Raw genomic sequence first — 112,359 nt, 5'->3', positions numbered from 1 at the left:
TAACGATAATCTGGATGAGGTTTTAAAAACGGATATCAAAAACGTTTGCGGTGTAAAAGTTTTCATGGGTTCATCAACCGGGAACATGCTGGTTGATAACCGCACTACACTGGAGAACTTGTTTGCCAACTCGCCCATGTTGATAGCTACCCACTGCGAGGACGAGGCGACCATCAGAAGAAATCTTGCGCATTACAAGGAATTAATGGGCGATGATATTCCGGTGCGCTACCATCCTATCATCCGCAGCGAAGAAGCCTGCTACCTGTCATCATCAATGGCGGTAGAGCTGGCTAAAAAACACAATACACGCTTGCATATCCTGCATATCTCAACAGGTAAAGAAACGCACCTATTCAGTAACGATATCCCGCTGGCCGAGAAACGCATTACCGCCGAGGCTTGTATCCACCACATGTGGTTTAGCGATGCAGATTATGAGACCAAGGGCAATTTTATTAAATGGAATCCCGCAGTTAAAACCGCCGCCGATCGCGATGAAATATTAAAAGCCGTATTGGATGGCCGCATAGACGTAATTGCCACCGACCACGCCCCACATACCCTTGCCGAAAAAGAACAAAACTATTTGCAGGCACCATCCGGCGGGCCACTGGTACAACACGCGCTGGTTGCAATGCTTGAGCTTTATCATCACGGTAAAATAACGCTTGCGCAAATAGCTGAGAAAATGGCGCATAACGTTGCCACCATTTTCCAGGTAGAAAAACGCGGCTTTATCCGCGAAGGTTATTGGGCCGATCTTGTACTGGTAGATCTGAATAAACCATGGCAGGTAAACAAAGGCAACATACTTTACAAATGCGGCTGGTCGCCGTTTGAGGAAGCTACTTTCCGCTCGCAGGTTGTAAGCACTATTGTATCGGGCAACCTGGCTTACGAGAACGGCAGTTTCACTAATGAGAAAAGCGGACAAAGGCTAACGTTCAACAGATAATGGATACAAAAGATATATACGAACGCTGTAACCAGTTGATCGAAGAACTGAGCAGGTTTGATGCTTCTATGACAGAGATCGGCCCTGCTATTAAAGATCATCGGCTTCGCGAATTTGAAAAACAGATAGGATTTGAACTCCCTTTGGATCTTAAATATTTCCTCACTGTAAACAATGGTGTAAGCCTGATGGGAGTAGAGATTTTAGGGTTAGATGAGGTTAACCAGGGTCAATCGTTAAATGAGGTCTATCAATTTGAGCACTTTGAAGTGGATAATAAAATGCCGATGCATTACCTGCCCATCTCGCCGGATGGAATGGGCAACCACTATTGCCTTGATCTGCCGAAATTAGAAAACGGACTATGCCCGGTAGTATTCTGGCAGCACGATTATGAATACGCATCTCTTGATGAGGTAGAAACCTGCAACCCAAACTTTATGGAATGGGTACAGGAAGTAGTAATTGACTGGACTTTGATGGACTATAATTACGACGGCTCTGAGAAATAAAGTTAAGCCCCCTCTAAATTGCGTAGCATTCATGAACGCCAACAAAAAAACATCGTGAATAATCTCCCCCGACAGGGGAGACTTAAAACACAGTCTTTAAGCCCCTCTCCTTCGGAGAGGGGTTGGGGAGAGGCTTACCCCTCTTAATTCACCGCTATATAAACTTTCGTATCCACATCCTTTTCGCTTTTAAAGGTATGCACTTCAAAATCTGAAGTGTAAGCCCTGTTCTCGGCCGTATCCCAGATGCGTTGCCATACCTCGCCGAGGTTGGCGGGAAAATTACTGTCGGCGGGTTCAAATACCTCGTAACGTGCGTTAGGGATAGCTTTACCGGTTATACCTTCGGGCAGGTATTCTATCGAGGTTACTTTGTAGCCTAAAATACAGGTATAGTAATCATTGTGGTCGCTACGATAATCGGTGTAAACGCAGTAGATCTCATTACCTTCGCGGTCTTCCAGTTTATCGGCTATGCCCTCGCTCATTAAACGGTGCCAAAGCGCGCCTATATCGTTCATGGCCTGGCCATCTTTATTAATGGTGCGTACTTCTAAGCCCGCCACAAAAAACGCAGGGACATTCTCAAATTGGTTTGCCATAATTATGCTTCTAATATTTTCTTTAATCCGCCCAATACCATCTGCCAGTTCTCTTCAGAATGCTTTCTGGATGCTTCATCTTTTATATTATCCTGCGTTAAGGTAAGCGTGGTAACGCCGCCATTTTCATCAAGCGAATAACTTACATCGGCGTAATTCTCCGGCTTGTCTTCAGTGCCACTCATACTGCTCCAGTAGCTGTACTTTACGTATTTGCCCGGATCAATTTCTTTTATTGTGCCCTTATCCTGATACTTCTTACCTTCCCACTCGCCGCTAAAGGTGATGGGGCTGCCGGCTTTCCAGTCGGAGCTTACGGTAGTACCAAAAAAATACTGTTTTACAATTTCAGGGTCGGTTAGGCCTTTCCAAACCTCGGCCTGCGGCGCATTAATGCTGATGCCGGTTGTTAATGTTAGCTTTTCCATTTTCTGTAGACGCTTAGTTTTTTAATAACATACCAGCAAAGAAAAGGTGTGTTTTGACAACAGTATGTCAGGATGTGTGAAGTTGAAAGTAAAATCTCCTTCAGTTCTTCGTTAGGAATGGTTTCAGTGGAATGAGTCGTTAGTGGATGTACTTTTTCTTTTTCCGCAAAAGAAAAAGTACCAAAAAGAAAACTCGCGACTTGGTAACGCGCTACAACGTTAGTGCTACTTCAATGCCTGTGCTATCCGCACGTTACACTATGTCGCATTTCTCCTATAACGTTGAGTCAGTGCTTTCCTTTTGTTCCCTTGTCAGCAAAAAAGCTTCGGATGAAAGTGGGCAGAACAATGGTGGCCTTGGGCTGCTGCAAGGGCATTGCGGAATCTATTATAGAAGCGGGGGCCTGAGCGCAAAAGGGTAATAGATTTCCAGCCCGTGGTTCTGACCGGTTTGCAGGGTAAAGGCACTGTGCGAAAAGAAGCCTCTTTGCTGACTTGATCTTTTGCTTCTTTTGTATCAAGACAAAAGAAGTAGCCTCTGCGGCAATGAGCAGACTAACGTTGACTAAGCACAGACTTATCCTAAATAGATTGCTTCGTACCTCGCAATGACGTGTGGGGTCAGGTTTCAATATCTACCCCCCCAGCCCTCTTATTCACAGCATCCAATAATTCAACAACCCTGTCCCTTAAAAACGCGGGACTAATAATATCAGCTGTATCACCGAACATGATGTACCAGCGGGCAAGGCCTTCGGGGTACATGGTAAGGAAGGTCATTTCTATTTGGTCGCCCACTTCTTTTTCGGATACAAAGCCGTGGTAATATTTCTGGTAATTCACAAATGGGATGGTCTTTTTATCCACCCGCATCACTATGGTTTCCAGTTTATGTTCTGATGCTGTTTGGGCAATGTATTCTTTAAGTGTGGGGTGATTTCCCTCAAACTTACTGGTGGTTTCGGTGAGCGACTGAATCCTATCGAGCCTGAAATCGCGATAATCATTCCGCATGCGGCAGTAGGCTATCAGGTGCCAAAAGCTATCCAGGTAAAATATCCCGATAGGCTCAATTTCGCGTTTGGTTTGCACCTGGGTATAGCCTGCAGTATATTCGATACAAAGCACGGTTTTGCTGATGATGCCGTTAAGGATGGTTTGGATATGATCCTGGTTATCCACCCTTTGCTGGATGTTGCTTTTAAACACCTCGATATTGCCTTCCATGCTATCCAGCAGGTCCTTCTCTGATGTTTTGAGGATAGCCCTTATCTTGTACATGGCAGAGCGGTGCTGCGCAGCGGTAGAAGCATCCGTCATTTGCTCAACAAACTTTTCGGCAGTCAAAAAGGCGGTAGCCTCTTCGCGGGTAAACATAATGGGTGGCAAACGATAGCCATCAACCAGTGAATATCCTACCCCGGCCTCTCCTATTACGGGCACGCCGGCCTCTTCTAACGAACGCACATCGCGGTAAACAGTGCGCAGGCTAATGCCGAACCGCTCTGCTATATCGCTGGCTTTTACCACCCTGCGCGATTGCAGTTGTATCAAAATGGCAGATATACGATCGATGCGGTTCATGCCTCAAATTAAATAAAAAACACCTTACCTTAGTAAAAATGTTAATTAAATTATGGCAACTGAGAGCAACGATAACATCATAACATTTGAACGCTACTACGACCCCATGCTGGCGCACATTGTACGCACGCGACTGGAAGATAACGGCATCCCCTGCTTTATTGCAGATGAGAACGTTATAGCCGCCAACCCAATGTTCAACAACGCTGTAGGCGGTATCAAACTAAAAATATTTGAGCGCGATCTTGAGCGTTGCAAACAAATACTTGCCCTTGAAGGCGACCTGCATGAACGCGACCACATAGAAATTGACGAAGACGACCAGGCCGTTGCCTGCCCCTACTGTGCATCAACCAACGTAAAACACCGTTTGGCTGATGACACCACATCGGGCATATCGGGTTTGCTATCGACCCTATCCGGACTGTTGTCTTTTAAAGGAAAAAGCGAATGGTATTGTTATAATTGCCAAAGAGAGTTTGATTAATCATCTAATTAAATGTTCCCAAAGTAACAGAGCCGACTCACCCGGTCTACACTACGTTGGACCACCCTCTCTTCGCTGCGCGAAAAGAAGGTAAAATCAAATAATTCTTCTTGCCCTCTTTACGCTCGCGTAGAGAGGGTCGACAAGCGTAGCGATGTCGGGGTGAGTCCCCAAGCGCATGTAAGAGCGCATTAAGTGTATTTTTTGTATAAAACCTGATACATTATCTCAAGCTTCCTGCAGTTTACTATATTTAACCTTATGTACAACCGCCGTAAATTTTTAAAACTTTCTGCAGCAACTGCTTCTGTGGCAGCTATTTCAAGATCAGCCATAGCAAAAAACATCTCAGCGCCCGACGAAAATAAGTTCCCGATAGTAATATCTACCTGGGATTTTGGCGTGCCGGCTAACAAAGCAGCCTGGAAAGTATTGGAAAAAGGTGGCCGCGCAGTTGATGCCGTTGAGGCGGGTGTACGCATCCCGGAGGCAGATATGCATAACCATACCGTTGGCCGCGCAGGTTACCCTGATAGGGATGGTTTTGTTACCCTTGATGCTTGTATTATGGACGAGAACGGTAACTGTGGTGCAGTTGGTGCCATGCAAGATATTGCCCACCCTATCTCCGTTGCCCGTTTGGTGATGGATAAAACCCCGCACGTAATGCTGGTGGGCGATGGTGCACGCCAGTTTGCTATTGAGCAAGGCATTAAACCCGAAAAATTACTCACCGAAGAATCAAAAGCGGCTTGGAAAAAATGGCTCAAAAAAGCCGAGTATTCGCCGGTAATGAATATCGAAAACAAACAGGCACGCCAGGGCAGCAAATATAACCACGACACCATTGGTATGCTGGCACTTGATGCAAAAGGCAACATTGGCGGTGCGTGTACCACCAGCGGCATGGCATTTAAAATGCACGGCCGTGTGGGCGACAGCCCGATAATTGGTGCGGGGTTGTACATAGATAATGAAGTTGGCGGCGCTACCTCAACCGGTGTTGGCGAAGAGGTGATCCGTAACGTAGGCAGCTTTTTGGTGGTTGAACTGATGCGCCAGGGCCTATCTCCCGAGGATGCATGTAAAGAGGCCGTAGCCCGTATCATCAAAAAGAAACCGGAGATAGCCAAACAGATCCAGGTGGGTTTCCTTGCCATCAACAAAAAAGGCGAATACGGTGCCTATGCGCTGCAAGACGGCTTCTCGTTTGCGGTATGCGATCAGAACAAGCAAGACTTGATCATCCCCGGCAAATATTTTTATAAGGACGGTAAATAAAACTGTGTTTTGTACATTTGATGCATTACGGCAGATATTGGTCTGCCCTTACATCTACGCCCTATGACATCTGAACCATCTAAAGTAAACCTCGAAGTTTGTGCTAACTCGGCAGCCTCTGCTATTGCGGCACAGGAAGGTGGCGCCATACGTGTTGAACTTTGCGAAAACCTTGCCGAAGGCGGTACTACTCCATCAGCCGGGCAAATTTTGTTAGCCCGCAAACACTTACATATAAAACTTTACGTGCTGATACGCCCCCGTCGTGGCGATTTCCTGTACAGTGATCTGGAGTACGAGATCATGCAGGCCGATATCCGCAATTGCGTTGAGGCCGGTTGCGATGGCGTGGTGATAGGCATGCTGAAAGCCGATGGCAGCATCGATAAAGAGCGCTGTGCCGAACTGGTGCGCTTTGCCAAACAATGGGGACTGGGCGTAACCTTTCACCGTGCGTTTGATATGTGTAACGATCATTTTAAGGCGCTTGAAGATATTATTGAAATAGGCTGCGATCGCATCCTTACATCAGGCGGTAAAACCACCGCCATGGAAGGAGCCAGCACTATTGCCCATCTGGTTGAACAGGCTGCAGGCCGCATCAGCATTATGGCCGGCAGTGGCGTAAGCGAAAGCAACGTAGCCGACCTGGTACATTTCACCAATGTTACCGAAGTACACTCCTCAGCCCGTGCCCGCGTGCAAGGCGGTATGCAATATAAAAACGACCATATTCTAATGAGCGAAGGCCTCAGCGACGAGTTCAGCCTCGATTTAACGAGTGTTGAAAGGGTTAAAAAGATCTTGGAAGAGGCGAATAAGTAGGTTGACCTCCAACATGTCATTGCGAGCGATAGTGTGGCAATCTCTTTAAGATCAGTTCTTCGTTAGGAATGCAAGTAAAAAAAAGAATCGTCAGTGGATGTTAATTTCTTTTTTTCCGCTAAAAAGAAGTAACCAAAGAAAAAACTCGCGGCTACGGTAACGCGCTACAACGGTTATGCTTTATCAATTTCCTGCTATCCGCACGTTACACTATGCCGCAGTGTTCGGTGTCGTTGGGTTCATCACTATATTTTCATATACTAATTGTCATTCTGAGCGTAGCGAAGAATCTATTATCTGTACAGAGAACACGGTTTGATTCTTTGCTACGCTGACGCTAATCAAATCACAGACTTGTCCTAAAAAGATTGCTTCGTACCTCGCAATGACGCAGGCAAAAAATCACTCCAATCCCTCAATCAAAATAATCAGCGGTCTAAAAAATAGTAACCGGTAACACCACCTCTACCCTATCCCTTCCACTACCGCCAAACAGGTCAACATCCAGTAAACGACTATAACGTATCCCGAATGAAACGGCGCCCTGGTTAAAGATCTTCGTATCAAAAAACAAAGCCCCGCCTACCGAACGGAAGTTACCGGTGAACGATGCGCCGTTGGCAAATATGTTGGCGGCACTGGCATGGGTATAATCAAAGAAAACGTTGCCGCGCAGGCGCATCAGGTATATCAGGTTACCGAAACCGGCATCGGGGTAAGCAATGGGGAAATGATAGGTGGCTGCAAGGCGATGCATATCATCCAGACTTTCGGCATTGTAGCCGTAAGAGAATGGAAAATTATTAGAAAAACCGATAGCATTGTTTTGCCCTTTATGCTGATAAGCGCCATTAAAAACCAAACTATGATTAGCTGATAATCCCGGAAAATACAAAGCACCCACCGCCAAAAACTGGGTGGCATCCCTGCCGAAAACCGCTGTTTTATAATTAAGCGTGAGAGTTTGCGCAAAGTGCGGATTGATCTGCTGCCGGGCCTGTTGCGTTTGGTTGCTTAAACTAATGGTGTTGCTTAAGTAGGTGTAATGCGTATCGTTAAACATGCTTCGGAAAGCTTCCTGGAAGGTATTTCGGCTGTAATTAACGCTGCTCCCTACCGATAAGCGGGTAAAACGTTTCCCCTCGCTAAAGTTAAAAGGCACGCTGATACCGCCATTGATCGAGGTCTCGTTATAATAAATGCTGTTTCCTTTATAAAAACCGCGCCTATCAATGGTGTAACTACCACCTGCTGATAGATATGGAAACAAGCCGCTGTAAGTAGCCTGATAGCCAAATTGCTTATAGCCCTCATCGCGATTATAGTTAAATAACACACTTGACTGGAAAGTATTCAGGATGTTTTGCCCGGCCAGTTCAAGCGAGTAATTCGGGTCGTCAAGAGTTGGGAAAATACTGTGAAAATTGAACAGGTTACGCGCTTTGTTGTACCCGGTTTCGGCAAATTGCTGTGGTTTTGCTTTATCGAGGAAGTGACTGGCGCTGTCCTGCTCAAGGGCGTTAATGCCCATATCAGAGAGTTTAGAATTGCCTTGCACCGGCACCAGTTTTACACTACCTAAACCAACCTGCATTAATTGATAACCATTGGCCGTAAAGCTGCTAAAGGCAAGTTTACCGTCAGATACATTGGGTTGGTAGTAGCCGATTAAACCAGCCGGCACGCCAGTAACGCTAAACAATTGCCTGCTTTTAATATCCACAGCAAAAAGTTCATCGTTAGTACCATCGGTTTTGCTGAAATAAACGGTATCTCCCTTAACCTGCGGGAAGGCAATCGGCTCAAAGCTAAATGGCAGCAAGTAGGTGTTACTTCCCGTTTCAATATTAACCAGCGCGAGGCTCATCTCTCCTTTGCTATTCCGTACCGCGGAGATCAGATGAGCAGGGCCATAGAATTTTGGATAGGTATAGAAAAGACCATCCTCGTTAGGGAGTGCTTTTATCAGTTTACCGCTTTCAGCATCTATCAAATGCAGTTCGCTTTTGCCGGTTGCGGGAACGTTTACTGCTACGATGGCTTTATCATCGGCACCAAATGCAGGCGAGAAATATTTGGTTTTGCGGGTAAGCAGTCGTTCTTTACCGGTTGCAATATCCAGTACGCGTAATTCACCGTAATTTCGGTACCCCCAACGCAGATCGGGGCGGTATGAGCTGTAAACCGCTTTGCCGTTATGGTAGCTGAAGTAATTATCGTTGGTTACGCTCTGTACGGCTATCGATATTTCTTTACCGCCTGTGCGAAGGATAAACTGCGGGATGTGTTTATACGATGTACGCAGATAAAGCAAAGTACTATCGTTCACATAAGCCGGGTATTCCTCATCAGCCGCAAAGTGTTTCTTACTTAATTTGATCGGTGCATCAGTCTTAAACTGCTCTTTAAAGTGATCTAATGCAGCATTTCTAAACGTGGTATAATCCTGCCCCGAGTACTTCTTAACCGCTCCCTGGAAAGGATAAAACACACCTTTAAAAGCGGCAGCATCATAAGTTAATTGTTTCCAAAAGGTATCGCCATATTTCTCCCTGCCGTAGGCTATCATCATATATCCCAGCGGATAATGATTGGGCATATAATCAAGGTACGAGCCGTTGCGCAACTTCATCCAGCTATAATCTTTCCCGGCGGCCCAAAGTGAGCGGTAACCGTTAAAGAACATAGGCAAGCGTCCCCTGCCCTGGCTGCTCACCAATGTTTCGTTAAAAACGGCATCGCCTTCAAAAAACCAGTCGGGCACGGTCATGGCATTGCCGAGGGCTTGCCCGCCTTCGCCGAAAACAAAGCGTAGTGCGCGCGAGAATCCTACATTAAAGTTATTGTACTGCTGCACGTGCCTGTACTCGTGGATGGCCAACTGCTGCCACCATGGCAAGCTACCGACATCAAAGCTATTTTGCGATGGCGTTAAATAAAACTCACTGCGGAAAGGCGCCAGCCCCACGTAGGCATTTGATATAGTGGTTTGGTTTTGCAGCACAATGTTCACCTGTTTTTGCTTAAAACCGATAGTAGGCTTTATCAGACTGTTCATCTGAGCGATGGTAGCCGCCACATGCTGCGCCACGCTGTCCATCCCTTGCGAGAAAATTACACGTGTAGCCGGCGTATTCACCTGCTTCCATTTTATCGACGGCGGGTTACCGCCAAACTGCTGCGCTTTTGCGCCAATGGCGGTTAAAATCAGCAGTGGGAATAGCAGGCGTTTCATCGGTTTGAAAGTAGTAAAATTGTCTGAACTGTCTGAACTCGAATTGGTGGAATGAAAAGAATTAATAGAAATCTAATGGTCTGATATGTTCTCTATACAACAATTGTCATTTCGAGCGAGCAGAAGGGTTGGGTGTTGCATAATGGCGACGAGAAATCTTCTACACCGTAAGCATCGCGCGTAGAAGATTTCTCCTCGCTCCCGCTCGTTCGAAATGACATTTTATTTTTACTCCATTTCCATAAATTCCCTAAAATTCTTCCAATTCCGGTTCATACATCTTCAGACATTTAAATCCAAATGACACAGCATCCCTTAAAACTAAGTACATTTGCCGCTGTAATATTTTACCATGGCTAAAGTTTCTATTAACCTGGCAACGGGTTCGCTGCAAAAAGAAGATATCATAGTAGGCATTGACCTGGGTACTACCAACTCGCTGGTTGCCTTTATTGATCCTGATAAAAATCCGCGTGTAATTAATGATGCCGGCAAAGGTGTGCTGGTACCGTCTGTTGTGCATTTTGGCCAAACCGGCGATATCACTGTGGGTAACGAGGCGAAAGATTTCCTGGTGACCGATCCGCAGAATACCATTTTTTCTGTGAAGCGTTTGTTAGGTCGTTCTTATGCTGATGTGAAGGATTACCAGAGCTTCTTTAGCTACAAAGTAATTGATGACGATACCGAGAGCCTGGTAAAAATTAAGGTAGGCGATAAATTCTACACTCCTATCGAACTATCGGGTTTGATCCTGAAAGAACTAAAAGAACGTGCCGAGCATGCCCTTAAAACCGCCGTTACCCGTGCGGTGATCACCGTGCCTGCTTATTTTAACGATTCGCAACGCCAGGCTACGCGCGATGCCGGTAAACTGGCCGGGCTGGACGTTCTCCGCATCGTGAACGAACCTACCGCAGCAAGCCTGGCTTATGGCCTCGGCTTAAACCCCGAAGAAACTAAAACCATTGCCGTGTATGATCTGGGGGGCGGTACTTTTGATGTTTCTATCCTGCAAATTCAGAACGGCATCTTTGAGGTATTGTCAACCAATGGTGATACCTTTTTGGGTGGTGATGATTTTGACCGAGCTATTGCCGATTACTGGATAGAGAAAAATAATATAAATAAAACCGAATTGGCCAATAACCGAGAGCTTACACAAGCGCTTCGCCTTAAAGCCGAGGAAGCTAAAAAAGCCTTCGCCCACCAAAGTTTGTTTAACGAGAAGCTTGGCGATATATGGTGCACGCTTGACCGCGAAACTTTTGAGCAGTTAATTTTGCCTAAAGTACAACAAACCATCACCAGCTGCCAAAATGCGCTTAAGGACGCTAAACTAACTGTTACCGATATTGACGAAGTTGTAATGGTTGGCGGCAGTACCCGCACTGCGCTGGTTAAGAAAATGGTGTCAGATTTTTTTGGCAGAGATGTACATGATGACCTGAACCCTGATGAAGTGGTTGCCCTTGGTGCAGCTATTCAGGCCGATGTATTGGCGGGCAACCGGAGTGATATTCTGCTGCTGGATGTTACCCCACTATCATTAGGTATCGAAACCATGGGCGGTTTGATGGATACCATTATCCCGCGTAACTCCAAGATCCCTACCAAAGCAGGCCGACAATACACCACCTCAAAAGATGGCCAGGTAAACATGAAAATTGCCGTTTACCAAGGCGAGCGCGACCTGATAAAAGAGAACCGTAAACTGGCCGAGTTTGAATTGAAAGGTATCCCGGCTATGCCGGCGGGTTTCCCTAAGGTTGATATTAACTTTATCCTTAATGCTGACGGCATACTTAAAGTACAAGCCATTGAACTGCGCAGCGGCGTTAAGCAAGAAGTGGAAGTAAAACCAGCCTACGGCATTACCGACGACCTGGTTGAGCAAATGTTGATGGATAGCATCACCAATGCCAAAGAGGATGTAAGTGCCCGCATGCTTATCGAGGCCAAGACAGAAGCAGAGCAAATGATCTACACTGTTGAGCGTTTCCTTGAAAAGAACGGTCAGCTGTTGTCTGAGCAGGAAACTAAGGAAACTAATCAATATACCGAAGCACTAAAAGCCGCTTTAGAATCAGGCGATAAAGACATCATCCACACCAAAATTGATGAGTTGAATAACCTTACCCGCCCGTTTGCGGAACGTGTAATGGATGTGGCTATTGCTACCGCGATGAAGGGTAAGAGTATTGATGGTGAGGAAGAGTAAGCCTTGCTAAGCATTCGGGAAAGCAATCTTTTCGGGATTGGTTCTCTGTTAGGAATGGCAGTGTTTTATTTAAGTCAGTGGATGTTACTTTCTTTTTTTCCGCTAAAATGAAAGTAACCAAAGAAAAAACTCGCGACTTGGTAACGCGCTACAACGGTTGTGCTGCTGCAATGCCTGTGCTGCCCGCACGTTACACTATGTCGCATTTTTCGGTGGCGTTTGGTTCATCCCATCATTAATCATTTGTCATGCTGAGCGTAGCGAAGCATCTATAAACTTACAGAAACGCGGTTAGATTCTTCGCTACGCTCAGAATGATAAATTTCATTTATTATTCTCTCCTGTCAGCAAAAAAGCTTCGGGCGAAAGCGGGCAGAACAATGGTGGGTGGTGCGGTTGCAAGGGCATTGCGGAATCTATTACTGAAGCGGTAGCCTGCGAGGTCGGCGTAAGAGATTTCCAGCCCGTGGTTCGGACAGCTTTGCAGGGTAAAGGCTTTGTGCGTAAAGAAGCCTCTTTGCTGTATGATTTTTTGCTACTTTTTGATCAAGCAAAAAGTAGTGGCCCCCGCGGCAATGAGCGGACTAACGTTAATAATAGCACATACCAACTCTACCAGTGGGATGCCGAAATAAATTCGCCATGACGATTATTGACTTAATCTCTTTTCAAATTCCCCCAAACTCCTCAACATAAAATGCGTTATTTGTAGCAATCTATAAATACACGCTTTTGAAAAACATTCTACGCCTTAGCGCAACACTGGCCTTTGCTGCAGTAACATTTTCAGCATCGGCACAAACTACTCAGCCCGATAGTACTTTAAAACCGGCCACGCTGGATACTGCCCGTTACGATTCGTTATATAAACGATTGGCTAATGGCGATAAGACAGGGAAATGGCCGGTTAAAAATGCACCGCTTCCAAAGGCCGGTGCTATACTCCCGTTCTACCGCGTTGTAGCTTACTACGGTAACATGTACTCAAAAAACATGGGCGTACTGGGCCAGTATGATCCGGCAACGATGCGCGAAAAACTGAAAGCCGAAGTAAAAAACTGGGAAGCTGCTGATCCCGGCACGCCTGTTAAACCTGCCTTGCACTATATATGTGTTACCGCCCAGGCCGATGCCGGATCTAACGGCTTGCATAACCTGCGTATGCCGTTTAGCCAGATCGATAAAGCTATCGAGATGGCTAAACCGTTGAATGCATTGGTGTTTTTAGATATACAGGTTGGTTACAGCACTGTACAAAAAGAGCTGCCATTATTAGAGAAGTACCTAAAAATGCCTAACGTGCATTTCGGTATCGACCCTGAATTTTCGATGAAAGAAGGAAGCGTGCCCGGCAAGCGCATTGGTACTTTTGATGCTGATGATATTAACTACGTAACCAAATACCTTAGCAAGCTTTGCGATAAATATAACCTGCCGCCCAAAATATTTGTGGTGCACCGTTTCACCAAACGCATGGTGACTAATTACAAAGACATTAAACTGGATAGCAACGTACAGTTTGTGATGGATATGGATGGCTGGGGCGGCCCTGAGCTAAAGAAGGGCACTTACAAAGCCTATGTAGCCGGCGAACCGGTGCAATTCACAGGATTCAAGCTGTTCTACAAAAACGACATCAAGAAGGTGCCCAACCACATGATGACACCTAAAGAAGTGCTGATGCTTAAACCGGCACCTATTTACATCCAGTATCAATAAAAAGTTCCCTTAAATAAAAAAGCCCCTTTAATCGGGGCTTTTTTATTTATAAAGCTAAACTTACAGTTTGCTTATCTCTTCCTGTTCTTTTAGTGCAGCAATATTGTTTTTACTGCTGTACTCATCAGTTTGGCTTGCAAAATCTTCAAGGATGCTTGCAATGGTGTCCAGGTTATCTGATACACGCTGGTGCATATCAGGCAGGTCTTTCTCAAGGCGTTTGTTGCCAAGGTCGATGTTATCCACCTCTATTTTGGTGATCTTTTGGATCAATGCCTGATTACTGTTTTTCAAATCTTCTAATTCATGGACTATTTTCTCCATCAATTCAAATTTTTTGATCTTATCCATAGGTATCTTAATTTTTATACTCAGTATATAGCCAATACAGTGCCAGTTTGAAGATAATTTGCATTTATCATTTATAACTAATAATTTAGTTATATGAAATACATCATCTTCCTATCCCTTTTACTATCTATTAAAATAAGCGCTTCAGCACAGCAAACGCCCAAAATTGACGATGCTTTACTGTTAGATTATTACCAGAACCAACGCTTTGCCGAAGCTGCCGACTACCTTAAACAGAACTACCCCGAGCCCGTACAAAGTGTAAAGGCTTTAGGTCAGTTAGCGTATACATCAAACATGGCAGGCCGCCTTACAGATGCAGAAAAGTATTATCAGCGCATTTATGAGATGGATTCATCAGGCCTTGCCATACTGTTTAACCTGGGAAATATCAACCTAAGACGTGGCAACAACGCCAAGGCCGAGATATATTACAAAAGGATAGCCGCGCGCGACACTACCAATTTTATGGTGTACAAACAACTGGCAAAACTAAGCGGAGATAAAAATGACATCCCTAATAAGATCGTATATCTGCAAAAAGCTAACATCCTAAACCCTACCGAACCCGATGTAGCCTCTGACCTGAGCGATCTGTACGTCAACATCAAACTTACTCAGCAAGCAGAAAAAGTATTGGGTAAAGCCATTGACGCTGATCCGGAGAATATTGTTTTGTTAAACAGCCTGCTAAAATTACAATATGCCCAAAAGAAGTGGATGGAAACCCTGAGCACCGGCGATAAACTTATAGTTGCCGGCGACCAAAGCGGCCCCGTATTAACCAAAATAGGCGTGGCGTACTATAATACCAAGAATTATGAATGTGCTTTGGCTGCTTTGTTATTGATAGATAAACTATCGCAAAACGAGTCTTCGTTTTATTTCACGGCGCTTACTTACAAAGCGTTGAAAGATCAGAAAATGGCTATCGCCTATCTTGAGCAAGCTATCAGCGACGGCATTACACCAAATGCGGGTGCCTATTACGGCGAGATAGCCGATAGCAATGAGAAGCTTAAACGATACAAAAAAGCAGTACTATCCTATCAAAAAAGCTTGCAGTTTGCTGAAGACCCAATGATGTATTATTCGCTGGCCAATGTGTATGATAGTAACCTGAAGGATAAAAAGAATGCCGTTAAATACTATCGTAAATACCTTGCAGGTAAACCACCGGTAGCCAAACAACAGGCGTATATTGATTATAGTAAAAGCAGGATTGCGAGTTTGGGGCAGTAGATAAACTCAACTTGTCATTTCGAACAAGGAACGAGGAGAAATTTTGTTATTGATGTTAAGTTCGTCACCTTTCTTATCTAACAAGATTTCTCCTCGCTGTCGCTCGTTCGAAATGACATAGTATTATAAAATTGAAGAATACGTTTTTACCGCTGCATCAACCTCGCCACATACTTGCCAATAATATCAAACTCAAGGTTCACTACCGAGCCTTCTCGCACATTATGCAGGTTGGTATGCTCGTAAGTGTAAGGGATAATGGCCACAGAAAACTCGCGCGGGCCCGAGTTTACCACAGTAAGGCTGATGCCGTTTACGCAGATAGAACCTTTCTCTACCGTAACATTGCCAATGCCCGGGTCATAGCTAAAGGTATATTCCCAACTGCCGTCAAGTTCGGTATATTTAGTGCATACGGCAGTTTGGTCAACGTGGCCTTGTACAATGTGGCCGTCAAGGCGCGCGTTCATCTGCATGCAGCGTTCAAGGTTCACAGGTTCGTCAACCTTAAGGTGCGAGAGGTTTGTTTTGTTAAGGGTTTCTTCAATAGCCGTAACGGTATGGCTGTTATCGCTTAAAGCTACTACCGTTAAACAAACGCCGTTATGGGCTACCGATTGGTCTATCTTCAGTTCGTTCGCAATTGCCGATTCTACTGTTATATGCAAGTTACCGCCTTCGGTACGCAGATCGGTCACCTTTCCTAAAGTTTCTATAATACCTGTAAACATGTCTCAAAATTACTCATTTTACGCTGCGGTATTGTTAACCATACATCATAAAAAAAGCGGGCTATGCAGCCCGCTTTTTTTATGATGTATAACAAATATTTTCTTAGTAGATCTCGATATCTCTTGATTTACCATTGAAAGTTACTGTTGCTCTGTGGTTACCTAAGTAAGTGATAGTACCGGTAAAGTTAAATGCCCTGCCCGCGTTGCTACCTTTTGATACGTAGTCGGCAGTACCGCCGGTAATATCTTTAGGCCTGCTGCTGCCATTAATAGTTAAACCTTTAAGGTTGTAAGTATTGTTTTGTACCATTCTTTCACCATCTTTCCTGGTAGTGTAATCATAGGTTGAAATCTGGGTGCCATTCACGGTCATGATATTAAGGCCCGGATTAGTAATTTTAAGCGCGTAATGCTCTTTGACGGTGTTTTTGTATGATGATAACCATGGGCTAAAACCGGTGTTTGTGTATTCACCGGTGTAAGTGTAACCGTTAGGCAGGTTGTTATCGCAGCTAACAACAAACTTGTTTGAACCTTTCATTACATCTTTGATGGTATCGCCTTGGGTATAGGTGTTATCAAAGGGCTGATCAATAAGCTGACCACAAGTAAGTTCGTTAACTTTTTTACCATTAACAACGCTGTTACCTGCTGGCACGCCAGAAAAATTATTGTCGCTGGCGATAGTTGCAGTAAAAGATTTGTAAAGATTAGTGGCTATCTGAGTAGCAATTTCTTCATCGGTACTGGTTTTAGTAGTAACGGTTGAATCCTTTGTACAAGATGAGTACAAGAAAATAGTCACGGCTGAAAAAGCTATGGCTGCAAGTGTTTTAAATTTCATATACATTTAAATGATTAGGTTTCGTGTGCCCAAAAATACTTCATTTATAAACATTTACATCATATTTTTTCACTTTACTGAGACTAAAATGCCACCCTCAGCATAAGGAAAATTTTAACTCTTATTTTTAGTATTACACTATAAATTATACTATTACTTAAAACAACTAACCAGATCTATCCTCTTGTTACGAAGGTCTTTACCGCCTTCTGTCACCGATTTCAGGTTAGCGAGATAAAACGTCCATCCTATCTGGCATTGTACAAGCAGGTTCTTCTCTGGGTCATCTTGTTGCGGGATGTTGGTTTGCTCTATCTCTATAATAACCAAACCGTTAAGCGTTTTAAAACTTACGGTAACAATACTATCGCCACTAAAAGTAAACCTGATCATGTCATGCCCGTTTGCGTCAATCACTGTGCCTTTTTGCATTTCCTCGTTCCCGTAGCCATGCCAGTACCAGGTATACGCGTCGCCCTTTTGTATCTGCTCGTCGCCGGTGCGCAGGCGATGGGTTATAGAATAGAAATCGGCTTTGCGCAAAAACCATTTCTCGAGCCCTGCCGGTGTGGCCCAGGCCATATATAAACTGCGCAGATCGGTAGTAAAATCGCCGCAGAGCGTAAATTTTTTCCAGCGGATATCTTCCATTATTTTAGGATTTGGTTATTATAAAACTAACCATTAATAATGGTGTTTGGTAATTTACCGTATTGAAAATCATATCTATGCAAAAACAAAGCGCCGGTTTATTGCTCTACCGCCTTGCCGATGGCAAACCACAGGTTTTCCTGGTACATCCCGGTGGGCCATTCTTTAAAAAGAAAGACGATGGCGCCTGGAGCATTCCCAAAGGCGAATTTGATGATCATGAAGATCCTTTACATGCCGCCCAACGCGAGTTTGAGGAAGAAGTGGGCCAACCCATTACTGGTAATTTTATCAAACTGCAGCCCGTCAAGCAAAAAAGTGGCAAAGTAGTGCATGCCTGGGCTGTTGAAGGCGATATAGACCACACAAACATAGTAAGCAATACATTTGAAATAGAATGGCCACCAAGATCCGGCAAACGAACTTCATTTCCCGAAATAGACCGCGCCGGGTGGTTTACGCTTGATGAAGCAAAGGTTAAGTTAATACCTGCTCAGGTGAAGTTGGTAGAAGAGTTGGAAAGGATTATTTGACGTCTTTTACGACCACGTCATTGCGAGCGTAGCGTGGCAATCTGCTACTTACAGAGTAGCTCTACCTGTTGGGGATTGCCACGTCGCTATCGCTCCTCGCAATAACGCTGTTTTATAATTCTGTGACGACTACGTTTTTGACTTTTTAATTTTTAATTTTGACTTAAACCCCTCTCCTGTTCCTCACCCAATTACTTTCCATAACACTCACACTCTCTGTAACAGCAACCTTTTTGGCCGAAAGCAAGCGTTCCATCAGTAGGGCGGCTATTTCCGCCTCGTCAGCATTATCAGCATTGAGTACTTCGGGCGTGAAATATTTTTTAACGAAATGCGTATCGAAATTACCTGAGGTAAACGCCTCATGCTGCATCACAAACTTGCCAAAGGGTAATGTGGTAGTGATTCCGGTGATGATATATTCGTCGATAGCGCGGATCATGCGTTCTATGGCTTCCTGGCGGTCTTTACCGTAGGTGATGAGCTTGGCTATCATGGGGTCGTAATAAATGGGGATCTCCATACCTTGTTCAAAGCCGTCATCTACCCTTACACCGGGGCCTTTAGGCGTGACGTAGGTTTGCAGGGTGCCGATATCGGGCAGAAAGTTATTGGCAGGATCTTCGGCGTAAACGCGGAGTTCCATGGCATGGCCGCTGATCTCCAGGTCTTCTTGTTTAAAGCTGATGGCATGTCCGCGGGCAATGTTGATCTGCTCTTTCACCAAATCAACCCCGCTGATGAGTTCGGTAACCGGATGCTCAACCTGCAGGCGGGTGTTCATTTCCAGGAAATAGAAATTCAGTTGGTCATCCATGATAAACTCCACTGTACCTGCGCCCGTGTAATTAACTGACCTTGCCACATCCACCGCGCAACGGCCCATGGCCTCGCGGATCTCAGGCGTTAGCACTGATGATGGCGCTTCTTCCACCACCTTCTGGTGGCGGCGTTGTACCGAGCAATCGCGCTCAAAAAGGTGTACGATGTTGCCATGGGTATCGCCCAGTATCTGTATCTCAATATGGCGTGGCGACGACACATAACGCTCTATAAATACCGAACCATCGCCGAAGGCTGAGGTAGCTTCGGATACGGCCAGGTTCATTTGCTCTTCAAAATCGGCGGCGCTTTCTACTATGCGCATACCTTTACCGCCACCACCGGCAGCAGCTTTTATAAGGATAGGGAAACCCACCTCTACCGCGCGTTCTTTAGCTTCAGCAATATCGGTAATGGCTTCCTCGGTGCCGGGCACCATGGGGATGTTATATTTTAAGGCGGCGGCTTTAGCGGAGAGTTTGTTACCCATCACTTCCATAGCCTCCGGCGAGGGGCCGATAAGGATCAGTCCGGCCTCGCGTACCAGGCGGGCAAAGGCAGCGTTCTCGCTCAGGAAACCGTAACCGGGATGGATTCCCTCGGCACCCGTTTGTTTACAGGCCTCAATGATCTTTGCCCCTACCAGGTAGGATTGGTTTGATGGCGCCGGGCCAATAAACACGGCTTCATCAGCATAACGTACGTGCAGCGCATCGCGGTCGGCTTCAGAATAAACAGCTACGGTTTTGATACCCATTTCGCGCGCCGAACGCATTACACGCAAGGCAATTTCGCCACGGTTTGCTACCAGTATTTTTTGCATACCGTAAATGTAGTTAAAGAATTTTCAGATAGGAACCTCGATTGTCATTTCTCTTGCCTACTCCTGCGCGTCATTGCGAGGTACGAAGCAATCTCTTTAAGCAAATCCAATATACAGGGCGTTAACTTATCCTGAAGAGATTGCTTCGTACCTCGCAATGACGTATTATTGAGATTCGGGTGTTCACGCTCATGAACATCTTAAGGATAAAAAGAAAAATATCAGTACACTTAAACCGCAGCCGGGCCGGCTACGATATGCTCTTTCTCTATTTTTTTCTGCAATTCAAGAATGGCACCTATCAGCGCCTCGGGGCGTGGGGGGCAGCCCTGCACGTAAACATCAACAGGGATAACTTTATCCACGCCTTTTACCACGTGGTAGCCGTGTTGCCAGTATGGGCCGCCGCAGTTGGAGCACGAGCCCATCGAGATCACATATTTAGGATCGGGCATTTGCTCGTAGAGGCGCTTTATGCGCTCGGCCATTTTAAAGGTAACGGTACCGGCTATGATGATCACATCCGATTGTCGGGCCGAAGGCCTCGGGAATACGCCGAAACGATCCAGATCGTACGTAGATGCCATGGCACCCATCATTTCTATCGCGCAGCAGGCAATACCAAAGCTCATTGGCCATAGTGACGACAACCTTGCCCAGTTCAGCAGGTCATCCAGTTTGGTGACCATGATGCCACCGTTCTCGCTGCTCATATCAGGCGTCATTTGCGGGCTTTTTAAAAGTTGGTTTAAACATTGGCCGCTTTGCTTCAGCCGCAGGTGCAGGTGCAGGGTTAGAAGCAGTTGCAGTAGCAGGTGTCAGTTCTGCGTTGAAATCTCTTACCGCAAATTGGCCTTGCAGGATATTCACCTGCTCGTATAAATTCTGCGGGATGCGCGCGTTGGTGCGTGGGATGTTCAGCTTTGGTTTTATCCAGTTCAGGTCGCCTTTTACCCAAACATAGGCAAGGCCCAATATCAGGATGCCTAAAAAGATGAACATTTCTGCAAGCGAGATCCACCCCCAGCGGCTGTCGGCAGCTATTAGTTGCTTATCGCCAAAAACGGTTGCCCACGGAAAAACAAATACCATCTCTACATCAAACAGTAAGAAAACCAGTGCAATAACGTAAAAGCGCGAATTAAATGGCAGCCAGGCATTACCTGTAGGTTCTTCGCCACATTCGTAGGTGCTCAGCTTTTCGGGATTAGGGTTACGGGGTGATAGAAAGCGGTTTGCAAAAAAAAGACCACCAATTGCAAGTGTACCCACAATTAAAAAGATAAGTATCTTTCCAAATTCTGATATTTGCGCAACACCATCCATGACGGCAAATCTAATAAAACAAACCCATTTTGATGCTATAATAATTGGCGGCGGTGCCTGCGGACTGATGTGCGCAGTGCAGGCAGGCTTCCTGGGTAAGCGTACCCTTGTGCTGGAAAAGAATGACCGCCCCGGTGCCAAGATCCTCATTAGCGGCGGCGGCAGATGCAATTATACCAACCTGTACACCACGCACAAGCAGTTCATTTCACAGAACGAGCATTTCAGCCGCTCGGCATTGGCACAGTGGACGGTTGAGGATACCATCAGCTTTTTTGAAACCTATGGCATTGAGGGCAAGGAGAAAACCTTAGGCCAGCTTTTCCCTACCACTAATAAGGCGAAAGACATTGTAGAAGTGTTCACCAACCTATGCCGCGATCTGGAGCAGGAGATCCGTTTAAATGCCGAAGTAACAGCTGTAAAACAAACTACCGACGGTTTTACAGTAGATGTTTTGCAGGATGGTTATCCTAAAACTTTTACTGCCGATAAGGTGGTGATGGCCAGTGGCGGCCTGCCTATCCAGAAGTTAGGCGCATCTGATTTTGGTTTGCGCGTAGCGAGAAGTTTTGGCATGCAGGTTACCCCTACCACTCCTGCCCTGGTACCTTTGACTATCACCGGTAAAGACCAGCCCTGGTACGAACAATTATCCGGCAATGCCATTTTTTGCCGTGTTTGGAACGACAGGGCAAGCTTTGAAGAAAACATCCTTTTTACCCACTGGGGATTGAGCGGCCCCGCCATTTTGCAGATATCATCTTACTGGAAACCCGGCGAGTTTATTTACATCGACCTGCTGCCAGGCCAGGATATCACCGAACTGATATCTGCCGAGCGCGAGCAAAACGGCAAAAAGACATTACTGAACTTCCTTGCGGGCCTGTTCACCAAAAAATTTGCGGATGCGTTGAGCGGACATCTGCCGGTGAGCAAGAACTTAGCTTCGTTATCGAAAGCGGATATAGAGACCATTGCCCAACTCATCCACGAGTTTAAGGTAAAGCCGGCAGGCACCAAAGGTTATGATAAAGCCGAGGTAATGACAGGCGGTGTAGACACCGACGAACTATCATCCAAAACGCTGGAATCAAAAAAAATCCCCGGCCTTTTCTTTGGCGGGGAGTGTGTTGATGTTACCGGCTGGCTGGGCGGTTATAACTTTCAATGGGCCTGGGCAAGCGGTTTTGTGATTGCCCAAAATATTTAGGGTGGAGTTGACTCACCCCTGCCCCTCTCTGCTACGCAGAGAGGGGTTCTTTTTAAACTTTCTCCACCCTCTTTTCGCACAGCGAAGAGAGGGTCGCGCACGAAGTGCAGCGGGGTGAGTAAAATAAGTAAGCGACTAATTCATGAGTTTTAGTTAAAAACTGCCAGCGCCAAAGGGTATGATAAACCCGAGCTTTGTTATAGCCCAAAACTTGTAGCTACATCCAGGTAAAGGGCTCGCCCGATGCAATGTGGGTGATCTTGATACCCGGCAATTTGGGCTGCAGCCATGTAGTTAAATACTCCATACCCGGTTCCTCGCTAAAGGCATGGCCAAGAATGATGAGTGTTTTTTTGTGGCCCAGCAGATAGTTGTCATGGAAAAACTCTGCAGTTTCCCACTCGGCTATTTCACCTACGATAAGCACATCGGCGTTATCTTTTATGGCATTGGTCATCTGCTTTTTAGCACCAGATGCACCGGGGAGAACGGTAATGCGTTTACAGCTTTGCGTAAGATCGCCCACGACGCGCAAATGCGCTATACCTAACGATTTTTTAAGATGCGCAACCAACTGAGGTACGTTTAGCGGTGGTATGTTAATAGTGTAGCGCTCTTTTCCATAATATTTAGTCCAACCTGTTCGCTGCAAAAAACCAACACCAACCGGATCGGGACTCATAGCATGCAGACCGTCATGGAAACGCCAAACGGTTATTTTATGCTGATTCAACAGATCGAGCTTTTCTTTAACGATCGGATTATCGGGCACCAGTTCCTTATCATCCGCATGGTTATAAAATGTAGGCTCGTGCGCAATAATGAAATTGGCGTTGAGCTTTGCGGCCTGCTTTATAACGTCAACGGTAGCAAACATGGTGGTTACAATGCCGGTAATGGTTTGGTTAGGGTCTCCGGCTTTTATGGTATCAACCGTATCTGCCGCAGGCGTAATTTTTCCTTCTTTGCGGATAAGGTCTATCACCTGCTGCACGGTATAGCTTTGGTTGTATGGTACGGCAGCAGAGCCCGGCATAGCTTTAAAAGCCGTCATGGTAGCTGCAAGCGTTGTAGTTTGGGCGATGAATTTTCTGCGGTTGATCATGGATAGAAAAGTTCTTTAAAATGTCATTGCCGTTGCCTTCAGGCAACGGACCATTGGTATAGATATGGCTTTAGCCTAAATCAATTGGGCTAAAGCCCGGATAAATGCCTTTTAACCGTTGGCTGAAGCCAACGGCAATGAAGTTTTTCCTTTATTGGCCTATTAGTTTTTATTCACTCACATCTTCCCAAAGCTCGATAGCATTCCCTTCGGGATCTAAGATGTGGACGAATTTGCCGTAATCATAAGAAGCTACTTCATCTACCACGGTTACACCATTCTTTTTCAATTGTTCAACTAATGCCTCAAGGTTCTCAACGCGGTAGTTGATCATGAAATCTTTTTTTGATGGCTCAAAGTATTTGGTATCATTCTTAAACGGCGACCATACCGTGGTGCATTCCTTATCGGGGTTTTCGTTATCGCGCCATTTAAACAGAGTGCCGTACTGCTCAACAGGGAAGCCGAGGTTTTGAGCATACCACTCGTTCATTTTTTTGGGGTCTTCGCATTTAAAGAAGATACCACCAATGCCGGTTACTTTTTTCATGATGTGGGTTAGTTTAATGCAATAAACAAAAAAGCACCGGCAAATGCCGGTGCCTTAAATATACGTTTTAGTAATTATTTTCCGTTTGATGCCGGTACGCCTGCAGGTGGTGCAGGTGGCGGTGGCGGCGGTGTACCTGCCGGTGCCTGGCCGGGGCGTTGTGCGCGTGGCAACTCAGATGCCCTTATAATTTCAGGGTGAGATACACCACGATGGCAGCTGTAGCAGTTTACGCTGCTTTCTACCACAACACCTGTACTATCTTTTTTAGAGTGGAAATATTTTTTGTTGATAGCCTGCGTCATCTTGAACATGTCGCGGGCCATTTGTTTCTCTGGTTTGGCATCACTGGCGAAATCCATTTTGTTGGTTTCCTGGTTGCGCTCATGGCAAAAGCTGCAACGGGCCCCCAGGGCGTGCTCCCACTCTTCCATCACCTCATGCATCTGCTTTTCGGTGATATTTTTTGGTAAAACTTTAAGGTTCTTAAATTTAGGCTCGTCGGCTTTTTGTGCTACAGGCGCCATGGCCATAAACACTACAGCCGAGGATAAACCCAATATGGCTATTAGTTTGGTGTTAAATTTCATTGTTAAGCGTTTAAACGTCTAATTTAAACATTAAAACCACAATGACAATAGTGTGACAATCTTTTTACACAACTAAACAGTAAAGGCGCCAACCATTTCCATACTCACATCCCAAAGCTTTTGGCGGCACTTTTCATCAACTGCATTGGCTGATGGATTTACCGGGTGTCGGTCTTTAAAGTACAACCCGCTTTTTGAATCAATACGCTGGGCAGTTGCCAGGTATACAGAAGTTTGTGCACCGGTTTCGGCAGTGATCATGAACGGGCGGGCCAACCATAATAAAAGCTTGCCAAGGCCGCTTACCCCTATGCCAAAGGATGTATTTACCAAACCCGGATGCAATGCAAAAGCACTAATACCCTTTGTACCGTACTTTGTAGCCAACGAACGCGTAAAGTATATATTAAATAGTTTGGCATTACCATAAGCCTTCCATGGCGAGTATGGGCGAGTTTTCCATTCCAGGTCGTTAAAGCGTAGTTGGGTATAGCGGTGCGCCTCAGAGCTTACATTGATAATACGCGCCTGCCCGCGCTCTAACAATGGCATAAGACATTGCACCAGCAGGAAATGGCCAAGGTGGTTCACGGCAAAGGTCATTTCGTGGCCATCTACACTCTCTTCGCGCGTAGCGAAAATACCGCCTGCATTATTTATCAATACATTGATGCCCAGCAGACTGCTGCGCAAAATATCGGCAGCGTTGCGTACGCTTTCCAGGTCGGCGAGGTCGCAGTGCAGCACATAAACGTTCTTGTTTTTTGATGCGGAGATGATCTCGTCTTTTACTTCCTCACCTTTTTCAACGTTACGGACCAGCATGTAAACAGCATGACCTTTTGTAGCAAGTGCTAAAGCAGTTTCGCGACCGATACCCGATGTGGCACCAGTGATAACAGTAGTAATAAAAGGCATCTCGGTTTGTAAAATTAACTTGGTAACTCAAAGGTAATGGTTTTAAATGCATCGTCAAATACCAATCAGTGGTTGTAGTACAAAGAGTTATGCACATTGCCTTTGTTAAAATTTGTTAAAAAGATTTGCACAAATACGAAATAGTCGTAAATTTACGAAAACATCGTAGAAATGGAAAAATTATCACCTCAGGAAGAAGAAGCAATGCAGGCTATCTGGCAAACCGGCAAAGCTTTCATAAAAGATATTTTAGAGCAGATGGCAGACCCGCGCCCACCGTACACCACCCTGGCATCAACGGTAAAAAACCTTGAGCGCAAAGGATTTGTAAACGCCGAAAAAATGGGCAACTCGTACCGCTACTCGCCGGCCATTGCCGAGGAAGAATATAAAGCCCGTTTTATGAACGGCTTTGTAAGCGACTACTTCAAAAACTCATATAAAGACCTGGTTACCTTTTTTGCCAAAGACAAAAAGATAAGCGCCAGCGATTTGCAGGAGATCATCAACCTCATCGAAAAACCTAAAAACTAACCATTATGCCTGCCTTATTTGTTTTTTTGCTAAAAGTGAACCTGGCACTGCTGCTGTTTTGTGCCGGGTACTACCTGGTGCTGCGCCCGCTTACTTTTTATACGCTTAACCGCGTATACCTTGTAGCGGCCATCCTGTTTGCAACGGTGTATCCTTACATAGACCTTACTGCTTTTGCGCAACGCCACGAGAACCTGGCCAAACCCGTACAGGTGGTGATGTACAAATGGCAATTACCTGCCGAAGAAATGCTAAGCAAGCCCGATTACTGGCAATGGGCAACAGTAGCATTCTGGGTTGGGGTGGTTGTATTGGGCATCCGTTTTACGATGCAACTGTTCTCGCTTCACATGCTGTACCGCAACTCAAAGCCTCAACGTATCCATAGCCACGATGTGAGGGTAATTGAAGGCGAAGCCGCCCCCTTCTCTTTCTGGCGAAGTATTTATATCAATCCGGCCAATCACTCGCAAAACGACCTGGAAGCTATTTTACAGCACGAGCAGATTCATGTGAATGGCTGGCATACTTTAGATATCCTGCTGGCCGAGCTGAGCTGCGTGTTCTACTGGTTCAATCCCGGCATCTGGCTCATGAAAAAGGCAGTGCGCGAAAACATCGAATTTATTACCGACCGCCGCATCCTCAACAACGGCATAGATAGCAAAAGCTACCAGTACAGCCTGGTTAACGTAAGTTTTAACAGCCAAACGCCAGGCATTGTAAATCATTTCAATCTGTCAACCATAAAAAAACGCATTATCATGATGAACGCAAAAAGATCTTCGAGGGTTAACCTTACCCGCTATGCATTTGTAATACCTGTTGTAGTTTGCTCGCTGCTGGTATTCACCATATCAAAAGCAGAGGTAGCCAAACCATTTACTATCAAATTAGCCAATGCAATTAAACCGGTAACCATCGCTATAAAAGAAGCCGCCAAAGATGCAGGCATAGCCTTTGCTGATACCGTGCCGGCTAAAAATAAAGCTATTTATACTACTAAGAGAGATACCGCCAAACGTAAGCTTACCGAAGTATACCTTATAAAAAGCGATACCGGTAAAAAAGCGGCATTTACTATAAAACTGGATAAGCCGAACAGCCTGGATTCGGCAAGGATAGTGGTAGATGGCAAACAAATCAGCAAAGAGGAGCTGGCTAAACTTAACCCCAATACTTTAGCAGGTGTAACCGTTATTAAAGGCGATGCGAAGGCAGAACCGGCAACTATATCTATCATCACCAAAGACAGCGAAGAAGGCAAAGCAGCTATGATGAACTCTGTAGTAGAAAATCCCATCACCAAGATCACTATCAATGGTGTAGCCAAAGATCCTGCAAAACTTAGTGCTAAAGAGAAAGAAGTAATTGCATCGTTACCAAATTCTCAGGATCTGAAAGGAAAAATATCACAGGTTGTAATAACCCGCCGTGCAGATGCTTCTGCAAATGCAGGTCCGCTTAAAGAAGTGGTGATAGAAGGTAAAAATGCCGATCATATTTTTCTACAATTAGATAGCGCCAAAACGGTGAATGGCGTAAATGTTAAAACACAAACCTATTCTACTTTTAGCACAGGCATCAGCACTTCAGATGTGCCAAGAGCTATCTCCGGCGTAAGGCTATACAGCGCCCGCAGAGATAATAAAATATCTGATAAGGTTATTGTGATAGATGGCAAAGTAGCTACCGAAAAACAAATGAAAAAGCTATCAGCTTTTGATATCGAAAGCATGAGTGTAGCAAGCGGCAACTCGCCTGATACGTTACAGAAATACGGCGAAAAAGCTAAACAGGGCGTGGTTTATATCACCACCAAAAAAGCTAAGAATTAATAATAAGATCAGTTAATAGTTTACAAAAAAGGCTCCGCAAGGGAGCCTTTTTTGTTTGTTAATGGTTGGTTATTTTAAACCAAAAGTAAGGTAACCACCATCTACCACTACTTCGGAGCCGCTAACGTAGGTTGCTGCTTCTGATGACAGGAACAACACGGTGTTGGCTATCTCATCTGCAGTGCCTAACCTTTGTAATGCTGTAAGGGTAGCAATGTGTGCTTTGGCTTCGGCAGGCAATGCGCCTTCCAGTCCCGGGGTTTGTATAGGGCCCGGGCTAACAACGTTAACGCGGATCTTTCTCTCAGCCAGTTCATTGGCAGCTATCTGTGCAACTTTGTTCAGCGCGCCTTTGGTTGATGAGTAAATGCTGGTACCCAGGTTTGATGCCGTTGCCACTACCGATGAAGTGAACACTACCGATGCACCATCTTTTAAATGCGGCAGAAACTTTTGCAGTGTAAAGTACGGGCCCTTTACGTTGGTGTTAAACTGGTAATCAAACTGATCTTCGGTAGCCTGTTCAATTGGCGCAAAGGTGGCCACACCTGCGTTAAGGAAAAGTACATCAAGCTTTTCACCGCTTTGTGCAAAAGACTGTTCAAGCACGGCGATATCAGATACTTTTGAGGTATCAGATAACACGGTTTTCAGGTTGGGGCTGTTGATCTCAGCAGCGGCTTTCTCCAGGTTATCTGCTTTGCGGCCGGTTATCCAAACATTGGCACCTGCGTTTATAAATGCTTTTGCGGTTGCGAATCCTATACCGGTTGTTCCGCCGGTTATTACTACGTTTTTGTTTTGGAAACTCATTGTTATGTTTTTTAAATTTAACACCGCAAACCTATGGTTATTAAATTTATTTCAGTTACTTTGTAACTAAAAGTAACAGTAACATTTGAGTAACCAAGTAACTTATGACTGACGCAACACTTGAACTTACCGACATAGCACCAACCTGCTGCCCCATTACCAATAAAAAAAATGTAATGGCAGTGCATGATGCCATGGATGTGCTGAACGGCAAATGGAAGATCTCCATTATCTCATCCATCTGCTACTTTAACAAGCGCAGGTTTTCTGATATTTTGAATGACGTTGAAGGCATCTCCAATAAAATGCTGAGCAAGGAACTGAAAGAGTTGGAAGCCAATAAACTGATAAGCCGCGAAGTATTAAATACACAACCTATAACCGTTGAGTATAGCTTAACCAACTATGGCTTAACACTAAGGGATATTATCAACATGCTATCCGCATGGGGCGTAAAACACCGCGAAGTAATTGTTGGTAAACGTAGCGAGGCTTAACTGGCTACGGCAAGCTTCTCATGCTCCAGCAGGTCTAACAGTGCTTTCTCGGCAAGGTTCAGTTCTGCGGAATGGATATCTTTGTCTCCATCCAGTTTATCGATGTATTTAAAGATGGTTTTATCCTCATAACTTTTGATGACCGATGGGTGCACGTAGTACTTTTTGCAAACCGTGCGGGTGTTTCCTAAATTGATGGCCACCTCATCAAGCACGCTTACTATTTTGCGTTTGCACTCGGTAAGGGTATCAAATTCGCCGGCTTCTTTAAATGCGTAAAGGGCGCTCACACTGCCTGCCCAGGTGCGGAAATCTTTTGCGGTAAAATCTTCGCCGGTAATTTCCTTCAGATAATCGTTTATATCGCCCGAGCCTATGGTGCAGCGGCTGCCGTCCTCGTTGTAGTATTGAAAAAGCTCTTTGCCGGGGATGTCGCGGCATTGCTTCACCAGTCGTGCCAGTTTTTTACTTTGCAGCGCAACTTTGTGCATCACCCCTTTCTTGCCTTTAAACTCGAACTTCATTTTGGAACCTTCTATCTTCACGTGCCTGTCCATGAGCGTGGTTAAACCAAATGAGCCGTAAAGTTTTTTGTACGATTCATTCCCAACACGAATGCTGGTCAGTTCCATCAGTCGCACTACAAGAGCCACCACTTTCTCGTGGCCGAGGTTGCGGCGGTTAAGATCATGGTCTACCTGCTTGCGGATAGCCGGCAAATGCGCGGCAAAAGTTTGCAGGCGATGGTATTTAGATTGATTGCGGATCTGGTTCCAGTGCGTGTGGTAGCGGTATTGCTTGCGGCCCGCAGCATCGGTACCGGTAAATTGCAGGTGACTGTTCTCATACGGCGAGATCCAGACACTGGTATAAGCTGGTGGTATAACCAGGCTGTTGAACCGGTGGATGAGTTCTTTATCCTTCACGGTTTTGCCTTCCGGGTCGAGATACGTCCACCCCTTGCCTGATTTTTTGCGGGTATAGCCGGCCGTTGAGTCTGATACATACCTCAGCCCCACTGCTTTTGCCGTTATCTTAGGGTCGCGGCCAATCTTCTCTAATTTCTGTATCAGGCGGTTCATGTGTTAGGGATAACATGCTTTTAAGTCGAAAGTTTTAAGTCGGGAGTCTTAAGTCATAAGAATTTTTATTAATTCATAAAAGAAACCGCCATGTCATTTCGAGCGAGCAGCAGGGCGGGCATGTACGGTTGTGGTGACGAGAACCGGAACGTAGTGAAGCTCATCGAAGATAAATCTTGTTAGTTATGAAAAACCGATGCTTAGCATTAATAACAAGATTTCTCCTCGCTACGCTCGTTCGAAATGACAACGCAGTTACCGTCATGCCGAATTTATTTCGGCATCCCACGCGCTAAGTAAGCGTCGACTTAGCGTGTGGGGCCCTGAAACAAGTTCAGGATGACTTAGATATTAAAAAATTGTCATTTCGAACGAGGTACGAGGAGAAATCTTCTGCACCATACCTTCTGCACCATACCTTCTGCGCGAAGAAGATTTCTCCTCGCTGCGCTCGTTCGAAATGACAACGAAGAGTTGATTTGGAAATATTAGTATATGTCATTGCGATCCGCCGGTTGGCGGAGAAGCAATCTCGTCGCTTGCAGATGAACGCGATGAGATTACCCCCTCGCTACGCTCCTCGCAATGACATAATTTTTGAACTTTGAACTTAAAACTTTCGACTAAAGACTTTTCAACACCCCAACCACATACTCTACCTGGTCTGCGTGCACATCCAGGTGCGTTACAAAGCGGATGCGATGTTTATCGGTGCTGCTGGCTTTTATGCCTTTGGTGGCAAGTTTCTCTAATACGGTATCGGCTGGTTCAACCGTGTCAAATAATACGATATTGGTTTCAACAGGGATAATGTTGGTTACCCACTGGCAATTGGCCAGCTCATCGGCCAGGATGCGGGCGTGGGCATGGTCTATCTGCAGGCGCTCAACATGATGATCTAACGCGAAGATACCCGCTGCGGCTAAAAAGCCTGCCTGGCGCATACCGCCGCCCAATACTTTACGGATACGACGTGCATACTTGATGGTCTCTTTATCAGCTAACAAAACTGAGCCTACCGGTGCGCCTAATCCTTTAGATAGACAAACCGATACACCATCAAAATAATTGCCGTAGTTAACTGCCTTATCACCGGTGTGGGCAAGGGCATTAAATATGCGGGCACCATCAAGGTGCAGTTTTAAACCACGCTCTTTACAAAGTGCGGCAATAGGTGCTATCTGGTTAAGGGTATAACAGGCACCGCCGCCTTTGTTAACGGTGTTCTCTAACACAACTAAGCTGGTATGCGGATAGTGGATGTTCTCGGCGTTTATCTCCGGCTCTATCATCTCTGCGGTCAAAATACCACGATAGCCATTCAGCAAACGGGTTGATACTGCCGAGTTAAATGCTATGCCCCCACCCTCGTAACGATAAACGTGGGCCGTTTGGTCGGCTATAAGTTCATCAAGGGGCTGGGTAAAACATTTTATGGCTATCTGGTTGGTCATGGTGCCTGATGGGCAAAAGATCCCGGCTTCCATACCAAACATTGCGGCGGCTTTTTCTTCCAACGTGTTCACAGTTTCGTCCTCGCCAAACACATCATCGCCCACTTTGGCGCTCCACATGGCCTCAAGCATTCCCGGGGTGGGTTTGGTAACAGTATCGCTGCGCAGATCAACGTTCATCATGTCACAAATTCTTTTATATTTGGTTTCAAATCTAAACCATTATGCGAAAAATCCTACTTATCATTTGTATCTTAAGTGTTACGCTCAGCGCCAGGGCGCAACTGTTTGGCAAGCATTACGACGAAGGCGCTTACTATGATCTGGATAACGTTAAACACACGGGGCTTATCTCGTGGTCGCCGCCTGCAAAATCAATATTTGGAGGCAATGGCGATCAGATCTATTTTAAGCCCGAAAAAAAAGCTGAAAAGATAAAGCTTACAAACTCTCAAATTAAATCGTTTCTTGTAAAAAAAGACAGCGTTACTTTAGACAGCTTTGTAGTATCGGCAAATAAGGAAGTTGCTTATTCTCCGTTCCTGCAGGTCGTATTAAATAATGCCGAAATCAAATTATATAGCTTTTTGCAAACAGCAAGTGCCGGTGGCGGTATGTACGGCGGCGCAAGTGGCGCAATGATGATGCAGCCGTATAGATCATGGGGTATAACTGATTATTATTATGGCAGCAACCCCAACGATGTGGTAAAACTCACTAAAAAGAACTTTGCAGAAGTGATGAGCAAAATAATGGCCGATAAACCTTTGGTTGTTGAAAGCATAAATAACAAAAAAATGCGTTTAGGTTTAGGAAAAATGGATGATGTACTTTTCTTTTATAAAAACGGCTATTTACCCCCGCCGCCGCCAACAGAAAATATAGACCAGACCGTTGCTCCCTGATAATTAACACCCATGCGTAAACTATTTCTGTTATTCATTTTCGTTACAACCGCAACTATTAGCCGTGCCCAGTTAAGCAATGTACAGTTTGACCAGGGAATGGTTTATCATACCACCGGCGAGGTTTTCCGAGGGCTGGTGTCATGGTCGCCCCCGTCAAAAGGCCAGTATCCTGATGGCGACCAGATCCTTTTTAAAAATGAGGGCTCGCCGGATATTTTCCCTATCCCTTATTTCAAGATCAAGTCTTTTACCATGGGTGCCGATAGCTTTGTGGTATCAACCAACATCAACCTAAAAAACAGCCCCATTTTACTGGTTGAGGTTGATGGCCCGGTTTGCCTTTATGCCGCCAAGATATTTAAACAGGGTTTCCCATTGCTGATAGGAAGCGGCGGTGGTGGCGGCAACTTTGGCGTGGGCATGGAAGTTGGCACCCACATTGGCCGAGGGGTGCGCACCAGTTATTACTTCGGTAAAAACGCAAATACAGTTACCAAACTGGATAAGAAAAACTTTATTGAAACCATGAGCACCGTTTTAGCCGACAAACCTGATGTTGTTGCTAAAATTAAAGACAAAACTTTTCGTTATGGTGACATGGATGCCCTGCTGAAATATTACTACACAGGTAAACTCCCTGCAACTGATACAAATGGACCACAATAAATCATTCACTGCTTTACGCCGTACAGCTTTCGTTTTTGTTTTGGTGATGATAGCGCAAGCTGCCAGCGCCCAAAAATGGATGCCGGGCTATTTTATTGATATTAAAGGCAACAAGGTTGAGGGTTTTATATACCCTAACCCCGGTGGTAAAGGCCCTATTGCAAACGAGGGTTTCATCAATTTTAAAGACAGCGAAAAATCTGAGCCCTACTCGCTTGCCACCAGCGATCTGCAATCATTTGTGGCCGGCAGAGACAGCTTTGTGGTAGCACACGCCCCCGGCAACGAGACCTGGGCCAAACAGGAATTTGATTTTGTGCGCGTAGCCTTAAACGAGGAAATAAAAATTTACGCCACCCGTGGTGCAGGAAGCGGCGGTGGCGGTGGTAAAAAGGTACATGTATCGCCGGGCGTAGGTATTGGCGGTGGCACTTACGGCGCATCATACGGTGGCGGCCTGGGTATCTCCATTGGCGACGGCGGTGGCGGTAACAGAAACAAGCTGAGCTACTACTATGGCGGCAATACAGCCACCATGCACCACCTTACCGACGAGAATTTCCGTGACATTATGAGTGAGGCCATGGGCGATGAACCCGAGGTAGTGCAAGAGATACAAACCGGCAAATACAACCTGCACAGTATCGAAAAACTGATAGCATACTTTAACAAAGTGAAGGCCTCGCATCAGCAGTAAAAAGGCTGCAAAAATTCTTTAAAACTTTTAAGGGTAAAAAATGTCATTATGTGCATAAACTGACTGCTCATAATGGCTCAAAACACTACCCCGCCCGCTCCTCGCCCGCGCAAGGAACTCACGTATATTGAAAAAGTATGGCACACCGTTGCCATTGTTGCCCTTTTGGTTGTATCTATCCTGATAGCCCGCGTTGCCTTCAACGTGTTGCTGATGATACTGGCCGGTTCGCTGATTGCTGTTTATTTTCACGGCCTTGGCGATATGATAGAGCGCAACACCAAATGGAACCGCAAGGTGTGCATGACCATCTCGGTAGCGGGTTCATTTATTATATTGGGTACCTTACTTTGGTTTATGGGCACCACCATACAAGGCCAGATAGCAGCCCTTAGCGATACTCTGCCCGAAACCATCAATAACTTTAAAACAAAATTTGGATCAACCCCGCTGGGTGCAAAAGTACTGGAGTATTTTACCCAGGACGATAACAGCGACAAAATGATGTCGACCGCGCGCAGTTTCTTTAGCACCAGTTTTGGTGTGTTGGGTAATATCTATATCATTATGTTTTTGGGCATATTTTTCTCAACTCATCCTTCGCTTTATAAGGATGGCATTGTTAAACTTTTCCCGCCACAAAATAAGCCGATGGCCCGCAAAGTGATAAACCGTACCAGCCAGGCGCTAAAAGGCTGGTTAAAGGGCATGATGTTATCCATGGTGCTTATTTTTGTAATGATAGCCAGCGGTTTATGGATAATAGGAATACCCGTAGCATTGGTATTGGCCCTACTTACTGCATTATTAAAACTCATCCCTAACTTTGGTTCATTAGCCGCCATGATACCCGGCGTATTACTGGCGCTTACTAAAGATCTGAATACGGCCATCATAACGGCATTGCTCTACACCATATCGCAAACCATTGTAAGCAATATTGTAACCCCGCTCATCCAAAAAAAGATGATCAATATACCGCCGGCTTTAACCATCATCAGCCAGGTTATTATGGGGGTTCTGTCAGGCGTGCTGGGCATTATACTGGCCGTACCACTGCTATCTATCATTATTATTTTGGTGGATGAGATCTACGTAAAAAAGATAAATCCTGATGAGCCGGATGATGACGAAGTGGGCGTAAGAACGGCAAATGCGGATTAGTGTTAGTCATTTAGTCATTCGCTACGCTGTCATTGGGTCATTGGACTTAAAACCCATGTCATTGCCGCGTCGCTTCGCTCCTCGCAATGACATATTGATACAACAAAAAAGGCCCGTCTGCAAACCAGACGAGCCTTTTTTAATTTTGAATTTTAACTTTTTACTTTTATTGTCCTTGCGCTAAGGTATAACCGATCTTGCCGTCAAATTTCATCAGGAACTCAACAGAACAGATCTTAAAATCGTCGGACAGTTCACCGGCAATGTGCAGGATCTCTTTTTGAGAGATAACGCCGCCGTCTTTTTTCTCAACACGGATACGGTATTCGTTCACCAACTCGGTGTAGATAGAGCCTGTTGGCCAAACCTGTGTACCACGGTTTGATATCATTACCAGTTTAAGGTTCTCGTTCAGTTTCTTCTGGGCAAGCTCGGCCAGCTCGTTAGGTTGCTTGTTACATTCAACAAACACGTCAACACCAACAATTTCTTCTTTGGTATCTTTTTTAACAACGGTAAGCTTGTTCTCGGTAAGATGTTTTTGATTGGCTTTGTGCGGGGTATCAGGCTGGGCAATAACTGCACCTTTAGCGGGCGTTTGGCCCATGTTACCGATAATGGCATCAGCAAAAGCTTCGGTATTGGCAGATGGTGTAGCTCTGTCGCCGAAATCGCCGGTGTGTACGCCCTGCTCTAAAGTGTAAAGCAATGCATTCTCAATGTTAGCAGCAGCGGTGGTGTAACCCAGGTAACGCAGCATCAGGATGCCTGATAACAACAACGCCGTAGGGTTAGCAATACCTTTACCCTGAATATCAGGAGCGGTACCGTGTACAGCCTCGAAGATAGAGATGTTATCGCCAATGTTAGCAGATGGTGCAAAGCCCAAACCGCCAACTAAACCGGCACAAAGGTCAGATACGATATCGCCCTGCAGGTTGGTTAACACAATAGCCTGGAACATCTCCGGGCGCGATACCAGTTTCATGCACAGGTCATCAACAATAATGTCTGATGATTCGATATCCGGAAACTCTTTAGCTATCTCGTAGAAAGTTTCAAGGAACATACCATCGGTGAGCTTCATGATGTTAGCCTTGTGGCCACAAGCCAGTTTGGTATAACCTTTACGGCGGGCCATTTCAAAAGCGTAACGGATAACCTGGGCACTGCCCGGGCGGGTGATGATACGGCGGCCAACAGCTACGTCGTTGGTTAACAAGTGCTCAATGCCACCGTAAGTATCTTCAATATTTTCGCGAACGATAGTTAAGTTGATAGGGATACCTGCTTTAGAGAAAACGGTATCAACACCATTTAATGAGCGGAAATCGCGCTGGTTAGCGTAGGTGTTCCAAACTTTACGGGCAGTAACGTTGATACTTTTAACGCCCTTGCCTTTCGGGGTTTCCATAGGGCCTTTAAACAGCAGGCCTAAACGTTCAATGGTTTCTTTTGCGGCAGGTGTCATACCTGTAGAGTGCCCTGCATCGAAATAAGACTTACCCATTTCAACGTATTCGTACTCAAGCGGAACATTAGCGGCTTCAAATATGCGAAGGACGGCGGCCATAATTTCGGGGCCTATACCGTCACCTTTAGCTACAGCGATCTTTGTGCTCATAGTGTGGTGTATATGTGGAGTAAAAACGCTGCAAAGGTAGGCTTTTTAAGCCTATATTTAAAGGTTTTACGGCATTTATTGTCGGCTTAACATTTTATTAAAACGGACTAAATATGTTATTAGAAAATGGTTAAAAAGATGGCATTTACCGCGCCGCTATATTCCGCTTAGATACATTCTTTTACTTCCGTTTGATAAAAAACCGGCAACATCCTAAGCTTAAAGCAATCATTTAAGAATAAATAGGTTAAATTTGCCCCCACTTACATGAAAGCATTTTACGGCGATTTAAGATTAGGAATTTTAGGCGGCGGCCAGTTAGGCCGTATGCTTATACAGCAGGCTATTAATTATAACGTTACCGTTAAAGTTTTAGACCCCGACCGCGAGGCCCCGTGCCGCCGCTTGTGCAACGAGTTTGTTGTAGGCTCGCTTAGCGATTACGAGACCGTTTACAACTTTGGTAAAAAGGTTGACCTGCTCACCATCGAAATAGAAAAAGTGAATGTTGATGCCCTGGAACAACTGGAACGCGAAGGCGTAATGGTTTATCCGCAATCGCGCATTATACGTTTGATACAGGATAAAGGCCTGCAAAAACAGTTCTTTAAAGAGAACGAGATACCAACGGCCGAGTTCCAGATTATATCGTCTGCAGAGCAATTAAAAGCAAGCAGCATCCCTTTCCCATACATCCAGAAACTGCGCCGCGATGGTTATGATGGCAAAGGTGTTTACAAGGTGGTTGATGAAAGTTACCTTGCCAAAGCCTTTACCGAGCCAAGCCTTATTGAGCGCTGGGTTGATTTTGAAAAAGAGATAGCCGTTATAGTCGCCCGTAACGAGAACGGCGAAGTAAAAACCTTCCCAATGGTAGAGATGGAGTTTAACCCCGAAGCCAACCTGGTCGAGTTTCTGATACAACCTTCTACCCTGCCTTTCGAGATCCATCAGGAAGCGGAAGCTATTGCAAAGAAAATTGCTGATACCTTAAAGATAGTAGGCATACTGGCGGTAGAAATGTTTCTGACCAAAGACGGTAAAGTATTGGTGAACGAACTTGCCCCGCGCCCGCATAACAGCGGCCACCAGAGCATTGAGGGCAACGTGGTGTCGCAGTTTGAACAGCACCTGCGTGCTATCTTCAATCAGCCATTAGGTGATACCACCTGCTTAAGCAACGCCATTATGGTGAATGTTTTAGGCGAGGCCGGCCACGAAGGCCCTGCGGTTTACGAAGGCATAGAGAAAATATTAAAACGCGAAGGCGTTTATGTACACCTTTACGGCAAAGCACTAACCAAACCCTTCCGCAAGATGGGCCACGTTACCATTGTTGATGCCGATCGAGAGAAAGCAATTGAGAAAGCACGCTTTGTGCAGCAGACGTTGAAGGTAATTAGTTAGTTGATAGTTCATGGATCATAGTTCATAGTAAAAACATAGATACTGTTTTAAATGGCATTTAGATTTGAAGAGCTTCAGGTTTGGCAGAAAGCCATGGTTATGAATGAAAAGATCAATGAACTTGCTAAGACATTCCCGAAAGACGAAATATTCGTACTTACATCGCAAATAAAGAGAGCAGCAGATTCTGTAGTTTTGAATATCGCCGAAGGTTGAACAGGACAGACCAAACCTGTTTTTAAAACTTTTTTAAGTTATTCGCTGAGATCGGCTATAGAAGTTGTAAGCTGTTTATTCATCGCAAAAAGCCGGGGTTACATTCAGGATGATAACTTTGCAACATTATATACAGAGTATGAAGTATTGGTGAAGATGATAACATCGCTACGAAATACACTTTGAATTACTGCCATGGACCATCATCTATGAACCATGAACTAAAAACTATGAACCCAAAAGAACCAAAAGTAGCCATTATAATGGGCAGCAAATCAGACCTGCATGTGATGCAGGATGCTGCCGACGTTTTGAAAGAATTAGGTGTTGATTACGAGATAACCGTGGTATCAGCCCACCGCACGCCTGATAGGATGTTCAGCTATGCACGTGCCGCGGCAGATCGTGGTATAAAAGTAATTATTGCCGGTGCAGGTGGTGCAGCGCATTTGCCGGGTATGGTGGCATCATTAACGCATTTGCCTGTAATTGGTGTACCGGTAAAATCAAGCAACTCTATTGATGGCTGGGACTCTATCCTGTCCATCCTGCAAATGCCTAATGGTATCCCTGTAGCTACCGTAGCTTTAAATGCGGCGAAAAATGCGGGCATACTGGCTGCGCAGATATTATCTGTTGCTGATGAGTATTTGACTAAAAACCTTATCGCTTTTAAAGACGATCTTAAAAAGAAGGTTGAGGACAGCGCAAAAGAAATGGAAGGAAATGGATAACCGGTATAAAAACCGCTTACACCGATACTTCGTTTATTATAGAAAGTTTATTACTACATTTAAAAATTAATCAATTAAATAAAAAGTTATGGGATTAGGTGCACCAGAGATCATTTTGATCATCATCGCGATATTGTTATTATTTGGCGGTAAAAAAATACCTCAATTAATGCGTGGCCTTGGCCAGGGTGTTAAAGAGTTTAAAACAGCCCAGGAAGACGCTAAATCATCTGTAAAAGAAGACTAAAAAATAAAAGGCCCGATCAAATGACCGGGCCTTTTTAATTTTTAGTTTATAGAGAGGTTTAGAAATTATACCCAACGCGGAAACCTATTTGGCTTAGCGTTCCGTTGTTTGACCAACCTTCATAACGCACACCGATATCAAACCCACCCTCAATGGTGTAACCAATACCAGGCGAGTAGGCAAATGAAGTAGTTGAACCACTTGCTGTACCAAACACGGCACCTAACTGACCTTCGCCATAAAAGCCCTGGCCGCCAAAGTAATATTTAAGACCTGCTTTTACCGGGATAAAACCATCTGAGCCACCGCCCAATTCGTCTTTAACTTTTAAAGAAGTGTAACCGCCAGAGATAGTAACAAAAGTAGAAGGCGCTACGGGATGCTCATATTTTAAATTACCACCAAGCGCAACGCTGTAAATATCACCGTAATCGCCAATCGGAAAACCGCCATCAAAACCGATGCTGAAGCGTCCCTTTTCTGAACTGGTTTGTGCTGATGCCGTAAAGGCCGTACCGGCAACTATAGCCAGTATGAATAATAATTTTTTCATAAGTATTTGTTGTATAAGATTAAATGTTGAAAGCAAATCTAACACTTATCTGCAAACAGACAATACTTGCAGTTAAAAAATACAAAGCCCAAAGCAATAATACTTTGGGCTTTATAAACATATATCTTGTTTTGGTTAGAAACTATAAGCTAAACGGGCGGCAACCTGGCTAAGCGTACCGTTTTTAGACCAACCTTCGTAGCGTACGCCAATGTCAAAATTAGGCGTAAATGCATAGCCAATGCCCGGCGAATAGGCAAACGCAGTAGCGTTACCACTGTTATCGCCAATACTTTCGTGTAAAAAAGCAGCACCTATCTGTGCTTCACCGTAAAAGCCCTGGTCAAAGAAATATTTTACGCCAACTTTAACAGGGATGGCAGAAAAGCTATAATCAGCAGCCTTGGCTTCTTCATTATTTAAAAACTTAGAATAACCCGCAGAACCGGTGATGAATACATTCTCTGCAACAGGATGCTCATATTTCAATGAACCGCCAATGATAAGGTTAGATGCGTTTTTTGCATCACCCAAAGGAAGGCCTACTTCAACACCAATGCTGAATTTACCCTGAGTTGGTGATAATGCAGCAGATGTTCTTGTTGTAGTGGTAGTTGTAGCTGCCACCGGTGCCGCTTTAGGTGTAGTAGTGGTAGTAGCGGTTTTGGTGGTGGTGGTACTTGCCGTAGGCGACGATTTTGCCGCTGCGGTTGTTCTGGTTGTGGTTACCTTTTTCTTTTTTACCGTTCGTGTTTGCGCCTGGGCCGCAACTGATAAACCGCATACTACGGTTACCAGTAATAATACTTTTTTCATAAGTGTGTATAAGATTAATGTTGGCGACAAAACTAACACATATATTTAAAACAACAACATCCGTAGTTAAAAAACAAAAAGCCCGAAGCAAAAAACTCCGGGCTTTAGAAATTTAATTGTTGTTTGGATAATACTTAGAAGCTGTAAGCTAAACGCGCAGCTACCTGGCCAATAGTACCATTGTTTGACCATGCTTCGTAACGCACGCCAAGGTCAACATTAGGGCTAAACTGGTAACCAATGCCTGGTGAATAAGCAAATGCAGTACCGCCACCGCTTTGAGTAGAAAAAGCAGCACCTAATTGCGCTTCGCCGTAAAAGCTTTCGGCAAGGAAATACTTAACACCCACTTTTACAGGCACGAAACCAGCTGCCGAGTTTTTAAAAGTACCCAAGCCCGGTACAGTAACGTCTTTACCGATAAAGCTTGTGTAACCTGCAGAACCGGTAACAAAAGTACCTTCGGCAACCGGCTGGTCATATTTCAACGAACCACCAATACCAAAGCTGTAGCCATCGCCAAAGCTGCCTAATGGTAAACCCGCTTCAACGCCGATGCTGAATTTGCCTGTTTCTGATTTTGATTGTGCTTTTGCAGCAACTGTTAAACCGCAGATAACGGTTAATAGAAGTAATACTTTTTTCATGATAAAAAAATTGTTATAAGATTTAAACTAAAGCAAAGTTAGGTACAAATAATACAGTTAAGCAATACCCTATATTGGGTATTTAATACTATTAAATACGCCTCTGCTTTTATTTGAAGATATAGACGGGGGTATTACCTCAATCGTTACAGGTATTTTTAAATACAGCTGTAATAAACTGATAAACAGGAAGAAATATTTAATAAATATAATTACTAAGCGTTGGTTAGCTTAATAAAAATGCTCTCGAGCGATGCATCACCATTCTTGTTACGCAAGCCGGCAAGCGTATCATTAGCTACAATATTACCTTTATTAATAATGATCACATTATTACATACGGCCTCAACTTCCTGCATGATATGGGTAGAGAGGATAACGGTTTTGGTTTTACCAAGATCACTGATCAATTGACGAATACCTACCAACTGGTTTGGGTCGAGGCCCGAGGTGGGTTCATCCAGTATCAACACCTGCGGATCATGCAATATGGCCTGCGCCAGCCCTACCCTTTGGCGGTAACCTTTTGATAGCTGCCCTATCTTTTTGTGCTGCTCGGGGCCAAGGCCGGTTTGCTCTATTACTTCGGCAATTCGTTTCTCCGGCTCATGAATATGGTGGATACCGGCAACAAAGCCAAGGGCTTCTTTTACGTACATATCGGTGTACAGCGGGTTACTCTCGGGCAGGTAGCCTATACTGCGTTTCACCTCAAGCGGATGTGTACCAATATCAAAACCCGCAACCGTAGCCGTACCTTCTGATGGCGGAAGGTAGCAGGTAAGCATTTTCATGGTAGTACTTTTACCCGCACCATTTGGCCCCAAAAAACCAAGCACACCCGTACCAGCCTCAAAGCTGATGGCGTTAACTGCTTTCTGCTGACCGTAAATTTTGGTTAATGCGGCTACCTGTATGCTCATGCGGTAAAGTTATTGGATAGATACGAGATTTGAGATATGAGATTTGAGATTTGTTGAGGTTGAATATCGAATAACGATTGCTGAAGCGGGCTGCCCTAATATGTTTTTCTTTTTATGATGGTATTATGCAATTCTTCATTTGTAAGTAATGGGACATATTCAGGATTTTCAAATACATCTTTGCAATAACCACACCTGTAAGTGTTTTTCTTGGTGACAATAAACCAACTAAACCAAATTACACCGACTACTAATGATGTAGCCATTGTCACCATACTGCCAAATAGTCCAACTAATACCACACCATCTACATCAGTTTCTTTACGCATGCCGTCGAATATAAAATAACCGAAACCGAAAATACACAAGCAAATAATTATCCTTTTAAAGAAAATAGTTCTTGAGCGTAACTTTATGTTATCACTTTTGCATTTAGGGCAGACAGACCGCATGTTCGCCATGGTAAAGGTTTTATAATGCTGTAACAGAAAACCTGCTATCAAACAACTGCATTTTATCAGTTACTTTTGAATTGATACCGCTTAGGGCAACGGTCATAGCACCTTGTTTGCCATTAGCATATTTATATGTTAGTTTAAAAGGTGCGTTATTATCGGGCGTAAGCTCAACATGGGTAATTGTTACCTTTTGTTTATCTGCTTTAAGCCATAACTTTTTATTGACCAAACTTTTAAGCTTCTCATAATCGGCCGCGGGTGCAAAATTGGGCATTGCGCTATCGTCGGCATTTTTAAAGTATTGGAAATACATAACACCATCTTCCCGGTTCAACTTTGCATGGTTACTACTTACAATGCCCACCAAAGCAACCACTCTCCCGGCATCTGAGGCCGGTGTAAAGGGCAGTTCCTCTGTTTCGCTTGCCCATTTGTGAAGGAGATAACCATAGTCCTTTTTGTTGCTATCAACCGGCAGTAAGACGTACTTCTCGCCTATGGTTTGTTCAATGCTGCGTGGGGCATAAAACCGGCTATCAGCTTTCTGCTGCCCGTAAGTAGCAAAGGAAAATAGTAAAGCGATTGCGGTTATAACGATTTTACTCATGGTTGCCAAGATAGTAAAGTGGGAAGATATAATCTGTAATTGTGTTGATCCTTTGATCACATAAATGATGGTTTAGAAGAACGCGGTTAGATTCTTCGCTCACGCTCAGAATGACAGCGGGTTAGTTATTCTGTAGATTCTGAAAATTTTGATTCAGACAAACTGCGTTAGCGATTGCAGTGGATACCGGCCCCTGCGCGTAAGGCGTGTGCCATAGGCATCCCTTCGGGGCAGGCGTATGAACGGAAAGCGCGGCCCGCAAACTGGCGGGAACGCCAATGAATTAAAATTTGTCAGTCTGAGCTTGTCGAAGACCTGTGAGCGCGCTGAGTGGTTCGAAAGGCTCACCACTACAAACTACTTCATCATTCTAAGATCAACATTCATTATTCGATATTAACACCTTTAATATTAGCCTCTAAAATTTATCTTTGCCCTTACTATGAGCAATCAAACTGACGATCTATTTAAAAACGTAATATCACACGCCAAAGAATATGGCTTTGTTTTCCAGAGTAGCGAGATCTATGATGGGCTTAGCGCCGTTTACGATTACGGCCAAAATGGTTCTGAATTAAAGAACAACATTAAAACCTACTGGTGGAAAGCCATGGTGCAGATGAACGAGAACATTGTTGGTATTGACTCTGCCATTTTTATGCACCCTACCATCTGGAAAGCCAGCGGCCACGTTGATGGCTTTAGCGACCCGATGATTGATAACAAGGACAGCAAAAAACGCTACCGTGCCGATCAGTTAATCGAGGACAAAATTGAAGACTACTGGAATAAGGCTTTTTCAGATTTAGACGATTATTTTAAAAGAAATGAGATAACTTTTAGTTCTACTGAAGAAATTGACTTAAATTTTGTTAAAGAAAATTTCAGAAATCCTGAAGCGGGCCAAACGATTGTTGATATTCATTCAACTAATTTTTCTGAAAATGTTAAAAGAGCATATCTCTTTATAGCAGATGACATCAATGCTAAAAATGCGTTGGAGTTATTCAAGTCTTTTACTGATGCTTTAATTTCTGAAGACTTATCAAAACTTCGAGACATAATCATTGAACAAAATATTAAATGCCCGGTAAGCGGCACTGCTAACTGGACGGATGTACGCCAGTTTAACCTGATGTTTAGCACGCAGGTGGGTGCTATTGCCGATGAGTCTGAAACCATTTACCTGCGCCCGGAAACGGCACAGGGTATATTTGTGAACTACTTGAACGTGCAAAAATCGGGCAGGATGAAGATCCCGTTCGGTATTGCGCAAATTGGTAAGGCTTTCCGTAACGAGGTAATTGCCCGCCAGTTCATTATCCGCATGCGCGAGTTTGAGCAGATGGAGATGCAATTCTTTGTTCGCCCGGGCACACAGCGCGAGTGGTTTGATAAATGGAAACAAACCCGTTTAAACTGGCATTTGGCTTTAGGTACCGCGCCTGAGAAATACCGTTACCACGAGCATACTAAACTGGCCCATTATGCCGATGCTGCTTTTGATATCGAGTATAACTTCCCGTTCGGTTTTAAAGAAGTTGAAGGTATCCATAGCCGTACCGATTTCGATTTGAGTCAGCATGAGAAATTCTCGCGCAAAAAAATGCAGTATTTTGACCCTGAGGTTGACCCTGAAACAGGAAAACCTTATGGTAACTATATCCCTTACGTAATTGAAACTTCTATCGGTTTAGACAGGATGTTCCTGCTTACGCTGATAAACGCCTACGAAGAAGAAGACCTGAGCACCGAAGAGAAACAGGATAGCCGCACCGTGTTACGCCTGCATCCTGCCCTTGCGCCGGTTAAAGCCGCTATTTTCCCATTGACCAAAAAAGACGGCCTGCCGGAGAAAGCCCGCGAGATAATGGATAAATTGAAGCTAAACTTTAACCTGCAATACGAGGAGAAAGATGCTATCGGTAAACGTTACCGCCGTCAGGATGCTATTGGTACGCCTTTCTGTATCACGGTAGATCACCAATCGTTAGAAGACAATACCGTAACCATCCGCCACCGCGATACCATGGCCCAGGAGCGTGTAAACGCCGATGACCTTGACCGCATTATAGGCGACCTGGTTAGCTGGAAAAATGTGTTGTAATTATTTACACCAATAAGTTTTAAGAAGCCCTGCCAAAAGCGGGGCTTTTTTATTTGCGGCACTATCGGTTTAGCAGGATTTATTTATCTTTAGGGCTACTTAAACCCTATTAATTTAACATGAAGAGAATTCTACTCGCACTATTGTGTCTTATCCTTTCCCCAACACTTATTTACGCCCAGTACGAACCGCCTTTGATGGAAGAGTTTTTAAAAGGTGTAAAAGGCATCAACAGTTTCTCGCTTAACGACCACGTAAGCATCATCCAGATCAACAACGATAATGAAAATTTTCAGCTGATGGCTGTTGATGATAAAATGCGTGTGCTTTGGAGCAATACCTATCCCGGCTATGCCCTTTCTGTAGATAGGTTTAAAGGCAAGGTGGTGGCCCTGGTATCTACAGATCACAGCTTTTTTAAAGGCGCTAATGATACCTACAAAGCTTACCTGGTTGACCCTGCCACCGGTAAACTGATAGTTGATAAAGTAATTTACACCGGCCCCAACGAGTACCGCTGCTTTGCAGAGTTAAGCACCGGTAATGGCGATTACATGAAACTCCTGGTAAGGCAAACCGGCCTTAAACGCAGCATGAAAGTTGCGTTGCCCGGCCCTTTCGCATACTTTTCTTTTAAAGCTTACCGCAGGCAAAATATCCAAACCACAGCCATGCAGATATTGGATTATGATGAAAAGCTTAACGTGGCCAGTACCATTAGCCCTATTATCTCAAACGGCAATTACATAGGCACCAGTTGGAACAAGCACGGCGACATGTTTATTAGCTGGTTAAACGGCCCCAACATCGAGATCTCGCGCTATGATGCCGGCAAAACGGCACCATCAAACCAGATGGCGCTTGATGGTGAGTTTAAAGAGAACAAAGACTTTGACCCGGCCGATCTGCTTTCTTTTAAACCATCTGATGTTGATAATAATGTATTGTACTACGGCATGTTCTTCCGTTCGCAGGATAAACAAATGGTGCTGAACATTGGCAAATTTGATTTTGCCACCAACAAAAAAGAATACAGCAACGAGGTTTTCACCAAAGACCACTTAAAACAGATCAAAAAGAATTTTGTACCTATTGATAAAAAGATAGACGAAAATGATGCCGGTGATGCGCGTGGTTTCGGCATTAAGTACATCAACGAGATAGACGGCAAGTTGATAGTGAGTTTTGCAGCAAACTCGCAATTGGTAAGTAACCGTGGTTCGTATTTCATGGAAGCAACCACTATTATAAACGGTTATGATAAAAACCTTCAGCCAAAATTCCAGGTGTTGCTGCCATCAAAAAGCGGTTCGCCGCACCGCACGCTGGAGACCGGTTACCATTTCGTGAACAACAAGCTGCACATCATTTCAAACAGCACCGAGCACTCAAACTCGGGCTTATACGCCGTGCTCGATGTAAACACCGGCAACTGGGATAAGATGGCTTACCTGTCGAAAAAACACCTCAACAAAGATGATTTTTCTGACGGCCCTAACATCCTCTGGTTTAAAGATTGTTTCCTGGTGCCCTACTTTGACCCCAAAGGCTGGACACAAAGCAGCTACAATATTGCCTTGCAGCAAAACACATATTAATAAAAAAGCCCCGGAGAAACCCCGGGGCTTTTTTGCTATTCACGCGTCATTGCGAGGAACGAAGCAATCTCCAAACTGTACAGGGCCGCTTTGCCCTAAAGAGATTGCTTCGTACCTCGCAATGGCGCAGTCTTTTTAAACTGAGGCTTTTTCGGGTTTGGCCAGGGCTTCCTAATTCAACATCGGGTTTTCAGGGAAATTAGCGATATGTGCATAGCGCTGACCAAGGCCTATCACCACTTCGCGCCATAGGTTTTGTTCGTTATTGCTAAAAATGCTATCGGCTTCAAAGTTGTTGGCTACTATCCATGAGTCTTCGCGCAGTTCCTCGTCCAGTTGGCTGGGTGTCCAGCCGCTGTAACCGGTAAAGAATTTTATCTCGTCTTCGGTTAATTGATAATTGGTGATCAGGTCTTTTATCTGGTCAAAATCTCCGCCCCAGTAAATGCCGTCCCATATCTCAATGCCATTGTCAATCTTATCGGGGCAACGGTGTATATAATGCAGGGTGTTAGCCGCAACTGGGCCACCCGCATAAACCGGGATCTCCGAGTATGAAACATCGGGCAAAATATCGCCCAGCATCATTTCTGTTTGGTGGTTAAGCACAAAACCCATTGCACCAGCTTCAGAATATTCGGTAAGCAGGATAACTGATCTTTTAAAATTAGGATCAGACATAAAAGGTTCAGATATCAGTAAGCGGCCTGCAGCAGGTGCGATAGGACTTAGCATAAGGTTAACTATTTATTATTTAAACGCTAAATGTAAAAATATGTTCGTTGGCATATTAAAAACCAACTGTTGTCTTATTTACGGTTTAATTAATTTGTAAGTTTGCGCTGATGGAGCAAAAAGATATAGAAAATTTAAGACAGGATTACGCAGCGGCTTCGCTTAGCGAAAAAGATGTGGATGCCAACCCTATAAAACAGTTCGACAAATGGTTTAACGATGCCATTAACGCCAAGGTACATGAGCCTAACGCCATGACCCTGGCTACCGCCACAACTGATGGCCGCCCTTCGGCAAGAATTGTGCTGTTGAAAGGTTTCAGTGATGATGGCTTTAAATTTTACACCAACTACCTTAGCCGTAAAGGTAAGGAGCTGGCTAAAAACCCCAATGCTGCCCTTGTATTTTTCTGGGGCGATATGGAGCGCCAGATCCGTATTGAAGGCACCATCGAGAAGTTGGATAAATGGTATTCTGAAAAATACTTCCACTCGCGCCCTAAAGCCAGCCAGATAAGTGCCGTTGCCTCTCCGCAAAGCCGGGAGATAGAGAGCCGCGAAGCACTTGAAGAGCACATAGTGAAATTAGAAGCAGAATTTGGCGATGGCGAAATACCAAAACCATCGCACTGGGGCGGTTACATCGTAAAGCCGCGCATGATAGAGTTTTGGCAGGGCCGCCGCAGCCGCCTGCACGATAGGATAGTTTATAAAAAAGTTGATAACAAAAACTGGAAAATAGTACGCCTGGCTCCATGACCTTTGACGACATTAAAGATTTACTGGCGGCCAAATTTGGCAATGAAGTTATTATTGGCGAAGAGCGCACCGGCCTGCAGCCTGCGCTGCTGATACAGCCCGAAAGGATAGCCGATGTTTGCCTCGAGCTGCGCGATAACCCTAAAACCTACTTCGACCTGCTGAATTGTCTTAGCGGGGTTGATTATGGCACTGCCGCCAATCGCTTTGGTGTTGTTTACCAATTAACATCCATCCCGTATAATCTTACCATCACCCTAAAGGTGAGCATGGAGAACGACAGGAATGAATATAACCTGCCTACCTTCCCTACCGTATCGCACGTGTACGCCACTGCCGACTGGCACGAGCGTGAAACTTACGACCTGGTAGGGATCTTCTTTGAAGGTCACCCCGATCTGCGCCGTATTTTATTGCCTGATGATTGGGAAGGCTACCCGCTCCGCAAGGATTACGTTGCTACCGAATATTATAAAGGCATCAAGATAGATTACCCGGTGCAGCCTAAGGATAGTGCCGAGAAGATCGAGTACAAAATTGCAGAGGACAAAAACCCCAAATACAACGAAGCGCTAAAACGCTACGAACAAAAAATTGCCGACGCAGCTGTTGAGGACATGGTTTTAAACATGGGCCCGCAGCACCCCTCTACCCACGGTGTACTCCGTTTGGAGTTGATAACTGATGGTGAGATAGTAAAAGAAGTTATCCCCCATGTAGGTTACCTGCACCGCTGTTTTGAGAAACATGCCGAGGCACTTACCTACCAACAAACTATCCCGTTTACCGATAGGATGGATTACCTGGCATCAATGAACAACGCCCATGCATGGGTAATGGGTGCCGAAAAGATGTTGGGGATTGATAAAGATATCCCAAAACGTATCGAGTATATCCGCGTGCTGGTTTGTGAGATGAACCGTATTGCATCGCACCTGATAGCTATTGGTACTTACGGTATCGATATCGGTGCGTTTACGCCCTTCCTGTGGTGTTTCCGCGACCGTGAGCATATTATGGGCATGCTGGAGTGGGCATCGGGCTCGCGCATGCTGTATAACTACATCTGGGTAGGTGGTCTATTCTACGATCTGCCTGTTGGTTTTGAGGAGCGCTGCCGCGAGTTTATCGACTATTTTAAGCCTAAAATGGTTGAGCTTAATCAGCTTTTAACCGATAACCAGATCTTTATCAGCAGAACCGCCAACGTAGGCGTTTTGCCGCTTGATGTGGCCATTAACTATGGCTGTACCGGCCCTGTGCTGCGTGGCTCGGGCTTGCGTTATGACCTGCGCCGCATTGATGGCTACTCCGTTTACCCCGAGCTTGATTTTGAGGTACCGATAGGTGCGGGCGTTATGGGTACTACCGGCGATTGCTGGGACCGCTATAAGGTGCGTGTGGATGAGATAGATCAATCTGTCCGCATCATTGAGCAATGCCTTGACAGGCTCCAAAAAGAGCTTAAACGCACGCCGGATTTTGACCCGCGCGCAAAACTACCCCGCAAGCTTACCCCAAAAGCCCAGGACTACTACGCCCGCTGCGAAGGCACCAAAGGCGAACTGGGTTTCTACTTCATCCATGATAATGAACGGTCTGAGATCCCGTTCCGCGTAAAAGCCCGCGGGCCAAGCTACAATAACCTTTCTGTTGTCCCTGCCATTTCAAAAGGCGTAATGATAGCCGATGTGATCGCTATTATTGGCTCGATCGATTTTGTGTTGGGAGAAGTGGATAGGTAAGAGATTCAAGACTTTTAGAATCAGGAATCAAGATACTTTCTTACCATGTCATTGCGAGGAGCGACAGCAACGTGGCAATCTCATCCCATGTTTATAAACGCGAGGAGATTGCCGCGCTATCGCTCGCAATGACATAATTTTTAAGACCAAGAAAGAATTGTCATTTCGAACGAGGAACGAGGAGAAATCCTGTTATTGATGCTAAACTCATCGTTATTCTGGAATAACAAGATTTCTCGTCACCCCACAGCACAACCCCGCCCTTCTGTTCACTCGAAATGACACCTTTTTTTATTTGTCATTCTGAGCGAGAGCGACGAATCTGACCGCGTTTACCCCTTCATGCCATTTCGAACGAGCGACAGCGAGGAGAAATCTTCTACGTGGGTTACTTACAATGTAGAAGATTTCTCCTCACCCCATTTCACCCCCAGCCCTTCCGTTCGTTCGAAATGACATGGTGGAAAGAAACAGAATAATCAAGCCCATCCCTTAATCAATCAGAAAATCAACGTAATCCATCAATCATTAAAAATCAGCGGTCAAAAAATTAGCGGTCAAAGAAAAAGGGTGATACAAATTAATGCATCACCCTTTACATATGGGGATTGTTGATTTTGCTATTGGTTATACACCTTCACCATAAACACATAGTTGCGCAGTTTTTCTATCTGCTTAGTACGGCTTAAGTTTGCCATAGTGCTTTTGGTGTTAAGGTTAAGCGATTTGGTAAGTGAATCGGTGGGGATATTCTGGATAGCCTTTAACAGGTATTTTGATTTCACCGCAAATGCAGCTCCTGCCGTTTGGGTTTGTTTGCCATTTATTACGCCTATAACATTACCCTTATCATCAAGCAATGGGCCACCGCTATTACCAGGGTTAACCGGAATATAAACTTCATACTGAGTTGTATCACCACGGTAGCCAGATGCGCCAGTTAAGGCTCCCGGGCCATATCTAACATCATCACCAGGAAAGCCTAACGTATAAACTAACTCACCAAGATCGCTCTTAGATTTCTTGAAAGAGTAAGGCACCGGGCCAATATTTTTAAATGCAGGATCGTTTATTTGTAAGATGGCTACATCATAAGCAGGATCGGTATATACAACTTTGGTATGGAATGATGTACCCTCTGCATTTTGTACATACACACTATCAGCATCATTTACAACGTGGAAATTGGTAACTATGTAACCATTGCCGGTAAGTGCAAAACCTGTTCCCTTAAACTTAGCATTTATAGTAGGGCCGGGTTTCTTACCGTCTTCAATAATTTTATCGGTCTTATCGTCAAGTTGCTTTGTTCTGCCTTTTATCTGGTCAACTTCGCGTTTCAGTTGTAAGTACCTTGGGTCTTTATTACTCAGATCGCCGGTTGCAAATAGGGTAAGCAGTATAGCCAATATAGCTACCGAAGCTGCCACAGAAATTTTTGAGTGGTGATGGCGCCACATCTGTACTATCCATGAGGGGTGTGCCATCAGGTCTTCCTTCAGGGTGTGCACATCAATTTCTTCATGTATAGCGTTGAGGCGCGTTTCTAATTTTGCACGCTCGTTATATTGCTTTATTAGCGAAGTAAAGTCTTTATGCTCCGCCATTTTAGCATCAATAGAAGCATCTTTTTGGCGCAATACGTCAAAATCTTCACGCTCCTGCTGGGTCATCTCGCCGGCAAGGTAACGCTCAATTAAATCTATAAGTTGATTCTCTCTCATGACCACCACTCGTTTTTATTGCTGAAAGAATAATTTCTTCAGCCTTTGCAGACATTTATATTTCTGCGTTTTTGCATTATCGGCATTTGTATATCCAAACCTTTCGCATATATCCTGCATGCTGCGGTTGTGCATATAAAAATCTTCCATTATAGTTTTACAAGGCTCGCCCAATAATTTTAAGGCCTCGCCCATTTTGCTGAGTTGCAGGTCGCGCTCCTCGTGCTTGTCCACTTCCTCTTCTACCGGCAAAAACTCTTCAAAATCTTTGATATCGCTGCCGGCAAACCGGTTCATTTGTTTAAGCCTTTTTAGCCATAAACGCCTGCATACCGAGTAGATGTATGTTTTAAGCTTACTGCTCAGCTCAAAATCGCCCCGCTTTATTTTATTGTAAAGAACTATAATAGCTTCCTGGTATATATCCTTGGCTTCATCCTCATCGCCGTTATTATTAACAATAAGCTGTAAAACCATCGGAAAATAAGCCAGGTAAAGCTTTTTTAAAACACTATCAGAGTTATTCAGTATCCCTATGATCACTTCACTATCTGACGGTATTTCCACATTTAACTGATTATTCACTCTTTAATACTTTTTATATCGAATTGTAACCCAATAAAATCAAAAAAATTTACAGCAGCAATTTGGGGTAGATAAAAAGTATTTACTATCCCCCTTCATTTAGCCATAGCCTGTAAAGGTAACAATTAAGCGGGAGTCCGAAGTCCGAAGTCCGAAGTCCGAAGTCCGAAGTCCGAAGTCCGAAGTCCGAAGTCCGAAGTCCGAAGTCCGAAGTCCGAAGTCCGAAGTCCGAAGTCCGAAGTCCGAAGTCCGAAGTCCGAAGTCCGAAGTCCGAAGTCCGAAGTCCGAAGTCCGAAGTCCGAAGTCCGAAGTCCGAAGTCCGAAGTCCGAAGTCCGAAGTCCGAAGTCCGAAGTCCGAAGTCCGAAGTCCGAAGTCCGAAGTCCGAAGTCCGAAGTCCGAAGTCCGAAGTCCGAAGTCCGAAGTCCGAAGTCCGAAGTCCGAAGTCCGAAGTCCGAAGTCCGAAGTCCGAAGTCCGAAGTCCGAAGTCCGAAGTCCGAAGTCCGAAGTCCGAAGTCCGAAGTCCGAAGTCCGAAGTCCGAAGTCCGAAGTCCGAAGTCCGAAGTCCGAAGTCCGAAGTCCGAAGTCCGAAGTCCGAAGTCCGAAGTCCGAAGTCCGAAGTCCGAAGTCCGAAGTCCGAAGTCCGAAGTCCGAAGTCCGAAGTCCGAAGTCCGAAGTCCGAAGTCCGAAGTCCGAAGTCCGAAGTCCGAAGTCCGAAGTCCGAAGTCCGAAGTCCGAAGTCCGAAGTCCGAAGTCCGAAGTCCGAAGTCCGAAGTCCGAAGTCCGAAGTCCGAAGTCCGAAGTCCGAAAGTTAGCCCCATTCCAACTTTTGACTTTTTAATTTTGACTTTTGACTTAACAAAAGGGTTACCTTTTTATACATCCGGCTATTAATACCAAAAACAAACTAAAACAAAACACAATGAAAACAACATTTAAACTGGCATTTGTGGCTTTAGCCATTGCTATAACCGCAGCAGCCTGCGACCCTGCCAAGAAAACAACTACTGAAGGTGACGACTCTACTACCGTTGTTGACAGCACTAAAAAGGATACCACGGTAAAGGTTGATACTATTAAGGCAGATAGCACCAAAAAAGATTCTGTAAAAAAATAATTTTTTTTGTGGGTTACCTTTTTAAAAAGCGGGTATTAACCAGTACAAAGAATAAGATACTTACAAATAATTAAAACGAAAACAAGATGAAAAATTCATTCAAAGTTGCTTTTTTAGCTGCTGCTATCGCAGTTTCTGCTGCTGCATGTAAAGGTTCTGGTTCAGCTGGTGCTGATTCAACTGCTACTGACACTACAGTTAAAGTTGATTCTACAGTTAAAGTTGACTCAACTGTTAAAGTTGATTCTACTGCTGTTGACACTACTAAAAAAGACACAACTAAAAAATAATTTAACCTACACAGGTTAAATACTAAAAAATTACATTGTTAATTTTTTAAGTTTTTTAAGTTTCAAAAAAAAGGTAACCTACATGGGTTACCTTTTTTGTTTTTGGGTATTAATGCTTGAAAAACTATTAAATCACTTAAAAAACAAAAACAATGAAAAATTCATTCAAAGTTGCTTTCTTAGCTTTAGCTATCGCTGTTTCAGCTGCTGCTTGTAAAGGTTCTGGTTCTGCATCTTCAGCTGATTCTGCTGCTGATACTACCAAAATGGACACTACTGCTAAAATGGACACTACAGTTAAAGCTGATTCAGCTGCTGCTGACACTACTAAAAAAGATACTACTAAAAAAATGTAATATCGCTTTTAGCAATAAAAAAGCCCCTTGGTTTGCCACGGGGCTTTTTTATTGCCTTTATATTTTTAAAACAATGCCCCACAACTTTGTTTATTGCTTAAGCTACACCTATGAAATACGCCGACTGGAATAAACTTACCCCTCAAGAAAAACGCAGCACCCATTGGAAACATCACCCGCACATGCGCACTGCAACAGTGTTTACATTACTTGCAGCTTTCTTTTTTGCAGTATTTATGTTGCGCGTTTTTCAGAACAAGCGTGTGCACGTTAACCGTAAACCAAACGCCAGAGAAGCTTACGAGACAGCTAAGCATTTTGTGAACGACAGGCTTTTATTACCGGAAACATCGGTATTCCCCAAAAGCGATTTTACAGCTGATATTGATACAGCAAAAAACATCTATTATATCCAATCAACTGTAAATGCACAGGATAGCAGTGGTAAAACTGTGAAAAGCTTATGGGAAGCGCGCCTCTCCTACCAGGGCGGCGACTGGGCCGACCGCAAAAGCTGGCGGGTTATGGATCTTAAAATTACCACGGCAAAATAATTAAAATAAAAAGCCTCTCAGATTTTCTCTAAGAGGCTTTTTATTTGGTGTGATATTATGATCTTCCTCTGAATGCTGATATGATCCAGATGATGATAATTAACACTACGATTACGGAGATGACGCCAACAGCGGCACCGGCTTTAAAAATACCGCCGATAACTTCGCACCCGCTAAAGGTAAAAACCAATAACGCGAGCGCTAATAAATGCATTTTTTTCATGGTAGATGATTGTAAAGATTTATGATAATTTTCATTTACAATAATCAGACCACGCAGCAATAATGCTTTAAATGCCCTTATTCTTCAATTTCTGCCTGTTCTGCAGGTAAAAATTGTACGGCAATTAATACAATAGCAATGGCGGCCAGGCTCATTGGCACAAGTACTTCTACAGCTGATAACAAAAGTTCCATAGCAAATTATTTAGGGGGTTAATAATTAAAACTAAAATTTAATTTGTCGCCATCTCAAATCTGCAATTAATCATAGGGTTCACTAATCTATTAATAGTTTTTCTTAAAAAGCAATAAATGTTGATAACTTTATAAAAAAGTGAGCAAAGTGGATAACCTTAAACCAAACCTGGTGTAAAATCGGTTTTTTGCGTTGTAATGATAAAGTTTATGCTAATTTCAGCGCCATGAAATCTACCCTGCTCTCCGCTTCAAATGTAAATGTCAGGTTCCCGGGCAACCAGTTATTCAACAGTCTTAATTTTCAGTTACAAAATAACAAGCATTGGGCAATAACCGGCAAGAGCGGTGCAGGTAAAAGCATATTATTACAAGTATTGGCGGGCAACATTGGCCTTAACGGTGGTAGTATCGAATATCATTTTCTTGAAAACATTAATAAAGAGGGGCAACCGGTTAATCCGCAGCAATTTATTGCATTTGCCGGCTCAAAGCATCATTTTAAAAACCTATCTAATACAGCTGATCTTTATTACCAACAGCGCTTCAACTCTTCAGATTCGGAAGATGCCCTCGTGGTGCGTGATTACTTGCAGATGGTAAAAATAAACCGGCATAAGCCATCTTACTGGACCATCGACAAAGCTATCGATGCGCTTAATCTCACACATCTGGCCGATAAGCAGATCATCAAACTATCAAACGGCGAAACAAAACGCCTCATGATAGCCGCCGCACTCATTAAAAACCCGCTGATATTATTGCTTGATAACCCCATGACGGGTCTTGATGTAAATACCCGCGCCTATTTCAATAAACTATTTATTGATATCGCAGCATCGGGTATTAACATTATTATGGCTACATCGCCACGGGAACTGCCTGATGTTATAACCGATGTTGTAGTGTTAGAGAACGGAGAAATTAAAACATCATCTGATAAAGCAACTTTTATTGCCGAAGATTACGCCACAGAACCTGAGATAACAATTGATACGGATGCATTAACCAAACTTACCGCCGGTAACGCCGCTGCACATACGTACAGCAAAATTGTTGACATGAGGAACGTCCACATTCAATATGGCGACAAGGTGATACTTGATGGTATAAACTGGCAAATAAACCCCGGCGAGCGCTGGGCATTACTGGGACCGAACGGCGCGGGCAAGTCTACATTATTAAGTTTGATAAACGGCGATAACCCACAGGCTTATGCTAATGACATCGTATTGTTTGACCGTAAACGCGGATCGGGCGAGAGTATCTGGGATATCAAAAGTAAAATAGGCTTTGTATCGCCCGAGTTGTATCAGTACTTCCCTACTGATAATTCATGTCTGCAGGTGATTGAAAGTGGTTATTATGATACGTTAGGCCTTTTCCGCCCCAGCGTAAAATCACGCGCCGATCTGGCTTTGGAATGGATGAAGGCTTTAGAGATAGATAAATATGCCCGCCATCTGCTGAAAAATATACCGGCCAGTGCGCAACGCCTTTGCCTGCTTGCCCGTGCGCTTATCAAAAACCCTGCGCTCCTGATATTTGATGAACCTTGCCAGGGCCTTGATGATCATCAGCAGCAACACTTTAAAGCTGTTACCGATGCCGTTTGCCGGATAAGCAATGTAACGCTCATCTACGTAACCCATTACCAGCACGAGATACCGGATAGCGTGAGCAAGGTATTGAAGTTGGAAAAGGGAAAAACCATCTAAACTCGAATTAAAAGAATTTAGAGAATTGACAGAATTGAATGAGAAAACTCCTCTAATTCTGTTAATTCCAAAAATTCGGGTTTAGATACTTACATTAGGGTATGAAAATCAACCTATTCCTGCTGTCACTTATTTTCGTTTGGGCTAAAGTAAATGCACAAGACTATGCTATCATCAGCGCAAAAGATGGTTACGTTAATTTACGGGAAGAGCCTACTACTAATGCACCCATTGTAACTAAACTAAATAACGGAGAGTTTGTATTTTTTGACCCCGAAGAAGGTAAACCCAATTGGATAAGTGCTTACACTAAGGATCATTTAAGAGGCTTTATAAACCAAAGCGGGATAAAATTGGTAGACCATCTACCTGCCGTAAAAAGGAAACATTTCTTTAAAAACGGCTGTATTATTTATAATGACAGCATCAGGGTAACCATTATTTCTAAAGCATTTGATCCTAAAAAACATAACTTAACTTACTACAAAGATGAGAAGGGAAAGATAGTTTACCATACCGGTGATAAAATAGATGGACATGGAATTTGGGGAACAGACGGAGACACACCCAAAATGGAATTTGTATCTATAGATGTCACCATTGCAGGCAAGCACATCTCTATCCCCAAAAATGCACTTAAAGACCTTTATGAACCTAATTATGAATTTACGCGCGTTTACAAGGCGGGGCAAGGCGTTATTTATATCAAAATGACCAACGGTGATGGCGCCGGTGGTTACACCGTAATATTCACTATTAAAAACGGAAAATATATAAATCGTTATACCGATAATACCGCAGCATAGCAATTTGTCAACCCAATACCACCTTTCGCCCTTAACCTTTCGCCTTTCACCTCACACAGCGTATATTTGTAGGTATGAATACAGCGGATCTGTTGCAGCGTGCTTTGGCCTTTGATTTTTTGAGCATTGAGGAAGGTGTTTACCTTTACCACAACGCCCCCACTGCTGATTTAATGAACGTAGCCAATCAGCTGCGTAAAATACAGGTGCCGCATGGCAAAGTTACCTGGCAGATAGACCGTAACGTTAACACCACCAACGTATGTATTGCCAACTGTAAGTTCTGTAACTTCTTCCGTCGCCCGGGGCACGATGAAAGCTACATCACCGATATTGAAACCTACAAACGCAAGATAGAGGAAACCTTCCGTTATGGCGGCGACCAATTGCTGTTGCAAGGCGGCCACCACCCCGATCTTGGTCTGGAGTTTTATACCACGCTGTTCCGCCAACTGAAAGACCTTTATCCTAAGCTTAAACTGCACTCTTTAGGCCCGCCGGAGATAGCGCACGTAGCCAAGCTGGAAAACATGAGCCATATTGATGTGCTCAGTGCCATGAAAGAGGCCGGTTTAGATTCATTACCTGGAGCAGGTGCTGAGATACTGAACGATCGCGTTCGTCGACTGATATCAAAAGGTAAATGTGGTGGTAAAGAGTGGCTGGATGTTATGCGTGCAGCACACCAGATAAACCTGCCTACATCAGCTACCATGATGTTTGGCCATATCGAAACTATCGAGGAGCGCTTTGAGCACCTGGTTTGGATCCGCGAGGTACAATCAGAAAAACCTGAGGGTAACCACGGCTTCATCGCCTTTATCCCATGGCCGTTCCAGGATGATGGTACGCTGCTGAGAAAAGTACGCGGCATTACCAACAACGTAACCGGCGATGAGTACATCCGCATGATAGCTTTAAGCCGCATTATGCTGCCAAATGTTAAAAATATACAAGCATCATGGCTAACCGTAGGCAAACAGGTTGCACAACTTTGTTTACATGCCGGCGCTAATGATTTTGGGTCGATAATGATCGAAGAAAACGTAGTATCTGCCGCTGGTGCACCACACCGTTTCACGGCCAAAGGTATCCAGGATTCTATTCGCGAAGCCGGCTTTGAGCCGCAGCTTCGTACCCAAAAATACGATTGGCGAGAAATGCCTGCTGAGATTGAAGAGCAGGTGATAGATTATTAAGAAGTCGGAAATCCGCAGTATTTAGTCTGAAGTCACTCATAACTTTTGTTGGTACCCTCACAAAAAAAACTTAGCGCGTTATTGCGAGGAACGAAACAATCTCTTTAAGCATTTCACGTATGCAAGGCGTATAATTGTCCTGAAGAGATTCCTTCGTTCCTCGCAATGAGGTACTTTTTAATAGGCTTTTTTACTATTTTCACCCCGCGTTGACTTTTAACCTTCAACTTCAGACTTTCAACTCTAAAAAGTGCAAAACATCGAACAATATATTGAAGCTTTGATCTTTGCTTCGGAACAGGGCATCCGTACCGAAGAGATCATTTACTGCCTGCAGGCCAGCTTTGAGCGCGATTTTACGAGCGAGGAAATTGAGGGCTACATCACAGCCATCACTCAAAAATACCAGCAGGATGCCTTTGCTATTGAGGTGGTGAAGATCAACAACGGGTATCAGTTCCTTACCAAAAAGGATTACCATGCGGTAGTGAGTTTGCTGCAGATACAGCGTTCAAAAAAGAAGCTGAGCCAGGCAGCATTAGAAACTTTGGCCATCATTGCCTACAAGCAACCCGTTACCAAAACCGATGTGGAGCAGATCCGCGGGGTTAACTGCGATTATTCTATACAAAAACTATTGGAAAAGGAGTTAATTGCCATTACAGGCAAGTCTGAGGCTATCGGAAAACCCATTTTATACGGCACCAGCAGCATGTTTATGGATTATTTTGGCATTAACGATATCAGCGAACTCCCTCAGCTTAAAGAGATTAGCAACGAGGAATCGACCATTGGCGAGCAAACAGAATAAATTTAAAAATCATTTTTATTAAATCGGTTTTTAGTTATTTTTACTCTCAACAACGCCGGTTTACACAGCAGCGTTGAGAACAATAAACAGACAATTCAAAAAGTTTTAAAACGTAAAACCTTTTAAGATGGCAACTCCGAAAAAACCTTCTACAAAAAAAATTAGCGAAGAGGACGATGACGATTTTGATGATGAACCAACATCAGGAAAAAAAGTTGTTGACGAAGATGATGATTACGATGAGGACACGCCATTAGATGATGATCTGGGTGGTTTTGATTCTTACGATCCATACGACGACGAAGACGACGATTAATTTATCGTAACCTCTTTATAACAAAAAGCATCCTGCCATAACGCGGGGTGCTTTTTTTGTATCTTGCCCGCGCACCTCTATGAACATTACCCAAGTAAAAAGCAAAGCCGATAAAACCGCATTTTTAGATGTAGCCCGCATCATCTACAAGAACGATCCTAACTGGGTTTGCCCACTGGATAATGATGTGGAAGCCGTTTTTGACCCTGCCCGAAACAACTTTCATACCCATGGCCGTGCCACGCGCTGGATCTTGAGGAACAATGCCGGCAAACCAATTGGCCGCATAGCTGCTTTTGTGAACGATGAAAAGGCTTATAACTACGAGCAACCTACCGGTGGCTGTGGTTTTTTTGAATGTATTGATGATAAAGCTGCGGCTTTTTTTTTGTTCGATACAGCAAAACAATGGCTGCAACAACAAGGCATGCAGGCAATGGATGGGCCAATCAATTTCGGCGAGAATGATAATTTCTGGGGATTGTTGGTTGAGGGTTTTACGCCGCCATCTTACGGCATGAACTACCACCTGCCCTACTACCACGCTTTTTTTAAGGATTACGGCTTCGAAACCTTATATGAGCAGATCACCAATCATTTGGATGTGCACAAACCTTTCTCAGAGCGCTTTACCAAAATAGCCAATTGGGTGATGAACAAGCCAGGCTATACTTTTGAGCACTACAAAGCATCGCAGCTGGAAAAGTTCGCAGCCGATTTTATAGAGATCTACAACGATGGCTGGCAGGATTTTGAAAACTTTGTGCCCATAAACCACGCCACCATTATGGAGAGCCTTAAGCAAATGAAGGCCATAATGGATGAGAGGCTAATATGGTTTGCCTATGTTGACGGCGAACCGGCCTCATTCATCGTGATATTGCCCGATGCTAACCAAATGATAAAACCACTGAACGGTAAGCTAAACCTGTGGGGCAAACTGCAATTTGTTTACCGCAAATGGCGTGGCGTTAGCCGCATGCGGGCAATAGTTATGGGTACGAAGCAGAAGTTCCAGAAACATGGGCTGGAATCGTGCCTGTTTATTAAGTTGAAAGAATACGTTTTACCGCTACAGCAGTATGACGAACTTGAGCTTTCATGGGTGGGCGATTTTAACGCCAAAATGTTAGCTATTCACGAAGCCGTGGGAGCAACCTTCGGGAAAAAACACCTTACCATGCGCTGTAAATTTTAATAAGCCCCGGGGGGATAGGGCCTCTTAAAATTATGCTGTAACTTTCTTGTGTCTTAGTTCTTCGAACAGTTCGATAACTTTTTTCTGCAGATCAATCACCTCAGTTTCGCGATCCATCAGTTTCTTGTTAACGCTTTCCAGTTCACTCGCCATTTTTTGGTCTTGCTCAGTTTCGTTGTAAGTAAGAAGTTGTACTACAGACATTTCAAACAATACAGCGATCTGCTCTAAGCGAGATAAGTTGATATCAGTGATACCAGTTTCAATTTTAGAAAAAGCCGGAATAGAGATATCTAAACGTTTAGCAACTTCTTCCTGGCTCCATCCTTTTTGGTGGCGCAATAACCGAATTTTTTTTCCAAGTGTCTTCATATAAGTTAATTAGGTAAGGTTTCTCAATAGTTAATAAAGTTACTAATTTTTATATTAACAAACTAATAACCAGTAAATTTATAATAAATTATTTTTTAACATTACCAGGTCGATACCGCCAAAGTTACCACTGCTCATCATCAGCAGGTTAGCATTGTTAATATCTAACTTTTGCAGGTGCGTTAGCAACTCCGCAGGTGTATTAAAAAACAGCAAATTATCGTTCGCAAAGGCTGCCTTCACGGCTTCGGCCGGGTAAGGTTCCATTTTCTTTTGTTCAAAGGTTTTACGGTCGATGAAAACTATGGCTTCATCGGCTTTATCCATGCTGCCTGCATACTCATTCAGGAAGTCTTTATTCAAACTACTGAAGGTGTGCAACTCAATACAGGCTATCAGTTTACGATCAGGGAACTGCGTCCTTACCGCATCAATAGTAGCCGTAAGTTTTGACGGCGAATGCGCAAAATCTTTAAAAACTGTACTATTATCGTTCTGCCCTACTACCTCTAAACGGCGTGCTGCTCCTTTAAAGCTGCTGATGTAGGTATAGAAATCATCAGTGGTGATATCCAGCGCCTCGCATACCAGGCGGGCAGCCTGCATATTTAACAGGTTATGCTCGCCAAATACCTGTAATGGGTATGTTTTGCCATTAGACGCAATACTGGTGATTCCGTTACTGATGGTGTACTCAGGCAAATTGTAAGGCAGTTTTTCAGCATCCACATTTAAACCGGCAACCATATTGTTCAACACCTCGTCGGTTTGGCAATAGATGAGTTTACCGTTGGGCTCGATGGTATCGGCAAAGATCTTAAACTGGTCTACGTAGTTATCAAAAGTTGGGAACACGTTGATATGATCCCAGGCTATGCCGCTGATAACACCAATGTTGGCTTTGTAAATATGGAACTTTGGCCTGCGGTCAATCGGCGAAGCCAGGTATTCATCGCCCTCTATCACCATTACCGGTGCATCGTGGCTAAGGCCAACCATGGTTTCAAAACCTTCTAACTGTGCGCCCACCAGGTAATCAAACTTTTTACCGGCATGCTGCAACACATGCAATATCATGCTGGTAATGGTAGTTTTACCGTGACTGCCCCCTATCACCACACGCAGTTTATCTTTTGATTGCTCGTAGATATAATCGGGATAAGAGTAAATTTTGATACCCAATTCCTGCGCTTTTAACAGCTCGGGATTATCTACGCGGGCGTGCATACCCAGGATAACAGCATCCAGATCGGCAGTGATCTTCTCCGGATACCAGCCTTCCTGCGCGGGCAGGATATCGTATTTTTTTAAGCGTGAGGCCGATGGTTCAAACAAAACATCATCAGACCCGGTGACATTAAAACCCTTCTTATGAAGGGCAATTGCCAGGTTGTGCATGGCACTGCCGCCGATAGCTATAAAGTGTACTCTCATTTTTTTTTATCGGGTGCAAATAAACACAAAATGCCCTATCATACCAATTAAAATTATTAACCCGCTAAGCTATTTTAACAGTAAAACGGGTACAGGCGAGCTTGAGGCCAGTTGCTGCGATATACTACTGTGAATAATTGAGCGGAAGAAGCTGTATCTGTGCGGCAAAGCAATTACCATTTCGGCATTTTGTTCATCGGCAAAGTTTAATAAGCCGCTTATTACATCCGGCGAATTAACAAAGTGATAGGTGGGTTTGTACACCTTCAGCATGCTTTTTAAAGCCGTTTCTTCGGCTAACTGCTCAGGGTCTTCTTCAACGTGTTTGTTTTCTGCATCAATGTTTACCACCAACAGATCAAAATGCTGCTTGCCCAAAAGTTTGTGCAACACCTCAACCGGTACATTCTCTTTTACTTTCTTAAAATCGCAGGCAATGATGGCGCGCTCAATAGTGCGATATTTAAATGCAGGTGGAATAACTACTACCGGTACGGGACTGGCTTTTGATATACCGATAACGTGGCTGCCCAGGCCTTCACCCTCGCCACTGCTGTTACCAACGCTGCCTATGATCACCAGATCGGCATCGGTAGCCTCTACACGGTCAACAACAGCGCGAATAAGGTGCGATCGGTTAACCCAAACATCTATCTGCACACCCGCTCGTACCAATTTTTCTAACTTATGCTTCAGCTTGTTTAAGTTCGCGTGGCGTTCATCCAAACTTTCCAGTATCTCCTGTTCGCGCAGCATCATCATATCGGCGTTTGGAAGCAGCTCTTCGTAAGGCGATATATAATAAGCGTTCAGTAGGATAATACGTTCAACATTGGTTTGGTTACTAAGCCTGGCGGCAAAGTCGGCGGCGTTAAAAGCTGCCTCAGAAAAATCGACAGGTACGAGGTAGGTTTTCATATCGGTATAATTTAGCGCCGGTTCTTGCAACCGGCATTCAATGTGTCAAACATACGCATTTGTGATGTTTGGTTTGTCAAAAGGGTTTCATAAAAGGAAGAAGCCTCACCCAACCCCTATCCGAGGGAGAGAGCTTTTATTTATTAACATATAAATTTAGGGATTAGTTTCTTTAGGTATAAACACCTCTACCCTGTCATTTCGAGCGAGCAGAAGGGGCGGGCTGAGAGCTTTTGGGGCGACGAGAAATCTTCTGCGCCGTAAGTGCACAATGTAGAAGATTTCTCCTCGCTCCCGCTCGTTCGAAATGACACGGTGGTGATTTTCTTGCGCTTGCATTTCTCAAAACAAAACCCCACCTTTGTATTGTAATAATTTTTATTACATATCAAACAAATGAACGGACGGTTTTCTATAGCTATGCATATCATGACGCTGCTTTGTGCGGGTGAGGATAGTTTGCTATCGTCGGAGTTTATGGCGGGCAGTATCAATATTAACCCGGTGCTGGTACGTAAAGAGCTGAGCAATTTGCTTAAACATGGGCTCATCAGCAGCCAGATGGGTAAAAATGGTGGTTACGCGTTAGCTAAGCCCGCAAAGGATATTACCATTGCAGGCATCTATGAAGCCGTAAAGCCCGATGCCGTTTTGGGCCAGGCTAAAAATCAGCCTAACCCCGCCTGCCCTATTGGCAAGCAAATAAATGCACATTTGAAACAACTGGATGCCGAGATAGAACAGGTAATGCTCAACAAGCTTGGCACTACCACGTTGGCCGAGTTCTGTAACAAATTCGAGTAAAAAAAATTTAAAACAATCTGTAACAAAATAAATTACAATTAAAACAACAAATATGAAAGTAGCAATTATTGGCGCCACCGGTTTTGTAGGCCCCGAGTTAGTAAAAGAAGGCATTTTACGCGGATACGAAATAACCGCCATTGCCCGTAATACCGATAAAGTTGAAAAACAGGCAGGCGTAACTGCTGTAGCTGCGGATGTTAACGATGTTGATGCCCTGGCATCAGTACTATCAGGCCATGATGCAGTAGTAAACTCGTTCAATGCAGGTTGGACCAACCCTAACCTTTATAATGATTTCCTTACAGGATCAAGAAACATACAGGAAGCAGTAAAAAAAGCAGGCGTAAAACGCTACATCACTATTGGTGGTGCAGGTAGCCTGTTTATTGATGGCAAACAACTGGTTGACTCTCCTGAGTTCCCGAAAGAGTATTACCCGGGAGCATCTGCAGCCCGCGATTATCTTGGCGAGTTGCGTAACGAACAGGATCTGGACTGGACTTTCCTTAGCCCTGCTATTAACCTGCACCCGGGCCAACGTACCGGCGAGTTCCGCTTAGGTACCGAAAGCCCTGTGTTTAACGCTGAAGGTAAATGTGAAATTTCAACAGCCGATCTGTCGGTAGCAATATTTAATGAATTGGAGAATAACCAGTTTATTAAACAGCGTTTTACTGTAGGCTACTAAGACCGCAGATTAAAATAGATTCTCATGATTAAAGGATTCTAAATTCCCTAATCAAATAAAAGAGACGCGGAATTCCGCGTCTCTTTTATTTTACAGCACAAACTTCGCTGCCACCCAGTCTTTATCTTTTTTGTGGGTGATGTATTTAAGGTTGTATTTGCGCGCTTCGTCGGTGATGATATCCAGATCGGGCGATTCGTAGAAACCACTGAAATAGATCTCGCCGCCGGGTTTTAGCACGCGGGCGTAGGCATCCATCTGATCTAATAAAATATTGCGGTTGATATTGGCCAGGATAATATCGTATTGCTCAGCAGGGATAACCTCTTTTGAGCCGCAAAGGGCTTTGATATTATCTACATTATTCAACGCAGAGTTTTCGATAGTGCTCTCGTAACAAACAGGATCGTAGTCGATAGCGGTTAGGTCTGTTGCACCCAGTTTAGCAGCAAGGATCGCCAGGATACCTGTACCGCAACCCATATCCAGCACCTTTTTACCTGCAAAATCATTCTCCAGCATCAGTTGCATTACCATAGCTGTGGTTTGGTGATGGCCGGTTCCAAAAGCCATCTTAGGGTCGATAACGATCTCGTATGGGAACTGTGGTTGCGGCTGGTGGAAAGTGGCGCGCACAAATACCTGGTCGCCTATCTGGATAGGTTCAAAGTTACTTTCCCATACCTCGTTCCAGTTTTTTTGAGGGATAAGTGTTACCTCGTAGCTAAAGGTAAACATCTCGCGGTATGGCTCCAGCGCCTCATCCACTACCTGCTGATCAAAATTATCAACAGGGATGTAGGCTTTAAAGCCAAGATCAACCTCTTCAAAAGTATCAAAACCAATCTCGCCCAAAGCAGCAATCAGCAAGTCCTGTTGATAATCCTCAGTGGTGATGGTTGTGAAAAGTAATTCGTAGTAGTTCATATTTTAGAGATTAGAGAACAGAGGTTAGAGATTGGAGGTTAGAGGTCAGGAAAAATACGAAGTGACCAAAATTAATCAATTCGACTAATCTCTGGTCACTAATCTCTAATCTCCGACCTCTAATCTCTAACTCTTAATTAAACGCTTTTACGATATCAGTAAAGTCGCGAGATTTTAGGGATGCACCGCCGATAAGGCCGCCATCGATATCCGGCTGAGCGAATAGTTCGCCTGCGTTTTTAGCGTTACAGCTACCACCGTAAAGGATAGTGGTATCATCAGCAACCTGCTGACCGTATTTTGCAGCCAGTTCCTGGCGGATAAAAGCGTGGATCTCTTGCGCTTGCTCTGATGTTGCAGTAACACCGGTACCAATAGCCCAAACCGGCTCATAAGCCAAAACTATCTGGCCAAACTTATCAGCATCTAAGTGGTAAACGCCTTCTTCAAGCTGGGTTTTGATGATATTGAAATGCTCGTTAGCTTCGCGCTCTTGCAGGGTTTCGCCTATACAGAAGATGGGCTTTAAGCCGTTTGCTAAAACTGTATCAGTTTTTTGAGCAAGCAACTGGTTGGTTTCACCAAAATACTGGCGACGCTCTGAGTGGCCTAAAATAACGTAAGCCGCGCCAACAGATTTAATTTGCTTTGCAGATACCTCACCGGTGTAAGCGCCGCTCTCGGCCTGGTGGGCATTTTGTGCACCGATAGATACACGGCCGTTACCTTTAGCCAATTGTGCCAGGCTGTGTAAATGAATAAAAGGGCTGCAAACCACTACTTCTTGCGTACCGGTTGCCTCATCTTTTACCATGTTAAGCACTTCAGAGAACAGCGATAAACCTTCATTATAGTCAAGGTTCATTTTCCAGTTTCCGGCTACGATGTTTTTTCTCATGTTGTTGTTTTTAGTTCATAGGCTATGGTTAATGGTTCATAGCCTTGGTTAATTAATATTTAGGTGATTGCGTTAGTTGGTTACGCAACCGTTAAGCTTTCTTAGTTCTTTTGTTTGTTCAAATACTTCGGTGAGGATCTGTTTCTCGGCCTCGTTAAACTTGCGGTGCGGCCTGCGGGCAAATACGCGCTCGGTAGTCTCCATCATTTTATTGTATGCATACTCTTCCAGACCGTCGGCCCCACCCCACGAAAAATCGGGGATAAAATTTGGCGGATAGCCACCACCAAAAACGTTGGCACCTACGCCTACCACCGTACCGGTATTAAACATGGTATTGATGCCACATTTAGCATGGTCGGCCATGATCAATCCGCAAAACTGCAAGCCGGTTTTGCGCATACTTTGAGATGCATAGTCCCACAGTTTTACCTCGGCGTAGTTATTTTTAAGATTTGAGTTGTTACTATCGGCACCTATGTTACACCACTCGCCTACAACGGCATTGCCCAGGTACCCCTCGTGGCCTTTGTTAGAGTATCCCCAAATAACAGCATTATTCACCTCGCCACCCACGCGGCAGTATGGGCCAACGGTGGTTGCACCATAGATCTTGGTTCCCATTTTTATCTGCGAGTTTTCGCAGATAGCAAATGGCCCGCGGATGTTGGTACCTTCCCATATCTCGGTATTGGCCGATAGATATATAGGGCCGTTAATAGTACTAAACGTACAGCACTCCGCTAAAACACCTTCCTCGGCAAAAAAATCATTACCTATAATGGTGTTAGTACTGCTCATTTCGGCACTGGTACGGCCTTTGGTAAGCAGGGTAAAATCTTTACGAAGCTCTATATCGTTCTTCTTAAAAATATCATCAGGATATTTTATGGTAACGGGGATACGCTCGTGTACTATTGCATCAGGGTATACCTGCTGTGCGCCAAAACCTTTAGCCTCATCGGCATTAAGGCGCACCGCTACTAATTGATTACGGTAAGTAATGGACTGGCCCGTTTGCAATTGAACTATTGCTTCAACTAAAGCTTCATCGGGGCAGAATGATCCGTTTATGAACAGGTTATCATCGGTTATGGTAACCGGGAATTTGGCCTGTAAATATGTTTCGGTAAGGAATGAGGATGTCTGGTTAAGATGTTTTTCCCACTTTTCGGCGATGGTTAAAATACCGATGCGCAGATCGGCAACCGGGCGGGTGTATGTTAAAGGTAGAAGTGTATTGCGGGCGTTATCGTCAAAAAGAATAATTGCCATGGGCCAAAAATAAAAAAAGTCCCCTGCTTTTGGCAGGAGACCGTTGAATATTTTGTTGAAATACCAATTACTTTTTGTTGTAACGGCTGCGGAATTTGTCGATACGACCCGCAGTGTCAACCAACTTCATTTTACCAGTGTAGAACGGGTGTGAAGTGTGAGATATCTCTAATTTTACCAATGGGTACTCATTACCATCTTCCCACGTAGTTGATTCACGGGTATCGATGCATGATTTAGTGATGAAAGAATAGTCGTTAGACATATCTTTAAAAACAACTAATCTATAGTTTGATGGATGCAGATCTTTTTTCATTTTCTTATATTCTTTCCTCTCAAAAGAGAGGCGCAAATGTAATCATTTTTATTAAATGTGAAAAGCCAATCTTAAAAAATTATTAACATTTGTGTTTACCGGCCATTAATATTTACGGATACTCTGTTGCGCCTATGCCAAAAACGCTTGTTGCAAGGCGCCTTACACCATAATAATCAACCGTAACCCCGTATGAGTATGTATTTAACCCAGCCTTTATCAATGGAGATGAAGCATCTAAATGATAATTACCGCCGGCATAATCAACAAATTTAACGGCATTTACATCATTGTTTACGTAATTATTTGATTGGGTGAGTTTAACATCATTACTCATACGATGAATGGCCAATCCCGATCCAGGTTTTATGATCACGTTATTGATAGCGTAATTCATAGGGATAGACTCGGAATTTAATTTGATACCATCTTTTTTAGGTTCGATGATAGTGTTATTGATAAACCTGAAATAAGGGCCAGGCGTATACCTCGAGTCTGCAAATATCCCGTGCTCGCCTGCGTTGATAATGTAATTGTTGAATATTGTATTATCACCTAAACCTAACACAATGATACCATTGCCCGGTGCATCCTTAACCAAATTATTATAGCATTTACCGCCTGTACCCTCGCCTATTTGGATGCCGTTATTTTGCCCGCTTGCAAATGGCGAACGCCCCGGCGACAGTACGGTATTGTAGTACACATAACAACCCGATATTGCGCTGCCTACCTGTATACCCTCGCAGCCCGAAGAAATGATGGTATTTTTATAAACCTTTAAATTTTTGATATCATGCGGTTTAACGGTACCGCAAGCGGTGGCCATACCATCCTCATAAAAAGAGTTGCCGATGTAAATACCTTCGCCACCGGTATTATGTATGTAGTTATGATGGATAACAACATTGGTCATGGTAAAAGCGCCGCGCCATGTTGCAGGGTCGCAAGAGGGATCTGTTTTAGCCATAATACCGGCAAAACCGCTGTTTTTTACCTCGATGTTTGAGATCTCAAAATCAGAACTGAAATCGTCCATTGATACGCTGATGTTACCACCATCCATCACAAAACCATATTTGATAGTAGGTTCGCCGTTGCCCAGCACTTTAAAGTATTTACAATTTTGAGTTTTGAAAGCATAAGATGCTGTAGCTGATGTAGAAAAGGTAACCTGCCCGCCCTGGTTTACAACTATTACCGGTTGCTGTACGGTGCCTTGTATATTTTTAAGCAATAAAGCACCTCTTGTACCGGCTTGTATATATATAACAGCACCGGCAGGCAACGTTGAACCATCAACATACCATTGATTGGGTTTTACCGTAATAGAAGTTGTTGCTGCGTTTGTAACACGCACAGATAAAGAGGTATCGGGCATGGTGATATCTGCTCCGGCTGTTGGTGAGGTAACCACCGGTATTTTTACAGTATCTGTTTTTACCGGGGATGTTTCTGAAACCACACTTAGTGGCTTATCAACTTTCAATGTAGGCTTTGAACACATCATTAAGGACGATGCAACCAAAGCGCAGGCTATCGCTTTCAGCAACTTTTCGGCGCGTTTCATTTTCTTAATCAATAAGTTAAATAAATAGGGGTATGCAGTGCGGCTTTTAAGTTAAAAGCTAACGCACACGGTTTTATACGCGAACCATTAACTAATAGTTGCCCTAATTAGAACTTTTAGGAATAATTTTTTGAAAAGAAATTGTTAAGAGAAATAGAGAGGAAGACGCAAAGCATTGTACCCCTAACAACAAGATGTGCAAACTGCTAACTAAGAACTGCCAACTATTAAACCTCCTGGCAAAGCTCTACCAACACACCATTTGCACTTTTAGGATGCACAAAGCAAACCAGTTTGTTATCAGCACCGCGTTTGGGTTCATCGTTCAGCAAAACAAAACCTTCGGCTTTAAGGCGTTCCATCTCGGCTTTAATATCGGTTACATCAAAAGCTATGTGGTGGATACCCTCACCTTTTTTGGCAATAAATTTGGCAATGGCACTCTCAGGATCAGTAGCCTCAAGCAGTTCAATTTTATTGGGGCCACTTTGCATAAACGCGGTTTTTACGCCCTCGCTGGCCACTTCCTCAATTTTATAAACTTCGGTATTGAGTAGTTTTTGATAGATGCTACCCGCCGTATCAATACTGTTAACGGCAATGCCAATGTGTTCTATCTTATTCATTTAGTTAATGAGTGAATGAGCGATTTATTGAATGATTGAATATTATACTGATTTGTTTTTATGGCCGGTGGAGTTACCTTTCAGCTTTCAGCTTACCAAAAAGCCCCCTCTAAATCTCCCCCGAAAGGGGAGACTTCCTTTTTAAGCCCCTCTCCCCCGGAGAGGGGTTTGGGGAGAGGCCTTCTCCCCCATGTCCAAATATTGTAAATAAATGGCACCATATAGTAATTTATAGCAGCTAAAAGATGCAAAAGTAAAAGTTTGCGTATATTTGTATTGTTTAAAATTTACTGCATGAACATCCCAATTTATTTAGATAACAACGCAACTACTCCGATGGACCCAAGGGTGCTTGAAGCTATGCTGCCTTACTTTACCAACAAATTTGGTAATGCCGCAAGCCGTAACCACCATTTTGGCTGGGTAGCCGAAGAGGGCGTTGATTATGCACGCGAGCAGGTTGCTAAATTGATAGGTGCAAGCGAAAAAGAGATCATCTTTACATCTGGCGCTACCGAGTCTGATAACCTGGCCATCAAAGGCGTGTTTGAAATGTACAAAGACAAAGGCAACCACATTATTACTGCGGTTACCGAACATAAAGCTGTTTTAGACGCTTGCAAACATGTTGAGAAATTGGGCGGTAAAGTAACATATCTTGCCGTTAAAGAAGACGGTTTGGTTGACCTTGCCGAACTTGAAGCTGCTATGACACCTGAAACCATCCTGGTATCTATCATGTATGGTAACAACGAGATTGGTGTTGTACAACCAGTTAAAGAAATTGCTGCAATTGCCCACAAGCACGGTGCTTTATTTATGACCGATGCTACCCAGGCAGTTGGTAAAATACCTGTTGATGTAAACGCCGATGGTATTGACCTTTTGGCTTTATCAGCACATAAAATGTACGGCCCTAAAGGTGTAGGCGCTTTATACGTACGCCGTAAAGGCCCGCGTGTTAAAGTTACTGCCCAGATGGACGGTGGTGGCCACGAGCGCGGTATGCGTTCTGGTACATTGAACGTTCCGGGTATTGTTGGCTTGGGTAAGGCCTGCGAAATTGCCGGTCAGGAAATGGAATCAGAAGCGAAACGTTTGTCAGCTTTACGCGATAAATTGCAGTCAGCATTAACCGTGTTAGAAGAAAGCTATGTTAACGGTAACGTTGACCACCGCTTACCACACGTTGCCAACATATCATTTAAATATGTTGAGGGCGAAGGTTTGATGATGGCTATGAAAGATCTGGCTGTATCATCGGGTTCTGCCTGTACATCAGCTTCATTAGAGCCTTCATACGTGTTAAAAAGCCTTGGTTTAAGTGATGACCTGGCACACTCTTCTATCCGTTTCGGTTTAGGCCGTTTCACCACCGAAGAAGAAGTGGATTACGCTATCGAAGTAACTAAAAAAGCGGTTAACCACCTGCGCGAACTTTCTCCGCTTTGGGAAATGTTCAAAGAAGGTATCGACCTTAACTCAATTGAGTGGGCGGAACACTAAGAGTCGATAGTCTATGGTCGATAGTCCATAGTTTCGTCTTTAATAATAATAAATAACTACTATGGTCTATCGACAATGGACAATGGACCATGGACAAAACATAAAAAAATGGCTTATTCAGATAAAGTAATTGACCACTATACTAACCCGCGTAACGTGGGTACGTTAGATAAAGCAAGTGCACAGGTTGGTACCGGCCTTGTTGGTGCGCCTGAGTGTGGCGACGTAATGCGTCTTCAGATCCAGGTTGATGAGAACAACATCATCACAGATGCAAAATTTAAAACCTTTGGTTGCGGTTCGGCAATCGCTTCTTCATCTTTAGCTACTGAGTGGCTTAAAGGTAAAAGCGTTGACGATGCCATGAAGATAGACAACATGGATATCGTGGAAGAGCTTGCGCTTCCACCGGTTAAAATCCATTGCTCTGTTTTGGCAGAAGATGCCATCAAAGCTGCCATTAACGATTTCCGCGTTAAAAACGGCATGGAGCCAATTGAATTGGAAAAATCACACCATTAATCAGATTCAAGAGTCAAGAAGCAAGAGTCAGGACAACTGGCTCAATATTTGATCTTGATTCTTGATTCTAATAGTCTTGATTCTACTACCATGGTAACTGTAACTGATAAAGCAAAATCAAAAATTGATAACCTGATGCAGGATAGCGGGCTTGATGCCTCTTACTTTCTGCGTGTGAGCGTACAGGGTGGCGGTTGCTCGGGCTTATCATACAATCTTGATTTTGATAACGAAGAGAAAAAAGGCGACCAGTTTTTTGAAGATAAAGGCGTTCGCATGGCTTTAGACATGAAATCGTTCCTTTACCTGGCCGGCACCGAACTTGATTTTAGCGATGGGCTTAATGGTAAGGGTTTTAACTTCCACAACCCTAATGCTACCCGCACCTGCGGTTGCGGCGAAAGCTTCTCGGTATAATAATATTTTATTAATCGAAATATGAAAAAGGTTGGCTATATTTAGATAGTCAACCTTTTTTGCTTTTGTATGGAAACTAAACCGCTTGTAATACTGGGCAGTAACCGCAAAAACAGCCTTACCGAATCTATCACCCGCAAAGCTCTGGGCACTGCGGAATTTGATATGATAGACCTGCTGGACCACACCATTGTCCACTATAACTACGACGGCCATTACCCTGCCGCCGATGAGTTTGACGCCATCATTAACCGGATCATCCCGTATGATAATATCATCTTTGCCACACCTGTTTACTGGTACAGCATGAGCGGTGTAATGAAAGTTTTCTTTGACCGCCTTACCGATCTCATCACCATAAAAAAAGACCTTGGCCGCGGCCTTAAAGGTAAATCAGCATCAATGATAGCAGTAGGTGTAGATCCAACTATTCCGGATGGTTTCGAGGTACCATTTAAGCATACTGCTGCGTATTTGGGTATACAATACCAGGGCTGCACTTATTATGCTACGGAGCCTAAAGCTATATAAATCGTTCTTATATCAATAGCGTCATTGCGAGGAACGAAGCAATCTCTTTAGGACGAGCGGCTCTGTATAGTTCGGAGATTGCTTCGTTCCTCGCAATGACGCGTGAACTTAGCATGTGGGATGCCAAAATAAATTCGGCATGACGTTTACAATCTCAATAACAACCTAAAATATCTCTATCACCTGTCCCGTCCCTGCACCCAATACACTGCGCAAATAACCTGCTACTACCCTATCCATGGTAACAGGAATGTGGCCCGGGAAAGCTTCAAAATAAGACGGTGAATCCTCTACCACACCCGGACTAACAGCATTTATCCTCACACCATTCTCCAAACCAATCGCTGCAGCTATCGCAAAAGAATTTAAAGCGCCGTTAACCGCGCTCAGGTTGGCACCGTACAATACCGGGTCTGACGACAGGATGCCCGAGGTAAGCGTAAACGAACCGTTAGGGTTAATATATTTTTGGCCGATGAGCACAAGGTTAACCTGCCCCAAAAGTTTGCTGTCTATACCTTTTTTAAAATCGGCAGGCGTCATGGTACTTACCGGGCCGAAGTGACCGCTGCCTGTGGTACTGATGAGCGCATCAAACGAGCCTGCTTTTTTGTAGAACGCTTCGATGGATTCTGATGAGGTAATATCCAGTTGCAGATCGCCGCTTTTTGAGCCGGCGGTGATAATTTCGTGTCGATCGTTTAAAGCGTCTGTTACTTTTTTACCGATGGTGCCGCTTGCACCGATGATAATTATTTTCATCATATCTGTAGATTAATGCACCAAATTAAACAATAAAGGTGCCGTTGATGGTCAGGCGGCGGTCAGGATTTTAGTGATGATTGTTACACGCGCTTCGTTTTTAATTAGGGTAAATTAATTAGCTTTGTTATTACGATAAACCAATTATTATAAACTGAATGAGTAACATAGCTGAGCAATCAACTATCCCCGGCCTTATCCGCAATATAGTAGCCAATATTCATCCCGAAACGCAAACTTTCCTTATCCATAAAGTGAAAGATGCCTGGGTGGAGATATCATATAAAGAAGCTTTGGAAAAGATCGACGCTATATCGGCGTGGTTCCTTAGCATCGGTGTAAAAAAAGGCGAGCGCCTGGCCCTCATCATTGAGAACGGCCCCGATTACGTTTATTATGACCAGGCGCTGCAACAGGTAGGTGCCATCAACACCTCTATTTATCCAACTCTTTCAGAGGCCGAGATTGAATATATCCTTAACGACTCTGAAGCGAAGACCATCATCACCGGCAACCCTTTCCTTTGCCGTAAAGTGCTTAAAGTGGCTAACAACTGCCCGGCCTTGCAGTACATTCTGCCTGCTTTTGATGATTTTCAGAAGTTTGCCGAGAAACTGGAGCTAACCGCAAAAGTAGTGGGTTTTAAAGAAGTAATTGATCAGGGCAAAGCGCTTGTATCGCAATATGCCCAAGCTATTAACGATGCCCGTGCTGATGTAAAGCCTGAAGACCTTTCTTGTTTGATCTATACATCAGGCACCACAGGTACGCCAAAAGGTGTTATGCTGAGCCATTATAATCTGGTAGAGAATTGCCGCACCAGTTTGATACAGTTACCGATCATCGAAAACACGGATATGTTCCTGTCGTTCCTGCCGTTATCGCACGTATTTGAGCGTACAGCAACCTATTACATCTGTTTAACTATGGGCTGCCAGATAGCCTTTGCGCAAAGCCTTGATCTTTTGGCCCGCAACATGGCTGAGGTAAAGCCAACTGTAATGTGCTGCGTACCGCGCCTTTTAGAGCGTATCCACGACCGCGCCATGAAGAACGGATTAGCTGCAGGCGGCATCAAAACAAAGATATTCACCTGGTCGCTGGCGACGGGCCGCAAGCGCCGCCTGTTGAGCGAAGCCGGTAAGAAACCAGGACTGGTATTAGGCTTACAATTAAAGCTGGCCGAGGAACTGGTATTCAGCAAGATAAAAGAGAAAACCGGTGGCCGTTTAAAGGTACTGTTATCGGGCGGTGGCGCATTGCCTAAAAACATTGGCGAATTTTTTGGTGATATCGGCATTAAATTACTCGAGGGTTTTGGTTTAACAGAGACCTCGCCGGTAATGGCCGTAACCGAGAATGACCGTATCATCTACGGTACCGTTGGCCGCATTATCCCCGGCATTGAGGTAGCTATTCAACATGTAGATACCAAGGAGATCTACACCATCCAAACCCATGATAATTTTAACCCTGATTTCACCAGCGAAGAGGGCGAGATCATCGTACGCGGGCACTGTGTGATGCAGGGCTACTGGAAAAAACCTGAAGAAACTGCCAACGTGATAGATCCTGAAGGCTGGTTCCATACGGGTGATATCGGCCGATTCTTCCGCGGTAATCTGCAAATAACAGACAGGCTTAAAAACATGCTGGTAAATGCTTACGGTAAAAACGTTTACCCTACGCCGGTAGAGAACAACTACCTAAAAAGCCCTAAAATTGAGCAGATCTTTTTGATAGGTGATAAACGCGAATACATCACTGCCATCGTTGTTCCATCGCGCGAAGCGCTGCAGGAAACCTTTAAGATGAAGGATGATTACTTTGAAAAACCTGAACTATTCATCGATGAAAAAGAAATAAACGACTGGATAGCGCAGGACATTAAACGCCTCTCCACCGATCTTGCGAAATTTGAGCGCATCAAAAACTTTAAGATAAAACGCACACCTTTCAGCATGGAAGCGGGTGAGATAACACCTACCCTTAAAGCCAAACGCAAGGTGATAGAAAAGAAATACGCCGATGCGATAGACGAGCTTTACCTGCAGGAAACAGAGGATGACTAATAAAAAAGCCCCCGATAAATGTCGGGGGCTTTTCTTTTCTTATTCGCCGTCGCGAGCTTCCAACTCGCGCCAGCAAAACCTATGCGTTCAACAACTCCTGAAACAACGCCACAAAATCCCCCACGTGTTTACCATCAGCCAAACCATGGTGCACGCTTATGGACACAGGCATAGTTTTAACGCCGTCTTTTTCGGTCATTTTGCCGTATGATACTTTGGGCATGCTATCCTCGAATTGAAAACCGCGGGCATGCGTTAACCCGGTAAAATCAAGCCATGGGATGGCCGAGATGTGCAACACATTGGTTATCGGCCTTAACTCTATACCCGTACCGGCAGCAACACGTTCCATTTCTTTTTTGGCGTGAGCGGCAAATTCTTTCAGATCGGTGTGGTAATCCATAAACGAAAAACCAAAAGTATCATTGGGCCTGCCCACAGTGGCCGATGCGCCAATGCTATCATACAGGTAAACCTCGCCATTCTCTACACGGTACCTGAAATGGGTTAAGCGGTTTGCAGCCGTAAGTGTGCAGTGCAAATAGTATAAAAAGAAAGAAACACCCAACTCTTTGGCTTTGGCGTAGGCCTTTGTACAGTCAACCGTTACGGTTGCCCCAAAAAACGATTCTTCAAAGCTGTTAAAGAATTTAAAATGTTCGGTACGTTCCCAGGTGTTAAAGTCAATTTTGGTTTTCATTACAGGTAGTTCAGTATCTCGGTTATGCGCTCCACACTGCGGAAACGCTCGTTATCAATGCTATCTTCAATTTGCTCGTGCGCCCAGGTAATGTGGTAAGGCACATGCACCCCATGCCCGCCAATATTCAATACCGGCAGTATATCGCTTTTCAAGGAGTTACCTATCATCAGGAACTCTTCTGGCTTTATGTCCAGATGCTTTAGCAATTTTAGGTAGTTGGCATCATCCTTCTCGCTCATAATTTCGATATGGTGGAAATAGTCACCCAAGCCCGAGCGTTTTAGTTTGCGCTCCTGATCAAGCAGGTCGCCTTTGGTGGCCACTACTACGCGGTACTTATCTTTTACGGCTTGCAGTACTTGTTCAACGCCGTCCAGTATCTCAATAGGTTGGTTCAGCATCTGTTTGCCAAGGTCGGTTATCTTCTCAATAATATCAGGGGTGATAGTATTACCGCTCACTTTCAAAGCGGTCTCGATCATTGATAATACGAAACCTTTTATGCCGTAGCCATAAAGGGCAAGGTTCTCTATCTCTATCTTAAATAATTCGCGCTCCAGCTCGTGCTGCGAGGCATACTCGCCCAACAACTCACAAAACCGCTCTTCAGACGCACGGAAATAGGGTTCGTTCACCCAGAGGGTATCATCGGCGTCAAAAGCAATTACTTTGATGTTCATGGCGCAAAGGTATTTATTTTAGATAATGACGAGAATAGTAGTTTGGATGTGACAGGGGAATTATCGCTCACAGAGTTGACTCACCCCTAACCCCTCTCTGCTTCGCAAAGAGGGGAGTTTTTGCTTTTTGTTGCTTCCCCCTCTTTTCGCGCAGCGAAGAGAGGGTCGACCAGCGAAGAATAGTCGGGGTGAGTAAAATAGCACGGCGACGAAGTTGACTCACCCCCAGCCCCCTCTCTGCTACGCAAAGAGGGGGGGCTTCCTTTTCTTCTTTTCTTACCCTCTTTTCGCGCAGCGAAGAGAGGGTCGACCAGCGCAGCGTGGTCGGGGTGAGTAAAATGTGCGGCAGGATTTGTATCTTCCCTCATGCCTTCTATCACACAATTGTGTCGCGACCTTAGACAACGTCAAACTCCAGCCGAAACGAAATTATGGGCGTTGCTTAGAGACCGACAGCTAAATGGGTATAAGTTTTTAAGGCAACATCCTATTTACGTGAGGTCGGCACTTGGTAGGTGCGAATTTTATATTCCTGATTTTTACTGCGACAAAAAGAAACTGGTGATAGAGGCCGATGGCCCCGTTCATCTATATAAAAAGGATTATGATAAAAACAGGGATAAGGTTTTGGCTGATTTAGGGTTGAAGATTTTGCGTTTTACTAATCAGGAAATCGAAGATGATATTGAAGCGGTTTTGAAAAGGATAAGTGGGTCGTTGGTTAATGACCAAGCATTTTAAATAGAATACCACAGAGTTGACTCACCCCCTAACCCCTCTCTGCTTCGCAAAGAGGGGGATTTAACTCCTTCCCTCTTTCTCCTACCCTCTTTTCGCACGGCGAAGAGAGGGTCGCGCACGAAGTGCCGCGGGGTGAGTAAAATAGCAGAGCGACGAGTTGACTCACCCCCAGCCCCTCTCTGCTAAGCAAAAAGGGGAGCTTTACCTTTCCTGATTTCCCACCCTCTTTTCGCGCAGCGAAGAGAGGGTCGACCAGCGTAGCGTAGTCGGGGTGAGTAAAATGTGCGGCGGGATTTACATCCAACACCCTATTTCTAACTTAAAAATCATATTTTTGCACCCTTATTTAATACGTTTTATACAATGAGTATTGCACTATCTGAACAGGAGATACAACGTCGCAAATCGTTAACTGATCTGCGCGCTTTGGGCATCGACCCATATCCTGCCGAAGCTTACCCGGTAAATGCCTGGGCTAATGAAATTACTGAAAATTTTGAAGCTGCACCAGATAAGTATAAACAGGTGGTAATTGCCGGCCGTATCATGACGCGCCGTATCATGGGCAGTGCTTCTTTCTTTGAACTGCAAGACAGCACCGGCCGTATCCAGGTTTATATTAAACGCGATGATATTTGCCCTGATGAGGATAAAACACTTTACAATACTGTATTTAAAAAGCTGTTAGATATCGGCGACTATGTTGGTATAAAAGGTTACGCCTTTTTGACCCAAACCGGCGAACTATCTATCCATACGCAAGAAATAACCGTTCTTTCAAAATCGCTTAAACCGCTGCCGGTGGTTAAACGCGAGGACGATGGTACCGTTCACGATGGTTTTACCGACCCTGAGCTACGTTACCGCCAGCGTTACGTTGACTTGACAGTAAACCCCGATTTCAGGCAGATCTTCATCAACCGCTCTAAGGTTATCACCGCTATGCGTAATTACTTTAACGCACAGGGCTGGATGGAAGTAGAAACACCTATCCTGCAGTCTATCCACGGTGGTGCAGCGGCGCGTCCGTTTGCTACGCATCACAACACGCTGGATATGCCTTTGTTCTTGCGTATTGCTAACGAGCTTTACCTGAAACGCCTTATCGTAGCAGGCTTTGATGGTGTGTACGAGTTTGGTAAAATGTTCCGTAATGAGGGCATGGACCGCACCCACAACCCTGAATACACTGCGATGGAGATCTATGTAGCCTACAAAGATTACGTGTGGATGATGGCCATGGTTGAGGAGTGTTTAGAAACCGTTGCCCGCGCGGTACACGGCGTACCTGTGGTACAGGTTGGCCAAAACGAGATAAACTTTGCAGGCCCGTACGAGAAATTATCTATGTACGAGTCGATACAAAAATATACCGGCATTGATGTTTCAGCTATGGACGAAGCCGGTCTGCGTAAAACCTGTGGTGAGCTGGGCATTGAGGTGGATGACAGCATGGGTAAAGGCAAACTGGTTGATGAGATCTTCAGCGCTAAAGTTGAAGCCAACCTTATACAGCCTACCTATATTACCGACTACCCTATTGAGATGACGCCGCTTGCTAAAAAGCACCGCAGCAAAGAAGGTTTGGTAGAGCGTTTCGAGTTATTCGTAAACGGTAAAGAGATAGGTAACGCCTACTCTGAGCTGAACGATCCTATCGATCAGCGCGAGCGTTTTGAGGAGCAATTGGTACTGGCCGGTCGTGGTGACGAAGAGGCTATGGCAATGGATGATGATTTCCTGCGCGCGTTGGAGTACGGTATGCCGCCTACATCGGGCCTGGGTATCGGTATAGATCGTTTGGTTATGCTGATGACCAATCAGAGCACTATCCAGGAAGTATTGTTCTTCCCGCAGATGCGCCCTGAGAAAAAAGTAAAAGCACCAACCATTGAAGATTTTACTACCATCGGCATCCCCGCAGAGTGGGTACCGGTACTAAATAAAATGGGCTTCAACAGCATTGAAGAACTAAAAGCAGGCAACCCTAACAAGGTATTTAATGATCTTGGTGGTATGCGCAAAAAAATGAAACTGGAAATAGCCATGCCTACTAAAGATGAGGTGATGGCCTGGTTTGCATAGGCAGCCTATCGGCTAAAATATATAAGGGCGTTATAGTAATATAGCGCCCTTTTTTGTGCAAAAATAATCTGTCTTAAAATCAGCCGATAAAATCTTATTTACTTTTGCAACCCTTAAATAATGCCCAAATCGTAGTATTTTAGCGTTGGATTATGGCGTATAAGTTTATTGATAATTACCGCGAACAAGGGGCACGTAAACGACTGGTTGAGCTGTTGCGAAAAAAGGGCATTGAGGACGAGAAGGTTTTAACCGCAATTGGCAAAGTGCCGCGCCATTATTTCTTCGATGAAACTTTCTGGAACCAGGCTTATAAAGATATCGCCTTCCCCATAGGTGCAGGTCAAACCATCTCACAGCCTTATACTGTAGCCTACCAAACCGAACTACTGCACATCAGCAAAGGCGACAGGGTACTGGAAATAGGCACGGGTTGCGGCTATCAAACCTGTATATTATTAGAGCTCGGTGCAAAAGTATTTACGATAGAGCGCCAGGAGAAGCTTTACGAACGCACCGTACAAGTGCTGCCTTACATGGGTTATAAACCGAAATTCTTTTTAGGAGATGGCTCGGTAGGTATAGCATCAGATGCCCCTTACGATAAGATCATCGTTACTGCAGGCGCGCCAACGGTGCCCGAAACACTGCTGAAACAACTTAACATCGGTGGCATCATTGTTATCCCCGTAGGTGATGAAAAATCACAAAAGATGGTCACCGTACTCAAAACCGGCGAACATGATTACGAGCGCCATGTGCTTGACACCTTCCGGTTTGTGCCGCTTGTTGGGGATAGAGCGTGGTAAAGCAATAAAGATAATATCGAACACAAAATATTGAATGATGAATATTGAAGTGTTAACGATATAAAAAAGAAGCCCGTTTACTATTGATAAACAGGCTTCTTTTTTATGTATGGATCTTGATCGATATTACATCATCATTTAAAATTCGAAATTCTTTATTCGATATTCCCTCACCCCATTTACCAGCTATCCGTCCTAAACGGTTCTGCAGGCAGGCCGGCGGCGTTTTGCAGGTTGGTAACCGGATAGTTAGTATATGCATATCTAACAGCAAGAACCTGTGATATAGCCTGAGGCACTTTTATTTTGATCTCGTTCCCAATGATGCTTGCCTCACCCTGGCGAAATACTTTATCAGCACCTGCAACAAAAAAGAATTGTTTTAATGGAGCGTTATCTATCGTTGTTAACCCTGTTGCTGTTCCGGCGTCAAACTTAATAGTTACTTCGTTGCCCGCTTGTGTGTAAGATTGATATTTAGGGCCTGCGTATGCAACATTTTTACCGTAAGTTTTATTTAATGCGATGGATGCTAAACGTTCGCCTACCTGTTTTTTATATTTAGGGTGATGGTCCGCCACATCGCCAACATCCATAGTTACCACCATGGCGCTGTTAGTTGCTTTGGTGCGTACGTTCGATTGCGCCTCGCGGAAATTGGCCAGGCCAAAAACTGTTGGGTCGTTTGTGCCTTTATCATCAAAAGGCGTTATCTGTACATAATTAAACGGCAGGTCGCCCTGGTTAAATTTCTCGCGCCAGCCTTTTATCATGGCCGCATTTAAATCGGTGTAACTGCTGTAAGGTTGAAAGTTTTGGTTATTCTCGCCCTGGTACCAATTAAAACCGGTGATAGACATTTTACGCAGAGGATTGATCATCCCGTTGTATAGCTGGCTGCTTTGGTGGGTATTATTGTACAAAGCAAATAGCACCCCATCAGATGTAAAAACACTTAAAGGTGTCCAGGTTTCGCACCAACTACCATTTACTGATGATACGATAATTCCTACAGGCACCCCTTCGTCTGTATTTATCTTGCGTGCAAAATAATAGGCAACAGCGCTTAGGTTTGCAGCAGTCTCGGGGGTACAGGTTATCCAGTCTGCTTTAGCTTTCAGAAACTCAACAGGGTCTGTTTCGTAATCTTCTTTAACAGTGTACGATCTTATTTGCGGATAATTTGCAGCGGCTATCTCTGCCTGGTAATTCTCCACCCCGGCAAATGTTGCATTTTTACCCATGGGCATATTCATATTTGATTGCCCGGCGCAAACCCACACATCGCCCACCAATATGTTTTTTAAATTAACAGCTTGCTGGCCTGCTGTAATGTGTAACTCTTGTGCCGTACTTTGCGTTCCGGTAGCAGGTAACGCTACAGTCCAGATACCTTTATTATCTGCTTTTGCATTTGCGGTAGTGCCCCAGGTATCGGTAACGGTAACTACAGTGCCGGGCTCGCCTGTGCCCCAAATGTTAATGGGTTTGTTGCGTTGCAGCACCATATTATCCTGCAAAAGATTTGATACAGAGAAAGCTACGCCTGTTACCGGCGGATCTACAGGTTCATCGGGAGTGATAGGGTTTTGCTTTTTACAGCCGGTTATAACAGCCAATAAGGCGACTGCTATCAATAATCTAAGTTTCACGGCATGAAGATAAGACTTCATCAGCAAACCGTAAACTGCAAAATTGTTAATTATCGCTTCATCGCCCTATCCATTTCCAGCTTGGTATCGCGTTCTTTAAGGGTTTCGCGTTTGTCGTAAGTCTTTTTACCCTGGGCAAGGCCTATTTCTAACTTCGCAAAACCCCGTTCGCTAATGAACAGTGCCAGTGGCACAATGGTCAAACCCTTCTCTTCGCCGCGGGTTTGGAGTTTTTTGAGCTCTTTTTTGTGGAGTAGCAACACACGGTCGCGCTTGGCCTCGTGATTGTAGAACGATCCATAAGAGTATTCTGAGATGTGCAGGTTGCGCACATACAGCTGACCATCAATAAAAGTGCAAAACGCATCGTTAATGTTGGCCTTACCATTACGGATAGATTTGATCTCGGTACCCAAAAGCTGGATGCCGGCCACATACTTATCCAGTATACTGTACTCAAAGTAGGCCTTTTTATTTTTGATATATACGTTCTGCTCCATCACAAATTGAATTGGGTTGCAAATATGCAACAATTTAAGAGAACCAGGATTAAAGAGAGCCAAGAATCAGGATATCAAGAGACAAGAGGTTTTAAATCCTGATTCCTGAAATGCCTTCTTTCTTGACTCTTGACTCTTGATTCTTGACTCTTGACTCTAATTCTTCATTCACTTCTTCTGCGGTTTAACAACCAGCACAGGTACATTCACCTTATGCCTCACAGCATCAACGGTTGTGCCAAATATCAGGTCTTTTAAAACTTTATGCCCGTGCGATCCCATCACCAGGAAATCTATCTCCGTTTCTTTAGCTATCTGCGCAATGGCCGTAGCCGCGCCGCCATAACCAATTTTCGCTTCGGCCTTGTAGCCAAGGTCGGTTAGTGTAGTTACGTATTTGTCCAGGTTATCCACGTCGCTTTGGGTTTCGCTGTCCATTACTTGCTTGCCGTAGTAGCGCGCACCAGCGGTCTCAACAACGTGGATCAAATTATAATGCGCCCGCTTGCCGCCCTGCATCAAAGCATGGCGAATGGTATCCTGGTCGTTCTTAGAAAAATCTATAGTGATACCTATCTGCTTATATTGTATGGCCTCGAGGTTATCTAAAGTTGATGCCAAACCGTGTGGTACCTGTATAGGCTGATTAACATGCTTATATAACAAAGGCCTCAGGAAAACGTACAGCATCAACACACCAATGCCTATGGCGATAGGCACGATAACAAAGTGCACCAATTGGGCAGAATCCGGGCCGGATTTTGCCCAATCGCCAATTTCCTGTATCACCAGTTGCACGTTCAGTCCAACAATAATAACGGCAAAAAACCACGCCGCAGCCTTCATAGGGATGCTGTTGGCAAATTGCCCCATGCGCTTTTTATCAGATGTGAAGTGAATCAACGGAATTACCGCAAAGCCCAGTTGCAAACTTAACACCACCTGGCTTAGTATCAATAATTTCCCTAACCCTTCATCGCCTGCATGCAGGATGGTAAAAAACGCCGGGATAATTGCCAGCAATCGCGTTAGCAAACGGCGCAGCCACGGGGCAATACGCAGGTTAAGGTGGCCTTCCATAATGATCTGACCTGCCAGAGTACCTGTTACCGTAGAGCTTTGCCCGGCGGCTATCAGTGCAATGGCAAACAATGCCGGCGCCAGTTTCCCGAAGATGTTGGTGAGCAGTTTATGCGCATCCTGTATCTCGGCTACCTCATGATAACCACGATAGTAGAAAGCAGCAGCAGCCAATATCAGGATGGCTGCATTCACAAAAAATGCAAGGTTAAGGGCAATCGTGGTATCCCAAAAGTTATACTTAATGGCTGTTTTTATCCCCTCTTCTGAGCGGTCTATCTTGCGTGTTTGCACCAATGATGAGTGCAGATACAGGTTATGCGGCATCACCGTGGCACCAATAATACCAATGGCAATGTACAGTGCCTGGCTGTTCAGTTTTGTAGGAATGAAACCCTTAGCCACATCTATCATTTGTGGCTTTACGATAAACATCTGCGCCAAAAAAGCTACACCTACGATGAATATCAGCGATATAATAAAGCCCTCGAGTTTGCGCATGCCTTTATTGAGCAACAGCAACAGCAGCAAAGTATCCAGCAAGGTGATAGACACACCCCATATCAGCGGCAAACCGAACAGTAGGTTTAAACCAATGGCCATACCAATGATCTCGGCCAGGTCGCAGGCTACAATGGCTATCTGCGCCATTACGTACAGGCAAAAATTCACAAAGGGCGGATAGGTATTCTTTGATGCCTGCGCCAGGTCCAATCCGCGCACAATACCTAACCTTACGCATAGGTTTTGCAATAGCAACGCGATCAGGTTGGATAGCAATAGCACCCATATCAGCTTATAACCAAACTGACTGCCCGCAGCCAGGTCTGTTGCCCAGTTGCCGGGATCCATATAGCCCACGCTAACCAGGTAAGCAGGCCCCAGGAAGGACAAGAGCTTTCGCCAGCCGGTTTTATTTTCGGTGGTAACGGTGTTGTGTACGTTGCCTAATGAGTGTGAGTCGTGCTGCTGTGTCATAAGGCTATTAAAAGGTTATTGGCCACATCACGGCTTATTTGTATCTGAGTATTTTCCATTTCCAATATCACAGCGTTATCGTAGCTGATCACTTCTTTTATAATAATATGTTTACCGATGGTGAGCTGTTGCCGCTCCAGGTATTGCAGAAAACTTGCCGAGTGGTCGCGCACACCGGAGATAACGCCTGCGGTGTTTACCTCTACAGATGATACCGGCTTTAGTTCGCTCACCTTAAAGTTGCCATCGCAGTCGGGTATTGGGTCGCCGTGGGGGTCGCGGGTGGGGTGGCCCATAAAAGCGTCCAGCCGGTCTATCAGTTCGGTTAATGAAATATGCTCCATCTCCTCGGCCATATCGTGCACCTCATCCCACTTAAAATGCAGCTTCTCTACCAAAAAATATTCCCAAAGCCTGTGCCTGCGGATAATGTTGAGCGCCACCTTCTCTCCTGCCTTGGTTAAACTTACGCCCTGGTAACGGGTATAGTTAACCAGCGCTTTCTCGGCCAGCTTACGCACCATATCCGTTACGGATGATGCCTTTGTAGCCAGCTCAGCAGCAATTTGGTTAGTACTCACATTGCCAGCCGCAAGCGACAATTTATAGATGGCTTTCAGATAATTTTCCTCGGCTAATGTATTCATTTAAACAAATCTAATTATTTTTTTAGACTTGTCTAAAAATACAAACTTATTTGAGATTTGTTTTGTTGTGAGATATTTAAAAAAAATTATATTTTGTGAGGTTAAGAATAGTATATATTTGCACTTACCATGGCGTCAGAATTAGATAAAATAGACCTACAGATACTCAAGATTTTACAGGAAAATGGCCGCATAACCAACTTGCAGCTATCAAATGAGATCGGCTTATCGCCGGCCCCAACACTTGAGCGTGTACGTAAACTTGAGAATGCACAGTACATTAAGAGCTACCACGCATTGGTAGACGAGGAAAAACTGGGCCTTGGCATAAAAACCTTTATCCAGATCTCGCTGGATTTTCACCAGAAAAATACTATCCAGACCTTCTTAGATGAGATAAAAACCATTAAAGAAGTAACCGAATGCCACCACGTAACCGGCCAATGCGACTTCTTGCTAAAAGTTTACGTGCGCGACATTAAATCATACGAGCAACTGATCATGGAGAAGATAAGCCGCATATCTGTGGTAAAAACCTTCCAAACCATGATGATCATGAGCACCAGCAAAAAAGAGCCTATAGTTCCGTTGGAATACTGATAAGAGAGTCAAGATGTAAGAATCAAGAGTCAAGACGAACTCTGAACACATAAAAGCCCTTTAGAATTACTAAAGGGCTTTTCTCATATCGCATTTTTTAGAATCCTATCTTGGTTCTTGATTCTTATTTCTTGACTCTTTCCTGCCTATATCTGCCAATCAATCCCTTTCTTCCCTTCATTCTCCAAAAACTCATTTGTTTTTGAAAATGGTTTAGAGCCGAAGAACCCGCCGTGGCTTACAGCCAGTGGTGAGGGGTGGGTTGATTTTATAATTAAGTGATTGTTATTCGGATTGATCAATGGCGCTTTTGATTGCGCGTAGGCTCCCCAGAGGATGAACACCAGGCCCTGTTTCTCATCAGACAAGATTTTGATGGCTGCATCTGTAAACTTTTCCCAACCTTTCTTTTGGTGCGAACCTGCCGTTGCCGCGCGAACGGTTAGCGTGGCATTTAATAACAACACACCTTGCTGCGCCCATTTGGTGAGGTCGCCGGTTTGGGGGATGATGAAGCCTGGAATATCGGTTGATAGTTCTTTATAGATATTCTTTAACGAAGGTGGTGCAGGGATACCGCGCTGTACCGAGAACGATAAACCATGCGCCTGGTTTGGGCCGTGATATGGGTCTTGCCCCAGTATCACCACCTTTACATCATCAAAAGGCGTGATGTTAAAAGCGTTAAAAATATCGGCATTGCGGGGACATATGGTGTGGCCGGCATCCTTCTCCTGCTTCAGGAAAGCTTTAAGCTCCTGCATGTAGGGTTTCTCAAATTCTGCGCTTAAATGCTTTTTCCACGAAGGTTCTAATTCTCCTGCCATAAATATTAAATACTGATGATTTATTTAGCGTACAAATAACGATATTTGCGCACTGTTTTTATAGTAATACAAATTATGTCGAATATAGTTAGGTTAGTTATTGCCTGTGTTATAATGGGTGCCGGTGTAACGCTTTGTGCCTTTGGCTTTTGGGGATGGGGAATAACCGTGTTTTTATTAGGTGGTATGACATTGCTTACCTTCTTCTTTAACGAGAACATGATTATAGCGCAGTTTTACCTGCGTAAAGAGAACACAGATAAAGCCGGACAATTTCTTAACCGCATTAAAAATTACGAGAAAGAGCTTAATAAAAACCAGTGGGGTTATTACAATATGCTTATTGGTTTGATAGAATCGCGCACAGCGCCTTTAAAGGCCGAAAAATATTTTAAGAAAGCGCTTCAATTGGGTATGAGCATGTCTCATAACAATGCTTTGGCAAAACTCAGCCTTGCAGGTATATCAATGGCTAAACGTAACAAGCGCGAGGCAGAAATGTATATCAAAGATGCAGCTAAGGACGACAAGAATAAATTACTTGCCGACCAAATAAAAATGATGAAGGCACAAATGGCGCAGATGGACAAACAACAAGTTGTGCGCAATTACCGCCCTAAATTCTAAGGAAAAGAAACAAAAGATATTTAAAGATTACTTCTCGTCGAGCTTGCTGAAATACTCAGGCTCGGCAGAACTACTCTGGCTTGGCTCGATGTGCCTGTCAACCAAAGGTGCAGGTACAAAAGAGAAACCTTCAAAACTCTCTTCTTTTTGTTTTTCAGATCTCACCGGTTCAGAAACCTCAACCATCTTTAGCAAACTGCGAATAAAAGAAAGGTCAAAACTTCTCCTGTTTAATTTGATCAGGTACTCGTTTTCGTTTATTTCAAGAATAGAGTTTGTCATAACGATTATTTATAGTGTGTCGATATAAAAATCAACAACGTACATTAAATGAAAGTTTTACACACTTTATCTTTTTGTTAAGAATTGTTGGCTTTTTAGTATGGTGTTAATGAGCGCGTTGTTGAAAAGTTGATTGGGTGCCCTAATCAGTTATCGGTTGCGTACCTACGGCACGCATTAAATGCAATTGTAGCTTTCTACAAAGCGGTTGTCTCTACGGAACATTACCATCATGTCGCTTTTTATAATATGTAAAATTCTTCGCAAAGTAAAATTGCTCTGTAGGAACTACCGCTTTGTAGCAAAATTAAAGATGATTTGGGTGCCGTAGGTACGATACCTGTCAAACCGTAAAAAATCATTGCCGTTGGCTTTAGCCAACGGATAGCAAACAGAAAAGCAAACGGCTTTAGCCGAAACTAATCTGATATTGGGCTAAAGCAGGACTCTAATCCGACGACCGTCGGCTGAAGCCGACGGCAATGATGTGCGCATCTCGTTGTTTACTAATACGGATCAACATCTGCCTGCACAATACTCCCCTTACTTAGTTTAGTAGTTTGAAATTGAGTGATGGTATCCCTGATAATGGCTTTTGCTTTTACTATCGAGATACTATCCCGCTCAAATTTGAGCATGATAGATTTGATGTAAAAGTTACGAATGCGGTTGATGAGAGGCGCCTCCGGCCCTATCACCCTATCACCGAAATGCTTGCGGAGTTCGCCAGCCAGATACTCAGCCTGGTTATACAGCACCTCGGGATCTTTATGCTTTACATCTAAATTAATAATACGATAGTATGGCGGATACTTAAAGCTTTTACGCTCTTCCATCTCCGTAAAATATAGATCGTTGTAATCGTTATCTATCACCTGGCGTATCACACGGTGGTTGGGGTCGTAGGTTTGTATTACCACCTTACCTTGCTTGCCACGCCGCCCTGCCCTGCCACTCACCTGGGCCAGCATTTGGTAGCTGCGTTCGTTGGCGCGGTAGTCGGGGTATTTTAGCAGGCTATCCGCATTGATGATGCCTATTACGGTTACATCAGCAAAATCCAACCCCTTGGCAACCATTTGGGTACCTACCAAAATATCTATCTTTTTTTCTTCAAGATTAGTAAGGATATTTTGCAGCGAGTTACGCGAGCGGGTGGTATCCAGATCCATCCTTTGCAAACGAACCTCGGGCATCAGTATCGATAGCTCATCTTCTACCTTCTCGGTACCAAAGCCCTTGTATTCCAGGTGCGTTGAGCCACAGGCCGGGCAGATATTGGGTGTATCTTCTTTATAGCCACAATAGTGGCAATGCAGTTTATGGCTGTGCTTGTGGTAAGTTAAACTTACATCACAGTTGATACATTTTGGCGTATAGGCGCAAACCTTGCACATCAAAACCGGCGCATAGCCGCGGCGGTTCTGGAATAATATCACCTGCTCCTTATTATCCAAAGCCTGGTAAATATCCTGCACCAACACACTGCTAAAGTGCGATTGCATAGTTTTGCGCTTGGTTTCCTCGGTAATACTTACCACCTGTATCAATGGTAACTCAACACCACCATAGCGCTCCATCAGTTCTACAAAACCGTATTTACCGGTGCGGGCATTATAATAGGTCTCAAATGATGGCGTAGCCGACCCCAGCAGCACTTTGCTGCCATACATATTAGCTAAGTAAATAGCAGCATCTCGCGCATTGTAGCGCGGAGCAGGATCAAATTGCTTGTAGGATGTTTCGTGCTCCTCATCAACAATAATTAACCCCAGATCAGTAAATGGCAGGAATACAGATGAACGTGCACCGAGTACCACTTTGTACTCGCCATTCAATACCTTTTGCCAAACCTCTACCCGCTCGTTATCATTAAAGCGGGAATGGTAAACGCCTATGGTGCTTCCAAAATAAACACGCAGGCGTTCTATTACGTGTGTAGTTAAAGCTATCTCGGGTAGCAGATACAACACCTGTTTGCCAGTGGCGATAAATCTCTCTATCTCTTTTATATAGATCTGAGTTTTGCCCGATGAAGTTACACCATGCAGCAACACCACATCTTTCTCTTCAAAATGTTGTCTCACACCATCCAGCGCAGTTTTCTGGGCGGGGCTCAACACAAAATTACTTAGCTCATCATCATCCTCTTCATAACCCAGGCGCGATACATTCTTTTCTTCGATAAAGAAAACCTCTTTCTCGGCCAATGATTTAATGCTCGATTCACCTGCACCACTGGCTTCCAATAGTTCGGCTTTAGAAATGGTCTTTTGCTGGCGCGATAATTTAATATAGGCCAGCACAGCATCGGCTTGTTTAGGTGCCCGCTTCTCGAGGATCAGGAACAATTCCTGCAAGGCATCCTGGTTATGATAGGCCGGATTAAGCGTTATGTAGGCACGCTTGCGCGGTTTGTACCGCTCGGCAACCTCTTCAGATATGTTGATGATATTTTTCTCAAACAGCGATTTCAATATCGGCATCACTGTTTTTTGGCCTAACAGTTTGGCTATATCGCTGATAGTGAGCTCAGGCTGCAGGTCCAGCGCTTCGGTAATCAAATACTCCTTATCATTCATTGCCGATTTATCGTACTCAAAACCTTTGTTCAGCATTACCTTGGTTTCGCTGGCCAGTTTGAGGGCTGTGGGCAGGGCGGCATTCATTACCTCGCCCTCGTTGCACATATAGTACTCGGATAGCCAGTGCCAAAACTGCAATTGCTTTGGGGTAACCACGGGGCGGTCGTCAAGTATATCTATAATATACTTCGCCTCGTATTTGCCGGGAGCCTGTTCGCTTATATTGCTGACAATTGCGGTATAGAGTTTACTTTTACCAAACTGCACCACTACCCTCTTGCCAATAGCAATGGCATCATTAAGCTCGTAAGGTACGCGGTAAGTGTAATTAATGCTGATAGCTAAGGGCAATATCACTTCAACAAAAAGCGTTTTGCGGGTAGCAGCAGCACCTTCGGCAAACTCTAACATGTAATTTTATTTATTGCGGAAAGCAGCTATTGCTAAAACAATCCATCCTATAATAAACAACAGGCCACCTAATGGTGTTATGGGGCCAAGGGCTATTAAACCGGGCGCATTTAGCAGGTCGCGGCATGATAATAAGTACAGCGAACCCGAGAAAAACACAATGCCCAGGGTAAACATATAATAGGCAACGTTGATGAGCTTGTTTTTAAACCTGCCGAAAGTAGATAAAAAGAGCAGGGCAAACACGTGGTAAAAGTTGTATTGTACTGCGGTATGCCAGGTATCTAACTGTTTGGCCGTTAATACATCTTTTAAAGCGTGGGCACCAAAAGCACCGGCAATAACAGCCAAAGCACCAAAAAACGAAGCCGTAATTATTATTTGTTTATTCATGCAGATATAAAAGGCTAAGTTAACCAAATGAAAGTATTACTTTATTGTGGTACAGTAAAATTCTAAATTGCAACCGGAACACCGTACATGAAGAGACTGATAGCCATAACCTTAATTTTAATTGCCGCTGTTGCGTGGGTAACCGTTAAATATTTTAACAGTTTAGGCACATCGGGCATGCATGCCGGCAATGTGATACGCACCATCCCCGATAATGCTGCGCTGGTTTTTGAGTTTACCAACGAGAACAGCCTCTATGATATTTACAAAGACAACAACATCCTTGGCAACCTTATCGGCGAAGAAAAACTCACCGACCTGGATACCGTTAAAAACCGTTTGATAAACAACCCGGCGCTGAACAAGGCGTTTGATAACCGCAATATTTTTATATCGATACACCCTGTTAAAGACGATATACAGTTGCTGATAACGGCATCGGTAAAAGATGTACCTGTGCAGCAATTTGATGAGTTAGCCAAACAGCGCAACAGCGGTATGCTGATAACCCCGCTTAAGATAGGCGATAAAAGCGGCTACAATGTTTACTTTGCATCGTTAAAAAAACGCCTGTACATCATTAATAGTGGCGGCAATATCTTATCGGCAAGTTTTTCTAAAGACCTGATAACTATTGCAGCAACCTACCAGCCACCTAAAGAGCAGCATAACTTTATGCTCCTGCCGGATCAGCAGAACTCCAACTCATTGGTAAACCTGTATGTGAATTACCAACACCTCGACCCTCTGTTTAACCAGGTGTTTAAGGACAATACAGATATTTTTAAGCCTTTCCGCCTGTTGCCTGCGCTGGCCGCACTTAATATCAATTTCAAGAATGATGCTATTATGTTTGCGGGGTACACGAATATCGAAACACAAAAACCAGGCAGCTATCTTAATATATTTGCCAATCAGCAGCCCGTGGTTAATAACCTCAAAGATATCTACCCTTCAACTACTGCTTATGCCATAGATATGGCGGTATCTGATGCTTCTAAATTTTTCAACGATCTATCTACCTTTCAACAAAAGGCCGGTTTACAAAAGGAGAAAGATGCCCTGCTAACAAAGGTTAAACAGGAAACAGGCATCAACATAAAACCCGAGTTTGAAAAATTGGTAAAAAGCGAATTTGCTGTGGTTACCACCCGTTTTCAGGAAAAGTTTGGCATTATAGAAGTAAAAAACGGATCGCAGCTAAGGCCATTCATGACCAACATAAGCAATATGGTTACTGATGAGGTGGGCCAGTTCAATTTTACTAAGCTGCCTTATTTTTTACTGGGCGACGCTTTTAGTGCTTTCAGAAAACCGTATTTCCGGATTATTGATAATTATTTAATACTGGCCAACACCCCCGGCGAACTCACCAGTTATGCCGACACTTATTTTAACCGTAAGCTCATCAGCAAGACTGATAATTACCTCCCTTTTGATAATTTACTGGCCGAACGCAGTAACATTTCCTTCTTTTTACACTTTAAAAATTCGCAACAAATTTTAAAACAAAGTTTAAAGGACGACTTCTATATTTCTTATAAAGACAATGCTTTATCATGGAGAAATTTCTATGCCGTATCCTTTCAGTTTGGCGCAACTGATAAAAATTTCTACACTAATTTTTGCTTATTAAAAAATATGCAGGATACCGTTGCCAGGCAATAAAAACAATTAAATAATATAAAAAACACAACCCTGGTGCATTTTAATCCGTTTAAATAACAGATATTAGTAACGTATAATTAAGCCGATAGGGCAAGCATCAGACAACAGGCATTGCATATAAATATGAATCGTTTTTTACTGGTTGTATGTTTTCTTTTTATTTCTGCTACAACATTTGGCCAGCAATTTTCGCAATATAATACCGGTACGTTATTCGATTCATTTGAGAACCCGGCGCAAACCAACTTTATACCAGACAGTAGCAGGTATATATCTTTCAACTTTTTGGTTCCCAACTTTGGCAGTAACTTTTTCTTAACAGGCCATGGCCAGGTGCCACTTAAAACACGTGCTTTTACCGGCAGGTATGTAAACACTAACCTAACTTTAGATAAAGGAGATTTTAGCCGCGCCAATGTAGATGCGAATACCTATTTGTTGATGCTGCGCATTTTTAAAAGCCTTGATGGCGACCAGGAAATGGGGTTCTCTGTACAAACCCGTGCAGAGGGGAAAGGCATATTTACCGATCAAACATTATTGCTGTTAAATGGCGCCGGCGCATTTCAGGATGGTGTACCTTACAACGATCTGAATAACAGTTACCGCTACCAGGCATATCACCAGATAAGCTTTGCCTACCGCGAAAAATTTAGCAAGCAATTCTCTTTTGGTTTTAAACTGAGTGCATTGCTGGGTATACAATATCAGCGTTTAAACATTAACAGCTCTTATCTGCAGTTTGATAACGCTGCTGATAACGCTTACCTGGGTTTACAGGGCAACTATCGCATAAGCTATACTCCCGGCAAATTTAGCGGGCACGATCTGTTACCTAATTTCCGTAACCCGGGTGCCTCTATTAGTATTGGTACGCGTTTACAAACCCGCGATAATTTTGTTATCCAGGCCAATATCAAGGACCTTGGTTTTATACATTGGTACAACAGATCAACAGAGAGTGTGTTTAATGATATACAGGAAGTACCGGCGGTAAGCGAGCCAAGGCTTGAAGATAAGTTATACAAAATCTCTCATGACATTGTACGTTCTGCCGATAGGCAAACAGGTTTTACTACGCCTACCAATGCCAAGTTTGAGCTAAGTGCTAATAAATCGTACTGGTTAGATAACGAAATGCAATTAAAATACTCTCCTACGCTTATAGTGCAAAAAGAGTTGTTTTATGACGGATACACCGCAGCGTTATCAAACCCCATCCAATACAAAAACTTCACGGGTACATTTGTAGCATCATACAATAATTACAAATTACTTAACGCCGGCCTGCAGTTTATGGTAAGATCACCAAATGCCGAGTTTTTTATCGGCAGCGACAGGCTATTACAAAGCGCCAGTTTAGCAGGTGCTGCGGGTAAAAGCGAAAGCCAGATAGCCAAAGCCGGTTCATTTAGCGGAGCCGACTTTTTTATGGGTTTCTCTTTAAAATTTGGCCATGTGATAGAGCATCCGCTTAATACATCTGTTATCCCTATCGGCGATCGCCCGGGCCTTCTGAGGCGCATGTGGAACGGTATCTGGGGTATTGATAATGGCGATTAATTAGCTGCTTTTCTTTCCGGCAATAAAATCTTTAAGATAATAAGGCTCAAAATAAGCCACATCTTCAAATTGCTTATTGGTAAACTTCTGTTGAGCCAATTGGGTAATATCGCGTGCCGAGTTCTCAAAATCAATATTAAACAAAGCATTGGCGTTTTGGCCCAGTACATCTATACATTTGGCCGCGCCATCACCAAAGAAAAGCACTTTATTATCCTGTAGCAGGTCGGTAAAGCTTTCGACGGTGATGATCTCAGCAGCCGTTGTTTTTACCAAAGTACCATCTGTTTTATAAACAGCAGTGTAAACTTCCATACGGCGGGCATCAATCATGGGGCATAATAAAGTATCAGCCTCTACCTCATTTTTATTTGCAACACCACTGGCCATAGCCTCGAGGGTATTTATGGCGATGAGTGGTTTATCCAAAGCAAAACACAAACCTTTAGCGGTTGATACCCCTATGCGCAAACCAGTGTAAGAGCCGGGGCCACAGCTTACCGCAATGGCATCAATATCATTATAAGAAGCATTCTGCTGTTTAATGAGATCGTTTATGTAGATGGTGATCACCTCGGCGTGCATATTACGCTCGTTGATCTCTTTATATGCAAGCACCTCGCCGTTGGCTGATAAGGCAACGGAACAAGAGGTGGTAGCGGTTTCTATCTGTAAAATCATAATGGAAGTCAAAAGTAAAAATTCAAAATTCAAAATTGCTCGTCGCGCGCTGTTTTTGACTTTTTAATTTTGAATTTTGACTTAGCATTAAGGGACAGGATCATGCCCATGCCCGCCCCAGGGGTTACAACGGGCAATACGTTTAAGTGCCATCCAGCCGCCTTTAAAAGGTCCGTACTTGCGGATGGCCTCTATACCATACTGAGAGCAAGTTGGGGTGTAACGGCAGGCGTTGGGCAATATAGGCGAGATAAGATATTGATAGATCTTTATCAACGCCAAAAAAAAAGCGCCGAAGATAGCTTTAACACCATTCCACAGCGCATTCATTTGGTAGCCTCCGCCGCAAGCTGCGTTAAAAGCTTCACCATTTTCTTTTCAAAAAAATCGTAGGGGGCAATTTCTTTACCTATATAGCTTATAAATAATACCAATTTGCGGTCGGCATCATTTAATACATTATATAACAGGGCTTGTTTATTGAGGCGATAGGCCTCGCGCATGCGGCGCTTTACAGTATTGCGGTCTGTAGCGTGTTTATAACGCTTTTTGCCAACAGCAAATACAATTTGCACGGGGAATTGCTGCGCTGCATCGGCAGGCATCCACGATATTTTGTAGGGGTAACATAAAAAAGAAGAACCGTTATGAAAAAGACCCTCAATGAGACTTTTATTACATAACCGTTCTTCTTTCTTAAAAGTATACATAGTTGTTAATGCCAAACCGCAGCTATCAAACACAAAAACGGTTAGCCCCTCTGCTTAGCAGAAGATACAACCATTATTATGCTTTGTGAGTGCGCTCGTCAGATACAGTTAATCTTTTTCTGCCTTTAGCTCTTCTTGCAGCAAGTACTCTTCTGCCGTTTGCAGATGACATGCGCTCACGGAAACCGTGTTTATTTTTTCTTTTCCTTACTGAAGGTTGGAACGTTCTTTTCATGGCTATATTTTATTCTATTCGTCTTCTAAATCGTTGCTCTTAAAAACAAGAGTGCAAATGTAGCGTAATTTTTAGTTTTTTCAAATAGTATTGCAGTTATTTGGCTAAATTTATTAACATTAAAGCTAACACTACCCTAATGAAAAGCTTTCTTACTGTTTTACTGATACTTACATCATTTGCAGCTATGGCACAGGATGCCATGGCGCCCCACTATAAAATATACAACACCGCTAAAAAAGCACCTGCTACTGTTGATGATATCATCAGCAGCCTTGATAAAGCCGATGTACTCTTCTTTGGCGAAGAGCATAACGACTCTACCGGCCACTACCTGGAAGCTTTGTTATTTAAAAAGCTAACGGAAAAATACCCCGGCAAATCGGCATTATCATTAGAGATGTTCCAAACGGATTGCCAGACTGTTTTGAACGAGTATTTAGCCGGCCTCATCCGCGAGAAAAACCTTATTACCGAAGGCCGTGCCTGGAATAATTATAAAGACTACCGCCCTATGATAGAGCAGGCTAAAGCAACTAACACACCTGTTGTTGCAGCCAACGCCCCTACCCGCTACACTAATATGGTTACCCGCGGCGGTTTAGTCAGCCTAAACCAATTGAGCGCACAAGCCAAAACATGGCTGGCACCTTTACCTATTGATACCGCAACAGGCCCCTACTATGAGAAATTTGTGAACATTATGGGTGGGCATAGCGCTATGGGCAACATGAAGATATATCAATCACAAAATGTGTGGGATGCTACCATGGGTTATAACATAGCGCAATTCCTGAAAACGCATAAAGATTTTAAAGTAATGCAGGTTAATGGTGGTTTCCATAGTGAGGAGAAGCTGGGCACTGCCGCACAACTAAAGAAATACTCACCCAAAGTACGCATCGTAAACATTGCCGCATACGCCGATGACGGCTTCGACAACCCCGACTGGACCAAATTTGAAAAAATGGGTGACTTTATTATCCTCACCGATCCTAAATTACCAAAGACGTTTTGATCATTGGGTCATTGGGTCATCAACGACAATTTGATTTTGACTGGGACGGTTTTAATCTTCCTCAAAAGTGATTTGGGCGGCGAGATGTTTTGGGGCGATGCCGCAGTAGGCTGTTTTTAAGATCTCAGTGAGCATGTTGCGCTGCACCAGCTGTAGATTAACGTGAGTCCAGCCTTGTTTGCCCCATTTGTTGGGTACAGGATAGATCACCTCAGTATTAAAAGTGCAGAAGATATCCTGCTCATCCGGAGTAAGTTTAACAGTGGCGCGGTTATGCTCCGCCACCACTGTTGTAAATATCTTTTTATTTACCCTGAACGATGTTTTCTCAAAGTGAGGCGCTTCGATTACCTCGGGTAACGAAAGGGCTATTTCGCGAAGCATCTTTACATTATCTATCGTCATTTATGTTTTAACTAACTTCACCACATTAAGGCAAGTTGAAAGGTAATGACTCAATGACAGCGAAGCGTAATGACTCAATGACGCGAAGCAACAACGCTTACGCTTTCTTAGCCAGCAGGTCGCGTATCTCGGCCAGTAATACTTCTTCTTTAGTTGGTGCGGGTGGCGCTGCAGGCGCAGCTTCTTCTTTCTTTTTAAAGCTGTTAAGGCCTTTAATGATCAGGAACAGCGACAATGCGATGATGATAAAAGAGATCACCTGAGAGATAAATTTACCATATGCTATTGCCGTACCGGGTATTTTTAACTGAGCAAGGTCAGTTAAATTTGCTGCCTTTAATGCCGGGGTTAGTACTGCCGGGGTAATAATATCATTAACCAATGATTTTACTATATCACCAAACGCAGCACCAATAACTACTGCAACAGCCAGATCTAATACATTGCCTTTAATAGCAAACTCTTTAAACTCTTTTACAAATCCCATATCCTTATTAATTGTTGTGTTATTAAAGTTATCAATAAAATTTTGACTGCTCCAAACAAAACCCACCTAAAAACATTTTAGGAATGTAAATACAGCCACAAAACCATTTTTAAACTTAATGTAATTGCTGTACTTTTGACCCCGCGTCTATAAACTATGTTAAAACAAAATCTTCAGCAGAAGCTCCTTCAGAAACTATCGCCGCAGCAAATTCAATTTATAAAATTGCTGCAGGTGCCTACCGTGTCGTTAGATACCCGTATTAAAGAAGAACTGGAAGAAAACCCTGCGCTTGAGGATATGAGCCTCACCAATATCAACGAGCCCGAAGAACAATACCCTGACCGCGACCCAGACGATGATAACTACGATAGTGATCATGAGGGTGGCGAGATGGACGAGTTTAACATTGACGATTACCTGCAAGACGACAGCGTAAACGATTACGGCAGCCGCTACGATAATAATGGCGATGATGATGACGACCGCAAGGAGATCCCTATTGCCGTTCAAAGTTCTTTCTTTGAGAACCTGCAGGCACAGCTGGATCTTTTACCCCTGTCTGATCATGATTTTGCCATCGGCCGGCAGATAATAGGTAGTTTGGATGATGATGGTTACCTGCGCCGCCCTATCATGTCGTTAACTGATGACCTGGCCTTTTCACAAAACGTAATGGCCGAGGATGAAGAGGTTGAAGATATGCTGAAAGTTATCCAGTCCTTCGATCCGCCGGGCGTTGGTGCACGTACCTTACAGGAGTGTTTGCTGATACAGCTTCGCCGTAAGGATGCAAATGATCCTATCATCAAGAAAGCCATACTGGTAGTTGAACATTATCTGGAAGAGTTTACCCGCAAGCATTATGATAAGCTGGAGAAATCATTAAACATGAACTCTGACGAGTTGCGTGGCGTGGTTAACGAAATATTAAAGCTAAACCCTAAACCGGGCGACAGCAATGAGGTAAGCACCAAGCAAATGCAGGTGATACCAGATTTTCACATCAAAAACAACGATGGTGTTCTGATACTAACGCTTAATTCTAAAAACGCGCCAGAGCTTAAGGTGAGCCGCTCTTACCAGGAGATGTTTCAGCATTATGATAAGGCATCGCAAAAAGATAAGAAGCTAAAAGAGGCCGTACAGTTTGTAAAACAAAAGCTCGATTCGGCAAAATGGTTTATTGATGCTATTAAGCAGCGCCAGCAAACGCTGCTTAAAACCATGAATGCCATTATGCAATACCAGTACGATTTCTTTTTAACCGGGGATGATAAGAACCTTAAGCCAATGATCCTGAAAGATATTGCCGACCGTATCGGCATGGATATCTCAACAGTATCGCGTGTGGCTAACTCTAAATATGTACAAACTGAGCATGGCACCTTCCTGCTTAAGTCATTCTTTAGCGAGGCTATCCAAACCGAAAGCGGCGAAGAGGTATCTAACAAAGAGGTAAAAAAGATACTGGAAGAACATATTGGCAAAGAAGACAAACGCCACCCCCTTGCCGACGAAAAGCTTACCGAAATACTCAAAGAGGCCGGTTACAACATTGCCCGCCGCACCGTAGCCAAATACCGCGAGCAAATGAACATCCCGGTAGCAAGGCTAAGGAAAGAGCTATAAGAGAGAATCAAGACTATTAGAAGTCAGGAATCAAGACATAAAAAAGCCCTTAAAAATTTTTAAGGGCTTTTTCTTTTTATGTAATTGATAAATCTTGATTCCTGACTCTAAAAGTCCTGACTCTTTAAAAAAACTACCACCCGTGCTGCGGGCTGGTTAGTTTGTATTTATTGTTCAATAATATACCCAGCACCAGTTCGTGAGAGCCATTGCTCACCGCTTTTAGTGGTGACGTAGTGATATCGTAAGCATAGCTTACGTTAACCAACGAGTTGAGGTTAAAACCAGCCAGCACGCCAAATGAATCATTACGGCGGTACGAGCCACCAAACCAGAACCTATCGCGGAATGAAAGCTTCATATTGATATCAAAGCTGGTTGGCGTAGGATCGATAAATTTCAACAAGGCTGATGGCAGTAACATTACATCATCAGACAGGTAAAACTTCATACCTGCTGTAGCAAAAAAATGCGGCACCGCTTTGCTCAGCGTAGCGTTATCTGTTTTAGTAGAAATATATTGTACCTGAGGCAATATTTGCTGTGCCGAAATACCAAAGTAGTAATTGGCAGCGTATCCCCATATACCTACGCCCACATCGGGTTTCCATTTATTATTCTCAATACCTCGTAAAACGGGGTCGTCGGGGTTTTCAAAAGTAAGCTCAGAGGTAGCCAGGTGCAGGTGGTTAGCGCCGGCAGATACACCTACCGAAAGGTTAAATTTACTGGTAATACCCAGGTGGTAAGCATAAGTTGCGGCAATATTTGTTTGATCTAACGGACCGGCTTTATCTGTTACTACCATAAAACCTATCCCGTGGTGCGGTGCAGATGCCTGGTAATCGCTGGTGTACATACGGCTGTAAGGGCTTTCGCCGCCATAAGGCAAAAAGCCTGCGGCATCACCTTCGGTAAACTCGGTACCCAAAGGTGCGGTAATACTTGCATAAGCTGTTACGGGAGCGCCGTCAAGGCCTTTCCACTGGCTGCGGTAGCCAAATTTAACGTCGGTATAGTTCTCAATACCGGTAACGGCAGGGTTCAATAACAAGTTATTGAAAATGTATTGCGTATACTGCGGCTTTTGCTGGGCTGCAGCAAAAAGCGAGATGAAGCAAGCTGTGATAAGGGTAGGTAATGCTTTCCTAAGCATTGGTATTTTTAGTTTAAAAAAATTTATCCGGATTAGGGACTAAGTTAAGGAATTTTTCAAACTTTTCTTCATAATTAGATTGATCGAGCTGATAATAAAAAGCCCCCTTCTTTGACGACTGCTTATCCTTCTCATTTTGCTTGATAAGCAAGCCTGTTGAAAGCAGCTTACGGCTAAAGTTACGGTCATCAAATTTTGTGTGGTAAACGCCTTCATAAAGAGCCTGCAGTTGCGGGATAGTAAACTTATCGGGCAATAGCTGGAACAATATAGGGTGCAGGGCCGCTTTGTAGCGTAGTTGTTTCATGGCCAGTTTAACCATTTCGGCATGGTCAAAAACCAGATCGGGCATTTCGTTAAGCAGGAACCACTCCGGGTGGTTATCGCTCACCAGCTGCTGCTGGTATTGCTGGATATCTATTAAAGCAAAGTACGCAATAGACAAAGTACGCTCAACCGGGTCACGATCCGGCTTACCAAACACCTGGAACTGCTCCATGTAAACATTCTCCAAACCTGTACGCAATTGCAGCACCCGGTTAGCAGCGTCTTCAGGGCTTTCGGTAGGTTTCATGAACCCGCCCATTAAGCTCCATTTGCCCACTTCAGGCTCAAGGCCACGCTCTACCAGCAGGATCTTGATATCCCATCCGTCAAATCCGAAAATAATACAGTCTACCGCAACTAAGGTTCTGGTCTCGCCAGTATACTCACCCATAAGTAAAAGTTTATCAGCTACAAGGTTAATAAAACTCTTGGATTTAAAAAAGCCCCTCTACGCGTTAGCCAACGCGCGGTCTAAATGTACATAACCGCCATCAACATAAATAATTTGCCCGGTGGTATGGCTTGATCTGCCCGAGAGCAGGAACACCACCATATCGGCAATTTCGGCAGTGCTGGTCATGCGGTTACCCAAGGGTATCTTGGCCTCAATTTCTTTGCGTTTGGCAGCAGGGTCGGCAAGGGTATTTATCCAGTTTTCATACAGGGGTGTCCAGCACTCGGCTACTACCACCGCATTTACACGAATGCCATATTTAAGCAATTCAACCGCCCACTCGCGGGTAAGCGCATTACGCCCGCCGTTTGATGCCGCATAGGCCGATGTATTGCCCTGGCCCGTATCGGCAGTTTTAGATGTGATATTAACGATTGGCCCTTGCGATTTTTTCAGATAAGGTAAAGCATGGTGCGCCATCAAATAATAATGCACCATATTTTTATGCAGCGATGCCATAAAGCGCGCGTAATCGCCTTGCTCTAACCCTACCCCATCATTAGCGCCTGCATTATTCACCAGGCCATCAATACGGCCATATTTATCAGCAATAGCTTTCACTGCTGCGGCACATTGCTCAGGTTCGGTCAGTTCAGCCACAACCTGGAAGCTTTCTGTGCCTTTGGCTTGCAGGGTATAAACCACTTTAAGGTTATCCTCTTCGCTACGGCCCACTATAACAGGTATAGCGCCTTCGGCAGCCAGCGAAGTAACAATGCCCTCGCCTATCCCTTTGGCACCGCCGGTAACAATAATTACTTTACCTTTTAAATTCAGATCCATATTATTTTAGTTGGCAGTTATTAGTTGGCAGTTTGCATTGCTGCGAACCAGTAACTATAGATAATAAATTCTAACCAAAAAAACCTGCAAACTGTCAACCGCAAACAGCAAACTGACGGCAATCAGTGCCCGCCAACCACATCAAGCTTTTTTACCTTAACATTTTGCAGGGCAAACCATAGTATCACAGCAAAGCTTACGCCCGGCACTATATAAGCAATTTGTATGTTAAACATATCTGATAGCTGGCCCATTACAGGCGGCAAAATAGCACCACCTACAATACCCATGATCACCAATGATGAACCCAGTTTGGTTTGAGGCCCAAGGCCACGGATACTGAGCGAGAATATCGTAGGGAACATGATTGACATAAAGAACAACACGGCCATCAGCACATAAACCAAACCCGGGCCTTGCAGGGTTACAGCAGCCGCTATTAATCCTATATTAATAATAGCATAGGTTACCAATAACTTAACGGGGTTAAAGAACGACATTAATGCCGTACCCGATAACCTGCCGAACATAAATAATAACAAACCGATGCTTAACAAACTGGCGGCTTTGTGCTCGCCAAAACCTGCCACATGCTCGCTGTAGCGGATAAAGAAACTGGTTACACATGCCTGGCCGCCTACGTAGAAAAACTCGGCTACTACGCCGCGCATCAAATGTTTGTTACCTAATAAGGCGCTTATTCTGCCCATTAATGGTTTATCTTCAATAGCCTTAGTCTCCGGCGATTCTTCTTTAATAGCCGGGAACTTGGTACGCCAAACAAATGCCGCCACAACAAAAACAGCAATACTGATAACGATGAACGGTATTTGTACTGATGATGCTTCGTGATTTAGATAAGCCTCTAACTGTGCAGGCGGCATTGCCTTTTCCTGCGCATCTGTGAGTACTTTGCCCGATAAAATGTATGTGCCGCCAATGAACGGCGCTAAAGCCGCAGCCATACCATTAAATGATTGTGCAAAGTTGATACGCTGCGTAGCACTTGCAGGGTCGCCAATTAGCGTAATGAGCGGGTTGGCGGCCGTTTCCAGGAAAGCCATACCCGAGAACACCACGAACAGCGCCCCCAAAAAGAAGCCGTAGTTACGTACCGCTGCCGCGGGATAAAACAGTGCCGCACCAAAAGAAAACAGCAACAAGCCCAAGATGATACCGCCTTTGTAGCTATACTTTTTCATAAACTGTGCTGCCGGGATAGGCAGCAGGAAATACGCCACATAAGATGCCGAATCGATAAGCGACGATTGAAAATCTGTTAGCTGACAGGCTTTTTTAAGGTGAGGGATAAGTATGGGATTGAGATTCAATGCAAATCCCCAGATAAAAAACAGCGATGTGATGAGCGCAACCGCAGCCAGGCTTTTGTCTTTTGACATTATAATATGTGTATGTTACAATTAATAATTGGTGGCTCAATATAATTATTTAAAGGCAGCTTGTATATCCTTCAATGAAATTCCGAGTGTTTTGAGGGCGATATCATTCAGCTGGCTTTCATCACCGGTAAAATGGAATACGCTATGCTTGTGCATAAGCGAGCTTCCGGGTTTAAGGAAAGCTGCAGGCGATACACTTTCTATCTCGTAGAATGGCCCCATCTGCCCACCCGTAGCCAGGGGGCCATCATTATAAGCGTTCACCGCATCGCCGGTAAAAGGCGGTTTATCGGGCGTCCACTCCTGGTTAAGGTAGGTACCGTTAGGATTAATGTCGTAAAAAGTGATGGTGAGTACTTTGTGTTCAGGATCATAACTACCGTTAATATTTTTGGCACGGTTTGGCGGCATGCCCAGTTTGCCCCGAGATCTGCCATCGGCTTTAAACAGCAGGATGCCCTTGCTGTACTTTACCCTATCGGGCGGTATTTGCCCGAAGTAATCTGTTGTGGCTACTTTGCCCGCTGCTTTATCATTATACGGTACTACAATAATAGTTTTCTCTGACGGCGAAAACATATCCAGGTTCCACAAACATGGCGCGCCTGTGGTTTTATCCCAGGCTTTATCACCAGCGTTGGTGATGGTGTTGGTAGTACTAAAAGCAACAGCATTCACTTTATCACCAACAGTAATGTTTAGTAGCTTGGGGATATCGGCAGCGGCAAGCAATTGCACCGCTCTATCCAGTTTTATTTTGAGTGGAGTGTTGGCGTAGTTGAGCATTTGGGTGCCTTTGCTCATCACCACTTCATTATCTTTTTTTGATACCAGGGTCCACGGTTCGCTATCGATAGCCGGCGGGGTATGCCAGTTGGCGAACTCCATTTTTGTACCGGGCTTAAAGTAGAGGGAAAATTTGCCACCTTCGGGGCCAAGCCAAAGCCTGTCCTCGCCACCAAAAGCGTTCATGTGCTCATCCGGCTTGGCCGTAAAGGTTTTATAATTTACCCAACCGAAGCTTCTCCCGCTATCGCCCTCTGCCGTTGAAGTAAACACCTTTGCCTGGTATTTTGGCGAGATGACAACCTGTGCTTTGCCATCGCTGCTTTTCAGCACAATAACACTATCATGCTTCTGCAGAAAGGCGAGATCATAAGCGAAAGTACCATTTGGAATAGCAGCTACATTAGTAGTCGTATCTAAGGCTGTAGTATCTGTTCGTTTTTTATCGCTTTGCTGCCCGCAAGCGGCAAGGGCCATAGCAGGGATAAGTAAAAACCTCGTTAGCTTCTTCATAATTGGTTTTATTGGTAGCTGTTATTTGTTATGCTTAGGGTGCAAGGCAATGGTGTTCACCATGGTGCCTATGTTATCGATGCTGATCTCGACTACATCACCGGCTTGCAGGGTAAATGTATGCGGCGGCACCAGGCAGGTACCCGTCATGAGGTAGCATCCTTTCGGGAAATCTGTTTCAGCAAAAAGATAGCCGGTGAGTTCGGTAAATGAGCGTTTGATGCGCGAAACTCTGGTCTCGTCCGCATAAGCCTCTTCGCCATTACGGCGGATAGTCATCTTAATTACCGACTCTTTATCTATCGGCTTCTCACTCACAAACAAACATGGCCCTAAAGCTGCACTCTTTTCATAGATCTTCGCCTGCGGCAGATAGAGGGCATTTTCTCCCTCAATACTGCGCGAGCTCATATCATTGCCTATGGTATAACCTTCAATATTGCCATCGCTGTTCACAAACAGGGTAAGCTCCGGCTCGGGCACATCCCAGGATGAATCTTTACGGATATGCACCTCTCCTAAATGCCCCGAAGTACGGGCCGGGGTGGCTTTAAAGAACAGCTCGGGGCGTTCGGCATCGTAAACCTTATCGTACAAACTGGCAGCAGTTTCAGATTCTTCCATCCGCGCGTCGCGGCTTTTGAGGTAAGTTACCCCTGCCGCCCATACTTCCTGCTCGCCCACGGGCGGCAAAATGGTACCGGCAGCCAGCCATTCGGTCTCGTCAAAAACCTGCTGGGCAGTTGGGATGAGGCTTTGCAAGTAGCTCTCCAATTTGTTGCGGTTAACCAGCGCGTCCCACTGATGGTTAAGCACATAAAAATTACCGTTATGCTCAAGCAAGATGCCTTTGGTGGTTTTGTAAAGTTTCATAGTTATCAAAGTGAAATGCCCCGCTTCCAGGGGATAAAATCGTTATGGTCTGCTGTATCGGCTTTAGCCCTGATGTTGCCGCTTGCTATTTCTATTACGTGGTTCAACATCCGCGCGGCCATTTGTTCAAGAGTTTCGGCGCCTTCTATAATGGTGCCTGCGTTAATGTCTATAATATCATTCATCTTGTTATAAAGCGCAGTGTTGGTTGATACTTTCACCACCGGCGCAACCGGATTGCCCGTTGGCGTACCCAAACCAGTGGTAAAAACCACAATGTTTGCCCCTGCACCTACCTCGGCCGTGGTAGATTCCACATCACTGCCCGGCGTGCAAAGCAGGTTCAACCCCGGGCGTGTAACTTTCTCAGGGTAATCCAGCACATCCGTTACCGGCGAACTGCCGCCCTTGCGCGCCGCCCCTGCCGATTTCATGGCATCGGTGATCAACCCATCCCGCACGTTGCCTGCCGAAGGGTTCGATTCAAAACCCGAGCCTACCAGTTTAGCCTTCTCCGCATAGACGGTCATGAGGCCCATAAAACGTTCGGCCAGTTCATCGGTAAAGCAGCGGTCGCTCAGCCCCTGCTCTACCCCGCACAATTCGGGAAACTCGGACAGGATAACACTACCGCCCAAGGCCACCACTATATCAGACATCAGCCCCAAAGCCGGGTTAGCCGATAGCCCCGAGAAACCATCAGAGCCACCGCACTCCAGGCCAATGCACAACTTACTCAGCGGTGCAGGTTTACGGGTATTATCATTAGCTTTTATCAATCCCTCAAAAGTTTGCTGCAGGGCAATCCGCAGAAAATCTTCCTCGGTACCTATGGCCTGCTGCTCTATTAATACCAGCGGCTTTTTCAGGTTGAGGTCGCGCTTGGCAATCTCTTCCTGTAATATTTTCAGCTGGGCATTCTGGCAGCCCAGGCTCAGTACCGTTGCCCCCGCTACATTAGGGTGGGTGATATATCCGGCTAACAGACCGCACAGCCCGCGGGTATCTTCGCGGGTACCCGCGCAGCCCATGGTATGGTTTAGAAATTTGATGCCGTCGATGTTTTTGAAGATCTGCTCGGACATTACCGGAGCTGTCCTATCAGCTACGTTTACTTGCCCCCCTGCATAATTCCCAGCCTTGTAAGCTGCAGCCATATTGCTCACCTGTTGCTGCAAGTTAATGGCATTATCGTAATGGTAACCAAGTTCTTTTTGCAGCACGGTGTGAATGGTTTGTACGTTCTTGTTCTCGCAGAACACCATCGGGATAATGAGCCAGTGGTTATTTGTCCCTACTGAGCCATCCGCACGGTGATAGCCCATGAAAGTCCTGTTACGCCAGGCAGTAACATCGGGAATATTCCATTGGGTATGGCGCTCGTGCAGTTCGTAACCGCGTGCCGCGTGTTGTACATTTTTTACAGATATCAATGCGCCCTGCGGTATCTCTACCGTGGCTTTGCCAACCAGTACGCCATACATGGTCACCTCGTCGCCGGGGTTAAAATGCCTGTTGGCAAATTTGTGCTTGGCCGGGATATCGTTCAGCAAAGTGATGCCGTTTACCTGCTCACCCTGTGTTAGATCGGTAAGCGCAACTGTAATGTTATCCCTGGCGTGTATCTGTAATATTTTGTTCATTTATGGTTTAATTCACTTCCAGTTCGTCCTTACCGGGCAATTTAGGGAACGGCCCGTGTGGCCCCTGCTGGTACCAGAACACTGTTGATGCCAGATCATCCTGCAACGGCAGGTAACGGCCATCTCCTCTCCAGCCTAAGGCCTGCAGCGTAACTTTAAGGCTTTTTTCAAAGCGTATCGGGTCGGCAATGTGCCAGCGGTACAGCCCAAAGCGCTGTGCCACGTTGTACAAACCATCGCCTTTTATTACCTGCGCCAAACCGGTATACGGCCCACTAAACTCGGTGTAACCGCGTGTTTCTTTGCCCTGGTCGTCGCGTTTGCGGGTCTCAAAATTGTATGATCCGCAGAAATAGTCTTCGGTGCCTGTGCCTATAATGGTTGGATACTTGCTGTCTCCATCCATAAAGAACTTAATCTCGCCTTCACCCCACCAACCATTTTTATTTGATCCGTAAGCCAGGTAAGTTCCCACGTACTGGCCCTTGCCTTTTATGCTGTCTACCAACACAAAATCTTTCTTATAGGGCAGCGGGTTTACACGGCGAAACTGTGCATGGAAATAACCTGCATCCTCGGGCACTTTAGTAAGAGTATAATCAACCTGGTAGTAAAGCACCATATCTTCGTTATCGATATTTTCCATAGTGATACGGCATTTTTTGCGGAAAGGCATGGGCCAGTAGCAATTGAAGGCGCTGCCTGGGTTAACGGTTACCGCCATAGAGTTGATCTGTGCATATTTACCCCAGGCCATGCAAAAGAAATCGCCCACGGGTGCTTCTACTGACGGCGTAGCCTCATCATCCCAATACATGCGGATGATGGAATAACGCCAGTTGCCGGTGGGTGTCATCCAGATATGCTGAATAGCGCCCTCGCCGTTTATTTCGGCCACGGTATAAGTGGTGTGCTTTTTTATCACAACGCTTGGGCTCACCTTCCAGGTTTGGCCCAAGTCGCGCGCTGCGTTTTTGCCGGTACCTTCGGTTGCCATGCCGCCTTTTCCCTTCTCACCATTAAAATTCTCGGGACTGATAGAACGGCTTACCGCATCTGATGTGCGGAAAATGCTGCCCATGTTATTATCCAGTCCGTTAAATTTTTGTTGGGCGCGTGCAGAGAGGCCCGTGATGCCAAGCATCAGGCAGAGTAAAAGAAGCTTATTCATAAGTTTATCAGGTTTATAAAGCTAAATGTACAATATCTTTTTTGCTGATGGGGCAACTATGCGGCACTGTGCTGGTTGAGGAATGATATCGAACACTGAATGTTGAATTTTGAATATCGAAGGTAGGTAGTTTGACTAAAGCCGATAACCTTTCCCCGTCTGCCGTCCCATAAATGGGACGGCAATGAATTTGAAATTGCAGCATCATTACCGTTGGCTTCAGCCAACGGTAAATAGAAGGATTTTCACTTCATCATTCTACATTCAACATTCGGTGTTCTACATTTCAAGACTTATTATGGTATCTTTGCAGCTTTTATAAGTTGATATGGCCTGGGCAGAAAAATTTAAGCTGAACAAACAGCTGGTACGATCATTAACCGAAGCGGGGTTTGATAACCCAAAAGAACTACAGCAAAAAACGCTGAGCCGCATTAATGGCGGTCAGGATGTGATCGGTATTGCGCCTGAAGGCGGTGGCAAAACCACTACGCTTGTTTTGGCTACGTTAAACCGTTTTAAACACAGTGCCGATAATGTGCCTGCTGCTCTTATCCTCTCTCCCGACCAGGAAGGGGTTGAAGCCATCAACGAGCGTTTCGATTTGCTCAACCGCAACAAAACCATCCGCATTGTGTTATTGCACACCGGCACCAGCGTTGACCAACAAATGGACGACCTTGCCGAGGGGGCTGATATCGTTATTGCCACGCCTGATCGTGCACGTGCCATCTACCTAAAACTCGGTTTAAACCTTAATAAGGTGGAGCTTTTGGTTATCGATGACGCACATACCATTGTTAAAAAAGGCCTGCAGTTACCAACTACCGAGCTATCAACCAGCATTGGCAAAGCCCAGCGACTGGTTTTTACCGAGGTGATGCACGAGAAGCTGGAGAAAATGATAGATCCGTTTATGCATTTGCCGGCTACTATTGAGGTTGAGGAATTGACCGAGGCGCAGTTAGCGGTAGTTCCGCAGATGCTGTACCATGTGCCTAACTTTGGCACTAAGCTAAACCTGCTTAACCTATTCTTGCAGGATGCTGAAGTGTTTACCAAAACAGTAGTGTTTGCTAACACCCGCGCTACTGTAGAAACCATCTATAAAAACCTTCTGCGTAAAGCAAGGCTGGCAAGTGCTTTTATCAAACCACTATCATACGAAGACCCGAGCGTGCATGACGTTGCCGATTTTATGCGCAACGATAAGCTGCGCGTGCTGTTAATAGCTAACGAACTGGACGAGCAGATAAACCTTGAAGGCGTGCCTTTCATTATCAACTTCGATTTGCCGGCTGATAAAGAAACCTATATTAAACACATTGAAACCCAAGCCAGCGAAGAGGAAAGCGAAACCATTGCTTTAACGTTTGCTACCGACCTTGAGCTTGACCAAATACGCCGCATTGAGCAGGCTACCGGCCAAAAAATGCAAAACTCAGACCTGCCGGATGACCTGGTGATAGAGAAAGACCGCAAGGAGAAAGAAGCCGAAAAAGCAGCCCGCCCTAAGCAGGTGCACAAAGCCGACGATAAGTACGTGCCCGGCCCGGCCTTCCACGAGAAGAAACCGGAGAATGCCAAAACCTATAACATCAGTTCATCAAAAAAGGCAAAGATGAACAAGGCTAAGAAACATTAAGAGTTCAGCTCTTTGTAGTATTCTACATAAAGGTCTTCAACCTTTTGCCGTGCCCATGGGGTTTTGCGCAGGAATTTGAGGCTCGAGTTGATGCTTGGGTTATCCAAAAAGCAGTTGATGCGGATGCGATAACCCATCTCGGGCCAGCCCAGGTGCGCCACCAGCGCTTCGAGTATGGCCTGTAAAGTTTTACCGTGTAAGGGATTGTTGGGTTGATCTGCCATCGTTATAAAATTAAAAAGTCCCGCAAATATGCAGGACTTTTTTGTATTTCTCTGTTATCGCGGAATTTGAGCTTCCTGCAAATCCAATGCTCCGTAGGAGCTTAAGGTTGGTAGCTAATCAATCGCGAATTTAATTGCTCCGTTAGGTGCAATACTCGTGAAGTTGCATACCTGACGGCATGCTGGTCATAATTCATTCGGCCTTCTACCGACCTATTGCACCGATGGTGCAATTTGCGTGTTTGCGATTATTCTATTTCACAACCAACACGC

118 protein-coding genes and 2 pseudogenes (2 of these 120 running past the window's edge) are annotated in these 112,359 nt (G+C 44.5%); 55 read left to right on the top strand and 65 right to left on the bottom strand.

What is annotated here, in order from left to right; all coding sequences use genetic code 11:
• Together D0C36_RS18190 and D0C36_RS18185 are read left to right on the top strand one after the other, a co-directional pair.
• On the top strand, positions 1-958 hold the 3' portion of the coding sequence (locus D0C36_RS18190; protein ID WP_117393084.1) for a dihydroorotase. 377 nt of this gene lie to the left of the window's left edge; only the last 958 of its 1,335 coding nucleotides appear in the window; its start codon lies beyond the left edge, outside the window; it ends in the stop codon at positions 956-958.
• Entirely contained in the window at positions 958-1,470 is a 513-nt protein-coding gene (locus tag D0C36_RS18185; protein ID WP_117393083.1) for an SMI1/KNR4 family protein, read from the top strand. Before D0C36_RS18190 ends, D0C36_RS18185 begins: the two co-directional genes overlap by 1 nt.
• 143 nt (positions 1,471-1,613) lie before the next feature.
• Here the strand turns inward: D0C36_RS18185 and D0C36_RS18180 are convergent, their stop codons facing one another.
• From D0C36_RS18180 to D0C36_RS18165, 3 genes are all read right to left on the bottom strand, one after another.
• Positions 1,614-2,072, bottom strand: a complete 459-nt coding sequence (locus D0C36_RS18180; protein ID WP_117393082.1) for a GyrI-like domain-containing protein — start codon at positions 2,070-2,072, stop codon at positions 1,614-1,616.
• Between the two features lie 2 nt (positions 2,073-2,074).
• Positions 2,075-2,500, bottom strand: coding sequence for an SRPBCC family protein (locus D0C36_RS18175; protein ID WP_117393081.1), 426 nt, complete (start codon positions 2,498-2,500; stop codon positions 2,075-2,077).
• A gap of 621 nt (positions 2,501-3,121) precedes the next feature.
• Entirely contained in the window at positions 3,122-4,084 is a 963-nt protein-coding gene (locus tag D0C36_RS18165) for a helix-turn-helix transcriptional regulator (protein ID WP_117393079.1), read from the bottom strand.
• 52 nt (positions 4,085-4,136) lie between these two features.
• On the opposite strand from D0C36_RS18165, the gene D0C36_RS18160 reads away from it, so the two are divergent.
• From D0C36_RS18160 to D0C36_RS18150, 3 genes are all read left to right on the top strand, one after another.
• Positions 4,137-4,571, top strand: coding sequence for a putative signal transducing protein (locus D0C36_RS18160; RefSeq protein ID WP_117393078.1), 435 nt, complete (start codon positions 4,137-4,139; stop codon positions 4,569-4,571).
• A 261-nt stretch (positions 4,572-4,832) separates the two neighbouring features.
• Complete coding sequence (locus D0C36_RS18155; RefSeq protein ID WP_117393077.1) at positions 4,833-5,852, top strand: N(4)-(beta-N-acetylglucosaminyl)-L-asparaginase; 1,020 nt, start codon at positions 4,833-4,835, stop codon at positions 5,850-5,852.
• 63 nt (positions 5,853-5,915) lie between these two features.
• The gene (locus D0C36_RS18150; protein ID WP_117393076.1) at positions 5,916-6,677 is read left to right on the top strand and encodes a copper homeostasis protein CutC; all 762 of its coding nucleotides are present in this window, start codon (positions 5,916-5,918) and stop codon (positions 6,675-6,677) included.
• 436 nt (positions 6,678-7,113) lie between these two features.
• Here D0C36_RS18150 and D0C36_RS18145 read toward each other — a convergent pair whose 3' ends face one another.
• Positions 7,114-9,912 (bottom strand): hypothetical protein, encoded by a 2,799-nt coding sequence (locus D0C36_RS18145; RefSeq protein WP_117393075.1) that lies wholly within the window; start codon positions 9,910-9,912, stop codon positions 7,114-7,116.
• Positions 9,913-10,264: 352 nt separating this feature from the next.
• Between D0C36_RS18145 and hscA the strand changes: the two genes are divergently transcribed.
• From hscA to D0C36_RS18135, 3 genes are all read left to right on the top strand, one after another.
• Positions 10,265-12,133: a Fe-S protein assembly chaperone HscA gene (hscA, locus tag D0C36_RS18140; protein WP_117393074.1), complete on the top strand. Its 1,869-nt coding sequence runs from the start codon at positions 10,265-10,267 to the stop codon at positions 12,131-12,133.
• 107 nt (positions 12,134-12,240) lie between these two features.
• Positions 12,241-12,372, top strand: a complete 132-nt coding sequence (locus D0C36_RS24885) for a hypothetical protein (RefSeq protein ID WP_262512209.1) — start codon at positions 12,241-12,243, stop codon at positions 12,370-12,372.
• 493 nt (positions 12,373-12,865) lie between these two features.
• Positions 12,866-13,852 carry a hypothetical protein gene (locus D0C36_RS18135; protein ID WP_199502056.1) on the top strand — a complete coding sequence of 329 codons (987 nt, stop codon included), beginning with the start codon at positions 12,866-12,868 and terminating at the stop codon, positions 13,850-13,852.
• Between the two features lie 60 nt (positions 13,853-13,912).
• Here D0C36_RS18135 and D0C36_RS18130 read toward each other — a convergent pair whose 3' ends face one another.
• Entirely contained in the window at positions 13,913-14,203 is a 291-nt protein-coding gene (locus tag D0C36_RS18130; RefSeq protein ID WP_117393072.1) for a hypothetical protein, read from the bottom strand.
• Between the two features lie 93 nt (positions 14,204-14,296).
• On the opposite strand from D0C36_RS18130, the gene D0C36_RS18125 reads away from it, so the two are divergent.
• Positions 14,297-15,445 (top strand): tetratricopeptide repeat protein, encoded by a 1,149-nt coding sequence (locus tag D0C36_RS18125; RefSeq protein ID WP_117393071.1) that lies wholly within the window; start codon positions 14,297-14,299, stop codon positions 15,443-15,445.
• Between the two features lie 146 nt (positions 15,446-15,591).
• On the opposite strand, the gene D0C36_RS18120 is transcribed toward D0C36_RS18125, so the two are convergent.
• From D0C36_RS18120 to D0C36_RS18110, 3 genes are all read right to left on the bottom strand, one after another.
• The gene (locus D0C36_RS18120; RefSeq protein ID WP_117393070.1) at positions 15,592-16,176 is read right to left on the bottom strand and encodes a riboflavin synthase; all 585 of its coding nucleotides are present in this window, start codon (positions 16,174-16,176) and stop codon (positions 15,592-15,594) included.
• A gap of 103 nt (positions 16,177-16,279) precedes the next feature.
• Positions 16,280-17,023 (bottom strand): hypothetical protein, encoded by a 744-nt coding sequence (locus D0C36_RS18115; protein ID WP_147322036.1) that lies wholly within the window; start codon positions 17,021-17,023, stop codon positions 16,280-16,282.
• Between the two features lie 153 nt (positions 17,024-17,176).
• Positions 17,177-17,674: an SRPBCC family protein gene (locus D0C36_RS18110; protein ID WP_117393068.1), complete on the bottom strand. Its 498-nt coding sequence runs from the start codon at positions 17,672-17,674 to the stop codon at positions 17,177-17,179.
• A 77-nt stretch (positions 17,675-17,751) separates the two neighbouring features.
• Between D0C36_RS18110 and D0C36_RS18105 the strand changes: the two genes are divergently transcribed.
• Positions 17,752-18,207 carry an NUDIX domain-containing protein gene (locus D0C36_RS18105; protein WP_117393067.1) on the top strand — a complete coding sequence of 152 codons (456 nt, stop codon included), beginning with the start codon at positions 17,752-17,754 and terminating at the stop codon, positions 18,205-18,207.
• A 163-nt stretch (positions 18,208-18,370) separates the two neighbouring features.
• Here D0C36_RS18105 and accC read toward each other — a convergent pair whose 3' ends face one another.
• The 3 genes from accC to D0C36_RS18090 form a co-directional block, all read right to left on the bottom strand.
• Positions 18,371-19,852, bottom strand: a complete 1,482-nt coding sequence (accC, locus tag D0C36_RS18100) for an acetyl-CoA carboxylase biotin carboxylase subunit (protein ID WP_117393066.1) — start codon at positions 19,850-19,852, stop codon at positions 18,371-18,373.
• A gap of 230 nt (positions 19,853-20,082) precedes the next feature.
• Positions 20,083-20,577 (bottom strand): NADH-quinone oxidoreductase subunit B, encoded by a 495-nt coding sequence (locus tag D0C36_RS18095; RefSeq protein WP_117393065.1) that lies wholly within the window; start codon positions 20,575-20,577, stop codon positions 20,083-20,085.
• Positions 20,567-21,178 (bottom strand): NADH-quinone oxidoreductase subunit A, encoded by a 612-nt coding sequence (locus tag D0C36_RS18090; protein ID WP_117393064.1) that lies wholly within the window; start codon positions 21,176-21,178, stop codon positions 20,567-20,569. Before D0C36_RS18090 ends, D0C36_RS18095 begins: the two co-directional genes overlap by 11 nt.
• Between D0C36_RS18090 and D0C36_RS18085 the strand changes: the two genes are divergently transcribed.
• Positions 21,177-22,391 (top strand): BaiN/RdsA family NAD(P)/FAD-dependent oxidoreductase, encoded by a 1,215-nt coding sequence (locus tag D0C36_RS18085; protein ID WP_117393063.1) that lies wholly within the window; start codon positions 21,177-21,179, stop codon positions 22,389-22,391. The genes D0C36_RS18090 and D0C36_RS18085 overlap by 2 nt on opposite strands.
• A 217-nt stretch (positions 22,392-22,608) precedes the next feature.
• Here the strand turns inward: D0C36_RS18085 and D0C36_RS18080 are convergent, their stop codons facing one another.
• The 4 genes from D0C36_RS18080 to D0C36_RS18065 form a co-directional block, all read right to left on the bottom strand.
• Positions 22,609-23,496 carry a Nif3-like dinuclear metal center hexameric protein gene (locus D0C36_RS18080; RefSeq protein ID WP_117393062.1) on the bottom strand — a complete coding sequence of 296 codons (888 nt, stop codon included), beginning with the start codon at positions 23,494-23,496 and terminating at the stop codon, positions 22,609-22,611.
• Between the two features lie 169 nt (positions 23,497-23,665).
• A complete protein-coding gene (locus D0C36_RS18075; protein ID WP_117393061.1) occupies positions 23,666-24,046 on the bottom strand; it encodes a VOC family protein in 381 nt (126 codons plus the stop codon).
• Between the two features lie 74 nt (positions 24,047-24,120).
• On the bottom strand, positions 24,121-24,636 hold the full coding sequence (locus D0C36_RS18070) for a c-type cytochrome (protein ID WP_117393060.1): 516 nt from the start codon (positions 24,634-24,636) through the stop codon (positions 24,121-24,123).
• Positions 24,637-24,708: 72 nt separating this feature from the next.
• Entirely contained in the window at positions 24,709-25,554 is an 846-nt protein-coding gene (locus tag D0C36_RS18065; protein ID WP_117393059.1) for an SDR family oxidoreductase, read from the bottom strand.
• 171 nt (positions 25,555-25,725) lie between these two features.
• On the opposite strand from D0C36_RS18065, the gene D0C36_RS18060 reads away from it, so the two are divergent.
• Complete coding sequence (locus tag D0C36_RS18060) at positions 25,726-26,088, top strand: BlaI/MecI/CopY family transcriptional regulator (protein ID WP_117393058.1); 363 nt, start codon at positions 25,726-25,728, stop codon at positions 26,086-26,088.
• Between the two features lie 5 nt (positions 26,089-26,093).
• Positions 26,094-27,926, top strand: coding sequence for a M56 family metallopeptidase (locus tag D0C36_RS18055; RefSeq protein ID WP_117393057.1), 1,833 nt, complete (start codon positions 26,094-26,096; stop codon positions 27,924-27,926).
• Positions 27,927-27,995: 69 nt separating this feature from the next.
• Here the strand turns inward: D0C36_RS18055 and D0C36_RS18050 are convergent, their stop codons facing one another.
• Positions 27,996-28,739 (bottom strand): SDR family oxidoreductase, encoded by a 744-nt coding sequence (locus D0C36_RS18050; protein ID WP_117393056.1) that lies wholly within the window; start codon positions 28,737-28,739, stop codon positions 27,996-27,998.
• A gap of 104 nt (positions 28,740-28,843) precedes the next feature.
• Between D0C36_RS18050 and D0C36_RS18045 the strand changes: the two genes are divergently transcribed.
• Positions 28,844-29,236, top strand: a complete 393-nt coding sequence (locus tag D0C36_RS18045; RefSeq protein WP_117393055.1) for a winged helix-turn-helix transcriptional regulator — start codon at positions 28,844-28,846, stop codon at positions 29,234-29,236.
• On the opposite strand, the gene D0C36_RS18040 is transcribed toward D0C36_RS18045, so the two are convergent.
• Both D0C36_RS18040 and D0C36_RS18035 read right to left on the bottom strand, forming a co-directional pair.
• A complete protein-coding gene (locus tag D0C36_RS18040; protein WP_117393054.1) occupies positions 29,233-30,318 on the bottom strand; it encodes a DNA topoisomerase IB in 1,086 nt (361 codons plus the stop codon). The two genes, D0C36_RS18045 and D0C36_RS18040, sit on opposite strands and share 4 nt — an antisense overlap.
• A gap of 623 nt (positions 30,319-30,941) precedes the next feature.
• Positions 30,942-31,955 (bottom strand): threonine aldolase family protein, encoded by a 1,014-nt coding sequence (locus tag D0C36_RS18035; protein WP_394339850.1) that lies wholly within the window; start codon positions 31,953-31,955, stop codon positions 30,942-30,944.
• Between the two features lie 41 nt (positions 31,956-31,996).
• Here D0C36_RS18035 and D0C36_RS18030 point away from each other — a divergent pair, with 41 nt between their 5' ends.
• The 4 genes from D0C36_RS18030 to D0C36_RS18015 all read left to right on the top strand — a co-directional run bounded on the left by D0C36_RS18030 (position 31,997) and on the right by D0C36_RS18015 (position 35,207).
• Positions 31,997-32,677: a hypothetical protein gene (locus D0C36_RS18030; RefSeq protein ID WP_117393052.1), complete on the top strand. Its 681-nt coding sequence runs from the start codon at positions 31,997-31,999 to the stop codon at positions 32,675-32,677.
• Positions 32,678-32,689: 12 nt separating this feature from the next.
• The gene (locus tag D0C36_RS18025; protein ID WP_117393051.1) at positions 32,690-33,346 is read left to right on the top strand and encodes a hypothetical protein; all 657 of its coding nucleotides are present in this window, start codon (positions 32,690-32,692) and stop codon (positions 33,344-33,346) included.
• Positions 33,333-34,043, top strand: coding sequence for a hypothetical protein (locus tag D0C36_RS18020; RefSeq protein WP_117393050.1), 711 nt, complete (start codon positions 33,333-33,335; stop codon positions 34,041-34,043). The genes D0C36_RS18025 and D0C36_RS18020 overlap by 14 nt, the downstream gene beginning before the upstream one ends.
• A 72-nt stretch (positions 34,044-34,115) precedes the next feature.
• Positions 34,116-35,207 (top strand): AI-2E family transporter, encoded by a 1,092-nt coding sequence (locus D0C36_RS18015; protein ID WP_117393049.1) that lies wholly within the window; start codon positions 34,116-34,118, stop codon positions 35,205-35,207.
• A 166-nt stretch (positions 35,208-35,373) separates the two neighbouring features.
• Here the strand turns inward: D0C36_RS18015 and D0C36_RS18010 are convergent, their stop codons facing one another.
• The gene (locus D0C36_RS18010; RefSeq protein WP_117393048.1) at positions 35,374-36,831 is read right to left on the bottom strand and encodes an NADP-dependent isocitrate dehydrogenase; all 1,458 of its coding nucleotides are present in this window, start codon (positions 36,829-36,831) and stop codon (positions 35,374-35,376) included.
• Between the two features lie 267 nt (positions 36,832-37,098).
• On the opposite strand from D0C36_RS18010, the gene D0C36_RS18005 reads away from it, so the two are divergent.
• The 4 genes and pseudogenes from D0C36_RS18005 (at position 37,099) to D0C36_RS17990 (ending at position 39,435) form a co-directional block, all read left to right on the top strand.
• A complete protein-coding gene (locus D0C36_RS18005; RefSeq protein ID WP_117393047.1) occupies positions 37,099-38,238 on the top strand; it encodes a 5-(carboxyamino)imidazole ribonucleotide synthase in 1,140 nt (379 codons plus the stop codon).
• A 51-nt stretch (positions 38,239-38,289) separates the two neighbouring features.
• Positions 38,290-38,640: pseudogene (locus tag D0C36_RS18000) on the top strand (four helix bundle protein).
• A 44-nt stretch (positions 38,641-38,684) separates the two neighbouring features.
• Entirely contained in the window at positions 38,685-39,188 is a 504-nt protein-coding gene (gene purE, locus D0C36_RS17995; protein ID WP_117393609.1) for a 5-(carboxyamino)imidazole ribonucleotide mutase, read from the top strand.
• A gap of 88 nt (positions 39,189-39,276) precedes the next feature.
• Positions 39,277-39,435, top strand: a complete 159-nt coding sequence (locus tag D0C36_RS17990; protein WP_117393046.1) for a Sec-independent protein translocase subunit TatA/TatB — start codon at positions 39,277-39,279, stop codon at positions 39,433-39,435.
• Positions 39,436-39,493: 58 nt separating this feature from the next.
• Here the strand turns inward: D0C36_RS17990 and D0C36_RS17985 are convergent, their stop codons facing one another.
• The 6 genes from D0C36_RS17985 to D0C36_RS17960 all read right to left on the bottom strand — a co-directional run bounded on the left by D0C36_RS17985 (position 39,494) and on the right by D0C36_RS17960 (position 43,439).
• Positions 39,494-39,988, bottom strand: coding sequence for a hypothetical protein (locus D0C36_RS17985; protein ID WP_117393045.1), 495 nt, complete (start codon positions 39,986-39,988; stop codon positions 39,494-39,496).
• Positions 39,989-40,123: 135 nt separating this feature from the next.
• The gene (locus D0C36_RS17980) at positions 40,124-40,804 is read right to left on the bottom strand and encodes an outer membrane protein (protein WP_117393044.1); all 681 of its coding nucleotides are present in this window, start codon (positions 40,802-40,804) and stop codon (positions 40,124-40,126) included.
• 134 nt (positions 40,805-40,938) lie between these two features.
• On the bottom strand, positions 40,939-41,451 hold the full coding sequence (locus D0C36_RS17975) for an acyloxyacyl hydrolase (protein WP_117393043.1): 513 nt from the start codon (positions 41,449-41,451) through the stop codon (positions 40,939-40,941).
• Positions 41,452-41,666: 215 nt separating this feature from the next.
• On the bottom strand, positions 41,667-42,374 hold the full coding sequence (locus tag D0C36_RS17970) for an ATP-binding cassette domain-containing protein (protein ID WP_117393042.1): 708 nt from the start codon (positions 42,372-42,374) through the stop codon (positions 41,667-41,669).
• Positions 42,375-42,469: 95 nt separating this feature from the next.
• Positions 42,470-42,703, bottom strand: coding sequence for a hypothetical protein (locus D0C36_RS24400; protein WP_147322035.1), 234 nt, complete (start codon positions 42,701-42,703; stop codon positions 42,470-42,472).
• Between the two features lie 142 nt (positions 42,704-42,845).
• Positions 42,846-43,439 carry a hypothetical protein gene (locus tag D0C36_RS17960; RefSeq protein ID WP_117393040.1) on the bottom strand — a complete coding sequence of 198 codons (594 nt, stop codon included), beginning with the start codon at positions 43,437-43,439 and terminating at the stop codon, positions 42,846-42,848.
• A 442-nt stretch (positions 43,440-43,881) separates the two neighbouring features.
• On the opposite strand from D0C36_RS17960, the gene D0C36_RS17955 reads away from it, so the two are divergent.
• Together D0C36_RS17955 and D0C36_RS17950 are read left to right on the top strand one after the other, a co-directional pair.
• A complete protein-coding gene (locus D0C36_RS17955) occupies positions 43,882-45,546 on the top strand; it encodes a glycine--tRNA ligase (protein WP_117393039.1) in 1,665 nt (554 codons plus the stop codon).
• A gap of 119 nt (positions 45,547-45,665) precedes the next feature.
• Complete coding sequence (locus D0C36_RS17950) at positions 45,666-47,144, top strand: hypothetical protein (RefSeq protein WP_147322034.1); 1,479 nt, start codon at positions 45,666-45,668, stop codon at positions 47,142-47,144.
• 171 nt (positions 47,145-47,315) lie between these two features.
• Here the strand turns inward: D0C36_RS17950 and D0C36_RS17945 are convergent, their stop codons facing one another.
• On the bottom strand, positions 47,316-47,879 hold the full coding sequence (locus D0C36_RS17945; protein WP_117393037.1) for a YqgE/AlgH family protein: 564 nt from the start codon (positions 47,877-47,879) through the stop codon (positions 47,316-47,318).
• A 110-nt stretch (positions 47,880-47,989) separates the two neighbouring features.
• Between D0C36_RS17945 and pdxH the strand changes: the two genes are divergently transcribed.
• From pdxH to D0C36_RS17935, 3 genes and pseudogenes are all read left to right on the top strand, one after another.
• Positions 47,990-48,637, top strand: a complete 648-nt coding sequence (gene pdxH, locus D0C36_RS17940) for a pyridoxamine 5'-phosphate oxidase (RefSeq protein WP_117393036.1) — start codon at positions 47,990-47,992, stop codon at positions 48,635-48,637.
• Positions 48,634-49,095, top strand: a pseudogene (locus D0C36_RS24700) (NADH-quinone oxidoreductase subunit C); the annotation flags it as partial. The gene pdxH and the pseudogene D0C36_RS24700, both read left to right, overlap by 4 nt.
• Positions 49,096-49,254: 159 nt before the next feature.
• The gene (locus tag D0C36_RS17935) at positions 49,255-50,382 is read left to right on the top strand and encodes an NADH-quinone oxidoreductase subunit D (protein ID WP_233524538.1); all 1,128 of its coding nucleotides are present in this window, start codon (positions 49,255-49,257) and stop codon (positions 50,380-50,382) included.
• A gap of 620 nt (positions 50,383-51,002) precedes the next feature.
• Here D0C36_RS17935 and D0C36_RS17930 read toward each other — a convergent pair.
• Complete coding sequence (locus D0C36_RS17930) at positions 51,003-52,106, bottom strand: S1C family serine protease (protein ID WP_117393034.1); 1,104 nt, start codon at positions 52,104-52,106, stop codon at positions 51,003-51,005.
• A gap of 15 nt (positions 52,107-52,121) precedes the next feature.
• Positions 52,122-52,691: an RNA polymerase sigma factor gene (locus D0C36_RS17925; protein WP_117393033.1), complete on the bottom strand. Its 570-nt coding sequence runs from the start codon at positions 52,689-52,691 to the stop codon at positions 52,122-52,124.
• Between the two features lie 124 nt (positions 52,692-52,815).
• On the opposite strand from D0C36_RS17925, the gene D0C36_RS24980 reads away from it, so the two are divergent.
• The 5 genes from D0C36_RS24980 (at position 52,816) to D0C36_RS17900 (ending at position 55,006) form a co-directional block, all read left to right on the top strand.
• Positions 52,816-53,583, top strand: a complete 768-nt coding sequence (locus D0C36_RS24980; protein ID WP_117393608.1) for a hypothetical protein — start codon at positions 52,816-52,818, stop codon at positions 53,581-53,583.
• A 28-nt stretch (positions 53,584-53,611) separates the two neighbouring features.
• On the top strand, positions 53,612-53,806 hold the full coding sequence (locus D0C36_RS17915; protein WP_117393032.1) for a hypothetical protein: 195 nt from the start codon (positions 53,612-53,614) through the stop codon (positions 53,804-53,806).
• An 86-nt stretch (positions 53,807-53,892) separates the two neighbouring features.
• Entirely contained in the window at positions 53,893-54,096 is a 204-nt protein-coding gene (locus tag D0C36_RS17910; RefSeq protein WP_117393031.1) for a hypothetical protein, read from the top strand.
• Positions 54,097-54,248: 152 nt separating this feature from the next.
• Positions 54,249-54,452, top strand: coding sequence for a hypothetical protein (locus tag D0C36_RS17905; RefSeq protein ID WP_117393030.1), 204 nt, complete (start codon positions 54,249-54,251; stop codon positions 54,450-54,452).
• 110 nt (positions 54,453-54,562) lie between these two features.
• Positions 54,563-55,006, top strand: a complete 444-nt coding sequence (locus D0C36_RS17900; protein ID WP_117393029.1) for a hypothetical protein — start codon at positions 54,563-54,565, stop codon at positions 55,004-55,006.
• Between the two features lie 55 nt (positions 55,007-55,061).
• Here D0C36_RS17900 and D0C36_RS17895 read toward each other — a convergent pair whose 3' ends face one another.
• A complete protein-coding gene (locus D0C36_RS17895; RefSeq protein ID WP_117393607.1) occupies positions 55,062-55,229 on the bottom strand; it encodes a phosphatidate cytidylyltransferase in 168 nt (55 codons plus the stop codon).
• A 421-nt stretch (positions 55,230-55,650) separates the two neighbouring features.
• On the opposite strand from D0C36_RS17895, the gene D0C36_RS17890 reads away from it, so the two are divergent.
• The 6 genes from D0C36_RS17890 (at position 55,651) to D0C36_RS17865 (ending at position 61,471) form a co-directional block, all read left to right on the top strand.
• Complete coding sequence (locus D0C36_RS17890; RefSeq protein WP_117393028.1) at positions 55,651-57,141, top strand: ATP-binding cassette domain-containing protein; 1,491 nt, start codon at positions 55,651-55,653, stop codon at positions 57,139-57,141.
• A gap of 101 nt (positions 57,142-57,242) precedes the next feature.
• Complete coding sequence (locus D0C36_RS17885; RefSeq protein ID WP_117393027.1) at positions 57,243-57,947, top strand: SH3 domain-containing protein; 705 nt, start codon at positions 57,243-57,245, stop codon at positions 57,945-57,947.
• A gap of 74 nt (positions 57,948-58,021) precedes the next feature.
• On the top strand, positions 58,022-59,146 hold the full coding sequence (gene mqnC / locus D0C36_RS17880) for a cyclic dehypoxanthinyl futalosine synthase (RefSeq protein ID WP_117393026.1): 1,125 nt from the start codon (positions 58,022-58,024) through the stop codon (positions 59,144-59,146).
• Between the two features lie 250 nt (positions 59,147-59,396).
• Complete coding sequence (scpB, locus tag D0C36_RS17875; protein ID WP_117393025.1) at positions 59,397-59,957, top strand: SMC-Scp complex subunit ScpB; 561 nt, start codon at positions 59,397-59,399, stop codon at positions 59,955-59,957.
• Positions 59,958-60,084: 127 nt separating this feature from the next.
• The gene (locus D0C36_RS17870) at positions 60,085-60,273 is read left to right on the top strand and encodes a hypothetical protein (protein WP_117393024.1); all 189 of its coding nucleotides are present in this window, start codon (positions 60,085-60,087) and stop codon (positions 60,271-60,273) included.
• A 79-nt stretch (positions 60,274-60,352) separates the two neighbouring features.
• Positions 60,353-61,471, top strand: coding sequence for a GNAT family N-acetyltransferase (locus D0C36_RS17865; protein ID WP_117393023.1), 1,119 nt, complete (start codon positions 60,353-60,355; stop codon positions 61,469-61,471).
• Positions 61,472-61,501: 30 nt separating this feature from the next.
• Here D0C36_RS17865 and D0C36_RS17860 read toward each other — a convergent pair whose 3' ends face one another.
• The 3 genes from D0C36_RS17860 to D0C36_RS17850 all read right to left on the bottom strand — a co-directional run bounded on the left by D0C36_RS17860 (position 61,502) and on the right by D0C36_RS17850 (position 64,195).
• A complete protein-coding gene (locus D0C36_RS17860) occupies positions 61,502-61,843 on the bottom strand; it encodes a helix-turn-helix domain-containing protein (protein ID WP_117393022.1) in 342 nt (113 codons plus the stop codon).
• Positions 61,844-61,921: 78 nt separating this feature from the next.
• Entirely contained in the window at positions 61,922-63,277 is a 1,356-nt protein-coding gene (locus D0C36_RS17855) for a UDP-N-acetylmuramate--L-alanine ligase (protein ID WP_117393021.1), read from the bottom strand.
• Between the two features lie 69 nt (positions 63,278-63,346).
• Positions 63,347-64,195 (bottom strand): universal stress protein, encoded by an 849-nt coding sequence (locus D0C36_RS17850; protein ID WP_147322033.1) that lies wholly within the window; start codon positions 64,193-64,195, stop codon positions 63,347-63,349.
• Positions 64,196-64,591: 396 nt separating this feature from the next.
• Here D0C36_RS17850 and D0C36_RS17845 point away from each other — a divergent pair, with 396 nt between their 5' ends.
• Both D0C36_RS17845 and D0C36_RS17840 read left to right on the top strand, forming a co-directional pair.
• On the top strand, positions 64,592-64,999 hold the full coding sequence (locus D0C36_RS17845) for an Rrf2 family transcriptional regulator (protein WP_117393019.1): 408 nt from the start codon (positions 64,592-64,594) through the stop codon (positions 64,997-64,999).
• A 52-nt stretch (positions 65,000-65,051) separates the two neighbouring features.
• Entirely contained in the window at positions 65,052-65,690 is a 639-nt protein-coding gene (locus D0C36_RS17840) for an NAD(P)-dependent oxidoreductase (RefSeq protein ID WP_117393018.1), read from the top strand.
• 90 nt (positions 65,691-65,780) lie between these two features.
• On the opposite strand, the gene prmA is transcribed toward D0C36_RS17840, so the two are convergent.
• The 6 genes from prmA to mce form a co-directional block, all read right to left on the bottom strand.
• Positions 65,781-66,617 carry a 50S ribosomal protein L11 methyltransferase gene (gene prmA, locus D0C36_RS17835; protein WP_117393017.1) on the bottom strand — a complete coding sequence of 279 codons (837 nt, stop codon included), beginning with the start codon at positions 66,615-66,617 and terminating at the stop codon, positions 65,781-65,783.
• Between the two features lie 133 nt (positions 66,618-66,750).
• Positions 66,751-67,515 carry a triose-phosphate isomerase gene (tpiA, locus tag D0C36_RS17830; RefSeq protein ID WP_117393016.1) on the bottom strand — a complete coding sequence of 255 codons (765 nt, stop codon included), beginning with the start codon at positions 67,513-67,515 and terminating at the stop codon, positions 66,751-66,753.
• A 72-nt stretch (positions 67,516-67,587) separates the two neighbouring features.
• A complete protein-coding gene (locus tag D0C36_RS17825; protein ID WP_117393015.1) occupies positions 67,588-68,790 on the bottom strand; it encodes a putative sugar nucleotidyl transferase in 1,203 nt (400 codons plus the stop codon).
• Positions 68,791-68,857: 67 nt separating this feature from the next.
• Positions 68,858-69,106, bottom strand: coding sequence for a type B 50S ribosomal protein L31 (locus D0C36_RS17820; RefSeq protein ID WP_117393014.1), 249 nt, complete (start codon positions 69,104-69,106; stop codon positions 68,858-68,860).
• 112 nt (positions 69,107-69,218) lie between these two features.
• The gene (locus tag D0C36_RS17815) at positions 69,219-70,676 is read right to left on the bottom strand and encodes a right-handed parallel beta-helix repeat-containing protein (protein ID WP_117393013.1); all 1,458 of its coding nucleotides are present in this window, start codon (positions 70,674-70,676) and stop codon (positions 69,219-69,221) included.
• A gap of 227 nt (positions 70,677-70,903) precedes the next feature.
• The gene (mce, locus tag D0C36_RS17810; protein WP_117393012.1) at positions 70,904-71,302 is read right to left on the bottom strand and encodes a methylmalonyl-CoA epimerase; all 399 of its coding nucleotides are present in this window, start codon (positions 71,300-71,302) and stop codon (positions 70,904-70,906) included.
• 294 nt (positions 71,303-71,596) lie between these two features.
• Between mce and D0C36_RS17805 the strand changes: the two genes are divergently transcribed.
• The 4 genes from D0C36_RS17805 to D0C36_RS17790 all read left to right on the top strand — a co-directional run bounded on the left by D0C36_RS17805 (position 71,597) and on the right by D0C36_RS17790 (position 74,278).
• Complete coding sequence (locus D0C36_RS17805; RefSeq protein ID WP_117393011.1) at positions 71,597-72,808, top strand: IscS subfamily cysteine desulfurase; 1,212 nt, start codon at positions 71,597-71,599, stop codon at positions 72,806-72,808.
• 108 nt (positions 72,809-72,916) lie between these two features.
• Positions 72,917-73,330, top strand: coding sequence for a Fe-S cluster assembly scaffold IscU (gene iscU / locus D0C36_RS17800; RefSeq protein WP_117393606.1), 414 nt, complete (start codon positions 72,917-72,919; stop codon positions 73,328-73,330).
• Positions 73,331-73,420: 90 nt separating this feature from the next.
• Entirely contained in the window at positions 73,421-73,747 is a 327-nt protein-coding gene (locus D0C36_RS17795) for a HesB/IscA family protein (RefSeq protein ID WP_078348445.1), read from the top strand.
• 69 nt (positions 73,748-73,816) lie between these two features.
• Positions 73,817-74,278, top strand: a complete 462-nt coding sequence (locus tag D0C36_RS17790) for a flavodoxin family protein (RefSeq protein ID WP_117393010.1) — start codon at positions 73,817-73,819, stop codon at positions 74,276-74,278.
• Positions 74,279-74,443: 165 nt separating this feature from the next.
• On the opposite strand, the gene D0C36_RS17785 is transcribed toward D0C36_RS17790, so the two are convergent.
• On the bottom strand, positions 74,444-75,043 hold the full coding sequence (locus tag D0C36_RS17785) for a short chain dehydrogenase (RefSeq protein ID WP_233524515.1): 600 nt from the start codon (positions 75,041-75,043) through the stop codon (positions 74,444-74,446).
• Positions 75,044-75,198: 155 nt separating this feature from the next.
• Between D0C36_RS17785 and D0C36_RS17780 the strand changes: the two genes are divergently transcribed.
• On the top strand, positions 75,199-77,112 hold the full coding sequence (locus tag D0C36_RS17780) for an AMP-dependent synthetase/ligase (protein ID WP_117393008.1): 1,914 nt from the start codon (positions 75,199-75,201) through the stop codon (positions 77,110-77,112).
• A 79-nt stretch (positions 77,113-77,191) separates the two neighbouring features.
• On the opposite strand, the gene D0C36_RS17775 is transcribed toward D0C36_RS17780, so the two are convergent.
• Both D0C36_RS17775 and D0C36_RS17770 read right to left on the bottom strand, forming a co-directional pair.
• A complete protein-coding gene (locus D0C36_RS17775) occupies positions 77,192-77,812 on the bottom strand; it encodes a CatA-like O-acetyltransferase (RefSeq protein ID WP_117393007.1) in 621 nt (206 codons plus the stop codon).
• Positions 77,812-78,495: an HAD family hydrolase gene (locus D0C36_RS17770; RefSeq protein ID WP_117393006.1), complete on the bottom strand. Its 684-nt coding sequence runs from the start codon at positions 78,493-78,495 to the stop codon at positions 77,812-77,814. The genes D0C36_RS17775 and D0C36_RS17770 overlap by 1 nt, the downstream gene beginning before the upstream one ends.
• 366 nt (positions 78,496-78,861) lie before the next feature.
• Between D0C36_RS17770 and D0C36_RS17760 the strand changes: the two genes are divergently transcribed.
• The 3 genes from D0C36_RS17760 (at position 78,862) to D0C36_RS17750 (ending at position 82,130) form a co-directional block, all read left to right on the top strand.
• Complete coding sequence (locus tag D0C36_RS17760; RefSeq protein WP_117393004.1) at positions 78,862-79,236, top strand: endonuclease domain-containing protein; 375 nt, start codon at positions 78,862-78,864, stop codon at positions 79,234-79,236.
• A gap of 363 nt (positions 79,237-79,599) precedes the next feature.
• Positions 79,600-81,321, top strand: a complete 1,722-nt coding sequence (gene lysS, locus D0C36_RS17755) for a lysine--tRNA ligase (RefSeq protein ID WP_117393003.1) — start codon at positions 79,600-79,602, stop codon at positions 81,319-81,321.
• 152 nt (positions 81,322-81,473) lie between these two features.
• A complete protein-coding gene (locus D0C36_RS17750) occupies positions 81,474-82,130 on the top strand; it encodes a protein-L-isoaspartate(D-aspartate) O-methyltransferase (RefSeq protein ID WP_117393002.1) in 657 nt (218 codons plus the stop codon).
• Between the two features lie 179 nt (positions 82,131-82,309).
• Here the strand turns inward: D0C36_RS17750 and D0C36_RS17745 are convergent, their stop codons facing one another.
• The 4 genes from D0C36_RS17745 to D0C36_RS17730 all read right to left on the bottom strand — a co-directional run bounded on the left by D0C36_RS17745 (position 82,310) and on the right by D0C36_RS17730 (position 86,987).
• Entirely contained in the window at positions 82,310-83,803 is a 1,494-nt protein-coding gene (locus D0C36_RS17745) for a sialate O-acetylesterase (protein ID WP_117393001.1), read from the bottom strand.
• Positions 83,804-83,832: 29 nt separating this feature from the next.
• Entirely contained in the window at positions 83,833-84,282 is a 450-nt protein-coding gene (gene smpB, locus D0C36_RS17740; RefSeq protein WP_095704510.1) for an SsrA-binding protein SmpB, read from the bottom strand.
• Positions 84,283-84,450: 168 nt separating this feature from the next.
• Positions 84,451-86,340, bottom strand: coding sequence for an Nramp family divalent metal transporter (locus D0C36_RS17735; RefSeq protein WP_117393000.1), 1,890 nt, complete (start codon positions 86,338-86,340; stop codon positions 84,451-84,453).
• Positions 86,337-86,987: a metal-dependent transcriptional regulator gene (locus tag D0C36_RS17730; protein WP_117392999.1), complete on the bottom strand. Its 651-nt coding sequence runs from the start codon at positions 86,985-86,987 to the stop codon at positions 86,337-86,339. The genes D0C36_RS17735 and D0C36_RS17730 overlap by 4 nt, the downstream gene beginning before the upstream one ends.
• Positions 86,988-87,116: 129 nt before the next feature.
• Between D0C36_RS17730 and D0C36_RS17725 the strand changes: the two genes are divergently transcribed.
• Complete coding sequence (locus D0C36_RS17725) at positions 87,117-87,587, top strand: Lrp/AsnC family transcriptional regulator (RefSeq protein WP_095704507.1); 471 nt, start codon at positions 87,117-87,119, stop codon at positions 87,585-87,587.
• A 146-nt stretch (positions 87,588-87,733) separates the two neighbouring features.
• Here D0C36_RS17725 and ung read toward each other — a convergent pair whose 3' ends face one another.
• A complete protein-coding gene (gene ung, locus D0C36_RS17720) occupies positions 87,734-88,414 on the bottom strand; it encodes a uracil-DNA glycosylase (protein ID WP_117392998.1) in 681 nt (226 codons plus the stop codon).
• Between the two features lie 75 nt (positions 88,415-88,489).
• Here ung and D0C36_RS17715 point away from each other — a divergent pair, with 75 nt between their 5' ends.
• Positions 88,490-89,041, top strand: coding sequence for a tetratricopeptide repeat protein (locus D0C36_RS17715; RefSeq protein WP_117392997.1), 552 nt, complete (start codon positions 88,490-88,492; stop codon positions 89,039-89,041).
• 27 nt (positions 89,042-89,068) lie between these two features.
• On the opposite strand, the gene D0C36_RS17710 is transcribed toward D0C36_RS17715, so the two are convergent.
• From D0C36_RS17710 to D0C36_RS17700, 3 genes are all read right to left on the bottom strand, one after another.
• Positions 89,069-89,323, bottom strand: a complete 255-nt coding sequence (locus tag D0C36_RS17710) for a hypothetical protein (RefSeq protein ID WP_117392996.1) — start codon at positions 89,321-89,323, stop codon at positions 89,069-89,071.
• A gap of 506 nt (positions 89,324-89,829) precedes the next feature.
• The gene (gene priA, locus D0C36_RS17705; protein ID WP_117392995.1) at positions 89,830-92,319 is read right to left on the bottom strand and encodes a replication restart helicase PriA; all 2,490 of its coding nucleotides are present in this window, start codon (positions 92,317-92,319) and stop codon (positions 89,830-89,832) included.
• Between the two features lie 6 nt (positions 92,320-92,325).
• Positions 92,326-92,712: a DUF423 domain-containing protein gene (locus D0C36_RS17700; protein ID WP_117392994.1), complete on the bottom strand. Its 387-nt coding sequence runs from the start codon at positions 92,710-92,712 to the stop codon at positions 92,326-92,328.
• Between the two features lie 87 nt (positions 92,713-92,799).
• Between D0C36_RS17700 and D0C36_RS17695 the strand changes: the two genes are divergently transcribed.
• The gene (locus D0C36_RS17695; RefSeq protein ID WP_117392993.1) at positions 92,800-94,380 is read left to right on the top strand and encodes a hypothetical protein; all 1,581 of its coding nucleotides are present in this window, start codon (positions 92,800-92,802) and stop codon (positions 94,378-94,380) included.
• Between the two features lie 123 nt (positions 94,381-94,503).
• Complete coding sequence (locus D0C36_RS17690) at positions 94,504-95,943, top strand: DUF5723 family protein (RefSeq protein WP_117392992.1); 1,440 nt, start codon at positions 94,504-94,506, stop codon at positions 95,941-95,943.
• Here D0C36_RS17690 and tsaB read toward each other — a convergent pair whose 3' ends face one another.
• The 4 genes from tsaB to rpmH form a co-directional block, all read right to left on the bottom strand.
• Entirely contained in the window at positions 95,944-96,624 is a 681-nt protein-coding gene (tsaB, locus tag D0C36_RS17685; protein WP_117392991.1) for a tRNA (adenosine(37)-N6)-threonylcarbamoyltransferase complex dimerization subunit type 1 TsaB, read from the bottom strand.
• Positions 96,625-96,711: 87 nt separating this feature from the next.
• Entirely contained in the window at positions 96,712-96,954 is a 243-nt protein-coding gene (gene yidD / locus D0C36_RS17680) for a membrane protein insertion efficiency factor YidD (protein ID WP_117392990.1), read from the bottom strand.
• On the bottom strand, positions 96,951-97,334 hold the full coding sequence (locus D0C36_RS17675; RefSeq protein WP_117392989.1) for a ribonuclease P protein component: 384 nt from the start codon (positions 97,332-97,334) through the stop codon (positions 96,951-96,953). The genes yidD and D0C36_RS17675 overlap by 4 nt, the downstream gene beginning before the upstream one ends.
• 76 nt (positions 97,335-97,410) lie before the next feature.
• Entirely contained in the window at positions 97,411-97,569 is a 159-nt protein-coding gene (gene rpmH, locus D0C36_RS17670; protein ID WP_117392988.1) for a 50S ribosomal protein L34, read from the bottom strand.
• A gap of 139 nt (positions 97,570-97,708) precedes the next feature.
• On the opposite strand from rpmH, the gene D0C36_RS17665 reads away from it, so the two are divergent.
• The gene (locus D0C36_RS17665; protein ID WP_117392987.1) at positions 97,709-98,587 is read left to right on the top strand and encodes a ChaN family lipoprotein; all 879 of its coding nucleotides are present in this window, start codon (positions 97,709-97,711) and stop codon (positions 98,585-98,587) included.
• Between the two features lie 51 nt (positions 98,588-98,638).
• Here the strand turns inward: D0C36_RS17665 and D0C36_RS17660 are convergent, their stop codons facing one another.
• Entirely contained in the window at positions 98,639-98,992 is a 354-nt protein-coding gene (locus D0C36_RS17660) for an MmcQ/YjbR family DNA-binding protein (RefSeq protein WP_233524514.1), read from the bottom strand.
• 97 nt (positions 98,993-99,089) lie between these two features.
• On the bottom strand, positions 99,090-99,479 hold the full coding sequence (gene mscL / locus D0C36_RS17655) for a large-conductance mechanosensitive channel protein MscL (RefSeq protein ID WP_117393604.1): 390 nt from the start codon (positions 99,477-99,479) through the stop codon (positions 99,090-99,092).
• Between the two features lie 156 nt (positions 99,480-99,635).
• On the opposite strand from mscL, the gene rpoN reads away from it, so the two are divergent.
• Positions 99,636-101,111, top strand: coding sequence for an RNA polymerase factor sigma-54 (gene rpoN / locus D0C36_RS17650; RefSeq protein ID WP_117392986.1), 1,476 nt, complete (start codon positions 99,636-99,638; stop codon positions 101,109-101,111).
• Positions 101,112-101,244: 133 nt separating this feature from the next.
• Here rpoN and D0C36_RS17645 read toward each other — a convergent pair whose 3' ends face one another.
• The 8 genes from D0C36_RS17645 to D0C36_RS17610 all read right to left on the bottom strand — a co-directional run bounded on the left by D0C36_RS17645 (position 101,245) and on the right by D0C36_RS17610 (position 110,217).
• Positions 101,245-102,267, bottom strand: a complete 1,023-nt coding sequence (locus D0C36_RS17645; RefSeq protein ID WP_117392985.1) for a PorP/SprF family type IX secretion system membrane protein — start codon at positions 102,265-102,267, stop codon at positions 101,245-101,247.
• Positions 102,268-102,280: 13 nt separating this feature from the next.
• Positions 102,281-102,985 (bottom strand): NUDIX hydrolase, encoded by a 705-nt coding sequence (locus D0C36_RS17640; protein ID WP_117392984.1) that lies wholly within the window; start codon positions 102,983-102,985, stop codon positions 102,281-102,283.
• 57 nt (positions 102,986-103,042) lie between these two features.
• Positions 103,043-103,831 (bottom strand): SDR family oxidoreductase, encoded by a 789-nt coding sequence (locus tag D0C36_RS17635; RefSeq protein ID WP_117392983.1) that lies wholly within the window; start codon positions 103,829-103,831, stop codon positions 103,043-103,045.
• 122 nt (positions 103,832-103,953) lie between these two features.
• A complete protein-coding gene (fucP, locus tag D0C36_RS17630) occupies positions 103,954-105,231 on the bottom strand; it encodes an L-fucose:H+ symporter permease (protein ID WP_117392982.1) in 1,278 nt (425 codons plus the stop codon).
• 45 nt (positions 105,232-105,276) lie between these two features.
• A complete protein-coding gene (locus D0C36_RS17625) occupies positions 105,277-106,530 on the bottom strand; it encodes a DUF6786 family protein (RefSeq protein ID WP_117392981.1) in 1,254 nt (417 codons plus the stop codon).
• Between the two features lie 21 nt (positions 106,531-106,551).
• Positions 106,552-107,403 (bottom strand): fumarylacetoacetate hydrolase family protein, encoded by an 852-nt coding sequence (locus D0C36_RS17620; RefSeq protein ID WP_117392980.1) that lies wholly within the window; start codon positions 107,401-107,403, stop codon positions 106,552-106,554.
• A 5-nt stretch (positions 107,404-107,408) separates the two neighbouring features.
• Complete coding sequence (locus D0C36_RS17615; protein WP_117392979.1) at positions 107,409-109,046, bottom strand: UxaA family hydrolase; 1,638 nt, start codon at positions 109,044-109,046, stop codon at positions 107,409-107,411.
• Between the two features lie 7 nt (positions 109,047-109,053).
• A complete protein-coding gene (locus tag D0C36_RS17610) occupies positions 109,054-110,217 on the bottom strand; it encodes a glycoside hydrolase family 172 protein (RefSeq protein ID WP_117392978.1) in 1,164 nt (387 codons plus the stop codon).
• Between the two features lie 328 nt (positions 110,218-110,545).
• Between D0C36_RS17610 and D0C36_RS17605 the strand changes: the two genes are divergently transcribed.
• A complete protein-coding gene (locus tag D0C36_RS17605; RefSeq protein WP_117392977.1) occupies positions 110,546-111,862 on the top strand; it encodes a DEAD/DEAH box helicase in 1,317 nt (438 codons plus the stop codon).
• Here the strand turns inward: D0C36_RS17605 and D0C36_RS17600 are convergent.
• Positions 111,859-112,086, bottom strand: coding sequence for a VF530 family protein (locus tag D0C36_RS17600; RefSeq protein ID WP_117392976.1), 228 nt, complete (start codon positions 112,084-112,086; stop codon positions 111,859-111,861). The genes D0C36_RS17605 and D0C36_RS17600 overlap by 4 nt on opposite strands.
• A gap of 253 nt (positions 112,087-112,339) precedes the next feature.
• Positions 112,340-112,359, bottom strand: the end of a protein-coding gene (locus D0C36_RS17595; protein ID WP_117392975.1) for a DUF4920 domain-containing protein. The gene runs 454 nt beyond the window's last position; only the last 20 of its 474 coding nucleotides appear in the window; the start codon falls outside the window, past its right edge; it ends in the stop codon at positions 112,340-112,342.

This window comes from Mucilaginibacter conchicola (assembly GCF_003432115.1).
Classification (GTDB): domain Bacteria; phylum Bacteroidota; class Bacteroidia; order Sphingobacteriales; family Sphingobacteriaceae; genus Mucilaginibacter; species Mucilaginibacter conchicola.
Note: the sequence above shows the minus strand (reverse complement) of the source record. Positions and strands in the feature narration are given on the sequence as shown.

Excerpts from the sequence above, each read along its gene's own strand:
- tsaB (WP_117392991.1), bottom strand. The coding sequence starts at position 96,624 with ATGATTTTACAGATAGAAACCGCTACCACCTCTTGTTCCGTTGCCTTA.
- mqnC (WP_117393026.1), top strand. The coding sequence starts at position 58,022 with ATGAATACAGCGGATCTGTTGCAGCGTGCTTTGGCCTTTGATTTTTTG.
- D0C36_RS17785 (WP_233524515.1), bottom strand. The coding sequence starts at position 75,043 with ATGATGAAAATAATTATCATCGGTGCAAGCGGCACCATCGGTAAAAAA.
- D0C36_RS18180 (WP_117393082.1), bottom strand. The coding sequence starts at position 2,072 with ATGGCAAACCAATTTGAGAATGTCCCTGCGTTTTTTGTGGCGGGCTTA.
- D0C36_RS17615 (WP_117392979.1), bottom strand. The coding sequence starts at position 109,046 with ATGAACAAAATATTACAGATACACGCCAGGGATAACATTACAGTTGCG.
- accC (WP_117393066.1), bottom strand. The coding sequence starts at position 19,852 with ATGCAAAAAATACTGGTAGCAAACCGTGGCGAAATTGCCTTGCGTGTA.
- D0C36_RS17645 (WP_117392985.1), bottom strand. The coding sequence starts at position 102,267 with ATGCTTAGGAAAGCATTACCTACCCTTATCACAGCTTGCTTCATCTCG.
- D0C36_RS17980 (WP_117393044.1), bottom strand. The coding sequence starts at position 40,804 with ATGAAAAAAGTATTATTACTGGTAACCGTAGTATGCGGTTTATCAGTT.
- D0C36_RS18185 (WP_117393083.1), top strand. The coding sequence starts at position 958 with ATGGATACAAAAGATATATACGAACGCTGTAACCAGTTGATCGAAGAA.
- D0C36_RS18065 (WP_117393059.1), bottom strand. The coding sequence starts at position 25,554 with ATGCCTTTTATTACTACTGTTATCACTGGTGCCACATCGGGTATCGGT.
- D0C36_RS18130 (WP_117393072.1), bottom strand. The coding sequence starts at position 14,203 with ATGGATAAGATCAAAAAATTTGAATTGATGGAGAAAATAGTCCATGAA.
- D0C36_RS18080 (WP_117393062.1), bottom strand. The coding sequence starts at position 23,496 with ATGATCAACCGCAGAAAATTCATCGCCCAAACTACAACGCTTGCAGCT.
- D0C36_RS18155 (WP_117393077.1), top strand. The coding sequence starts at position 4,833 with ATGTACAACCGCCGTAAATTTTTAAAACTTTCTGCAGCAACTGCTTCT.
- D0C36_RS17735 (WP_117393000.1), bottom strand. The coding sequence starts at position 86,340 with ATGACACAGCAGCACGACTCACACTCATTAGGCAACGTACACAACACC.
- D0C36_RS18105 (WP_117393067.1), top strand. The coding sequence starts at position 17,752 with ATGCAAAAACAAAGCGCCGGTTTATTGCTCTACCGCCTTGCCGATGGC.
- D0C36_RS18150 (WP_117393076.1), top strand. The coding sequence starts at position 5,916 with ATGACATCTGAACCATCTAAAGTAAACCTCGAAGTTTGTGCTAACTCG.
- D0C36_RS17955 (WP_117393039.1), top strand. The coding sequence starts at position 43,882 with ATGAGCAATCAAACTGACGATCTATTTAAAAACGTAATATCACACGCC.
- D0C36_RS17870 (WP_117393024.1), top strand. The coding sequence starts at position 60,085 with ATGGCAACTCCGAAAAAACCTTCTACAAAAAAAATTAGCGAAGAGGAC.
- D0C36_RS18010 (WP_117393048.1), bottom strand. The coding sequence starts at position 36,831 with ATGAGCACAAAGATCGCTGTAGCTAAAGGTGACGGTATAGGCCCCGAA.
- D0C36_RS17660 (WP_233524514.1), bottom strand. The coding sequence starts at position 98,992 with ATGACGATAGATAATGTAAAGATGCTTCGCGAAATAGCCCTTTCGTTA.
- D0C36_RS17770 (WP_117393006.1), bottom strand. The coding sequence starts at position 78,495 with ATGAACATCAAAGTAATTGCTTTTGACGCCGATGATACCCTCTGGGTG.
- D0C36_RS17855 (WP_117393021.1), bottom strand. The coding sequence starts at position 63,277 with ATGAGAGTACACTTTATAGCTATCGGCGGCAGTGCCATGCACAACCTG.
- D0C36_RS18020 (WP_117393050.1), top strand. The coding sequence starts at position 33,333 with ATGGACCACAATAAATCATTCACTGCTTTACGCCGTACAGCTTTCGTT.
- smpB (WP_095704510.1), bottom strand. The coding sequence starts at position 84,282 with ATGGAGCAGAACGTATATATCAAAAATAAAAAGGCCTACTTTGAGTAC.
- tpiA (WP_117393016.1), bottom strand. The coding sequence starts at position 67,515 with ATGAGAAAAAACATCGTAGCCGGAAACTGGAAAATGAACCTTGACTAT.
- D0C36_RS17730 (WP_117392999.1), bottom strand. The coding sequence starts at position 86,987 with ATGAATACATTAGCCGAGGAAAATTATCTGAAAGCCATCTATAAATTG.
- D0C36_RS18035 (WP_394339850.1), bottom strand. The coding sequence starts at position 31,955 with ATGATGAACGTTGATCTGCGCAGCGATACTGTTACCAAACCCACCCCG.
- yidD (WP_117392990.1), bottom strand. The coding sequence starts at position 96,954 with ATGAATGCGCTGTGGAATGGTGTTAAAGCTATCTTCGGCGCTTTTTTT.
- D0C36_RS17860 (WP_117393022.1), bottom strand. The coding sequence starts at position 61,843 with ATGAAGACACTTGGAAAAAAAATTCGGTTATTGCGCCACCAAAAAGGA.
- D0C36_RS18120 (WP_117393070.1), bottom strand. The coding sequence starts at position 16,176 with ATGTTTACAGGTATTATAGAAACTTTAGGAAAGGTGACCGATCTGCGT.
- D0C36_RS18040 (WP_117393054.1), bottom strand. The coding sequence starts at position 30,318 with ATGAACCGCCTGATACAGAAATTAGAGAAGATTGGCCGCGACCCTAAG.
- D0C36_RS17890 (WP_117393028.1), top strand. The coding sequence starts at position 55,651 with ATGAAATCTACCCTGCTCTCCGCTTCAAATGTAAATGTCAGGTTCCCG.
- lysS (WP_117393003.1), top strand. The coding sequence starts at position 79,600 with ATGAGTATTGCACTATCTGAACAGGAGATACAACGTCGCAAATCGTTA.
- D0C36_RS17780 (WP_117393008.1), top strand. The coding sequence starts at position 75,199 with ATGAGTAACATAGCTGAGCAATCAACTATCCCCGGCCTTATCCGCAAT.
- D0C36_RS17900 (WP_117393029.1), top strand. The coding sequence starts at position 54,563 with ATGAAATACGCCGACTGGAATAAACTTACCCCTCAAGAAAAACGCAGC.
- D0C36_RS24400 (WP_147322035.1), bottom strand. The coding sequence starts at position 42,703 with ATGCGTAAAGAAACTGATGTAGATGGTGTGGTATTAGTTGGACTATTT.
- iscU (WP_117393606.1), top strand. The coding sequence starts at position 72,917 with ATGGCTTATTCAGATAAAGTAATTGACCACTATACTAACCCGCGTAAC.
- D0C36_RS17635 (WP_117392983.1), bottom strand. The coding sequence starts at position 103,831 with ATGGATCTGAATTTAAAAGGTAAAGTAATTATTGTTACCGGCGGTGCC.
- D0C36_RS17805 (WP_117393011.1), top strand. The coding sequence starts at position 71,597 with ATGAACATCCCAATTTATTTAGATAACAACGCAACTACTCCGATGGAC.
- D0C36_RS17710 (WP_117392996.1), bottom strand. The coding sequence starts at position 89,323 with ATGACAAACTCTATTCTTGAAATAAACGAAAACGAGTACCTGATCAAA.
- D0C36_RS17970 (WP_117393042.1), bottom strand. The coding sequence starts at position 42,374 with ATGAGCATACAGGTAGCCGCATTAACCAAAATTTACGGTCAGCAGAAA.
- D0C36_RS18075 (WP_117393061.1), bottom strand. The coding sequence starts at position 24,046 with ATGAAAAAAGTAACCGGCATTGGTGGTATCTTCTTTAAATGCGAAGAC.
- D0C36_RS17915 (WP_117393032.1), top strand. The coding sequence starts at position 53,612 with ATGAAAACAACATTTAAACTGGCATTTGTGGCTTTAGCCATTGCTATA.
- D0C36_RS18070 (WP_117393060.1), bottom strand. The coding sequence starts at position 24,636 with ATGAAATTTAACACCAAACTAATAGCCATATTGGGTTTATCCTCGGCT.
- D0C36_RS17820 (WP_117393014.1), bottom strand. The coding sequence starts at position 69,106 with ATGAAAAAAGATCTGCATCCATCAAACTATAGATTAGTTGTTTTTAAA.
- prmA (WP_117393017.1), bottom strand. The coding sequence starts at position 66,617 with ATGAACTACTACGAATTACTTTTCACAACCATCACCACTGAGGATTAT.
- D0C36_RS17985 (WP_117393045.1), bottom strand. The coding sequence starts at position 39,988 with ATGAAAAAATTATTATTCATACTGGCTATAGTTGCCGGTACGGCCTTT.
- D0C36_RS18025 (WP_117393051.1), top strand. The coding sequence starts at position 32,690 with ATGCGTAAACTATTTCTGTTATTCATTTTCGTTACAACCGCAACTATT.
- D0C36_RS17600 (WP_117392976.1), bottom strand. The coding sequence starts at position 112,086 with ATGGCAGATCAACCCAACAATCCCTTACACGGTAAAACTTTACAGGCC.
- D0C36_RS17665 (WP_117392987.1), top strand. The coding sequence starts at position 97,709 with ATGAAAAGCTTTCTTACTGTTTTACTGATACTTACATCATTTGCAGCT.
- D0C36_RS17885 (WP_117393027.1), top strand. The coding sequence starts at position 57,243 with ATGAAAATCAACCTATTCCTGCTGTCACTTATTTTCGTTTGGGCTAAA.
- D0C36_RS18125 (WP_117393071.1), top strand. The coding sequence starts at position 14,297 with ATGAAATACATCATCTTCCTATCCCTTTTACTATCTATTAAAATAAGC.
- rpmH (WP_117392988.1), bottom strand. The coding sequence starts at position 97,569 with ATGAAAAGAACGTTCCAACCTTCAGTAAGGAAAAGAAAAAATAAACAC.
- D0C36_RS17695 (WP_117392993.1), top strand. The coding sequence starts at position 92,800 with ATGAAGAGACTGATAGCCATAACCTTAATTTTAATTGCCGCTGTTGCG.
- D0C36_RS17605 (WP_117392977.1), top strand. The coding sequence starts at position 110,546 with ATGGCCTGGGCAGAAAAATTTAAGCTGAACAAACAGCTGGTACGATCA.
- D0C36_RS18165 (WP_117393079.1), bottom strand. The coding sequence starts at position 4,084 with ATGAACCGCATCGATCGTATATCTGCCATTTTGATACAACTGCAATCG.
- D0C36_RS18085 (WP_117393063.1), top strand. The coding sequence starts at position 21,177 with ATGACGGCAAATCTAATAAAACAAACCCATTTTGATGCTATAATAATT.
- D0C36_RS17775 (WP_117393007.1), bottom strand. The coding sequence starts at position 77,812 with ATGAAAACCAAAATTGACTTTAACACCTGGGAACGTACCGAACATTTT.
- D0C36_RS17945 (WP_117393037.1), bottom strand. The coding sequence starts at position 47,879 with ATGCTAAGTCCTATCGCACCTGCTGCAGGCCGCTTACTGATATCTGAA.
- D0C36_RS18050 (WP_117393056.1), bottom strand. The coding sequence starts at position 28,739 with ATGAGTTTCCAAAACAAAAACGTAGTAATAACCGGCGGAACAACCGGT.
- hscA (WP_117393074.1), top strand. The coding sequence starts at position 10,265 with ATGGCTAAAGTTTCTATTAACCTGGCAACGGGTTCGCTGCAAAAAGAA.
- D0C36_RS18055 (WP_117393057.1), top strand. The coding sequence starts at position 26,094 with ATGCCTGCCTTATTTGTTTTTTTGCTAAAAGTGAACCTGGCACTGCTG.
- D0C36_RS17690 (WP_117392992.1), top strand. The coding sequence starts at position 94,504 with ATGAATCGTTTTTTACTGGTTGTATGTTTTCTTTTTATTTCTGCTACA.
- D0C36_RS17840 (WP_117393018.1), top strand. The coding sequence starts at position 65,052 with ATGAAAGTAGCAATTATTGGCGCCACCGGTTTTGTAGGCCCCGAGTTA.
- D0C36_RS17640 (WP_117392984.1), bottom strand. The coding sequence starts at position 102,985 with ATGGGTGAGTATACTGGCGAGACCAGAACCTTAGTTGCGGTAGACTGT.
- D0C36_RS17990 (WP_117393046.1), top strand. The coding sequence starts at position 39,277 with ATGGGATTAGGTGCACCAGAGATCATTTTGATCATCATCGCGATATTG.
- purE (WP_117393609.1), top strand. The coding sequence starts at position 38,685 with ATGAACCCAAAAGAACCAAAAGTAGCCATTATAATGGGCAGCAAATCA.
- D0C36_RS17760 (WP_117393004.1), top strand. The coding sequence starts at position 78,862 with ATGCCTTCTATCACACAATTGTGTCGCGACCTTAGACAACGTCAAACT.
- D0C36_RS18005 (WP_117393047.1), top strand. The coding sequence starts at position 37,099 with ATGAAAGCATTTTACGGCGATTTAAGATTAGGAATTTTAGGCGGCGGC.
- D0C36_RS17865 (WP_117393023.1), top strand. The coding sequence starts at position 60,353 with ATGAACATTACCCAAGTAAAAAGCAAAGCCGATAAAACCGCATTTTTA.
- D0C36_RS18090 (WP_117393064.1), bottom strand. The coding sequence starts at position 21,178 with ATGGATGGTGTTGCGCAAATATCAGAATTTGGAAAGATACTTATCTTT.
- mscL (WP_117393604.1), bottom strand. The coding sequence starts at position 99,479 with ATGGGATTTGTAAAAGAGTTTAAAGAGTTTGCTATTAAAGGCAATGTA.
- D0C36_RS17790 (WP_117393010.1), top strand. The coding sequence starts at position 73,817 with ATGGAAACTAAACCGCTTGTAATACTGGGCAGTAACCGCAAAAACAGC.
- D0C36_RS17815 (WP_117393013.1), bottom strand. The coding sequence starts at position 70,676 with ATGAAACGCGCCGAAAAGTTGCTGAAAGCGATAGCCTGCGCTTTGGTT.
- D0C36_RS18015 (WP_117393049.1), top strand. The coding sequence starts at position 34,116 with ATGGCTCAAAACACTACCCCGCCCGCTCCTCGCCCGCGCAAGGAACTC.
- D0C36_RS18115 (WP_147322036.1), bottom strand. The coding sequence starts at position 17,023 with ATGAAATTTAAAACACTTGCAGCCATAGCTTTTTCAGCCGTGACTATT.
- fucP (WP_117392982.1), bottom strand. The coding sequence starts at position 105,231 with ATGTCAAAAGACAAAAGCCTGGCTGCGGTTGCGCTCATCACATCGCTG.
- D0C36_RS17910 (WP_117393031.1), top strand. The coding sequence starts at position 53,893 with ATGAAAAATTCATTCAAAGTTGCTTTTTTAGCTGCTGCTATCGCAGTT.
- D0C36_RS17975 (WP_117393043.1), bottom strand. The coding sequence starts at position 41,451 with ATGAAAAAAGTATTACTTCTATTAACCGTTATCTGCGGTTTAACAGTT.
- mce (WP_117393012.1), bottom strand. The coding sequence starts at position 71,302 with ATGAATAAGATAGAACACATTGGCATTGCCGTTAACAGTATTGATACG.
- ung (WP_117392998.1), bottom strand. The coding sequence starts at position 88,414 with ATGGCAGGAGAATTAGAACCTTCGTGGAAAAAGCATTTAAGCGCAGAA.
- D0C36_RS18175 (WP_117393081.1), bottom strand. The coding sequence starts at position 2,500 with ATGGAAAAGCTAACATTAACAACCGGCATCAGCATTAATGCGCCGCAG.
- D0C36_RS17675 (WP_117392989.1), bottom strand. The coding sequence starts at position 97,334 with ATGTATACTTTTAAGAAAGAAGAACGGTTATGTAATAAAAGTCTCATT.
- D0C36_RS17750 (WP_117393002.1), top strand. The coding sequence starts at position 81,474 with ATGGCGTATAAGTTTATTGATAATTACCGCGAACAAGGGGCACGTAAA.
- D0C36_RS17895 (WP_117393607.1), bottom strand. The coding sequence starts at position 55,229 with ATGAAAAAAATGCATTTATTAGCGCTCGCGTTATTGGTTTTTACCTTT.
- D0C36_RS17845 (WP_117393019.1), top strand. The coding sequence starts at position 64,592 with ATGAACGGACGGTTTTCTATAGCTATGCATATCATGACGCTGCTTTGT.
- D0C36_RS17715 (WP_117392997.1), top strand. The coding sequence starts at position 88,490 with ATGTCGAATATAGTTAGGTTAGTTATTGCCTGTGTTATAATGGGTGCC.
- D0C36_RS18145 (WP_117393075.1), bottom strand. The coding sequence starts at position 9,912 with ATGAAACGCCTGCTATTCCCACTGCTGATTTTAACCGCCATTGGCGCA.
- D0C36_RS17625 (WP_117392981.1), bottom strand. The coding sequence starts at position 106,530 with ATGAAGAAGCTAACGAGGTTTTTACTTATCCCTGCTATGGCCCTTGCC.
- D0C36_RS24885 (WP_262512209.1), top strand. The coding sequence starts at position 12,241 with ATGAAAGTAACCAAAGAAAAAACTCGCGACTTGGTAACGCGCTACAAC.
- D0C36_RS17825 (WP_117393015.1), bottom strand. The coding sequence starts at position 68,790 with ATGGCAATTATTCTTTTTGACGATAACGCCCGCAATACACTTCTACCT.
- D0C36_RS17960 (WP_117393040.1), bottom strand. The coding sequence starts at position 43,439 with ATGAGTAAAATCGTTATAACCGCAATCGCTTTACTATTTTCCTTTGCT.
- rpoN (WP_117392986.1), top strand. The coding sequence starts at position 99,636 with ATGTTAAAACAAAATCTTCAGCAGAAGCTCCTTCAGAAACTATCGCCG.
- D0C36_RS18160 (WP_117393078.1), top strand. The coding sequence starts at position 4,137 with ATGGCAACTGAGAGCAACGATAACATCATAACATTTGAACGCTACTAC.
- D0C36_RS17700 (WP_117392994.1), bottom strand. The coding sequence starts at position 92,712 with ATGAATAAACAAATAATAATTACGGCTTCGTTTTTTGGTGCTTTGGCT.
- D0C36_RS17930 (WP_117393034.1), bottom strand. The coding sequence starts at position 52,106 with ATGAGAGAGAATCAACTTATAGATTTAATTGAGCGTTACCTTGCCGGC.
- D0C36_RS17795 (WP_078348445.1), top strand. The coding sequence starts at position 73,421 with ATGGTAACTGTAACTGATAAAGCAAAATCAAAAATTGATAACCTGATG.
- D0C36_RS18030 (WP_117393052.1), top strand. The coding sequence starts at position 31,997 with ATGCGAAAAATCCTACTTATCATTTGTATCTTAAGTGTTACGCTCAGC.
- D0C36_RS17725 (WP_095704507.1), top strand. The coding sequence starts at position 87,117 with ATGGCGTCAGAATTAGATAAAATAGACCTACAGATACTCAAGATTTTA.
- D0C36_RS17850 (WP_147322033.1), bottom strand. The coding sequence starts at position 64,195 with ATGAAAACCTACCTCGTACCTGTCGATTTTTCTGAGGCAGCTTTTAAC.
- D0C36_RS17745 (WP_117393001.1), bottom strand. The coding sequence starts at position 83,803 with ATGAAGTCTTATCTTCATGCCGTGAAACTTAGATTATTGATAGCAGTC.
- D0C36_RS17610 (WP_117392978.1), bottom strand. The coding sequence starts at position 110,217 with ATGAATAAGCTTCTTTTACTCTGCCTGATGCTTGGCATCACGGGCCTC.
- D0C36_RS17950 (WP_147322034.1), top strand. The coding sequence starts at position 45,666 with ATGAAGAGAATTCTACTCGCACTATTGTGTCTTATCCTTTCCCCAACA.
- priA (WP_117392995.1), bottom strand. The coding sequence starts at position 92,319 with ATGTTAGAGTTTGCCGAAGGTGCTGCTGCTACCCGCAAAACGCTTTTT.
- D0C36_RS18045 (WP_117393055.1), top strand. The coding sequence starts at position 28,844 with ATGACTGACGCAACACTTGAACTTACCGACATAGCACCAACCTGCTGC.
- D0C36_RS17620 (WP_117392980.1), bottom strand. The coding sequence starts at position 107,403 with ATGAAACTTTACAAAACCACCAAAGGCATCTTGCTTGAGCATAACGGT.
- D0C36_RS17935 (WP_233524538.1), top strand. The coding sequence starts at position 49,255 with ATGGTTTTAAACATGGGCCCGCAGCACCCCTCTACCCACGGTGTACTC.
- D0C36_RS18095 (WP_117393065.1), bottom strand. The coding sequence starts at position 20,577 with ATGACGCCTGATATGAGCAGCGAGAACGGTGGCATCATGGTCACCAAA.
- D0C36_RS17905 (WP_117393030.1), top strand. The coding sequence starts at position 54,249 with ATGAAAAATTCATTCAAAGTTGCTTTCTTAGCTTTAGCTATCGCTGTT.
- D0C36_RS18060 (WP_117393058.1), top strand. The coding sequence starts at position 25,726 with ATGGAAAAATTATCACCTCAGGAAGAAGAAGCAATGCAGGCTATCTGG.
- D0C36_RS18110 (WP_117393068.1), bottom strand. The coding sequence starts at position 17,674 with ATGGAAGATATCCGCTGGAAAAAATTTACGCTCTGCGGCGATTTTACT.
- pdxH (WP_117393036.1), top strand. The coding sequence starts at position 47,990 with ATGGAGCAAAAAGATATAGAAAATTTAAGACAGGATTACGCAGCGGCT.